The following is a 115343-nucleotide window of genomic DNA, read 5'->3' on the forward strand; positions in this document are numbered from 1 at the left end:
TCGTTCTACCGGCTGCTGGTGCGGGCCACCGACCCCGATCCGCACCGGCGGTTCGGCTCCGCGCAGGAGATGGCCGACCAGCTGACGGGCGTGCTGCGGGAGGTCGTGGCGCTGCAGACCGGGCGGCCCCGGCCCGCGATGTCCACCCTCTTCGGACCCGAACCGCGGGTGGTGGACACCCTGTTGTTCGCGGAGCAGGGCCAGGACCCGTCCGCGCTCGGGGCCCGCCGCGCCCGCCGGGGCAAGGCGGCCGCCGACCCGCCCCCGCCGCAGGGCGTGCTCCCGCTGCCGCTGCCCGCGATCGCCCCGCTGGACGCCCGCGCCACCGCCCTGGCCCTGCCCGTGCCGCTGGTGGACCCGGACGACGCCAACGCCGGTTTCCTGGCCGGGCTGTTGACCTCGGCCCCCACCGAGCTGCACGCGGCGCTGCGGGCGGCCCCGGCCGACTCGCTGGAGCTGCGGCTGCGCCGCATCCGCGCCCAGCTGGAGCTCGGCCACACGCGCGAGGCGGGAGTGGCGCTGGACGGCCTGGAGGCCGGCTATCCCGACGACTGGCGGATCGTCTGGTACCGGGGCCTGCACGCGCTGGCGACGGGGGACAACGAGACGGCGGCCCTGGCCTTCGACGCCGTCTACGACGCGTTCCCCGGCGAGCCCGCGCCGAAGCTGGCGCTCGGCGTGTGCGCCGAGGTGCTCGGCCAGTTGGACAACGCGGCGGAGTACTACCGGCTGGTGTGGACGACCGACCCGAACCATGTGAGCGCCGCCTTCGGGCTGGCCCGGGTCCTGCTGTACGCCGGGGACCGCGCGGGAGCGGTGGCCGCCCTCGAATCGGTGCCGGAGTCGTCCATCCACTACACGGCGGCCCGGGTCGCGGCCGTCCGGGCCCGGCTGCGGCAGCGCGCCGCGCACGAGCCGCTGCTGGGCGATCTGACGGCCTCGGCGCAACAGGTCGAGCGGCTGGGGCAGTTGGGCATCGACGCGGTGCGGTACGAGCGGCTGTGCACGGAAGTACTGGGCAGCGCCCTGGATTGGGTACTGTCCGGCAGCAACGGTGCGCCGCCGGGCGGCGCCCGGCCGTCGCTGCTCGGCAGCAGTCTGGACGAGCGGGGGCTGCGCTTCGGCTTGGAACGCTCGTACCGGGTACTCGCCAGGCTCGCACAGCGCGGCGAGGAAAGGATCGAACTGGTGGAGCGGGCCAACCGTTTCCGCCCCAGGACGTGGGTGTGATCGATGTCGCAGATGCCACGGCTGCCCCGGGTGGCAGCGTGCCCGACCTGTGAAGAGCCGCTGGAGTCGGGTGACAACTTCTGCGGCGTGTGCGGGGCCGACCTCGCGTCGGCCTCGCCGGCCCCGCCGGTCCCACCGGCCCCACCGGCCCCGCCCGTCCCGCCGGTCCCACCGGCCCCCGAGGTGGCCGTGGGTTATCCGGAGCCGCCGGTGAGCGGGACGGCGCGGGCCAGGCGGGAGGAGCCGGAGGACTACCCCCTCCCGGCCCCTGCCCAGGCCTCCCGGCCCGCCCCGCCGGGTCCCCCCGCTCCCCCCGCTCCGCCGGCCGGGGCCGTCTGGGACGCACCGCCCGCCCCCGCCACCCCACCGGCACCGGCCGCCCCGTACGCCGCCGCACCCGATGCGGGGGCCCCGGGGGCCGACCCGCGGGCCGCGGCCGAGCTGGGCGCCCCGGGCGCTCAGGCCACTGCGGGCACGTCGAGCAACCCGGGTGTCCCGAGCACTCTGGGCATTCCGGGTACTCCGGGTATTCCGACGGACAGTGATACGAACAGCGGCGGCGGGGCGTACCCCCGGCCGGCGGGCGGCGGCGGCCGCCGGTGCGCCGTGTGCCAGGAGGGCACCATCGACCACGACGGCTACTGCGACTCCTGCGGCCACGCCCAGCCCCGGGACCGCGACCACATGGAGCGGGAACTGGCGGGTGTCGCGGCGGCCAGCGACCGCGGCCTGCGCCACCACCGCAACGAGGACGCGTTCGCCGTGTCCGCCGCCGCGCTGCCCGACGGCTCACCGGCCGTCCTCGCCGTCGTCTGCGACGGCGTCTCCTCGGCGACCCGCCCCGACGACGCCTCCGCGGCCGCCGCCCACGCCGCCGGCCGGTCGCTGCTCGCCTCCCTCCCCCGCGGCACCCACCCCCAGCAGGCGATGAACGAGGCGATCGTCGCCGCCTCCGAGGCGGTCAACTCCCTGGCGGCGGAGACCGGCGGGGCCGGCCCGCACGACGACCCCCACCAGCGCCAGCAGAACGCGCCGGCCTGCACCATCGTCAGCGCGGTGGTCACCCCCGGCATCCTCACCGTCGGCTGGATCGGCGACAGCCGCGCCTACTGGGTGCCCGACGACCGCTCGGCCCCGCCCGCCCGGCTCACCGAGGACGACTCCTGGGCGGCCCAGATGGTGGCGGCAGGTCTGATGTCCGAGGCGGAGGCTTACGCGGACGAGCGGGCCCACGCCATCACCGGCTGGCTCGGCGCGGACGCCTATGAACTGGACCCGCACACCGCGTCCTTCAAGCCGGACCGGCCGGGCGTGGTGGTGGTGTGCACCGACGGGCTGTGGAACTACGCCGAATCGGCGCAGGAGATGGCGCGCGCGGTGCCGCCGGACGCCCGCACCCGGCCGATGCACAGCGCTCGCGCCCTGGTCGGTCACGCCCTGGAGGGCGGCGGCCACGACAACGTAACAGTGGCCGTGCTGCCGTTCCCCGCGGAGCCGGGCAGGGCAGGATCCGGCTGATCCTCCGGTGAGTGCCGGCGGAAGCGCCAAGGAGCGGATCTGATGGCCAACTTCGCCAAGTCCACGGTCCCCCGGTTCTCGGTCGAGGTCTCCCAGAACGAGTACCTCCCCGAGGGGGGTCGCGAGGTGAACGCGATCGTCACGGTCACCTCCACGGGCGGCGGCACCACCGGGGGCCTGCCCCTCCCCGCGGCCCCGGCACCCGCCCCGGCCCGGGACCGGACGGGCGGTCCGTCCCCCCGCGCGGCCGTGGTCATCATGGTCGACTGCTCCGGCTCCATGGACTGTCCGCCGACGAAGATCCGCCACGCGCGGAAGGCGACCGCCGCCGCGATCGACACGCTCCGCGACGGCGTCGCCTTCGCCGTGGTCGCCGGCACCCACCGGGCCGAGGAGGTCTTCCCGGGCGGGGGCGGGCTGGCCACGGCCGACCCGGCCACCCGGGCCCGGGCCAAGGAGGCGCTGCGGCGGCTGAGCGCCGGCGGCGGCACCGCGATCGGCACCTGGCTGCGCCTGGCCGACCGGCTGCTGGCGACGGCCGAGGCGCCGATCCGGCACGGCATCCTGCTCACCGACGGCCGCGACGAGCACGAGGAGCCGGCCGAACTGCGGGCCGCGCTGGACGCCTGCGCGGGCCGCTTCACCTGCGACGCGCGCGGGGTGGGCACCGACTGGGAGGTCAAGGAGGTCACCGGCATCGCCTCCGCGCTGCTCGGCACGGCCGACATCGTGGCCGACCCCTCCGATCTGGCCGCGCTGACCGCGGACTTCACCGGGATGCTGGAGGCCGTGATGGCCAAGGAGGTCGCGGACGTCGGCCTGCGGGTGTGGACGCCGGTGGGCGCCGAGGTGGTGTTCCTCAAGCAGGTGGCGCCCGCGGTGGAGGACCTGACCGGCCGGCGCGCCGAGGCCGGGGCGCGCGCGGGCGACTATCCGACGGGCTCGTGGGGCGACGAGTCCCGCGACTACCACCTGTGTGTGCGGGTGCCGGCGGCCGAGGTCGGGCAGGAGATGCTGGCCGCCCGCGTCTCCCTGGTCCTGCCGCGGCCCGCCGGCGGACTGCCGGCCACCCTCGCCCAGGGGCTGGTCCGGGCAGTGTGGACGGATGACGCCGCCGCCTCGACCGCGATGAATCCGCAGGTCGCGCACTACACGGGCCAGGCCGAACTGGCACAGGCCATCCAAGAAGGGATGGATGCCCGCAAAGCGGGTGATGTGGGAGGAGCCACGGCGCGGTTGGGACGTGCCGTCCAGCTGGCGAGCGCCTCGGGGAACGCGGACACGGCGAAACTGCTTGCGAAGGTGGTGGACGTCGTCGACGTGGCGACGGGTACTGTGCGACTGAAGGCGAAGGTCGCGGAGGCGGACGAGATGACTCTCGAGACGCGCTCCACCAAGACAGTTCGCGTCAAGAAGTAACAAGCAGTAACGCGACAAGCGCACAAAACGGCAGCACATGCCAAGAACGGCACAAGAGGGGGAACACCGACATGCCGACCTGCCCTAACGGCCACCAATCGGCGGCCGACGACTGGTGCGAGGTGTGTGGCCACCGGATGTCGGGGACGCCCGTGCCCTCGGGCGCCGTCCCCCCGCCTCCGCCGCCGATGCCCGGCCCGGGCGGGCCGGGCGGCCCTCCCGGATTCCCCGGCCCGCCCGGCGCCCCGGGGCCCCAAGGCGCGCCCGGGGGCTACGGCTACCCCGCGCCCGGCCCGCAGTCGCCGGACTCGACCTTCCAGGCGGAGCTGTGCCCCCAGTGCCGTACGCCCCGCGAGGCGCAGGCGCCCTTCTGCGAGGAGTGCCGCTACAACTTCCTGACCCAGTCGCCCACCTCGTACGCCCCGCCGCCCCCGCCCGGGCCCGGCGGCTTCCAGCCGCCGCAGCCCCAGCCGTACCCGCCCCAGGGGCCGTACGGAACCCCTGACTACGCCCCGCCCTCCCAACGGCCCCCGGGCCCGGCCTTCGGCGAGGACGACTGGGCGCAGCGGCCCCCGGGCCCGGCCCTCGCCGACGACGACTGGACGCTGCCGCCGCCGAACGCCGCCGGGGCCGGAGCGCCGCCGAACGCCCCCGCGCCCCCGTCGCCGTACGGAGCGCCGCAGCCGCCCGGCCAGCCCTTCCCGGGCGGTCCGGGCGCCCCGGCGCCCGGACCGCATCAGGGGCCTCCGCAGCATCAGGCACCGCCGCAGGGGCCGCCGCCCCAGGGACCCCCACAGGGGCCGCCGCATCAGGGGCCGCCCGCCCACTTCACCCAGGGCGGCGGTGCCCCGGGCGCCCCCGGCCCCGGCGGGCCCGGGAACTGGGTCGCGGTCATCGCCCCCGACCGTGAGTACTTCATGGCCATGATGAACCGCAGCGGCCCGGAGGCGGCCGGTCTGAACCTCCCGGCCTATTCCCCCGAGCAGCAGCTCCCGCTCACCGGGCAGCAGATCACCATCGGCCGCCGCCGCCACAGCACCGGCGAGTCGCCCGACATCGACCTGGCGCGCCCGCCGGAGGACCCGGGGGTCTCCCACCAGCACGCGGTCCTCGTCCAGCAGCCGGACGGTGGCTGGGCCGTCGTCGACCAGGACTCGACGAACGGCACCACCATCAACGGCGCCGAGGAGCCGATCCAGCCGTACGTCCCGGTCCCCCTCCAGGACGGCGACCGCGTCCACGTCGGCGCCTGGACGACGATCACCGTGCGCCGGGGATAGCGGCCGGGGCTCACGGCCGCGGGCAGCGGCCGGGAACGACAGCCGCGGAGCCGGTGGCGGGCGGCGGGCCGACTTAGGCCGATCGCCCGCCACCGGCCGCACCCCACCCCTGGGCCGGGCCATCGTGGAGCCCGGGCTCGGGCTCGGGCTCGAGTCAGAAAAGCCCCATCTCGGTGCGGGCGGCGGGTCCCAGCGGCCAGGCGTACGGGCCCTCCGGGTCGTCCAGCCACGCCCACTGCCGCCCCTCGCGCACCGTCACGCCGTAGCGCTCCCGCCCCGGCCGGTCCTCGTGCTCCCACAGCGCGAGGGCCTCCAGCGAGTCCATCCGGGCATTGACCACGTTGAGCAGGAAACGGAAGGAGTCGTCCAGCAGCGGCCGGCTCGGCAGGCCCTGGGTGCGGACCGGAGGCGGCGGCTCGCTGCCGCGCAGCGGGACGAAGTACGCGGGGGTGGCCAGGAAGCGCCCCTGCCCGTGCCGGGCGTCGGCGACCCGCAGCGCGACCAGCCCGGTGGCGAGCGGCGCGAGGATCAGCCCACCGGCCCGGCTCTGGGCCAGCCAGGCGGGCGGCAGCCAGGTCACGGCGCAGGTGGCGAGGATCCGGTCGAAGGGGGCGCGCGAGGGGCAGCCGAGCGCCCCGTCGCCGGTGACGACCGCCGGGTGGTATCCGGCGACGGCCAGGTGGTCGCGGGCGGCCTCGGTGATGTCCGGGTCGATGTCGACGGTGGTGACCAGGCCGTCGCCGAGCCGGTGGGCGAGCAGGGCCGCGTTGTAGCCGGTGCCCGTGCCGATCTCCAGCACCCGGTTCCCCTCCCGCACCTCCAGGCCCTCCAGCATCCGCGCCATCAGCGAGGGCTGGCTGCTGGAGGAGACGAGTTCGCCGTCGCGCACCCGCGTCGCCAGGGGCGCGTCCGCGTACACCCCGGCCAGCCAGCGCGCCCGCCGCGCCGGATCGGGGTCGTGACGCCCCAGCCGCTCGTAGGCCCCCGCCCCGCCCGGCGGTCCCGGCCCGCCCGCCTCGTAGTAGTGGGGGACGAACAGATGGCGCGGCACCTCCTCGAAGGCCGCCCGCCAAGCCGGGTCGGTCAGCCCGCCGTCCGCGACGATCTCCCGGACGAGGGCGGCCCTCAGCGTCGCGGCCGTCGCTGCGTACGGATCGGAGGTCCGGTCCGTGCCGTCCGCGCCGCGCCTGCCCGTGCGCGCGCTGCCCATGACTCCACTGTCCTGCGCCCGCGCCCCGACCGCGACCTACGCCCGGAGTCCTCCTCCGGCGCGGGGCGAGCGAGCGGCAGGGACTGAGGCGCCACGGAGGCGGGCCGGCATGAAACGCAGTCTGAGAGCATGGAGGGGTGACTGAGAATCCGCGCGGCACGCTTCAGGAGCAGACCTTCTACGAACAGGTCGGCGGCGAGGAGACCTTCCGGCGCCTGGTGCACCGCTTCTACCAGGGCGTGGCGGAGGACCCGCTGCTGCGGCCCATGTATCCCGAGGAGGACCTGGGCCCGGCCGAGGAGCGGCTGAGGCTCTTCCTCATGCAGTACTGGGGCGGCCCCCGCACCTACAGCGAGAACCGCGGCCACCCCAGGCTGCGCATGCGCCACGCGCCCTTCACCGTGAACCGCGCGGCCCACGACGCCTGGCTGCGCCATATGCGCGTGGCCGTGGACGAGCTGGAGCTGGCGCCGGAGCTCGAGCGGCAGCTGTGGGAGTACATGACCTACGCGGCCGCGTCCATGGTCAACACCGCCGGCTGAGACCGCGAGGTACGGGCCCCGGCCGGGGACGGCCGGGGCCCGTCGAGCCGGGGCCCGTGAAGCCGGGGCCCGTCAAGGGGGCGAGGCGCGGTCAGGCAGGCGTCACCGAGAGGCCGGAGAGGCCCGTCAGCCCCGTCTTGCGCACCGCTATCGAGCCGTACGGCGTGCGCAGCCGCAGCCAGCCGCCCGCGGCGAGCAGCGCGAGCTGCTCGGGTTCGGGGGCGAGTTCCGTCGAGCCGGGACCCGACGGGCCCGACGGGACGGCCGCCACGGCAGCCGCGACCGGCGTCGGGGTCCGCGTGGGGCGCAGGAAGCCCAGCGACTGCGCGGCGTGGACCGCGCGCAGGGGGAGGCCGGTCCCGCCGAGCGTCCGGGACCAGATCTCGCGGCCGATGCGATCCCGCTCGGCGCGGGTGCGCCGCTCTTCGGGCAGCGCCGCGTCCCGGGCGCGGAACTCGGCGACCGCGGCGGCGACCGCCGCGCGCACCTCGTCCACGCCCGGCAGGCCGGGCACCCGGCGCCAGCCGGCGCGCGGCGGCAGCAGTCCGGCCCACGGCGGGCCGGTGACCGGCTCGGGCACGGCGACGGCCGGGGCGGTGGCCGGTGCGCCGGCGGGGGCCGCCGGGACCGGGGCCGCCTCAGTGGCGCCGGCGCCGTCGGCCGCGCGCCGCGCCCCCGCGTCCAGCGCGTCCGCGAACTGCCCGGCCGAGACCGTCGTGTCCAGCACGGTGTCGGCCGCGAGCCGCGCCGTACGGATGGCGAGCACCTCGAAGGACGGCGGGCGGCCGAAGACGGCGAGCACTCCGCCGCCCGCCTGGATCCGCACCGCCGCGGCCCGGTCGTAGTGGATCAGCCTCGCCAGGAAGGCGGCGAGGTCCGCCGCCTCCCTGGGGTCGGCGAAGCGCAGCTCCTCCCCCTGCCCCGTCATACGGCCATGGCCCCCTCGGGCTGCTCGTCGCGTCCGGAGGGCTCGTTCTCCTGGTACTTCGCCAGGAAGCCCTCCTCCTCGGAGGTGAGGCGGCGCGGCCGGCCACGCTCCAGGTCGTAGGGGACGATCGTGGTGGAGGCCCGCGCGTACACGGCGTCCTCGTCCTTGACCTCGTAATCGAGCGTGACGTACGCCGCGCCGATCTTCGACACCCACAGCTCGATGGTCACCGGCGCGTGCCGGTGGACGAGCGGCCTGAGATAGCTGATCTCGTGCCGGGCCACCACCACGCCGCCGGTGAACGCGTCGCTGCCGCCCCCCGGCGCCAGCCGCCAGATGAAGTCCACGCGCGCCTCCTCCAGATAGCGGAGGTAGACCACGTTGTTGACGTGGCCGAACGCGTCCATGTCGGCCCAGCGCAGGGGGCAGGAGTAGATGTGGCGGGCCACGATCAGCCCCGGGTCAGCTTCTTGTACGTGGCGCGGTGCGGACGGGCCGCGTCCGGGCCGAGGCGCTCGACCTTGTTCTTCTCGTACGCCTCGAAGTTGCCCTCGAACCAGAACCACTTGGAGTCGCCCTCGTACGCGAGGATGTGCGTCGCGACGCGGTCGAGGAACCAGCGGTCGTGGGAGACGACCACGGCACAGCCGGGGAACTCCAGCAGCGCGTTCTCCAGGGAGGAGAGGGTCTCGACGTCGAGGTCGTTGGTCGGCTCGTCGAGGAGCAGCAGGTTGCCGCCCTGCTTGAGGGTGAGTGCGAGGTTGAGGCGGTTGCGCTCACCGCCGGAGAGCACCCCGGCCGGCTTCTGCTGGTCCGGGCCCTTGAAGCCGAACGCGGACACATAGGCGCGGGAGGGCATCTCGACCTGGCCGACGTTGATGTAGTCCAGCTCGTCCGAGACGACGGCCCACAGCGTCTTCTTGGGGTCGATGTTGGAGCGGGTCTGGTCGACGTAGGAGATCTTGACCGTCTCGCCGACCTTGATGTTGCCCGCGTCGGGGGTCTCCAGGCCCTGGATCATCTTGAACAGCGTGGTCTTGCCCGCGCCGTTGGGGCCGATGACGCCGACGATGCCGTTGCGCGGCAGGGTGAAGGAGAGGTCGTCGATGAGGACCTTCTCGCCGAACGCCTTGGAGAGGTTCTCCACCTCGACCACGACATTGCCCAGGCGCGGGCCCGGCGGGATCTGGATCTCCTCGAAGTCCAGCTTCCGGGTCTTCTCCGCCTCGGCGGCCATCTCCTCGTAACGGGCCAGTCGCGCCTTGGACTTGGCCTGGCGGCCCTTGGCGTTGGAGCGGACCCAGTCCAGCTCTTCCTTGAGCCGCTTGGCGCGCTTGGCGTCCTTCTGGCCCTCGACCTTCAGCCGGGTCTGCTTGGTCTCCAGGTAGGTGGAGTAGTTGCCCTGGTAGCCGATGGCGCGGCCGCGGTCGAGCTCGAGGATCCACTCGGCGACGTTGTCCAGGAAGTACCGGTCGTGGGTGATCGCGACGACGGTGCCGGCGTACTTGGCGAGGTGCTGCTCCAGCCACTGCACGGACTCGGCGTCCAGGTGGTTGGTGGGCTCGTCGAGCAGCAGCAGGTCGGGCGCCTCAAGCAGCAGCTTGCACAGGGCGACGCGGCGCTTCTCACCACCGGAGAGGGTGGTGACCGGCCAGTCGCCGGGCGGGCAGCCGAGGGCGTCCATCGCCTGCTCGAGCTGGGCGTCCAGGTCCCAGGCGTTGGCGTGGTCCAGCTCCTCCTGGAGCTTGCCCATCTCCTCGAGCAGCGCGTCGGAGTAGTCGGTCGCCATCTGCTCGGCGATCTCGTTGAAGCGGTCGAGCTTGCCCTTGATCTCCGCCACGCCGTCCTGGACGTTCTCCAGGACGGTCTTGGACTCGTCCAGTGGGGGCTCCTGGAGCAGGATGCCGACGCTGTATCCGGGAGAGAGGAAGGCGTCACCGTTGGACGGCTGCTCCAGGCCGGCCATGATCTTCAGCACCGTCGACTTACCGGCGCCGTTGGGACCCACGACACCGATCTTGGCGCCGGGCAGGAAGCTCAGCGTGACATCGTCGAGGATCACCTTGTCGCCGTGAGCCTTGCGCGTCTTGCGCATGGTGTAGATGTACTCAGCCAAGAGAAACCGTCCGGCAATCGTAGGTATCGAAATCCGGCCCTACCACGAAGGTCGCCGCGTGGGGTCGGTATGCGGCCGCGCCGCGTCATCGGATACACCCCATCTTGCCGTACGCCAAGCTCGCGACGGAAACTCGTTGCCCCTCGGCCCCGCCTCGGCCCGGGCCCGGCCCGATTCCCCCCGCTTTCCACCCCCGCGCTTCCCCGCCGTACGCGAATCTGTACGCGAATCCGCACGCGAAAGGGCCGGAGCCTCTTGGCGAGGCCCCGGCCCGTTCGGCGATTACATCCGGTCAGCGATCACTCACCGGTCGCGGTCGCCTTCTTCTTGCGGACGAGGAAGACCGCGCCGCCGCCGATCACCACGAGGGCCACGGCCACACCCGCGATGATCGGGGTGTTGCTGCTGCTGCCCGTCTCGGCCAGGTCGCCGCCGCTGGTGCTGTCGGCGCTGCCGCCGCCGGCCGAGGCCGGGCTCGGCTGGGAGGACGGGGTCTGGTCACCGCTGCCGCCGCCGGTGCTGGCGGTCTTGCAGTCAAGGACGCCGGAGAAGGTCTTCTCGAAGCCGTTCGGACCGGTGATCGTGAACTTGTAGGCCTGGTCCTCCTTCACCGGGGCGGTGATGGTCTCGGACTTGCCGGCCTCGACGGTGTGCTTCTCACCGAGGAGCTCGAAGCTGAACGCCTCGTCGCCCTTGTTCGTCGCCGTGATGTCCACGCCGCCCTTGGCGCAGTTCTTCTCGGCGGACAGGGCCGGGATCGGGCCCTTCTTCGCCCAGTCCGCGGTGGCGGTGGCGGAGACGGTGGACTCGCTGGAGCCGGCCAGGATCTGGGTCTGGCTCTTGGTGGCGCTGGCGAACGCGCGGCCGACCGGGACCTTGGTGGCGGCCTGGGCGGTCAGCGTGGCGCTGCCGTCGGCGGCGCCGGCCGGCACGTCGAAGTACAGCTCGCTGCCGTCGGTGGCGCTGGTGATCGTCTTGCCGTCCTTGTCGACGACCTTGACGCCGGAGGAGGCGGTGTCGCCCGGGGTGACCGTGACGCTGTCCGCGTTGGTGTGGACCTTGATCGGGCCCAGGCGCTCACCGGACTTGCCGGAGACCGCGGGCGGGTCCAGGCTGAGCGACGCCTTGGGCTCCTGGAGGCTCTGCGCGCTCTTCTCGAGGTAGTCGGCCAGCTTCTGGGCCGCGGGGTCGACCGCGTCGACGTCCGCGCCGTCCGAGAAGCGCCAGATGGCGACCTGGGTGCCGGCGGCCGCGGTCTTCTCCGTCAGGGGGCCGGAGTTGGCCTTGGCGGCCAGCGCGGACAGGTCGTTGACCTGCGGGTAGGAGTTCTGCAGGATCCAGTTGATCTTGCCGGCCTCGGCGTTGTGCGCCAGCGAGGTGGCGCTCCAGGGCTTCTCCTCGTACTTGGCCTTGCTCTGCGTCGGGTTGTGGAGGTCGATGCAGTACGTCTGGATCGTGCCGCCGTTGTCGACCGCCATCTCGAACAGGCCCGCGCCGACGCGCTGGTCCTTGCCCTTGTCGTGGATGACCGCCTTGTCGAAGGTCTTGAGACCGCTCAGCGTGGCGGTGGCGCCGCCCTGGCTCGGAGGGGCCTCGTCCGCGGCGGCGACGCCGGCCGTGGCTATCGCACCCGCGGCGACCAGGCCGGAGGCCAGGACAGCGGCTGCAAGGCGAGCGGAGCCCCGCCTCGTTACAGAAATCATGGTTTCCCCTTCGGGCGAGCGCCGATCTGTGGGTGCGCCTCGCCGGCGAACTCAAAACTCAGGAGCCCCCGTTGGCACCAGGGATCCTAAGGAGATCGCGCCTCGCGATCCCCAGGAATGCCACGGCCCAACCGATCCGAATCGAAATCGTTATCTCATCACACCGGGCCGCTGACCTGGCTTTATCGATAAATCTCCGGGGATCACGGGGAGGTTGCCCCGGTCGATGCATTTAAAAGAGGTTTAGCCCGCGAGACCCTGCGGAACGCGGAGGTGCCGCGCGCCAGATCGTGGCCGACCGCCACCGCGTCGATGTCCGCGGTGATCCACCGCCTGGCCCCGCCGGGGTCCTCCCGCCGCGGCTCTCCGGCCCCCTCCCCCGCGCCGGGCACCCGCCGCTCGCCCGCTCGCTCCGCCGGCCGCTCGCCGGGCCATCCGCCCTGCCCCTCGCTCGATCGCTCCCGCACCCGTAACGTCCCGTGCACGACGAGCGGTTCGCCGAGCGAGACCGACGCGGCCACATTGACCGCGAGGTGTCGCCAGGTCCAGACCGTGTAGAAGCTGGTGTACGCGTCCAGCCACGCCTCCCGCGCCCGGTCCCAGCGGCGCGCCGTCACCGCCAGCCGGAACCGGGCCACCGCCACCCCGGCCGCCGTCTCCCAGTAGTCCGGCCGTGTGGCGGCATTGCCCACCACCGTCACCCACGTCTCGTTCAACCGCGCCGCCTCCCCCGTCGCTTCACCGCGCTCCCGCGTCCTTCCGCCTTTATGCTGCACGCGTTCGCGGAAGCCCGCCGGGGCCTGTGGACTACTCCCCGGTTGTGGACAACCCGGTGCCCCGCCCGGGTGAGTAGCCGGGCGCTCCCCCCGCCGCGATGACGTACTGCTTCCGCACCTCCCGATAGCGCGCCAGCTCCGCCGCCACCGGCTCCAGCACCCGCGCCCGCCCGCACTCCGCGGCCGCCTCCCGAAGCCGCCGCTCCGCCGCCAGCCCGTACCGCCGCGCCGGCCCCCGGGCCGCGAGCCCGCACGCCCAGGCCAGCGCCGGCCCGCCCGCCCCGGCCACCGCGGCCGGCACCGCGGCCACCCACCAGGCCGGGCCGCCGAACACCCCCGCCACCACCGCCAGCAGGCACGCCACCCCCAGCAGCTGCACCCCCGCCAGCGCGGCCTGCGCCGCCGCCACCACCGACCACCACGCCGGCCGGGACAGCCGCCGGTCCGCCGACGCGGCCACCGCCTCGTCCACCGCGTCCGGCAGCCCCTTGCCGCCCCACGCCGCCGCCTCCCGGACGGCCTGCGCCCAGGGCGCGGGCAGCCCCTCCGTCGCCTCGTCCGCCAAGGCCCGCACCGCCTCCTCCACCGCGGGCCGGGCGGTGACCGCGGGCACCGCCGCCGCCTTCGCCCTCGCCCCCGGGATCTCCCGCCCGGCCCCGCCCCGTCCCCCCGCCCGGCCGCCGGCCGCGCCCCCGCTCCCCGCCGCCTCCACGTCCCGCTCCCAGGACCACACGGCCCCCGCCCGTCTCAGCTGCCTCAGCCGTCCCCACGGCGTCCCGCACGCCCACCGCGCGTCCCGCAGCCAGGCGCGCTCCGCCGCCTGCCCGGCCGCCACCGCGCCCGCCGCGTCCGCCAGCCGGTCCTCGAACTCCGCGCGGGCCCGCGCGGAGAAGCCGACCGGCGCCCCGTCCGCCACGTACTGCGGGCGCAGCCGCTCCATCACGCCGTCCACGTCCGCCGCCAGCCGCCGCTCCGCCGCCCCGCACTCGGCCGCGAGCCGACCCAGCGCCTCCCGCAGCTGGCCGACGCCCGAGCCGGTCAGCGCGGACAGCGCCAGGACGGTCGCCCCGGGCTCCCCGTGCTCGCCGAGCGCGAGCCCGTCCTCGTCCAGCAGCCGCCGCAGGTCGTCCAGCACCTGGTCGGCGGCCTCGCCCGGGAGCCGGTCCACCTGGTTGAGCACGACGAAGGTCACCTCGGCGTATCCGGCCAGCGGGCGCAGATAGCGCTCGTGCAGCACCGCGTCCGCGTACTTCTCCGGGTCCACCACCCACACCACCGCGTCGACCAGCCCCAGCAGCCGGTCCACCCGCTCGCGGTGGCCCGGGGCCGCCGAGTCGTGGTCGGGCAGGTCGAGCAGCACCAGCCCGCGCAGCGTCGGGTCGTACGGATAGGCGGGGCGGCGGCGGTCCCGGTGCGGGATGTCCAGCCGGTCGAGCAGGCCGTCGGCGTGGTCGGTCCACGCGCAGGCGAGCGGCGCGGCGGTCGTGGGGCGACGGATCCCGGCCTCGGACAGATACGCGCCGGCCAGGGCGTTGAAGAGCGTGGACTTGCCGCTTCCGGTGGCCCCGGCGAGGGCCACGACGGTGTGGCCGAGCGGGTGCCGCCCGCGCGCGACGGCCTCGTCGAGCACCCGCCCGGCCTCGCCGAGGGTGCGCCCGTCCAGCCGGGTGCGGGACAGCCCCACCAGCTCGCGCAGGGCGTCGAGGCGGGGGCGCAGCGTCCCGGTGACGAAGCCGCGCCCGCCGGGCTCGTACGGCTCGTACGCCTCGTAGACCGGCGCGCACGGCTCGCGCAGCGTCCCGCCGCCGTGGCCGTACGCCCCGCCGCCATGGCCGTACGCCCCGCCGCCGTGGCCACACGCTCCGCCGCCATGGCCCGTGCCGTACCCCTCGGCATACGCCCCGCCGCCGTGCCCCTGAGCGGGCCCGCCGTCGACCTCTTCCCCATAGGGGGGCTCCGGCCCCCGCTCCCCCGCCGGGGCGGCGGCCGCCGGTCCGGGGCGCCGGTGCCGTACCCGCCGCGCGATCAGGCCGTCGTCCCAGGTCTGCCGGGACGCCTGCCGGGGCGGCGCGTCGGCCGCGCCCGAGGGGGCGCCTTCCGGCCCGGACATCGCAGTGGCCGTCACCACCGTCACCTCTCCTTCTGCAGCACGGACAGCGCGGCGATCAGCCGGACCTGGTGGTCCGGGGTCACATCGAGGGCGTCCAGCGGGGCCAGCCGCCGGTCCCGCTCGGCCGCCAGCACCCGCCCGACGCAGTCGTCGAGCAGCCGCCGGCCCCGGTCGCGCAGGCGCAGCGCCCCCTGCGCGCCCAGCGTCTCGGCGAGCCGCTCGCCCGCCGTACGGGTGCGGCGCCCGCCGATGAGGGAGGCCACGAGCAGCGCGGCGGCCTCGTCGGGCGCGCAGCCGGAGCCGCCCTCGGCGGCCCGCTGGGCCACCTCCTCCTCGGCGAGCTCCTCGACACAGCGCCGCCAGCGCCGTACGGCCACGCCGATCCGCTCCCCGGCGCCGCGCGCGTCGCACGGCGCGAGCCCGGCGCGCGCGGCGGGGTCGCGCCGGCCCGCCTCCGCGATCCGCTCGTCGGCGGCGGCGGTGACGCTGCGCAGCAGGGTGGCGAGGGAGTCGGCGAGGGCGGTGAGGAGTTCCTCGGGTGTGCTGTCGTACGGCCGGCCGTGCCAGTGAGTGAGCGCGCCCCCCGCGAGTGCCGCCCCTGCGTCCAGTTCGCGCCGCACCCGCTCGGCCGCCTCCTGGTACGCGCCCTCGACATGCTGGACCAGCCGCACGGCCGCCGCGTGCTGGGCGGCCGCCGCCCCGGCCAGCGCGGGCATCCGGGCGCGGAGCGAGGCGATCACCCCGGCGGCGGTGCGCTCGGCGGCGGCGTGGCGGACGGCCGGGTCCTGGGCGTGCCGGGTGAGCCAGTCACGCAGGGCGGCGACGGCCGTGCCGGGCAGCAGCCCGCTGCCGCCGCCGGCGGACTCGGGAAGCTCGGGGATGGTGAAGCGGGGCACCTCGCCGAGACCGGCCGCCGTGAGCAGGGCCGCGTACTGGTGGGAGACCTCGGCGGCGACCTGGTGGGGCACCCGGTCGAGGACGGTGACGAGGGTGACGTCGTACTCCTTGGCGGTGCGCAACAGGTGCCAGGGCACGGCGTCGGCGTAGCGGGTGGCGGTGGTCACCAGCACCCAGATGTCGGCCGCGCAGATCAGCTCGGCGGCGAGGTCGCGATTGCGGGCGACGAGGGAGTCGATGTCGGGGGCGTCGAGGAGCGCGAGGCCGCGCGCGAGTCCCGGGTCGGTCTCGACGCGCAGCGCGCCCGCCGCCCCGCCCTCCTCGCCGGCCGCCCGCGCGCCCCTGTCCCCCTGCCCGTAGGCGGTCGTCCCGTACGCCGCCGGGTACGCCTCCTCCTCGTATCCGCCGTCGGTCCGCTCGCCCTGGGCGGGCACCCACACCCGGGTGAGCTGGGGCAGCACCCGCTGTCCGGCGAACCACTGGCGGTCGTCGGGGTGGCAGACGAGCACCGGGGTGCGGGTGGTCGGGCGCAGCACTCCGGCTTCGGTGACGCGGCGGCCGACCAGCGAATTGACGAGCGTGGATTTGCCGGCGCCGGTGGAGCCGCCGATGACGGCCAGCAAGGGGGCTTCGGGGGCGCGCAACCGGGGCACGAGGTAGTCGTCCAGTTGGGCGAGCAGCTCGGCGCGGCCGCGCCGGGCGCGGTCGGCGCCGGGGAGGGGGAGCGGAAACCGTGCGGCATCGACACGGGCGCGCAGTGCGGTCAGTGCGTCGAGCAGTCGGGGCCGTACGTCCAAGATCGCCACGGGTGAAGAATGCCCGCTTTTGATCTCTTTTTGAAGCGTATGCTCACTCCTGCGCGTCAAACAGACCCACCCGGATTACCCCAGATTGAGCAAGGGGCGGACGGGGCGACCGGGGCTCGGGCATAACGAGTAGACAACACCCGCTCTTTGGGGCGTGAAAAACGATGCGGGATTCGCACCTCCCTGCGATTATCTAACCGCTTCACCGAACCTCCACAACGTGCCACGGAGGTGAAGCAACCGGGGCGAGGCACCTGGAGCCCTATCCTTGTCCCCGGCAAGGTCACGGATCCGCCGCGCCCGGCCACCGGCACCACGGCCACGCACCGTCGGAACCGCGGGCACCCGGGGGCTCAGCAGTTGCGTGACCACCGTCCGGCCCCCGTAGCTCAGTGGATAGAGCAGGTGCCTTCTAAGCACTTGGCCGCAGGTTCGAGTCCTGCCGGGGGCGCCTCCCACCCCTCCCTCTACGCCCGTAGAGGGAGGGGTGTCGCATGGTCGGCCCCGCCGGCGAGCCCCCCGCGCGCCCGGCACCCGGTGGTCCGGACGGCCGAGTCCCGCGTGTGGGACCGGCGGAGCTTGCCTACCGTGACGGCATGACCACAAGGGGCAGCCGTGCCCGCGCGACTCCGCCGCTTGCGCGCGGCCGCCCGTGAGGCGGCCCCCGCGCTGCTGGGTTTCGCGGCGGTGCGGGTCATCGGGGTGGCGGTGCTCTTCTCCTGGGGTCACCGGAGCGGGCGACCGGCGGCGGAGAGAATGGCGACGCTGTGGGACGCCCAGCAGTACACCGAGGTCGCGGCGGCCGGATACGACCACGGCCTGCCGAGCCCGGGGGCCGGCGCGCACACCGGGGACGCCTACTCCAACCTGGCGTTCTTCCCGCTGTACCCGGCGCTGATCCGGCTGGTGCGCGCCGTGACGCCGCTGGGCTTCCCGAGCGCCGCGCTGCTCATCGCCTGGGTCGCCTCCCTGGCCGCCGCCTGGGGGATCTTCGCCGTCGCCGCCTGGTGTCACGGCCGGCGCACCGGAGTGCTGGCCGCGGTGGTGTGGGGCGCGCTGCCGCACGCCGTCGTCGAGAGCCTGGCCTATACGGAGGCGCTGTTCACCGCCCTGGCCGCCTGGTCGCTGTACGCGGTGCTGACCCGCCGCTGGATCTGGGCCGGCGCGCTGTGCTCGCTGGCGGGGCTGACCAGGCCCACCGCGGTGGCCCTGGTGGCCGCGGTCGTCGCGGCGGCCGTCGCGACGATCGTGCGAGGTCGGGCGCGGGGGCGGCGGGCGGCGCCGGGGCCGGCGGGGCTGGGGAGGGGCTCGGCGGAGGTGGGGTGGGGGCCGGCGGAGGCGTCGCGGCAGGCAGAGGCGCCGCGGTCGGCGGAGGGGTGGTGGGAGTCGGCCGAGGCGCCGCGGTCGGCGGAGGAGTGGTGGCGGCCGTGTCTGGGGGCGGCGATCGCCCCGCTGGGCTGGCTGGGCTTCATCGCGTGGGTGGGCGCCCGGGTGGATCGCTGGGACGGTTACTTCGCCGTCCAGAGGCTGTGGCACTCCCGGTTCGACGGGGGCGTCAGGACGGCCCGCGAGCTGTGGCACATCTGCCTCCACCCCGCCTCGGCGCCGCTCACCACGGTGGTCGTGGCGCTCGTCCTGTGCGGCGGCGCGTTCCTCTGCGCCCTGACGGTGGCCCACCGCCAGCCCCTGCCGCTGGTCGTCTACAGCCTGGGACTGCTGGTGATCGCCGTGGGCGACTCGGCGTTCTTCGCCGTCCGGGCCCGGTTCCTGCTGCCCGCCTTCCCCCTGCTGCTGCCGCTCGCGGCCGGCCTGGCCCGGGTCCGCTCCGGCGGCGTCCGGCTCACCCTGCTGAGCACGGCCGCCGCCCTGTCCGCGCTGTACGGCGTCTACCTGGTCTTCGTCGACATTCACGCGCCATAGGGGACCTGACCGGGGAAAATCCGGTCGGCGCTGTCGGCGCGGACGGCTAGGGTGAGGATGTCCGGGCGGCATGGCGGGTCCTGCCTCCGCTGCCCATGGACACGCAGCGTCGCGGGGTGCCCGGTGCGCAGGCAGCGGATACTTCTGGATCACATCCTCGCGGGTTCGAATCCCGCCGCCAGTCCCGGCTGGTGTGGCCGAGTGGGCGAAGGCAAAGTCACCGCGGCCGCCCTTGACCTCGGGCATCCCTGCTGCGGCCGGCGACGGCCGGCGGGGTCAGCCGGCCGCGCCGGAGGCCCCGCTCTCGTACGTCTCGATGGTCCGGACGAACATGGCGCGCTGCTCGGGGGTGAGCGGTTCGAAGGCCTTGCGCCAGGCGTTCGCGCCGTGGGCGAGCCAGCTCTCGATGGCGGAGCGGGTCTCCTCGTCCTCGGTGATGGCGACGATGGCGCGCCTGCGGTCGGCGGGGTCGGTGTGGCGCTCCAGGACGCCCTGCCGGCTGAGGTCGCTGACCATCAGGCTGACCGTGGTGGGGGCGACCTCCAGGCGGGCGGCCAGCTCGTTGACCGGCATCGGGCCGTCGAACAGCAGATAGGACAGCAGCGACAGATGCCGGGGGGCCAGCTGGAAGGAGCGCAGCCGCTCGGGGATCTTGGTGCGCTTGAGGCGGGCGGCGACGCGCGGCATCAGCAGGAGCATGGCCCGGATCGCCTCGTCCGAGGTCAGGCCCGGCTCCCGGCCGGACGCCGGCTCGCGCTCCGTTGACACCCCTGCCCCCTCACGGCCCCGCGCGTTCGTCTGTTCATCTCCGTGCTCGTCTTCGAGGCAAAGCTATCCCGGGGCGCGCCTGCGCTCGCGGCGGGGGCGTCAGGAGGGAGGGGGCGTGCCCAGGGCGGGCAGCAGGTGCCGCTCCTCGTACGCGAAGTGCTCCTCCAGGCCCGTGACCAGCCGGTCAAGCTCGGCGCGGAGCTTCTCCGCGTCGGCGGGGTCGCCGGGCAGCCCCTCGGCGGCCCCGCCCACCAGGGCCTCGAACTCCGCCAGGGCCCGTTCCACCACCGCGTGTTCCCGCCGCAGCCGGGTGACGGCGGGGACCAGGTGCGGGAACTGCTTCTCGAAGGCGGTGAAGGTGCCCTCCTCCTGGAGGTGATGGGCCCGCAGCGCGTAGCAGAAGGTCAGGCAGTGCCGCCGCATCCCGGCGGCGAGGTCGGCCTCCGGCTCCGGGGCGGGCTCCCCGGCGAGCACCCGGTCGATCGCGGCGCGGGCGCGGTGGAGCTCGGCGCGCAGGTCGCGGTGGTGGAGGATCAGCTGTTGGCCGATCATCCGATTGCGCTCCGGGTTGCCGGCGAGGTCGAGCAGGTGGAGGGCGACGACCGGTACCGGCCGCTCGGCCTGCTCGGCCTGCCCGGCGTGCGCGCGGAAGCCCGGGTCGCGCGAGCACCGCAGCTCCCAGCAGCGGTCGCGCTCCTCGCCCTCCAGCACCACCGCCCGCGCCGCGAACGGCTTGACGGCGCCCTCCTCGGTGCCGAGTTCGACGGTGAGATGCGGGTCGGCGAGGATGTCGTGGTACCAGTCCGGGGGCCGGGGGCGGCAGGCGGGGGAGCCGAAGACCAGATGGCGGTCCCCGTCGCGCAGATACCCGGCGGGGGTCGTGTGCGGCTTGCCCGTCCTGGCGTCGACCGTGGTCAGCAGGACCAGGGAGGCTCCTTCGAAGGTGCCGCCCACGTGTCCGTTGTTCGCCCGGAATTCCTCGATGACGCGCTGATCGAAGTCCATGAGATTCGTGGGTCCTTCCGATGACATGAATCAGCTCGACGCCCCGGGCGCTCCCCGGTTCATCGTCAGCACCGCCACCCCGTGCACCCGGTCGGCCGCCAGGTCGTCCAGCGCCGCGTCCGCCCGGTCGAACGGGTACGGCGTCACGCTGACCCGGAGCCGGTGGGCGGCCGCCGCGTTCAGGAACTCCCGCCCGTCCTCCCGGGTGTTCGCCGTGACGCTGCGCAGGGTGCGCTCGCGGAAGAGATGCCGCTCGTACCGCAGGGACGGGAGGTCGGAGAGGTAGATCCCGGCGACGCTCAGGGTGCCGCCGGCGTCCAGCGCCTCCAGGGCCACCGGCACCAGATCCCCCACCGGCGCGAAGAGGATCGCCGCGTCCAGCGGCTCCGGCGGCCGGTCGTACGCGTCGCCGGCGGACGCCGCGCCGAGCTCCAGCGCGAGCGCGCGCGCCGCCGCCGACCGGGTCAGCACATGGACCACCGCGCCGCGGCCGATCGCGACCTGGGTGGTGAGGTGCGCCGATCCGCCGAAGCCGTAGACGCCGAGCCGGCCGCCCGGCGGCAGCTCGGCGCGGCGCAGCGCGCGATAGCCGATGATCCCGGCGCACAGCAGGGGGGCGAGCTCCTCGTCGGTGTAGTCGGCGGGCAGCTCGTACGCGTAGGAGGCCGGGACCGTGGTGTACTCGGCGTAGCCGCCGTCCGCGTCCCAGCCGGTGTACGCGGAGGACGGGCACAGGTTCTCGCGGCCCCTGAGGCAGTAGCGGCACCGGCCGCAGGTCCGGCGCAGCCAGGGGATCCCCACCCTGGCCCCGGGCGGGAAGCCCTCGGCCGCCGGTCCCGCCGCGACCACCTCGCCGACCACCTCGTGGCCGGGCACGACGGGGCTCTTGCGGGGCGGCAGCTCGCCGTCGCGTACGTGGAGGTCGGTGCGGCACACCCCGCAGGCCCTGACCCGCACCAGCAGCTCGTCCGCCGCCGGCCGCGGAACCGGCAGCTCCACCTGCTCGAGCCGGCCCGGGCTCCGCACCACCCATGCCCGCATTTCGCCCGTAATGCCTTGATCATCCTGCGCCACCGGGGCAACGTACTGCGGCGGCGGCACGGGGACACGGAGGCGCGCGTGAGGGGCGCGTCAGCGGCCGGAGCGCCCTGGGCCGCCGCGCGGGCCGCCCCGTAACCTTGAGGCCCATGGGCAGCTCACGGTCTCCGCTGGCGGAGCAGGTCACCGGGCACGGCACCGGTGCCGGCGCGCGCCCGGGCCGCGGCGCCTGGCGCGGGCAGGGCCCGGTGGTCTGCGCGGTGGCGGTCGGCGGCGGAGCCGGGGCGGCCGCGCGGTACGGGGCGTCGCTGCTGTGGCCGACGCCGACGGGGGCGTTCCCCTGGACGACGTTCACGGTCAACGCGGTCGGCTGTGCGGTCATCGGCGTGTTCCTGGTGCTGATCACCGAGGTGTGGGCGGCCCACCGGCTGGTCCGGCCGTTCTTCGGCACGGGGGTACTGGGCGGGTTCACCACCTTCTCGACGTACGCCGTGGACGTCCAGCGGCTGCTCGACACGGACCACCCGGCCGCCGGACTGGCCTGTCTGGCGGCCACTCCGCTGGTGGCGCTGGCGGCGGTGTGGGCCGCGGTGGTGGCGACGCGGCGCGCCATCGGGGCGTTCGGGGCGCGCGAGACGGGCGGTGCCGCTGTCGGCGGGGCGACCGGCGCGGGCGGTGCCGGTCAGGCGACCGGCGCGGGCGGTGCCGGCGGCGGGGGCGCGCGATGAACGGCCTGCGGCTGACCGTCCTGGTCGGCGAGAGCGACACCTGGCACCACCGGCCGCTGTTCGCCGAGGTCGTGCACCGCGCCCATCGGGCGGGCCTGGCGGGGGCGAGCGTCTTTCGCGGGGTGGAGGGGTTCGGCGCTTCGTCGGTCGTCCACACCTCGCGGCTGCTGTCGCTGAGCGAGGACCTGCCCGTCGCGATCGTGATCGTGGACACGGAGGAGCGGGTCCGGGCCTTCCTGCCGGACCTGGAGGAGCTCCTCGGCGAGGAGGGCCTGGCCGTCCTCGACCCGGTCGAGGTGGTCCGACCCCCGGGCCCCGGTGGAAACGACCACGGTGGCGACGGTAGCGGGGAGGCCCGGTGAACTGGCTGCTGGTGGTGATCGGCGGCATGGTGGGCGCGCCGCTGCGCTATCTGACCGACCGCGCGGTGCAGTCCCGGCACGATTCGGTGTTCCCCTGGGGTACCTTCACCGTCAATGTCATCGGCTGTGCGGTGCTGGGCCTGCTGACCGGCGCCGCCACCGCCGGGGCCGCCTCCCCCGAGCTGCGGCTGCTGCTGGGCACGGGGCTGTGCGGGGCGTTGACGACGTACTCGACGTTCTCGTACGAGACGCTGCGGCTGGCCGAGGACGGCGCGCGGGGCTTCGCGGTGGCGAATGTGGTGGTGAGCGTGGCCACCGGGCTCGGCGCCGCCTTCGCCGGTGCGGCGCTGGCCCGGGCCCTGTGGGGCTGACCAGCGCGGCCCGTCATTCAGCCCGTCATTCGGGAGCGGCCGGCAGCAGCCTGGTGCCCGGGGTCAGTTCCTGGCCCACCCGCGGCGAGCGCAGGTGCTCCAGCAGCACCCGGCGCAGCTCCCGGGCCGCCCGCGGCGGCGCCACGTCCTTGCGGTGCGCGAGGGAAATGGTGCGCCGCATGTCGTGGCCCGCGAAGGGCGTGGCCCGCAGCCCGGACCTGGCGGCCACCATGCCGGGGATCACGGCGATCCCGAGCCCGGCCCGGACGAAGCCGAGCACCGCGTCCATCTCCCCGCCCTCGACGGAGAAGGCGGGCTCGAAGCCGGCCGCCCGGCAGGCCGAGGTGGTGAACTCCCGCAGGTCGTAGCCGCGCCGGAACATCACGAGCGGCTGGTCCCGCAGGTCCTCGACGCGGATGTGACGGCGCCGGACGGGCGGCGGGGAGGCCGGCGAGGAGGCCACGACCAGCTCCTCGCGCAGCAGCTCGGTGGTGGCCAGCGCGGGGGCCTGCCCGGCCAGCGGGGTGATGATCAGCGCGAGGTCCAGCTCCCCCGCGGCCAGGGTGCGCACCAGGTCCTGCGAGCCGCCCTCGTCCACGACCAGCTCGATGCCCGGGAACTCGTCGTGGAAGCGGCGCAGCACGTCCGGGACGAGGCTGGCGCACAGGCTCGGCGGGGCGCCGAGCCGGACCCGGCCGCGCCGCAGTTGGGCGACCTCCTGCACCTCGCGGCGGGCGGTCTCGGTGTCGGCGAGGATCTGCCGGGCCAGCGGAAGCAGGGCCTCCCCGGCGTCGGTGAGGGCGATGTTGCCGCGGGCGCGGTGGAACAGCTCGGCGCCCAGCTCCCGCTCCAGGGTGCGGATCTGCTGGGACAGCGACGGCTGGGCGACGTGCAGGATCTCCGCGGCCCGCGTGAAATGGCGGGTATCGGCCACGGTGGCGAAATAGCGCAGCTGCTGCAGTCTCACGCAGGCATGATAGGCATGCTCTATCGATTCCAGCCATACCATGTCTTGGACGAATCGCCAAGGGCTGCCTAGCGTCTTGTCCCATGGCACTGGCGACGCGGACGGACCCTGAGCGGCCCGCCCAGAAGGGGCCGCGACAGCGGCCGGAACCGCCGCGGAAGCCCGCGCGGAGGCCGTCACTGATCGGCTCCGTGTGGCGCTCGACCGTCGGCAAGAAAGCGGTGATGGCCGTCACCGGGCTGGTCATGCTGGCCTATCTGGCGGCCCATATGTTCGGCAACCTCAAGATCTTCTTCGGCCCCGGGGAGTTCAACCACTACGCGCACTGGCTGCGCGTCATCGGCGAGCCCGCGCTGCACTACGAGTGGTTCCTGTGGCTGGTCCGGGTGGCGCTGGTGGCCTCCGTGGTGCTGCACGGCGTGGCCGCGTACCAGCTCAGCCGCCGGGACCTGGCGGCGCGGCCGCGGAAGTACGCGCGCCGCAGGCAGGGCGCGAGCTACGCGACCCGGACCATGCGCTGGGGCGGTGTGATCCTCGGCCTGTTCGTCGTCTGGCACATCCTGGACCTGACCACGCTCACCGTGAACGAGCGCGCCGAGCCCGGCCACCCGTACCAGAACGTGGTCGCGACCTTCTCCACCTGGTACGGCAACACCATCTACATCGTGGCGATGCTGGCCCTCGGCGCGCACATCAGGCACGGCCTGTGGAGTGCCTGCCAGACCCTCGGCGCGGGCCGCCCGCACCGCGACCGGGCCCTCAAGATCGCCTCGACCGCCGTGGCGGTCGTCCTGGCCGGCGGGTTCATCTCCGTGCCCATCGGCGTCATGACCGGAGTAGTGAGCTGACATGAGCGCGTATACGGCGTACACCACCGGCGAGCCGATCACCGACACCAAGGCCCCGGACGGCCCGATCGAGGAGCGCTGGGACCGCCGCCGCTTCGAGGCCAAGCTGGTCAACCCCGCCAACCGCCGCAAGTACACGGTGATCGTGGTCGGCACGGGGCTCGCGGGCGGCGCGGCCGGGGCGACCCTCGCCGAGCAGGGCTACCGCGTGGTGCAGTTCTGCTACCAGGACTCGCCGCGGCGGGCCCACTCGATCGCGGCCCAGGGCGGCATCAACGCGGCCAAGAACTACCGCAACGACGGCGACTCCATCCGCCGGCTGTTCTACGACACCGTCAAGGGCGGCGACTTCCGCGCCCGCGAGTCCAATGTGCACCGCCTCGCCCAGGTCTCGGTGGAGATCATCGACCAGTGCGTGGCCCAGGGCGTGCCGTTCGCCCGCGAGTACGGCGGGCTGCTGGACACCCGCTCCTTCGGCGGCGTCCAGGTCTCCCGCACCTTCTACGCCCGCGGCCAGACCGGCCAGCAGCTGCTCCTCGGCGCGTACCAGGCGCTGTCGCGGCAGATCGCCGCGGGCCACGTCGAGATGCACCCCCGCACCGAGATGCTCGACCTGATCGTCATCGACGGACGGGCCCGCGGCATCGTGGCCCGCGACCTGATCACCGGCGAGATCTCGACGTACTTCGCGGACGCCGTCGTCCTGGCCTCCGGCGGCTACGGCAACGTCTTCTACCTGTCGACGAACGCCAAGAACAGCAACGCCACGGCCATCTGGCGGGCGCACCGGCGCGGCGCGTACTTCGCCAACCCCTGCTTCACCCAGATCCACCCCACCTGCATCCCGCGCTCGGGCGACCACCAGTCCAAGCTGACCCTGATGAGCGAGTCGCTGCGCAACGACGGCCGCATCTGGGTGCCCAAGGCCAAGGGCGACACCCGCCCGCCGGCCGAGATCCCCGAGGACGAGCGGGACTACTACCTGGAGCGGATCTACCCGTCGTTCGGCAATCTGGTGCCCCGCGACATCGCCTCCCGCGCCGCGAAGAACGTCTGCGACGAGGGGCGCGGGGTGGGCCCGGGCGGCCAGGGCGTCTACCTGGACTTCGCCGACGCGATCGCCCGGATGGGCCGCGAGGCGGTGGCGGAGAAGTACGGCAACCTCTTCGAGATGTACGAGCGGATCACCGCCGAGGACCCGTACCGGGTGCCGATGCGGATCTACCCGGCCATCCACTACACGATGGGCGGCCTGTGGGTCGACTACGACCTGCAGACCACCGTGCCCGGCCTGTTCGCGATCGGCGAGGCCAACTTCTCCGACCACGGCGCCAACCGGCTCGGCGCCTCCGCGCTGATGCAGGGCCTGGCCGACGGCTACTTCGTCCTCCCCGCCACCATCAACGACTACCTGGCCCGCCACCCGCACGGCGAGGTGGACCCCGGTCACCCGGCGGTCACCGAGGCGGTGGCGGAGGTGCAAGGCCGCCTGGCGCGGCTGCTGGCGGTGGACGGGGACCGCACCCCCGACTCCTTCCACCGCGAGCTCGGCGAACTGCTGTGGGACGAGTGCGGCATGGCCCGCACCGACACCGGGCTGCGCAAGGCGCTCGACCGCATCCCGGCGCTCCGCGAGGAGTTCTGGCGGCGGATCAAGGTGCCGGGCACCGGCGAGGAGCTCAACCAGTCGCTGGAGAAGGCCAACCGCGTCGTCGACTACCTGGAGCTGGCCGAGCTGATGTGCCTGGACGCGCTGCACCGCACCGAGTCCTGCGGCGGCCACTTCCGCGAGGAGAGCCAGACGCCCGACGGCGAGGCGGCCCGCGACGACGAGAACTTCTCGTACGTGGCGGCCTGGGAATACCGGGGGTCCGGGGGCCGGCCCCCGGGAGAGCACGGCCAGGGCACCGGCGGCGCGCCCGTCCTGCACCGCGAGGACCTGGCCTTCGAGTACGTCCACCCCACGCAGCGGAGTTACGCATGAGGCTCACCCTGCGGATCTGGCGCCAGCGCGGCCCCGAGGAGCCCGGCGCCATGACCGCGTACGAAATCGACGGCATCTCGCCCGAGATGTCCTTCCTGGAGATGCTGGACACGCTCAACGAGGAGCTGATCCTGCGCGGCGAGGAGCCCGTGGCCTTCGACCACGACTGCCGCGAGGGCATCTGCGGCGCGTGCGGCATGGTCATCAACGGCCAGGCGCACGGCCCCGAGCGGACCACCACCTGCCAGCTCCACATGCGCCACTTCTCCGACGGCGACACGATCGACGTCGAGCCGTGGCGCGCCGCCGCCTTCCCGGTGGTCAAGGACCTGGTCGTGGACCGCTCGGCCTTCGACCGGATCATCGGCTCGGGAGGCTTCATCTCCGCGCCGACCGGCAGCGCCCCCGACGCCCACGCCACCCCCGTGCCCAAGCCGGTCGCCGACACGGCCTTCGAGCACGCCGAGTGCATCGGCTGCGGGGCGTGCGTGGCGGCCTGCCCCAACGGCTCGGCGATGCTCTTCACCTCGGCCAAGGTCGTCCATCTGAACGTGCTGCCGCAGGGGCAGCCGGAGCGCGAGTCGCGGGTGCTGGACATGGTCGGGGCGATGGACGAGGAGGGCTTCGGCGGCTGCACCAACACGGGCGAGTGCGCGGTGGCCTGCCCCAAGGGGATCCCGCTGCAGAGCATCTCCATGATGAACCGGGAGTTCCTGCGGGCGAGCGTCAAGGGCGGCGGCAGGAACCGGGGCTGACCGTACGACGGTGTACGGGTCGGCGTACGAGGGTGTCGTACGCCGACCCGTAGGGCCGGCGGTGGCGGCCCTCCTCGGACCCCGTGCTCAGACCGCCGCCGTCACCGGCGTCTCCTGGCGCCGCTCCTCGCGGCGGCGCAGGACCGCCGCGAGACCGAGCGTGCCCAGCGCGACGGCCATCATCAGCGCGCTGGTCCACACCGGCGCGCGGAATCCGAGGCCGGCGTCGATGGTGAGCCCCCCGAACCAGGGGCCCGCCGTGTTGCCGACGTTGAACGCCGCCGTGAGGAACCCTCCCGCGAGGGTGGGGGCGCCACCGGCCAGGTAGAAGGTGCGCGAGGTCAGGGCGGGGGCGATACCGAACGCGAGCATGCCCTGGACGAAGACCAGCGCGAACACGGCCACCGCGCCCCCGGCCGACAGGGCCAGCACGGCCCAGCCGAGCGTCAGCGCGCTCATGCCGGCCAGCAGGACCGTATACGGCCGGGCGTCGGCGATCCGGCCGCCGACGGTGATGCCGACGAACGCGCCCAGGCCGAACAGCACCAGCATGGCGGGCACCCACCCGTCGCCGTAGCCGCTGACCTCGGTCAGCAGCGGCGCGAGATAGGTGAAGGTGCAGAAGGTCGCGCCCTGGACCAGGGCGTTCATGGCGTAGGCGGTCAGCAGCTGGGGGCCGACCAGCTCGCGCAGCTCGGCGCGCAGCCCGGTCGCGGGCGCGTCGGGGCGGCCGGCCGGGATCGAGGCCAGGACGGCGACGAGGCCCGCGACGGACAGCCCGGCCACCGCCCAGAACGCCGACCGCCAGCCCCACAGCTGCCCCAGCACCGCGCCGCCGGGCACACCCGCCACACAGGCCAGCGTGACCCCGCCCAACACCACCGACATGGCACGGGCCTTGGCCCCCGGCTCCACCATGCCGACCGCCGCGCCGGCGGCCACCGCCCAGAATCCGGCGTTGGCGAGCGCGCCGACGATCCGCGTGGCCAGCAGCACGCCGTAGTCGTCGGTGAGCGCGCCGACGACATGGGCGGCGGCGAACGCCACGAGGAACGCCACCAGCGCGGTCCGCCGTGGCCGGCGCAGCGTGAGGATGGCGAGCAGCGGCCCGCCGACGACCATGCCGATGGCGAAGGCCGAGGTCAGGAAGCCGGCCTGGGGGATGGAGACCCCCAGGTCGGCGGCGATGTCCGGCACCAGGCCGGACAGCATGAACTCCGAGGTGGCTTGGGCGAACACGGCCAGCCCGAGCATGTAGACGGCAAAGGGCATAGGGGTACTCCCCGCGTGAAGGTGAAGGTGACGTGACTGCGAACGGGCAGCGTTCGCCGACGGAGTGGCTCACCAGGAGGAGTGCGCCCGCGCGACAGCGCGCCTACGGAGAGCGCGCCGGCACGGAAGTGCGCCTACGGGAGAGTGCGCCGAAAGGAGATCGCGGGAACCATCGCGGGAACCAGGGGAATCAGGTGCCCTCGAAGGGGAGTCGACGCTCGACATCCGGTCGGAGTCGTCCGCTGCCCAGGAAACGGAGATCCGGCCACCGGTGTGCGTGGCTCAACGGCCTTGACGCCACCGGTACTCGCCGGTGGCTACGGTCTGTCGGACTCCGGGCTGCTCATGACCCCGCACCGTAGCATCTCCGGGCGAGCGTCTGCCACGGGCCCGGTCGGTGGGGCCGCCCCGGATTCCGGTGGGGCCGCCCCGGGGGGGGCGGCCCGGGGGGGCGGCCCGGGGGGGGCGGCCCGGGGGGGCGGCCCGGGGGGGGGCGGCCCCACCCGTCACCAGGCGAGGAACTCGTCGAGGATGCCCGGCGTCGCCGCGTGCGCGAAGGCCGCCGCCTCCCCCGCCGCCATGTCGGGGATGCGATAGCCGTCCTCCCCCGCCGCGACGGCCGCCGTCGCCGTGGTGACCCCGGCCCGCCGCGCCATCGGGGTGTCGGTGAACGTCCAGGCCAGCACCGCTGTGCGGGCGAGGGCGACGGTGTCGCGGCTGAAGGTGCCGGAGCGGATGAGCAGATGGCCGTCGGGTCCGTCCGGCAGCCCGTGGCCGAGCGCGCGATACGCGTCGCGCGCCAGGGCGTACGCGACGGGGGTCGCGAGGAGGAGGAAGCCCCCGGCGCAGTACAGCAGCACGGGCAGCGACAGCAGCGCCCCGAGGACGACGAGGGCGGCCGTCACCGGCGCCACGGCCCACGCCATGCCGCGCGCGAAACGGCGGCGGAGGGCGGCGCGCGGGTGGCGGACCAACTCGCGCCGGTCGAAGAGCGCTTCGCCGACGGGCGCCACGCCGGGCGGCGGGAGGGCGCCGGGTGGCGCGAGGACTCCGGTGAGCACCCGCAGCGCCTCCGCGCGCGGGGCGGGCGGGAGCACCGTGCTGCGCGCGCGGTTCTCCTCGCTGTCGCCGAGGCCGCCGGCCACGGCCCGTACGGTCGCCCCGCCGGCCGCGCGCAGCAGCATCGGCTCGCGCAGCACCGCGCCGCGCAGCCGGGCGCGCTCGATGGAGACCGAGCGGGTGGTGAGCAGCCCCCGCCGCACCCGCAGGGTGCCCGCGTCCGCCCACTCCAGGCGGTACCGCCACCAGTTCTCGGCGTACACGGCGAGCGCGCCGACGCTGCCCACGGCGGCCACGGCCAGCAGGGCCAGCGGGACCGTCAGCCACAGGGCGCTGTGGCCGAACTGCTCGAAGGCGCGGCGGACGACCCCGATGCGCCACGGCTGCACGCCCAGGTCGTCCAGGACCCGCCACACCGCCCCCACGGCCGCGAACACCCCTCCGAACACCCAGAACGTGAGCGGGGCGTAGCGCAGCCAGCGCGGGTCCCCGGTGGACAGGACCGGCTCGTCGGCGGCGTCGCCGCCACCCGCGCGGGCCAGCAGTTCGGCGCGCAGCCGCTCGGCGGCGGGGCGGGTGAGGGCTTCCAGGGTGAGCCCGTCGCGGCCGCCGGTGGCCCCGGTGGTGCCCGCGCGCAGCACGACCAGGCCGAAGAGCCGCTGCACGGGATGGGCGGTCAGATCGACGTTGCGCACCCGGTGCAGCGGTATCGCGCGCAGACGGCGGACGAACAGGCCACTGCGCAGTTCGAAGGAGTCGGCGGTGACCCGGTAGCGGGTGCGCGACCAGCCGATCAGCCCGGCGGCGGTGACGCAGGCGAAGGTGGCCGCGATGACGGCGAGGGTGATCCAGGCCCGGTCGCCCGGGTGGCCCCCGGTGGCCAGCGCGGTGAGCGCGAGCGAGGCGAGCGGGGCCGCCATCCAGCCGCAGTGGACCGCGACGGTGCGGGGGTCGAGCGCGCGCCAGGGGACGTCCGTCTCGTCGCGCGTCGCGTCGTCGGGGGCCGTGCCGCCCGGGGTCGTGCCGTGGGTGGTCACGCGGCATCACCGGGCACCAGTTGCGCCGCGTCGCCGATGCGCCGGGCCAGCTCACGCGCGTCGGCGTCGGAGAGCCCCGCGATGCGGACGTCGCCCGCCGTGGAGGCGGTGGTGACGGTGACGGTCGCCAGCCCGAAGACCTGCTGGAGGGGGCCGCGCACGGTGTCGACGGTCTGCACCCGCGACAGCGGGGCGATGCGCCGCCTGCGCCAGAACCAGCCGCTCGCCGCGTAGACCGCGCGCTCGCCCAGCTCCCAGGCGTGGGTGCGGTAGCGCCACCGGGGCATGGCCCAGACGTAGCCGAGCGCGGGGAGCACCAGGGTGACCAGCAGCAGCGGGCCGAGCCAGGGCAGCGCGCCGGGGAAGAAGAGGAGCGAGAGGACCAGCAGGGCGGCGGCGGTCAGCAGCATCGGCCCGCTCACCACGAGCAGCGCCTGCGTGGTCCACCAGCGGCGGGCGCGCGGATCGACCCCGTGGAGCGGATCCCTGAGACGGGGCCTGGGTGTGGGCATGGACATGGGAGATCCCCCGGGCTTTTTCAAGTCAGCTGTATTGGCACGCGCCCGCCACGGTATAGCAATACGATCGACTTGCGAAAGCGGGAAGGGAGGCCGGTGTGCCGAAGCGGGTGGACCACGAGGAACGGCGCAGACAGATCGCCAGGGCGCTGTGGCGGATCGCCGCCGAGCGCGGCCTGGACGGGGCGAGCCTGCGCGATGTGGCCACGGAGGCGGGGATCTCGCTGGGGCAGCTGCAGCACTACTTCACCAGCAAGGACGACATGATCGTCTTCGCCCTCCGGCATATCGCGCAGCTGGCCGAGGAACGCGTACGGACCCGCATCGAGGCGCTGCCCGGCGCCCCCACCCCGTGGGTCATCCTCCGCGAGACGCTGGCCGAGATGCTGCCCCTGGACGACGCGAGCCGCACCGGCCATCTGGTGCAGATCTCCTACTTCGTACGCGCCGTGCACGACGAACGGCTGCGCACCCACGCCAAGGAAGGCACCGCGGCCCTCCGCGGCTTCTTCGCCGACCAGGTGAAGGCGGCCATCGCCCGGGGCGAGGTGGCGGCGGACCGGGATCCCGTCGGCGAGGCGACGCTGCTGATCGCGCTCACCGAGGGGCTCTCCAGCGAGGTGCTGATGGAGACCCTCGCGCCCCAGGAGGCCATGGGCCTGATCGAGGCCCACCTGGCGCGCCTCTTCAGCGGCGGCCAGGGAATCCCCGGCGGCCCTGGCAGCCCCGGCAGTCCCGGCTGAGGCGGTGCGTCAGTCCTTCCCTGGATTACCCCCTGGCCTGCTCCCTGGCTTACCGGGCCGCCGGGCGAGAGCCTGGGTCAGGTCGTCCAGGGCCTCCACCAGCAGCTCGGCGCCGCGCACCGCCACCCCCGGCCGCTCCTCCTCCCGGTCCTGCCACCGCTCCAGGGCCTCGTGCACGGCGTCCCACTCGGCGGCCCGGCGCTCCCGCACGGCCGTGACCGCCTCCGGCAGCGACTGCCGCAGCGCCTCCGCGAACGCCTCGGCCTCCTTGGACGCGGGCGCGTCAGGGGCGGGCAGATGGGCCTCGACCAGCATCGTGACCCGCCCCATGGTGGACAGCGCCGTCTGCGCCGCCCGGGCGGCGCCCCGGGACAGGCCGCGGTGGCGCACCGGCTCCTTATGGGCCCGCGCCTCGCTCTGCTCCCAGGCCGCCCGCGCGGCCCGGGCGTCCAGCAGCGCCTCCCGCACCTGGCGGGGGCGGCGGTCGGCGGGGCGGGCGTGGACGTCGAAGACGGCGACGGCATAGCGGCCGTTCGCCCCCAGCCAGTCGGCCAGCCGGTCCCGCAGCAGCGGCGTCTCCCAGGCGGGGAAGACGACATAGGCGGCCATCGCCAGCGCCCCGCCGAGCAGGGTCAGCGCCACCCGCGCCGCCACCGTCTGCGACCAGCCCTCGCCCGCGATGCCCAGCAGGAAGACGACATACGCGGTCACGCACGCGGAGGCGACGATGAAGCCGGTGCGCATCAGCAGGTACAGCGACGCCGCGCAGACCACGGCCAGAGCCGCGCTCACATACGGGCCGGGGTGGGCCAGGGCCATCACTGCGCCACCGAGCACCACGCCCGCGAGCGTGCCGGTGAAGCGCGCCACGCCCCGCGAGAAGGTCTGGCCGAAGTCCGGCCGCAGCACCATCACCGAGGTGAGCGGCGCCCAGTAGCCGTGGCCCCACGGCAGGGCGGTCCCCAGCAGATAGCCGCAGGAGGCGACCACCGACACCCGCACCGCGTGCCGCAGCACGGGCGAGGACCACCGTGCCTCGCGCCGCAGGGCGCGCAGCGCCACCGGCACCATGCCGGGCACGGTGGGCCGGGGCAGATAGCGGCGGTCCTTGGCCCCCTCGGCCGTGACGGCCTCCACCGGCTCGTCCGAGGACTCCACCACATCGGCCACCAGCGCCATCAGCCGCAGCGCGGCGCGGCGGGCGGCTCCGCTGAGCATCGGCCCGGTCGGGGGCACCTCCAGGACCGCCATCGCGTCGGGCGGCAGCCGCACCGGCTTGCCCCAGCGGATCGCGTGGGCGACGGCGTCCAGCACGGTGGCCGTCGCCCCCAGCAGATCACGCGCCCGGTCGCGCTCGGGCCCGTCCGGCGCGGCGCCGACCACCGGGTCGGCGAGCGAGGCCAGCACCGGCCGGATCCGCTCGGCGAGCAGCCGGTAGCCACGCAGTTGGCGCGGCCGGCGCCGGGCCTGCCGAGGCGTCAGGGCGGCGGCGCTGCGGGCCTCCATCAGCGGCTGCGGGTCGAACGGCGCCACCGGGTCGTGGCGCAGCCGGCGCGCGTAGTCGGCCACCGCGGCGAGCGCGTCCGCGAGGGCGTCGCGCTGCACCCCCCACGGCCGGACCGGGAAGAGCACGATGAGCGCGGCCTGCACCACCCCGCCGAGCCCGATCAGGGCGGCGTGCTGCAGGGCGCCCAGCGCCGAGGTCGGCAGTGTGACGGTGACCAGCATCACCGCGACCATCTGGGTGGACACCAGCCCGGACACCGGGCCGACCGCCCAGGCCATCCCCGTCAGCAGCGTCCAGGCGGCGATCATGACGAGGAAGGTCGCGGTGTGGGCGGCGGCCAGATAGCCGAGGAACGTGGACACCGCCAGTCCGCCCGCGGCGGCCAGCGCCAGCGCGGGGCGCGGCCGCCAGCTGCGCTGGAAGGTCGCGATCCCCGACGAGAAGGCGCCGAACGCCGAGGAGACGGCCAGCGTCGGCGAGCCGAGCCACAGGGTCAGGCCGATGACCAGCGCGACCCCGCACGCGCCGCGCAGCGCGACGAGCGGTTCCAGCCTGGTGCGCTCGATCGCAAGCCCCGCGCGTGCGGTCGCCTTCAAGGCGTGTGACCAGCTCATACGCCGAGGTTACGGCCTTGATCCACGGAAACTGAACCGGCCGTTCCGCACTGGTTCGTCACATCCGCCGAGTCAGATCCGCCGAGTCAGATCCGCGGCATCGCCTCGTCGGTGTCGCGCCCGCGCGACATTCAGCCCGCCACGCCGCAGTCGACGTCCAGCAGCTTCATCGGCTTACTGGCGTCGAGGTCCACATAGGCGGTGAAGGACGCCGTGCTCGGCTCGCCGCCCCAGGTGGTGGTGATCGTCGCCCAGCCCACCCGCGCCGACTGGGCCGTGGTGACCTCCCCGACCTCGATGTCCAGCGGCTCGTTCTGCGCGCACAGCAGCACGTCGAAGCCGGGGTTCTCGGCGGCCTTCTCCTTGAGCTGCTTGGAGACCAGGTGCTTGCGCTCCCAGGCGGTCGGGCCGTGGTCGCCGTAGAAGCCCTCCAGGAAGTGGTGGATCTCCTCCGCGGTGTAGCGGCCGTTGGGGTCGGTCCGCTCGGCGGCGGACGCGGGCGAGCCGGCGGCGAGGACGAGCCCGAGGCCGAGCGCGGCCGCGCAGCCACCGGCGAGGGCCGCAGAGCGACGAAGAGAACGAAGCATGAGATTTCCCCCTGTGTGGTGCTTATCAGTCTGTGAGTGGTCTTGTGGCCATTGGTCGGCCGAACACCAAGAGAGACCCGCGCCCCGAGCGGATGGTTGCCCGGCCGCCGTGCAACAGGGCCGTAACAGCCCCGCCTTGGCGGCCCCCTCACCCTGAATACACACGAAGCCTCCCGCCGGATCCGTACCGGCGGGAGGCTTCACCCGAACGAATGAACGACCGATCGTTCAGAGATCGTTCAGCATCAGAAAGCGTCAGTGGTTCTTCGGGAACCCGAGGTTGATGCCGACCTCCTCCGAGGGCTCCGGCCAGCGGGTGGTGATGACCTTGCCGCGGGTGTAGAAGCGCACGCCGTCGTTGCCGTAGATGTGGTGGTCGCCGAACAGCGAGTCCTTCCAGCCGCCGAAGGAGTGGTAGCCGACGGGCACCGGGATCGGCACGTTGACGCCGACCATGCCCGCCTCCACCTCCAGCTGGAAGCGGCGCGCGGCGCCGCCGTCGCGGGTGAAGATGGCCGTGCCGTTGCCCCACCGCGAGCTGTTGATCAGCTCGATGGCCTCGTCGTAGGTCTCGGCGCGGACCACGCACAGCACCGGGCCGAAGATCTCGTCGCGGTAGGCGTCGGCGGTGGTGGGCACCTTGTCCAGCAGCGAGACGCCGATGAAGAAGCCGTTCTCGTGGCCCTCGACCGTGTAGCCCGTCCCGTCGACCACCACCTCGGCGCCCTGCGCGGCGGCGCCGTGCACATACGAGGCGACCTTGTCGCGGTGCTCCTTGGTGATGAGGGGGCCCATCTCGGAGGCCGGGTCGTCGCCGGGGCCGATGCGGAGCCTGGCGGCGCGCTCGGCGATCTTCTTCACCAGCTCGTCGCCCGTGTCGCCCACCGCGACCACGACGGACACGGCCATGCAGCGCTCGCCGGCCGAGCCGTAGGCCGCGTTGATGGCGTTGTCGGCGGCGAAGTCCAGGTCGGCGTCGGGCAGCACCAGCATGTGGTTCTTGGCGCCGCCGAGCGCCTGCACCCGCTTGCCGTGCTCGATGGCCCTGGACTGGATGTACCGGGCGATGGGCGTGGAGCCGACGAAGCTGACCGCGGCGACGTCGGGGTGCTCGAGGAGCCGGTCGACGGCCACCTTGTCGCCGTTGACGACGTTGAGCACGCCGTCCGGCAGGCCCGCCTCGGCGGCCAGTTCGGCCAGCCGCCAGGAGGCGGAGGGGTCCTTCTCGCTGGGCTTGAGCACGAAGGTGTTGCCGCAGGCGATGGCCACCGGGAACATCCACAGCGGCACCATGGCCGGGAAGTTGAACGGGGTGATGCCGGCCACCACGCCGAGCGGCTGGCGGATCGAGGCCACGTCCACGCCGCCGGAGACCTGCGTGGACAGCTCGCCCTTCAGCTTCTCCGCGATGCCGCACGCCAGCTCGACGATCTCCAGACCGCGGGCCACCTCGCCGAGGGCGTCGGAGTGCACCTTGCCGTGCTCGGCGGTGATCAGCCGGGCGATCTCGTCGCGGTGGGCGTCCAGCAGCTCGCGGTACTTGTAGAGGATCGCGGTCCGCTTCGCCAGCGATACGGTGCCCCAGGACGCGAACGCCTCCTTGGCGGCGGCGACCGCCGCGTCCACCTCCGCCACGGAGGCGAAGGCCACCTGGGTGTCCTGCGCGCCGGTCGCCGGGTTGTACACCGGGCCGAACTCGCCCGACGCGCCCTCGACGGGCTTGCCGCCGATCCAGTGGTTGAGGGTCTTCATGGCTGCGGGCCTTTCTCTTCGTTCACAGATCAGAGGTGGCGGCGGCGGGCGGCGGCCTGCCGGTCGTAGAGCTCGCGGGCCTTCACGGCTGCCGGACGGGTCGCGGCCTGGGCGACGGGCACATCCCACCACGCCTGCGCGGCGGGCGCGCCGGACACTGTGTCGGCTGTTTCGGTCTCCACATAGACACATGTGGGCCGCTCCGAGGCGCGCGCGGCGGCCAGCGCCGTCCGCAGTTCGGCCACGCTGCCGGCCCGGATCACCTCCATGCCCAGCGAGGCGGCGTTGGCGGCCAGGTCGACGGGGAGCGGGTCGCCGGTGTAGGTGCCGTCGGCGGCGCGGAAGCGGTAGGCGGTGCCGAAGCGCTCGCCGCCGGTCTCCTCCGACAGCCCTCCGATGGAGGCGTAGCCGTGGTTCTGGATCAGCACGATGTTGATGTTGACGCCTTCCTGGACCGCGGTGACGATCTCGGTGGGCATCATCAGGTACGTGCCGTCCCCGACCAGCGCCCACACCGGGCGGTCGGGGGCCGCGAGCCGGACGCCGATGGCGGCGGGGATCTCGTAGCCCATGCAGGAGTAGCCGTATTCGAGGTGGTACTGGCGCGGTGAGCGGGCGCGCCACAGCTTGTGCAGATCGCCGGGGAGCGAGCCGGCCGCGTTGATGACGACGTCCTCGTCGCCGACGACGGCGTCGAGGGCGCCCAGGACCTGGGTCTGGGAGGGCCGGGCGGATTCGTCCAGTACGGCGTACGCGGCGTCGACCCGCTCCTCCCAGCGGGCCTTCCCGGCGGTGTACTCGGCCTCGTACGCCTCCTCGACGCGGTGGCCGGCCAGCGCCTCGGTGAGCGCTTCGAGGCCGGCGCGGGCGTCGGCGACCAGGGTGGTCGCGGCGAGCTTGTGCGCGTCGAACGGGGCGATGTTGAGGTTGAGGAAGCGGACGTCGGGGTTCGGGAAGAGGGTCGCGGAGGCGGTGGTGAAGTCGCTGAAGCGGGTGCCCACGCCGATGACCAGGTCGGCGCCGCGGGCGAGGTCGTCCGCGACGGCGGTGCCGGTGTGCCCGATGCCGCCGATGTCGGCGGGGTGGTCGTGGCGCAGCGAGCCCTTGCCCGCCTGGGTGGAGGCGACGGGGATGCCGGTGGCGTCGGCGAGGGCGCGCAGGGCGTCCTCGGCCTCGCTGTGGTGGATGCCGCCGCCCGCGACGATCAGCGGCCGCCGGGCGGCGCGCACGGCCCGGGCGGCCGCGGCGAGCTCGGCCGGGTCGGGCGCCGGGCGGCGTACGTGCCAGACGCGGTCGGCGAAGAACTCCTCGGGCCAGTCGAACGCCTCGGCCTGCACGTCCTGCGGGAAGGCGAGGGTGACGGCGCCGGTGTCGGCCGGGTCGGTGAGCACCCGCATGGCCTGCAGCGCGGCCGGGATCAGGGATTCGGGGCGGACGATCCGGTCGAAGTAGCGGGAGACCGGCCGCAGACAGTCGTTGACCGACACATCGCCCGCGGAGGGGACCTCGAGCTGCTGCAGCACCGGGTCGGCGGGGCGGGTCGCGAAGATGTCGCCGGGCAGCAGCAGCACGGGCAGCCGGTTGACGGTGGCCAGGGCGGCGCCGGTGACCAGGTTGGTGGCCCCCGGGCCGATGGAGGTGGTGACGGCCTGGGCGGCGAGCCGGTTGGACTGGCGGGCGTAGCCGACGGCCGCGTGGACCATGGCCTGTTCGTTGCGGCCCTGGAGGTAGGGCATGGCGTCCCGGCCGGTCTCCAGGAGCGCCTGGCCGAGGCCCGCCACATTGCCGTGGCCGAAGATGCCCCAGCAGGCGGCGATGAGGCGCCGCCGCCTCCCGTCGCGCTCGGTGTACTGGTGGGCCAGGAACTCCACCAGGGCCTGGGCCGTGGTGAGCCTGCGGGTGGCTCCACTCATCGTGTGTCTCCCAAGGGGGCGTCGTAGAGGGGGAGGCGGGGGTCGACCGGCTGGTCCGGCCAAGTGGCGCGGATCCAGGCGTGGTCGGGGTGGTCGCAGATCAGCCAGTCGCGCTCCGCGCCGGGGCCCGCCATGACGTTGAGGTAGTACATGTCGTGGCCGGGGGCGGCGATGGAGGGGCCGTGCCAGCCGTCGGGGATCAGGACCAGGTCGCCGGAGCGCACCTCGGCGAGCACGTCCGTGCCGCGGCCGTGCCCCGAGGGGGAGACCCGCTGGTAGCCGAGGCCTTCCGTGCCGTGCGCCGCGGCGATCTCGAAGTAGTAGATCTCCTCCAGCTCGGACTCCTCGCCGGGGCGGCACTCGTCGTGCTTGTGCGGCGGGTAGGAGGACCAGTTGCCGCCGGGGGTGAGGACCTCGACGGCGATCAGCTTGTCGCACTCGAAGACGCCTGCGGCGGCGAAGTTGTTGACCTGGCGGGAACAGTTGCCGGTGCCGCGCAGCTCGACGGGGACGGCGGAGGCCGGCCCGTAGCGCGCGGGCAGCCGGCGCTCGCAGCGGGCGCCGGTGAGCGCGAACCGCCCGCCGGCCTCGCTCGCGATCCGGGCGTGCGCGTCGCGCGGCAGGTAGGCGAAGTCGCTGACCCCGCTGAAGACGCTCTCCCGGCCGTGCAGTTCGAAGGTCAGGCCCTCGGCCGCCACGGTGCAGCCGCCGCTCAGCGGCAGCACGATCCACTCGCTGTCGCCGGTGGACAGCTCGTGGGTACCGCCGGGCGGCAGGTCCAGGACGCGCAGGGAGGAGTAGCCCCACCCGGCCCGCGCGGGGTCGATGTGCACGGCGTACGGGCCGGCGGCCGCCTTGCCGGCCGGCAGATGGAAGCTGGTGGAAGGGTCGCTGGTCATGTCGTCAGTCTCCGCCTCTTTCCCCGGTCCTGGCGCCGTCTCTGTCCCCGGTCCCGGCGCCGTCACAGCAGGCCGACGGCGGTGTCGACGGCCTGCTCGACGCCGCCCTCCGCCGGGTAGAGCAGCGAGCGGCCGACCACCAGGCCCTGGACGGTGGGCAGCCGCAGCGCCTTGCGCCACTTCTCGTACGCGCCCTCCTGGTCCCGGGGCGTTCTGCCGACGTCCCCGCCCAGCAGGACGGCGGGCAGCGTGGAGGTCTCCATGACGGCGGCCATGTCGTCGGCGTCCTCGGTGACCGGCACCTTCAGCCAGGTGTACGCGGAGGTGCCGGCGAGGCCGGAGGCGATGGCGATGGACTTGGTGACGGCCTCGGCGCCCAGGTCGTTGCGGACCTTGCCGTCGATCCGCCGGGAGATGAAGGGCTCGACGAAGACGGGCAGCCGGCGCTCGGCCATCTCGTCGATGGCTCTGGCCGTGGCGGCGAGGGTGGTCAGCGAGCCCTCGTCGGAGTAGTCGATGCGCAGCAGCAGCTTGCCGGCGTCGAAGCCGAGCCGGGCTATGTCCTGGGGGCGGTGGCCGGTGAAGCGGTCGTCGAGTTCGAAGGAGGCCCCGGCCAGGCCGCCGCGGTTCATCGAGCCCATGACGACCTTGTTCTCGAGGGCGCCGAGCAGCAGCAGGTCCTCCAGGATGTCGGCGGTGGCGAGCACGCCGTCGACGCCGGGGCGGGACAGCGCCACGCACAGCCGCTCCAGCAGTTCGACCCGGTTGGCCATGGCCAGCTCGCGGCCTCCGACGGCGAGGGCGCCGCGCGCGGGGTGGTCGGCGGCAATGATCATCAGACGACCGCTGTCGCCGATGAGGGGGCGCCGGGCGCGGCGGGCGGCCGCCTCGGCGATCGCCTCCGGATGCCGGCTCCGCACCTTGACGAGGTCGGAGATGCTGATGCTCAAAGCGTGCTCCTCTTGTTTTCTGGGCTCGGTTCCCCGCGGCTGCCGCTGGGAGGTCCCCCGCCCGGGGCGGGCTGGTCGCCGCTGATCACCCGGCGAGCAGGGCCTCGACCTCGGCTTCGGTGGGCATCGCGGAGGAGCAGGCGAGGCGGGACGCGACGATGGCGCCCGCGGCGTTGGCGTAGCGCATGACGCGCTCCAGGTCCCAGCCGGACAGCAGGCCGTGGCACAGGGATCCCCCGAACGAGTCACCCGCGCCCAGGCCGTTGACGACCTCGACGGGCACCGGCTCCACCTCCGCCCTGGTGCCGTCGCGGTGGACGGCGAGTACGCCCTTGGGGCCCTGCTTGACGACGGCGAGCTCCACCCCCGCCTCCAGCAGGCTCTCGGCGCATGCCTCGGGCTCCCGCACCCCGGTGGCGATCTCGCACTCGTCGAGGTTGCCGACGGCCACGGTGGCGTGGCGGAGCGCCTGGGCGTAGTGGGCGCGCGCCTCGGCCGGGTCGGGCCAGAACATCGGCCGCCAGTCCAGGTCGAAGACGGTCGGCCCGGCCTTGGCGCGCGCCTCGAGCGCGGTCAGGGTGGCGGCGCGGCTGGGCTCCTCGCTCAGGCCGGTGCCGGTCATCCAGAAGACGCGGGCGGCGCGCACGGCGTCGAGGTCCAGTTCGCCGGGGTGGATCTCCAGGTCGGGGGCCTTGGGGCGGCGGTAGAAGTACAGCGGGAAGTCGTCGGGCGGGAAGATCTCGCAGAAGGTGACCGGTGTCGGGTAGGCCTCGACGGGGGTGACCCAGCGGTCGTCCACGCCGAACTCGCGCAGCGCCTGGTGGACGTACTCGCCGAACGGATCGGCTCCGGTGCGGCTGATGACCGCGGTGCGGCGGCCGAGCCGGGCGGCGGCCACCGCCACATTGGTCGCGGAGCCGCCGAGGAACTTGCCGAACGTCTCGACCTGCGGCAGCGGTACGCCGATCTGCAAGGGGTAGATGTCCACCCCGATCCGGCCCATCGTGATCAGGTCGTACCGCTCACTCATGCGCACCCCTTCAGGAAAGACACAGCTCAGGCCGGTGGCCCGGGAGTTGCCGGGCGGCTGTGGCCCTTCAGGTCTAGAGGTGTCCCCCACCCCCTGTCAAGAATTTGTCCTTACATTCGGACCTATCGGCGACACTTCGGCCGATGCCCGCCCCCGGCGCGCGGGCCGCCGGGGAGGGGTACGGGCCCGCGCCCCTCGCCTGGCATCCTGACCTTACGTCCGAATGTCCTGACGAAGTCTTGACGGACGGCCACCCGGGCCGTGAAGCTGCCCGGACAGCATGTCCCGGACACCACCGGGCCGGCACCCGCACCGCAGCCCTTCCCCGGTCCCCGACGGCCGGCGAGAGGAGAACCCCTTCATGACCGCCGCCTCCCCCGCACCCGCCCCAGGCCGCATCCGGGTCGGCTCGGCCCCCGACTCCTGGGGGGTGTGGTTCCCCGACGACCCGCAGCAGGTCCCGTGGCAGCGCTTCCTCGACGAGGTCGCCGAGGCGGGGTACGAGTGGATCGAGCTGGGCCCGTACGGCTATCTGCCGACCGACCCGGCGCGGCTCGCCGAGGAGGTCGGCCGGCGGAAGCTGAAGGTCTCGGCCGGCACGGTGTTCACCGCCCTGCACCGCGGCCCCGGCGTCTGGGACGCCACCTGGGAGCATGTCTCGCAGGTGGCGGCGCTCACCCAGGCCATGGGCGCCCGGCACCTGGTCGTCATCCCCTCCTTCTGGCGGGACGACAAGACCGCCGAGCTGATCGAGCCGCCGCGGCTGACCGCCGAGCAGTGGCGCGACCTGTCCACCGGCATGGAGCGGCTGGGCCGGGAGGTGCGCGAGCGCTTCGGGCTCGACATCGTGGTGCACCCGCACGCCGACACCCACATCGACGGCGAGGAGAACGTCGCCCGCTTCCTCGACGCCACCGACCCGGACCTGGTGGGCCTGTGCCTGGACACCGGCCACTACGCCTACTGCGGCGGCGACAGCGTCAAGCTCATCGAGACCTACGGCGAGCGCATCGGTTACCTCCACCTCAAGCAGGTGGATCCCGAGATCCTGGCCGACGTGGTGAAGAACGAGGTGCCCTTCGGCCCCGCCGTCCAGCGCGGCGTCATGTGCGAGCCGCCGCACGGGGTCCCCGCCCTCGAACCGGTGCTGGCCGCCGCCCGGAAGCTGGACGTGGACCTGTTCGCCATCGTCGAGCAGGACATGTACCCCTGCCCGCCCGACAAGCCGTTCCCGATCGCCCAGCGCACCCGCCGCTTCCTGCGCTCCTGCGGCGCCTGACCCGCCCCCGCCCCCACCGGACAGCCCGCCCCCACCGAACAGAGAGAGAAGAGACACCATGACGCAGCAGGGGACGCTCGGGGTCGCGGTCATCGGGACCGGCATGATGGGCGCCGACCACGTCCGCCGGATCGACGAGGTGATCAGCGGCGCCCGGGTGGCCGCCGTCGTCGACATCGACGAGGCGCGCGCCAAGCACATCGCCCACGGCGTGGAGGGCTGTCAGGCCTACACCGACCCGGCCGCCGCCATGGCCGCCCCGGACGTGGACGCGGTGCTGATCGCCTCGCCCGGCCCGGCCCACGAGGCGGCGCTGCTCGCCGCCTTCGAACGGGACCTCCCGGTGCTGTGCGAGAAGCCGCTCACCCCGGACCCGGCCTCCGCGCTGCGGGTGCTGGAGGCCGAGCAGCGGCTGGGTCACCGCCGGGTCCAGGTCGGCTTCATGCGCCGCTACGACAGCGAGTTCATGCGGCTCAAGTCGCTGCTCGCGAGCGGCGAACTCGGCCGTCCCCTGATGCTGCACTGCCGCCACCGCAACGCCTCGGTGCACTCCTACTTCACCACCGACATGCTCATCACCGACTCGGTGGTGCACGAGATGGACCAGTCCCGCTGGCTCCTGGAGCAGGAGATCACCGCGGTGACGGTGCTGCGCCCGACCCCCAACGCCAACGCGCCCGAGGGGCTCGGCGACCCCCAGCTGGTGATCCTGGAGACCGACGGCGGCGCGCTGGTCGATGTCGAGATCTTCGCGACCTGCGGCTTCGGCTACCAGGTGCAGGCGGAGGCGGTCTGCGAGCGCGGCACCGCGCGCGTCGGCGACGCCCACGGCATGCTGATCAACCGCACCGGCGGCTGGGGCGGCGAGATCGCCCCCGACTTCGTGGCCCGCTTCGAGGAGGCGTACGACCGCGAGGTGCAGGCCTGGGTGAACGCCACCCGGCGCGGCGAGGTGGAGGGCCCCAGCGCCTGGGACGGCTACGCCGCGGCCGCCGTCTCCGCGGCGGGCGTCCGGGCCCAGGCCGACGGCCGGCGCACGGTCGTGGAGATGATCGAGCGCCCCGCGTTCTACCGCTGAGCCACGCGTGCGGCGTTTGTCCGGCTGGGGCATGCGCGTTGGGTCACCCTGGCGTCACGGCCGTCACATCCCGGCGATCCTTCCGTCACAGCCCTTCAACAACGCCTTCCCTCACCTCACTCACCGTCGTTGACCGGGCACAGGCTGAGTGATCACAAGCGGTCGCGCCGCAGCTCCCCCGACGGCCCTCGCGGGCCGTGGCTGCGGCGCCTGCGGGAAAGGCGCGAGAGATGACCGACCGGAGGCTTTGGTCGTACAAGGAGATCGCCGCGCACATCGGTGTGCAGACGGACACCGTACGGTCCTACCGCAAGCACGGTCTGCTGCCGCCCCCCGATCTCGTGGAGGGCGGCAAGCCGTACTGGTACGCGGACACCATCCGGACCTGGGTGACCCTCAGACCCGGCAACCGCTCCAGGCGTGGGACCGAGGACCGTTAGCGGCCCGCGTTCACCTCGTCCCGTTCGTCCCGCGCCCCGCCCGGCCGCGCGGCGCGGGACCCACCCCCGGCGTCCCGGGTGTCCGGGCTGTCCCGGGTGTCCGGGCGGCTGTCCCGGGTGTCCGGGACGGTGCCGGGGGTGGCGGGGGTGGCGGGCTCGCCCTCACTGAGGCCGATACGGGCGTGCAGCCGGCGCAGCGGACCCGGGGCCCACCAGGTGGCCCGGCCGGTGAGCCGCATCACGGCGGGCACCAGCAGGCTGCGCACCACCATGGCGTCCATCAGCACGGCCAGGGCGATGCCCAGGCCGAGCATCTTGGTGTTGGTGACCCGCGAGGTGCCGATGGCCACCATGACGACCGCCAGGATGACCGCGGCGGCGGTGATCAGCCCGCCGGTGCGCCGCAGGCCGAACTCGACGGAGGCCCGGTGGTCCCCCGTGCGGTCGTACTCCTCCTTGATCCGGGAGAGCAGGAACACGCCGTAGTCCATGGACAGCCCGAACGCCACGCAGAACATCAGCACCGGCAGGGTGGTCTCGATGTCCCCGGTGCTGGTGAACGACAGCGGCCCGGAGAGGTGCCCCTCCTGGAAGACCCACACCACCGCACCGAACATGGCGGTGAGACTCAGCGCGTTGAGCACCACGGCCTGAAGGGGTATCAGGACGCTTCCGGTGAGCAGGAAGACCAGCAGCAGGGTCACCACGACGATGATGGCCAGCGCCCACGGCAGCCGCTCGGCTATGGAGTCCTTGCTGTCCACCACGACGGCGGCGATGCCGGTGACCGAGGTGGCGAACGGCGGGTCCTGGGCCCGGATGTCGCGCACCAGCCGCTGGCTCGGCTGGTCCACCACCTCTCCCTTGGCCAGCACGGTGACGTAGGCCGCCCCGCCGGCGACGCGCGCCGCCTCCGCCGGGCCGGGCTCCGCCACCCGCCGGCCTCCGGCGAACCGGCCGGCCGGGCTGTCCACGCGCTCCACTCCGGGCAGGGCCGAGATCCGGCCGCTGTAGTCGGCGAGGGCCGCCCGGCCGGGCGAGGATGCGACGAGGATGTCGATCGCCCCGCCGGGGCTGCCCGCGAAGTCGTCCCTGATGTGCTGCTGGACGACATGGGACTCGGCGCTCGCGGGCAGCTGGCGGTCGTCGGCGGTGCCGAACTCGACCCGCAGGAAGGGCAGTCCGAGGACCACCAGGCCGGCGGCGGTGGCCAGCGCGAACAGCGGGGCCCGCCGCATCACCAGCCGGGCGATCCGGCCCCAGCCGGCCCCTGGCTCGCCCGGCGCGGGACGGCCGCGGCGGATCAGCCGCGTGAGATCCAGGGCGTTCACCCGCTCGCCGAGCAGGGCGAGCGCGGCGGGCAGCACCACCAGCGCGGCCGCCGCGGCGATCAGCACCACGGCGATGCCCGCGTAGGCGAAGGAGCGCAGGAAGTACTGCGGGAAGACCAGCATGGCGGCGAGCGAGACGGCGACGGTCAGCGCGGAGAACAGCACCGTGCGCCCCGCGGTGCGCAGCGTGGCGGCGACGGCGGGCAGCGTCCCGGCGCCCCGGCCCAGCTCCTCGCGGAAGCGCCGCACGATGAACAGGGCGTAGTCGATGGCGAGGCCGAGGCCGAGCGCGGTGGTCAGGTTCAGCGCGAACACCGACACATCGGTGAACTCGGTGAGGCCGCGCAGCACGGCGTCGGTCCCCAGGATCGCGATGATGCCGACGCAGAGCGGGAGCAGGGCGGCGACCGCGCTGCCGAAGACCATCACGAGCAGCAGCAGGGTGATGGGCAGGGCGATCATCTCGGCCCGCAGCAGGTCCTCCTGGATGGTGGTCTGCAGCTCATGGCGCACCGCGACCGGGCCGCCGATCGAGACCTTCACCGGCCCGTGGTCGCCCCGGTAGGCGGGGGCGACGCGCTCCAGCACCTTCGCGGCGGCGGACTCGTCGCCCACGATCCGGGCGGCGATGAGCGCCTGATGCCCGCCCCGGTCCCGCAGCCCGGCGGCCCCGTCCCAGTAGGAGGTGACGCCGGTGACCGAGGGCTCGCCCGCGAGCTTCCTGGCGAGCGCGCGACCCTCGGCGGCGACCGCGGGGGTGTCGACCGTCGCCCCGCCGCTGTCGACGAGCAGCAGCAGATTGGGCTGGGAGGCGGGGAAGTGCTTCTCCAGCGCCTTGGTGGCGTACGCCGACTCGGCGGCCGGGGCCTGCCAGCCGCCGCTCCCCAACCGGTCGGCGACCCCCCGCCCGGCCACGACGGCTAGCGCCGTGAACAGCAGGGCGAGCAGCAGTGTGAGCCGCGGGCGGGCGGTCACCGCTCTGGTCCAGCCTCCCGCCCGGCCCTCCTGCGGCCGGTTGACAACGGTCATAGCGCGGTGTCCCCTTCACCTGTGGCCATGCGCCCGCGGCCGCGCCCGGTCGGCGTTTACGCAGGCAGCATGGGTCGCTGATTGCCCAAGGAGCGGCAAACACGAGCGACCGCTCGCGTTTCTCCAGAATGCGAGCGACTACTCGCGTTTGTCAATGGATCACCGAGAGCTGGGGATTGACGCGTGACCGAGACCAAGGCAGACCAGCCCGCCGGCGAGGCGAAGCCGCGCCGCAGGCAGGCGCGCGGGGAGCGCCGCATCCAGCAGCTGCTCGACGCGGCGGCCAGCGTGTTCTGCCGGACGGGCTACGCGGGGGCGAGCACCAACGCGATCGCCCGCGAGGCCGGGGTCTCCCCCGGGACGCTGTACCAGTTCTTCCCCAACAAGGAGGCCATCGCCGTCGAACTCGGCGAGCGGCTCACCCACCGGATGCGGGAGGCCCACGGCGTACTCTTCACCCCCGAGTACGCCTCGCTCCCCCTCGACCGGATGCTGGACGCGGTCGTCGACCCGATGGTCGAGTTCAACTGCCAGAACCCCGTCTTCCTCACCCTCATCCATTCGGGTGACGTCCCAGGCCTGATGACCGAGGACCACGCCGCGCTGCACGTGGCCCTGCAGGCCCGACTCGAGGAGCTGATCGGGTTCATCCAGCCCGCGCTGCCCCCCGAGCGCCGCACCCGCACCGCGACGATGGTGTTCTCCCTGTTCAAGGCGGGCCTCGAACTCGTACTCGCCCATGAGGGCGAGGAGCGGGCCGCGTACATCGAGGAGCTGAAGGCGTCCCTCCACGGCTATCTCGCCCCGATCATCGGCGCCGAGACCCCGCCCCGGACCCCGTAATACCCCCTAGGGGTATTATGCTTGTCATCATCAGGGGACACCGGGGAACCCGCGCCCCCTGGGCACCCAAGGACTCAGCCGTGTCCGCCCGCTCACCACAGGAGAAGCCATGAGCTCAGAGGCCACCACCGCGTCCGGCGTCACCACCGTCTACCAGGTCACCGGCATGACCTGCGGCCACTGCGAAGGCGCCGTCTCCCAGGAGATCTCCGCCCTCGACGGCGTCAGCTCCGTCCAGGCCGTCGCCGCCACCGGCCAGGTCACCGTCGTCTCGGCCGCCCCGCTGGACGACGAGGCCGTGCGCGCCGCCGTGGACGAGGCCGGTTACGAGCTGACCGGCCGGGCCTGACACCACCCCCGCCGGGCCGCGCGGCCCCGCCCACCCGGCCCGGCCCTCCTCCCAGGAGCCCCAGGAGCCCGAGATGACCAGCACGGCCCCACGCGCCGCGAAGGAGAAGACACCCACAGCGGAGCAGACCTCGCCGGCGGCCCCGGCCTCCCGGGTGGAGCTCACCATCGGCGGCATGACCTGCGCCTCCTGCGCGGCGCGCGTCGAGAAGAAGCTCAACCGCATGGACGGCGTCACCGCCACGGTCAACTACGCCACCGAAAAGGCGAAGGTGACCTACGAGGGCGGCGTCGAGATCGCCGACCTGATCGACACCGTCGTCAGGACCGGCTACACCGCCGAGCCGCCGCGGCCCCCGGCACCCGAGCCGGAGTCCGAGCCCGTGGCCCCGTCCCCGCCCACACCCATGGACGCCTCCACGGGCAGGCCCACGGGCGCGTCCACGGCCGCCGGCCGCGCCGGCGGGAAGCCCGCGGCGGGTGAGCCCGGTGACGCCCGTACGGACGCGCTGCGCCGCCGGCTCCTGATCTCACTGGCCCTGTCCGCGCCCGTGGTCCTGCTGGCGATGGTGCCGTCGCTGCAGTTCACGTACTGGCAGTGGCTGTCCCTCGCCCTCGCCGCGCCCGTCGTCGTCTGGGGCGGCCTGCCCTTCCACAAGGCCGCCTGGACGAACGCCCGGCACGGCGCGGCCACCATGGACACCCTGGTCTCCCTCGGCACCCTCGCCGCCTTCGGCTGGTCCCTGTGGGCCCTGTTCCTCGGCGACGCGGGCATGCCCGGCATGCGGCACGGCTTCGACCTCACCGTCGCCCGCGGCGGCGGCTCCTCCTCGATCTACCTGGAGGCCGCGGCCGGGGTGACCACCTTCATCCTCCTCGGCCGCTACCTGGAGGCCCGCTCCAAGCGCCGGGCCGGCGCGGCGCTGCGCGCGCTGATGGACCTGGGCGCCAAGGACGTGGCCGTGCTGCGCGAGGGCCGCGAGGTCCGGATCCCGGTCTCCCGGCTGGCCGTCGGCGACCGCTTCGTGGTGCGCCCCGGCGAGAAGATCGCCACCGACGGCACGGTCGTCGAGGGCGCCTCGGCCGTGGACGCCTCCATGCTGACCGGCGAGTCGGTGCCCGTGGACGTCGCCGTGGGCGACACCGTGGCGGGCGCGACCGTCAACGCGGCGGGCCGCCTGGTCGTCGAGGCCACCCGCGTGGGCGCCGACACCCAGCTGTCCCGCATGGCCGCCCTGGTCGAGGAGGCGCAGCACGGCAAGGCGGAGGTGCAGCGGCTCGCGGACCGGGTCTCCGGGGTCTTCGTGCCCGTCGTCGTCCTCATCGCCGTCGGCACCCTGCTGGGCTGGCTGCTGCTGACCGGCGACGCGACCGCCGCGTTCACCGCCGCCGTGGCCGTCCTCATCATCGCCTGCCCGTGCGCGCTGGGCCTGGCCACCCCGACCGCCCTCATGGTCGGCACCGGCCGCGGCGCCCAGCTCGGCATCCTCATCAAGGGCCCCGAGGTCCTGGAGAACACCCGTCGGGTGGACACCGTCGTCCTCGACAAGACCGGCACGGTGACGACGGGCCGGATGCGGCTGCACGGAGCCCACACCGCCCCCGGAGTCACCGAGGACCGGCTCCTGCGGCTGGCCGGCGCCCTCGAGCACGCCTCGGAGCACCCGGTGGCCCGCGCCGTGGCCGACGCGGCGGCCTCCCGGGCCGGCGCCCTCCCGGCGGTCCAGGGCTTCGAGTCCGTGCCCGGACTGGGCGTCCAGGGCGTCGTGGAGGGACACATGGTCCTCGTCGGCCGCGAGAAGCTGCTCGCGGCCCACGGGACCGGGCTGACCGAGGAGCTGGCGGCCGCGAAGGCGGCGGCCGAGGCGGAAGGGCGCACGGCGGTGGCCGTCGCCTGGGACGGGCGCGCCCGCGGCGTGCTCGTGGTCGCCGACGCGGTCAAGGACACCAGCGCCGAGGCCGTGGCCCGGCTGCGCGGGCTCGGTCTGACCCCGGTGCTGCTGACGGGTGACAACCGGCTGGTCGCCGAGTCGGTGGCCCGCCAGGTGGGCATCGACGAGGTCATCGCCGAAGTGCTGCCGCAGGACAAGGTGGACGTGGTGCGGCGGCTGCGGGCGGAGGGCCGTACGGTCGCGATGGTGGGCGACGGCGTCAACGACGCGGCCGCCCTGGCCACCGCCGACCTGGGCCTGGCGATGGGCACCGGGACGGACGCCGCCATCGAGGCGGGGGACCTGACGCTGGTGCGGGGCGATCTGCGGGTGGCCGCGGACGCGATCCGGCTGGCGCGCCGGACCCTGGCCGTCATCAAGGGCAATCTCTTCTGGGCCTTCGGCTACAACGTCGCCGCGCTGCCGCTCGCCGCGGCGGGGATGCTCAACCCGATGATCGCGGGCGCCGCGATGGCGTTCTCCTCGGTTTTCGTGGTCACCAACAGCCTGCGACTGCGGACCTTCACCGAATCTCCATAGATTCACCAAGTCCCCATAAGCCGCACAACACCCATACACGAGAGCCTCGATCTTCAAATCGAGGCTCTTGCCCTTTTACGCCCCCATATGGCAAGAGACGCAGATCACAGGCGACCGAACGTAACCATCACGGGGGGTGGGGAGTCTAATGGGGCGGTGAGGGTTCGTCTTGGGGGACGGATCCCGCTACGCGTGGCCGGGGCGACGTACTCGGGGAGCTTTGAGCGGCCCTCCCGTTGCGTACGCGTCCCGGCAGATCGCGTACAGGTGAGGGCTTCTGCGGCCAGCAGACCCCCGGCCGGATCCCGTGGGGGGAATCCGTAACCGGGAATGGAAGCGCCCCGCTCCGACCCGTGGGGGGATCGGCAGCGGGGCGCTTTCGCGTGCCTTTTAGGGCTCGGTTCTCCCCCAGCTACCGCTGGGAGGTACCCCCGCCGGGGCGCCTCAGCCCCTGTCGGGGGTCGACCGTGCTCGGCCCTTCGTCAGGGTCGCGCCCCTTTGGCTCAGTCACCGCGCCTGGCACCCAGTGTCAGCGCTGCTCCACCGGGACGAAGTCGCGCTCGACGATACCCGTGTAGATCTGGCGCGGACGGCCGATGCGGGAGCCCGGCTCCTTGATCATCTCGTGCCACTGGGCGATCCAGCCCGGCAGCCGGCCGAGGGCGAACAGCACCGTGAACATCTCGGTCGGGAAGCCCATCGCCCGGTAGATCAGACCCGTGTAGAAGTCCACGTTCGGGTAGAGCTTGCGCTCGACGAAGTAGTCGTCGGCGAGCGCGTGCTCCTCGAGCTTGAGGGCGATGTCGAGCAGCTCGTCGGACTTGCCGAGGGCCGAGAGGACATCGTGCGCCGCCGACTTGATGATCTTCGCCCGGGGGTCGAAGTTCTTGTAGACGCGGTGCCCGAAGCCCATGAGCTTCACGCCGTCTTCCTTGTTCTTCACCTTGCGGATGAAGGAGTCGACGTCCCCGCCGGAGGCCTGGATGCCCTCCAGCATCTCCAGCACCGACTGGTTGGCACCGCCGTGCAGGGGACCCCACAGCGCGTTGATGCCCGCCGAGATGGACGCGAACATGTTGGCCTGCGAGGAGCCGACCAGCCGCACCGTGGAGGTCGAACAGTTCTGCTCGTGGTCGGCGTGCAGGATCAGCAGCTTGTCCAGGGCGCTGACCACGATCGGGTCGAGCTGGTACTCCTGCGCCGGGACCGAGAAGGTCATCCGCAGGAAGTTCTCGACGTAGCCCAGGTCGTTACGCGGGTAGACGAACGGGTGGCCGACGGACTTCTTGTACGCGTACGCCGCGATCGTGGGGAGCTTGGCCAGCAGCCTGATCGTGGAGAGGTGCCGCTGCTTCTCGTCGAACGGGTTGTGGCTGTCCTGGTAGAACGTCGACAGCGCGCTGACCACGGAGGACAGCATCGCCATCGGGTGGGCGTCGCGCGGGAAGCCGTCGTAGAACCGCTTGACGTCCTCGTGCAGCAGCGTGTGCGTCGTGATCTGGTCGCGGAAGTCGGCCAGCTCGTCGACGGTGGGCAGCTCCCCGTTGATCAGCAGGAAGGCCGTCTCGAGGAACGAGGCGCGCTCGGCCAGCTGTTCGATGGGGTAGCCGCGGTAGCGCAGGATCCCCTGCTCACCGTCGAGATAGGTGATCGCGGATTTGTAGGCGGCGGTGTTGCCGTAACCGGAGTCCAGGGTCACCAGACCGGTCTGGGCGCGAAGCTTGCCGATATCAAAGCCCTTGTCGCCGACGGTGCTGTCGACCACCGGGTAGGTGTATTCGCCGTCCCCGTACCGCAGTACTACAGAGTTGTCACTCACGTCATCCCTCACCGACGTCTGCTTCTCTTCTTCGAGGTGCCCTGACTCCCCCCACCTTCCCCCATCCGGACGATGAACGTGCACTCGGGGTCGGCCGAAGGGCCATTTGGCGGCACTGAGTGCCGTATCCACGCCCATCCTGCCCCGTTCGTGACGGTCCGGAAACCCTCCCGACACGTTCACCTTTGAACGAGCCGATGGTCCAGCGCGGTGCAGCGCCGGCCCGCCGAGACCGTACGCACCGCTTGCCCGAGGGCCCGGCGCGAGCCGACGAGCACCACCAGGCGCTTGGCGCGGGTCACCGCCGTGTACAGCAGATTGCGCTGGAGCATCATCCAGGCGCCGGTGGTCACGGGGATGACCACGGCCGGGTACTCGCTGCCCTGGGAGCGGTGGATGGTCACCGCGTAGGCGTGGGCCAGCTCGTCCAGCTCGTCGAAGTCGTACGCCACCTCCTCGTCCTCGTCGGTCAGCACGGTCAGGCGCTGCTCGTCGTGGTCGAGGGAGGTGACAACGCCCACTGTGCCGTTGAAGACCCCGTTGGCCCCCTTCTCATAATTGTTGCGGATCTGGGTGACCTTGTCGCCGACGCGGAAGATCCGGCCACCGAAGCGCCGCTCGGGCAGATCCGGCCGGGCGGGGGTGATGGCCTGCTGAAGCAGGCCGTTGAGCGTCCCGGCGCCGGCCGGGCCGCGGTGCATGGGGGCCAGGACCTGCACGTCCCGGCGCGGGTCAAGGCCGAATTTGGCCGGGATCCGACGGGACGCCACGTCCACCGTGAGCTTTCCGGCGGCCTCGGTGTCCTCCTCCGCGAACAGGAAGAAGTCGGGCATTCCGTGGGTGATCGGCGGGACGCCGGAGTTGATGCGGTGGGCGTTGGTGACCACCCCGGACTGCTGGGCCTGCCGGAAGATCCGGGTCAGCCGCACCGCCGGGACCGGGCTGCCCTCGGACAGCAGATCGCGCAGCACCTCGCCGGCGCCGACGCTCGGCAGCTGGTCCACATCCCCGACGAAGAGCAGATGGGCGCCCGGCGGGACCGCCTTGACCAGCTTGTTGGCCAGCAGCAGATCGAGCATGGACGCCTCGTCCACCACCACCAGGTCGGCGTCCAGCGGCCGGTCCCGGTCGTAGGCCGCGTCCCCGCCGGGCTTGAGCTCCAGCAGCCGGTGGACCGTGGACGCCTCGGCGCCGGTCAGCTCGGCCAGCCGCTTGGCGGCCCGGCCCGTGGGGGCGGCCAGCACCACCTTGGCCTTCTTGGCGCGCGCCAGCTCCACCACGGACCGCACGGTGAAGGACTTGCCGCAGCCCGGGCCGCCGGTCAGCACCGCGACCTTCTCGGTCAGCGCGAGCCTGACGGCCTGGCTCTGCTCGGGGGCCAGATCGGCGCCGGTGCGCCGGGCGAGCCAGGCCAGCGCCTTGTCCCAGTCCACGTCCCGGAAGGCGGGCATCCGGTCCTCCCCGCCGCGCAGCAGCCGCAGCACCTGGCCGGCCAGGGAGATCTCGGCGCGGTGGAAGGGCACCAGATACACGGCGGTGACCGGCTCGCCGCCGTCCGGCCCGGGCACGGTCTCGCGCACCACGCCCTCCTCGTCCGCCAGCTCGGCGAGACACTCGATGACCAGGCCCGTGTCGACCTGGAGCAACTTCACCGAGTCCGCGATCAGTTGCTCCTCGGGGAGGAAGCAGTGGCCGCTGTCCGTCGACTGGGACAGCGCGTACTGCAGGCCGGCCTTCACCCGCTCGGGGCTGTCGTGCGGGATGCCGACGGACTGGGCGATCTTGTCGGCGGTCAGGAAGCCGATGCCCCACACATCGGCGGCCAGGCGGTACGGCTCGTTCTTCACGACGGAGATCGAGGCGTCCCCGTACTTCTTGTAGATCCGCACCGCGATCGAAGTGGAGACCCCGACGCCCTGGAGGAAGACCATGACCTCCTTGATGGCCTTCTGCTCCTCCCAGGCCGCCCCGATCATCTTGGTGCGCTTGGGGCCGAGGCCGGGGACCTCGATCAGCCGCTCGGGCCGGTGCTCGATGACCTCCAGGGTGTCCACGCCGAAGTGCTCGGTGATCCGGTCGGCGATCCGCGGGCCGATGCCCTTGATCAGGCCGGAGCCCAGATAGCGCCGGATGCCCTGGACGGTGGCGGGCAGCACGGTGGTGTAGTTCTCGACGGTGAACTGCTTGCCGTACTGCGGGTGGGAGCCCCAGCGGCCTTCCATACGCAGCGACTCGCCGGGCTGGGCGCCCAGCAGGGAGCCCACGACGGTGAGCAGATCGCCGGAGCCGCGGCCGGTGTCGACCCGGGCGACCGTGTAGCCGTTCTCCTCATTGGCGTAGGTGATCCGCTCCAGGACCCCTTCGACCACCGCGAGTTTGAGCATGACCCGACGGTACCGCCGGGCGCCGACACGCCCGGGGGGCCTGTGCACAAACCTCACGGCGACCGCGCGAACGCCCCCTGGGGGGCGGGGCGCACACCGGACGCGATCCGGACACGCCCGCCGGAGTATTACGATCCGGTTTCGGCCGCCCGGAGGCCCTTGCCCAGCTCCCGTGTAATCGATTCCAATCCTCCGTGTAATCGATTCCACGAGGAGGTGGAATGGCGAGCATCAAGGACGTGGCGCACCACGCCGGAGTGTCCGTGGCGACGGTCTCCCGCGTGCTCAACGACCATCCGTCCGTCCGCGCGGACACCCGCGACCGGGTGCTCTCCGCCGTCGCCGAGCTCGGCTACCGCCCCAACGCCGTGGCCCGCTCGCTGCGCACCGATCAGACCCGCACCCTCGGGCTGGTGATCAGCGACGTGCTCAACCCGTTCTTCACCGAGCTGGCCCGCTCGGTCGAGGACGAGGCCCGCGCCCTGGGCTACAGCGTGATCATCGGGAACGCCGACGAACGCCCCGACCTCCAGGACCACCATGTGCGCTCCCTGATGGACCGTCGCATCGACGGCCTGCTGGTCAGCCCCACCGATGGCGGCTCCCCGCTGATGCTGGACGCGGCCCGGTCCGGCACTCCCATGGTCTTCGTGGACCGCTGGATCGGCGGTGTGGACGTGCCCGTGGTGCGCACGGACGGCCGGGGCGCGGTGCGCGACCTGGTGGCGCATCTGCACGCGCTCGGTCACCGCCGGCTCGCCATCATCTCGGGCCCCGCCGCCACCACCACCGGACGCGAGCGCGTGCAGGCCTTCCGGTCCGCGCTGGCCGAGTTCGGCATGGCCCTGCCGGCCGACCACATGGGGCAGGGCGACTTCCAGGCGGACAGCGGACGGCGGGTGACCGCCCGCTTCCTCGACCTGCCCGAGCCCCCCGACGTCATCTTCGCCACGGACAACCTCATGGTGCTCGGCGCGATGGACGAGATCCGCGCGCGCGGCCTGCGGGTGCCCGACGACGTGGCGCTCGCCGCGTTCGACGACGTCCCCTGGTTCGTCCACACCGATCCCCCGATCACCGCCATCGCCCAGCCGACGGGCGAACTCGGCCGCGCCGCCGTGCGCGCGCTGATCGACCTCGTCGAGGGGCGGACCGCCGAGTCGGTGATCCTGTCCGCCCGCCTGGTCACCCGCCGCTCGTGCGGCGAGCCCGAAGGGAGCAAGCCATGAGCACGCAGAGCGCGACGAAGCCGCTGAGCGTGGAGAACGCGAGCGAACTGCTGCGCATGGAAGGGGTCCGCAAGACCTTCCCCGGAGTGGTCGCGCTCGACGGCGTCGACTTCGACCTGCGCCGCGGTGAGGTGCACGTCCTGCTGGGCGAGAACGGCGCGGGCAAGAGCACGCTGATCAAGATGCTCTCCGGCGCCCACCGCCCGGACGGCGGCCGGATCCTCGTCGACGGCTCCCCGGTGCGCATCCACGGCGCCCAGGACGCCGAGCGGCTCGGGATCGCCACCATCTACCAGGAGTTCAACCTGGTCCCCGACCTCAGCGTCGCCGAGAACATCTTCCTGGGCCGCCAGCCGCGCCGCCTGGGGCTGATCGACCGGAAGACGATGAACGCGCGCGCCGCCGAGCTGCTGGCCCGCGTCGGAGTGGACGTCTCCCCCACCGACCGGGTCCGCGAGCTGGGCATCGCCCGGCTCCAGATGGTGGAGATCGCCAAGGCGCTGTCCCTGGACGCCCGCGTGCTGATCATGGACGAGCCGACCGCGGTGCTCACCACCGAGGAGGTCGACAAGCTCTTCCGGATCGTGCGCGCCCTGCGCGCGGACGGCGTCGGCATCGTCTTCATCACCCACCACCTGGAGGAGATAGCCGCCCTGGGCGACCGCGTCACCGTCCTGCGCGACGGCCGCAGCGTCACCCAGGTCCCGGCCGCCACCGAGCAGGACGAGCTGGTCCGGCTGATGGTGGGCCGCTCCATCGAGCAGCAGTACCCGCGCGAGCGCACCGCCCCCGCGGCCGGCGCCGCGGCGGCGACGCCGCTGCTGAAGGTCGAGGGGCTCACCCGCCGCGGCAGCTTCCAGGACATCAGCTTCGAGGTGCGGGCCGGTGAGGTCGTGGGCCTGGCGGGGCTGGTCGGCGCCGGCCGCACCGAGGTGGTCCGCGCGATCTTCGGCGCCGACCCCTACGACTCCGGGACCGTACGGGTGCTCGGCAAGCGGCTGCCCGGCCGGGACGTCAACGCGGCGATGGACGCCGGAATCGGCCTCGTGCCGGAGGACCGCAAGGGCCAGGGGCTGGTGCTCGACGCGTCGGTGCACGAGAACCTGGGCCTCGTGACGCTGCGGCGCGCCACTCGCGCCGGGCTCGTGGACCGGTCCGGGCAGCGCCGCGCGGCGGCCCGGATCTCCGAGCAGCTCGCGGTCCGCATGGCCGGGCTCGACCAGCGCGTCCGCACCCTCTCGGGCGGCAACCAGCAGAAGGTCGTCATCGGCAAGTGGCTGCTCGCCGACAGCAAGGTGCTCATCCTCGACGAGCCCACCCGGGGCATCGACGTGGGCGCGAAGGTCGAGATCTACCAGCTCATCAACGAACTCACCGCCTCCGGACACGCGGTGCTGATGATCTCCAGCGACCTCCCCGAGGTGCTGGGCATGAGCGACCGGGTCCTGGTCATGGCCCAGGGACGGATCGCCGGCGAGCTCGGCGCACAGGAAGCGACCCAGGACGCCGTGATGGCCCTGGCCGTGAAGGACATCAAGGGCGTCACGGAAGACGTCAAGGAATTGGAGGGCTCCCGTGGCCACTGACACGCTCAAGACCAGTAACGCCCATCAGAGTCCCAAGGCCCCGGGCGGCTCCGCGGTGCTGCGTCGTGTGCTGCTCGACAACGGCGCGCTCAGTGCCCTGGTGGTCCTCGTCGGGGTCATGTCGCTGATGTCCGGCGACTTCCTCACCACCCAGAACCTGCTGAACGTCGGCGTCCAGGCGGCGGTCACCGCGATCCTCGCCTTCGGCGTCACCTTCGTGATCGTCTCCGCCGGGATCGACCTGTCGGTCGGTTCGGTGGCCGCACTGTCGGCCACCGTGCTGGCCTGGTCGGCGACCTCGCAGGGGCTGCCGGTATGGCTGGCCGTCATCCTCGCCGTCGGCACCGGCATCCTGTGCGGGCTGGTCAGCGGGGCGCTGATCTCCTTCGGCAAGCTGCCTCCGTTCATCGCCACCCTGGCGATGCTCTCGATCGGCCGCGGGCTGGCCCTCGTCATCTCCCAGGGCAGCCCCATCGAGATCCCCGAGTCGGTGGCCCGGCTCGGCGACACCCTCGGCGGCTGGCTGCCGGTCCCGGTGATCGTGATGATCGCCATGGGCCTGATCACCGGCGCCGTGCTGGCCCGTACGTACTCGGGCCGTGCCATGTACGCGATCGGCGGCAACGAGGAGGCCGCCCGGCTCTCCGGGATCCGCGTCAAGCGCCAGAAGCTCGTCATCTACGCGCTCTCCGGCGGCTTCGCCGCCATCGCGGGCATCGTGCTCGCCTCCCGCCTGGCCTCCGCCCAGCCCCAGGCCGCCGTCGGCTACGAGCTGGACGCCATCGCCGCGGTCGTCATCGGTGGCGCGAGCCTGTCCGGCGGCGTCGGCAAGGCCTCGGGCACGCTCATCGGCGCCCTGATCCTCGCCGTCCTGCGCAACGGCCTCAACCTGCTGTCGGTGTCCGCCTTCTGGCAGCAGGTCGTCATCGGCGTCGTCATCGCCCTGGCGGTCCTCGTGGACAGTCTCCGCCGCCGCGCGTGACCCGCTACTCCTCCTCATCCACCCGCACCCCGTCCCTCGGGCAAACCTGAAGGAAACCACCATGAACCCGAAGAAGATCGTCGCCGCCGCGGCCGTGGTCGCCTCCCTCGCCCTGACCACCACCGCCTGCAACAGCTCGTCCGGCTCCTCCGACATCAAGGTGGGCCTGTCCGTCTCCACCCTCAACAACCCCTTCTTCGTGCAGATGAAGGCGGGTGCCCAGGCCGAGGCCAAGGCCGCCGGTGTCGACCTGACCGTCACCGACGCCCAGAACGACGCCTCCCAGCAGGCCAACCAGATGCAGAACTTCCTCAGCCAGAACGTGAAGTCGATCATCATCAACCCGGTCGACTCGGACGCCGCGAGCCCGTCGGTCAAGAGCGCCAACAAGGCCGACGTCCCGGTCGTCGCCGCCGACCGCGGTGTCACCAGGGGCGACATAGCCACCACCGTGGCCTCGGACAACGTCGCGGGCGGCAAGCTCGCCGCCAAGACCCTGGCCCAGCAGCTCGGCGGCAAGGGCACCATCCTGGTGCTCCAGGGCACGGCGGGCACCTCCGCCTCGCGCGAGCGCGGCCAGGGCTTCGCCGAGGGCCTGAAGGCGTACCCGGACATCAAGGTCGTCGCCAAGCAGCCCGCGGACTTCGACCGCGCCAAGGGCCTGGACGTGACCACCAACCTGCTCCAGGCCCACCCCAAGATCACCGGGATCTTCGCCGAGAACGACGAGATGGCGCTCGGCGCGATCAAGGCCCTCGGCTCCAAGGCCGGCAAGTCGGTCAAGGTCGTCGGCTTCGACGGCACGCCGGACGGCCTCAAGGCGGTCGAGGCCGGCACCCTCGCCGCGACCGTCGCCCAGCAGCCGAAGGAGCTGGGCAAGCTGGCCGTCAAGAACGCGGTGGCCCTGGCCAAGGGCAAGAAGGTCGACCCGATGGTCAAGGTGCCGGTGAAGGTCGTCACCGGGAAGTGACCGCCGCGCGGGCGGGATCGTCACCCCCGCCCGCCCCTTCCCGCGACCGGGGCCTTGGGGCGGAGGCCCGGGCCGGGAAGGGGCGGGCGAGAAGGTCCCGCCGCGGGCGCGTCCGGTAACCCAGCCAGTCTGAAGGGACGTACACGCATGCACGACCACGACCTCCTGGTCGTAGGGTCGGCCAACGCCGATCTGGTGATCGGAGTCGAACGCCGCCCGGCCGCCGGGGAGACCGTCCTCGGCTCCGACCTCGCCGTCCACCCCGGCGGCAAGGGCGCCAACCAGGCCGTCGCCGCCGCCCGGCTGGGCGCCCGTACGGCCCTGCTGGCCCGCGTCGGCGACGACGCGCACGGCCGCCTGCTGCTGGAGTCGCAGCGGGCGGCGGGCGTGGACACCGCGGGCGTCCTGGTCGGCGGCGCGCCCACCGGCGTCGCGCTGATCACCGTCGACCCGTCCGGGGACAACAGCATCGTGGTGTCCCCCGGCGCCAACGCCCGGCTGAGCCCCGACGACGTACGGGCCGCCGCGGACCTGCTGGCCTCGGCCCGCGTGGTCTCGGTCCAGCTGGAGATCCCGCTGGAGACCGTCGCGGCGGTCGCCGAGGCGGTCCGCACGGCGGGCGGGGAGACGGGCCCGCGCCTGGTCCTCAACCCCTCGCCGCCCGCCGCCCTCCCCGCCGAGGTGCTGGCCGCCTGCGATCCGCTGGTGCTCAACGAGCACGAGGCGCGCTTCCTGCTGGGCGAGGACCCGGCGGGCCGGGAGGAGGCCCCCGAGGCCTGGGCGGCCGCCCTGCTGGCGCGCGGCCCGCGCTCGGTGGTGGTGACCCTGGGCGCCGGCGGCGCGCTCGTCGCCGACCGCGACCGTACGGTCCTGGTCCCCAGCCTCCCGGTCGAGGCCGTGGACACCACCGGCGCCGGGGACGCCTTCACCGGCGCGCTCGGCTGGCGCCTGGGCGTCGGCGACGACCTGGAGACGGCCGTGCGGTTCGCCGTACGGGTCGGCGCGGCGGCGGTCACCCGCGCCGGCGCGCAGGAGTCCTTCCCCACGGCCGAGGAGGTCGCGGCGCGATGAAGCGGTCAGGGATCTTCAACCGCCGGCTGAGCGGGGCCCTCGCCGAGCTGGGCCACACCGACACGGTGATGGTCTGCGACGCCGGGCTCCCCATCCCCGCCGGGCCCGCCGGGCCGCCGGTGGTCGATCTCGCCTTCGTGGCGGGGGTGCCGTCCTTCGAGCAGGTGCTCAGGGGGCTGCTCGACGAACTGGTGATCGAGGGCGCCACGGCGGCCCTCGAGGTGCGGGAGCACAACCCGTCGGCGACCGCGCTGCTCGACGGCCTCTTCCCCGGGTCGGCGCTGGAGCTGGTGCCGCACGAGGCGCTCAAGGCGCGGACGGCGGCGGCGCGGCTGGTGGTGCGCACCGGTGAGGTGCGGCCGTACGCGAACGTGCTGCTGCGCTGCGGCGTGCCGTTCTGAATCACTGATCAGGGCGACGTTCTCATCAGGGCGACGTTCTCATCAGGGCGACAGCGAGATATTTCGAGGGGCCCGGTCCATCGGCCGGGCCCCTCGCTTCCCCCTCCGCAAGGCTTCCTCTTCTCCCCCGGATTCCCTCGAAATCCCCCCGGATTTCTCCCCCGGAATCCTCCCCCAGGAAGCCTGGTGCCCGGTACGACCCACGGCGGGCCGGAAGGGTTGCACGCTTGTCGCGAGTTATCGATCCGTGATCCGACGGCGGTTCCACGCCATACCGCTTGATCGGCGCGCCGCGCCGCATAGGGTCGGGACAGTGGTGATCACCCCGAGAGGCGGGAGCGGCGGATGCGGGTGATGACGTGGAACGTGTGGTGGCGGTTCGGCCCGTGGGAGCGGCGCCGGGAGGCGATCCTCGCGGTCCTGCGCGCGGTGCGGCCCGATGTGGTCGGTCTGCAGGAGGTGTGGGCGGACGGTGAGGAGAACCTGGCGGGCTGGCTCGCGGAACGGCTCGACATGCACTGGACCTGGGCCGCCTCCGACTCCCCCCAGAAGTGGCAGCGCCGCATCGGGGACCCGACCATCGACTTCGGCAACGCGGTGCTCAGCCGCTGGCCCATCGCCGAGCGGTCCGTGGCCCGGCTGCCCGCCGGGGGCGGCGCGGACGACGGGCGGCTGGCGCTGTACGCCCTGGTGGACGCCCCCGGACACCGGGTGCCGTTCTTCACCACCCACCTCAACGCCGACCCTCACGAGTCGGCGGTGCGCTGCGCGCAGGTCGCCGCCCTGGCCCGCTTCATCGCGGACCACCGCGGCAGCACCCCCTTCCCTCCGGTGGCCACCGGCGACTACAACGCCTGGCCCGACTCCGACGAGATACGGCTGCTCGGCGGCTACCGCACGGCCCCCGCCGTCCCCGGGCAGGTCCTCTACGACGCCTGGGAGTACGCCGACCCGGCCGCGCCCTGGGCCACCTGGGACACCGCGAACCCGCACGTCGCCAAGACCTTCGAGCCGAGCACCCGCATCGACTACATCCACGTCGGCCCGCCCGGCCCCGACGGCCTCGGCCATGTCCGCTCCGTACGCCGCGCGGGCGACGGCCCCGTGGACGGCGTCTGGCCCTCCGACCACGCGGCGGTGGTCGCCGAGCTGGCGACGGGCACCTGGTAGACCGCCCCTCGCCGTCCGGGCCCGCGCGGCGGGTGTCCCCCGGCGTCCGGGTCCGCGTCCGCGTTCGCGCGGCGGGTGTCCCCCGGCGTCCGGGACACCCGCCGCGCACCCCTGTGACCAGGCCGGACAGCGCCGACCGGACCCGGACGGCGGCGGACTGTCCGGGACGCCGCGGATCCATTGTTACCCCCGGCCCGCCTTGGTAGGCATTTTGTTGTCGGCAATCGCCCGACATCACCGCCTGCCCTGCTCGGTCTCGACGAGCCGGAAAACGGGGAGAACAAAAATGTCGGCCACGAAAACAGCCATGAAAATCGAGTGGGCAGCGGAACCGCGTCTGCTCTTCAGGGTGCTCGGCCCCATGGAAGTCCTCGGCGGAACCGAACCGGCCTCGCCGCTGCGGCGAGCGATTCTCACCGCCCTCCTGCTCCGCGCCGGGCAGGCCATCACGGTCGCGGAATTCACCGAACTGCTGTGGGACGATCCGCCCGCCTCCGCCGCGGCGAACATCCGCAGCCACCTCACGGCGCTGCGGCGCGACCTCGACGGCATCGAGCCGGGCCTGAGCCGGCGGGTGCGGACTTACCGCGGAAGCCGGAGCGGCTACGCGCTGGAGGTCGCCCCCGAGGAGTTCGACGTGCCGATGTTCATGGTGTCCGCGCGGCACGGGCGGAGCCTGCTGCTGCGCGGTGACGCGGACCGGGCGGTCGCGGCACTGGAGAAGACGGTGGCGCTGTGGCGCGGCCCGTTCGGCCCGAGCCTGCCGCCCACCCGGTGGTTCGCCGCCCATGCCGCCGGCCTCAACAGCGCGCGCTTCGACGCGTATCAGGACCTGTTCACCGCCGCCGTCCTGGCCGACCGCACCGAGACGCTCGCCTACCGGATCGAGAGCGCCATCGCCGAGGCGCCCTACCGGCAGCGCTTCTGGGAGCTGCTGTCCGCGGTGCACTGCATCAACGGCGACGCGGCCGGCGCCCTGGACGTCATCGGGCGCTGCCGGCGGCTGTTCGCCGACGACCTGGGGCTCGACCTGCCGCCCAACGTCGCGGCGATGCGGGCCGCGGCGCTGAACTGGGACCGCCAGGAGGCCCGCCGCCTCGTCGCGGCGCAGGCGCCGGCGCCCGCGCCCGCGTCCACGTCCGCCGCCTGAGACCTGACGCCTGAGACCTCGCGCCTGAGACCTGACGCCTGAGACCTCGCGCCTGAGCCCTGGCGCCTGAGACCTCGCGCCTGAGACCTGACGCCTGAGCCCTGGCGCCGGCGGGCCGACGCCGGATGTGCGAGCCGTATGCACAGCCTGTGCGCGAACCCCGCTCTTCGCGGTGCGGCCGGCCAACAACGGCCTCCCAGAATGAATTCACGGGACGCCGGAACAACGGGGCTTTCGGCACCCGCATGCAACCGAACCAAGGAGAGAAGATGAACTCGGAATTCGAGGGAGACCTTTCCCTCGTGGAAGAGCTCGCGGAGCAGGACTTCCACGACGTCGCGCAGCACGGCGGCACGATCGACCTCGCTCACCGCATCAGCCAGTACTTCGGGGGTGGGGGGTACGGAATTTTCTGCACCCTCACCAAGGAATGCCAGCCGAATTGCAACTGATGTACTACCAGGGAAAGGGATAGTCATGCAGAAGGACACGGACATCCTCGGCGCGTGGGACGAGGCCGAGCTCGTCGAACTGAGCGAGGCGGACGTCCACGGCGGCACCGGACCCGTCTGCGCCGCGATCGGCCTCACCGCCGCCGTCACCAGCATCGCCGTCGGGGTCTCCGCGGCGGTCTGCCCGACCACCAAGTGCACCAGCAGGTGCTGAGCGCCGGGCGGCGGGTCCGGTGAGCGCGTAGCGCAGCGCGGTGGAACGGGGGCCCTCGTACGGGCCCCCGGTTCCGCCCCGCCCACCGGACCCCGCCGCGTCCCCATGGAGATGGAGTATCACGAGTCGTGAAAACCTCAGCCCCGTACTATCCGGAACTGAGCGCAGCTCAGATCACGGACCTCATCGCGCCGCTGGCGCGATTCGACGCCCAGACCCTTGGAGTCTTCCGAGGCCGGAAGGGCCCCCGGGCCGCCGTATCCGCCGACGCCGCCGGACCCACCGGCGCCACCGCCCACGCCACGGTGGCTCAGTGGTGCGCGGCCCCCGAGCACTATCCGTTCCAGAAGATCATCAGGAACGCCGCCGCGACGCTCGCCGACCCCGACCCGGTCGCGCCGTTCGCGCCGCTGTTCGCCGATCCCCAGGCCGCGCTGCGGCAATTACTGGCACGTGCCGAGGCCCGACTGCGCGAGGTGTACACCAGGCCGCTGGTCGCCGCCGTCAACCACGCCCGCCGCCAGGGCCGGCTCGTGGGCACGGACCCGGCCGAGCGGTACCGGTACTTCGTCGACCAGTCGTTCCGTCATTCCTTCGAGGCACTGAGCGGGCTGTCGTTCCCCGTGCTGCGGAGTGTCACGCGCGTCGTACTGGCCTACGAGGCGCACAACTTCCGGGAGCTGTGCCTGCGGCTCTCGGCCGACCGTGACGCGATCGCCGCCGCCTTCGGCATCGGCCCGGCGGACCCGGTCGTCTCCTGCGGATTCGGGGACGGCGACGCGCACCACCAGGGCCGCAGCGTGTCCGTCCTGGAGTTCGGGTCCGGCAGGAAGCTGGCCTACAAGCCGCGGGACGTGTCCTGCGAGGCCGCGTACGCCGTCATCGCCCGCGAGGCCAACGACTGGCTGGGCACCTCGCTGGTCGCCGCCGAGGTCCTGGAGCGGCCCGGCTACGGATATGTGGAGTACGTGGCGGCGGAGGACGTCGCCGACATCTCCGCGCGGTTCATGGCGGCCAGCGGCGAGCTCGCCGCCGTGCTGTACCTGCTCAACGCGCAGGACATGCACTTCGAGAACGTCGTGGCCACGCGCCGCGGCCCGGTGCCGATCGACCTGGAGACGATCCTCCAGCCCGCCCGGCTCCACCCCGGCGCCCCCGAGGAGACGCCGGACAACGCCCATCACAGGCTCACACAGTCGGTCTACGGCATCGGGATCCTGCCCCTCCTCATGGCCGGCCGGGACGAGGACTCCGGCTATGTGGACCTCGGCTTCCTCGGCGAGCAGGGCGGCGGCGAGTCACCGTTCACGTCCGTGCGGTTCGAGGCTCCGTTCACCGACGAGGTGCGTCTGACGCTGGGCCGGCAGGCGGCGGAGGAGCGGCGGACGGTCGTGGGGACGCTGAGCCAGGACGAGGTCCATGCGCTGGGCGAGCGGATGGCGTCCGGATTCGTCCGGGTGTGCCGCGCGGTGATGTCGGACAGGGAGCGCTGGACGGCGCTGGTGCGCGGGGCGGCGGCCGGCGCGCGCGTGCGCTACCTCCACAACCCGACGACGGTGTACGCGCAGACGCTGCGCACGGCCTCGAGCGCCCGGGCCATGAACGACCGCGCGTCCTACCTGGCGGCGCTGAAGCGGGTGGCCATGGCCAGCCGGCCCGCCGCGCGCGCGATCGTCCGTTCCGAGCTGCGGCAGCTCGCGGGGCGCGACGTCCCCTACTTCACCGTTGGCGCGTCGGACGTGGCCCTCATGGACGGCGAGGGGACCGAGGTCGGGGCCGTGCTGCCGGTCTCCCCGATCGCCGCGGCCGCGGCGAAGGTCGCCGCCCTGACCGAGTTCGAGGTGGGCGAGCAGCTCAGGCTCATCCACTCCGCCTTCTCCTGCCGCTTCCCCGACGACCACCTGGCCTCGGCGGACGGCATCGGCCTCCCGCTGTCCGGCGGCGCGGCGAGCGGACGGCGTACGAGCGGGCGGCGTACGGGGGCGGCGGGCGACACGCTCGCCGGGGTGGTGACCCGGCTGTGCGACACCATGGTCGCCTCGGCCCTGCCCGACCGGTACGCCCACCTCCCCCACACCTGGATCGGTCCGCTGGCCTCCGCACAGGCCAACCGGCCGTGGCCACCCGCGGTGCTCGGATACGACCTGTACACCGGGAGGGTCGGCCCGGCGCTGGCCCTGGCGGCGGCCGGCCGCGTCCTGGACCACCCCGCCTACCGTGACCTGGCCGGACAGATCTTCTCGGCCATCGCGGAGGGCCTGTCCGAGTCCCCGTCCGCGTCCGTGTCCGTGTCCCCGTCCGCGTCCCTGCCCGAGTTCCCGTCCGGCCCCCTGTCCGGGCCCTCGTCCGGGCCCCCTTCCAAAACCGCGGACACGCGGCGGGCGGCGCCCTTCTCGGCGTACTCCGGATCGGCCGGCACGCTGTTCGCGCTGGCGACGGCGGGCAGGCTGCTCGGACAGCCCGGTTGGGTCCGCGCCGCCCAGCAGGCGATACCCGACGTGCTCGACCCCGTGAACGGCCGACCGGCGGCCGACCTGCCCCTGGACGTCATCAGCGGGCTCGCGGGCGTCCTGTCCTGTGTGACGGCGATCGGCGGCCCGTACGCCGAGGAGTCGGCCGCCGCGCTGACGGACATGCTCACGGACGCCCTGCGGCCGGGCGCCCACCACCCCGTACTCGACCAGTCCGGCTTCGGACACGGGGTCAGCGGCGTCATCCACGCGCTGAGCCGGGCCCACCCGCGCCTGCCCGAGCGGCGGCGAGGGGCCGTCGAGGCCACGCTGTCCCGCCTGATCGGCCGGTTGCGGGACTTCTACGACCCCGCCGAGGGCGACTGGTACTCCAACGTGGCCACCCCCTGGTCCTTCCCCACCGGCTGGTGCCACGGCTCGGCCGGCATCGCCCTCGCCCTCACGGCGTACGGCGCGACGACGGGAGACGAGTCGGCGGAGCCCATGCGGAAGGTGGCCGTGGGCAACATGATCCGCCGTGGCTTCGGGCGGAACCTGACCTGGTGCCACGGCGACCTCGGCAACCACGACATCCTCTGCGCCGTCGCGAGCGCCGACCACTCGCTGCGCGCCGAGGTCGAGGAGGTCGAGCGGACGTGGCTGCACGCCGAGGTGTTCACCCGCAAGGCCGGTGACACCCGGAGCCGGTACGCGCACACCAACAGCCTCCTGGTCGGGACCGCCGGGATGGTGATCCACCTCGTCAACCGCCTGGATCCGTCCGCTCGGCTGTCCCCCGTCGCGCTGTCCCCCGTAGCTCCGTACCGACCCGGTCCGACAGCGGGGGGCCGATGACATGACGTGGAACATCATCAACCGTCGGTCCACCCAGCCCCGGCGGGTACCGACGATCACGCAGGTGGCCCAGACGGAATGCGGCCTGTGCTGCTGCGTCGCGGTCCTGCGCTACCACGGGCGCGCGGAGGAGATCTCCACCGCGCGGCAGGTCATGGAGGCCGGCCGGGACGGCCTCAGCGCCACCCAGCTCGCCCGCTTCCTGCGGGAGCGCGGCATGGAGGCGAAGCTCTTCCGCGTCAAGGACGTGGCGGCCCTCGCGAAGTTCACCTCACCGGTGATCCTCTACTGGGAGGACTACCACTTCGTGGTCCTCGAGCGGTTCGACGGCCACACCGCGGTCATCATGGACCCGGCGCTCGGGCGGCGGCGCCTCGGCAGGAAGGAGCTGGAGGCCTCCTTCAGCGGCATCGCGGTGTCCGCCGAGCCCGGCCCGGACTTCGAACGGACGCCCCGGAAGTTCATGGCGGACTGGCGCGGCATCCCGCTCTTCGCGAAGGGCTCGCGCAGGCGCATCGCGCTGGTCGGTCTTCTGTCGCTCGGCGGATACGCGGGAACCCTCGGCATACCGATGCTGACGGAATGGGCGGTCGACCGGTACGTCCGCTGGGGAGGCCTGGACGACCTGGCCACGGTCCTTTCCGTCATCGTCGCCGTGGCCATCGGCTACTTCGCGCTGTATCTGCTCAGAGTCGCCGTCCTCTCGTCCGTGGTGGCGATGATGGGCGAGCACCTGATGATCCAGACGTTCTCCAAGCTGCTCTCCCTCCCGTACAAGTTCTTCACGACGCGACAACCCGGCGAGCTTCTGTTCCGGCTCAACAGCGTCAACGTGATCAGGGATCTGCTGTCCTCGCGCGTGGCGCAGGGCGTGCTGGACGTCGGGACCCTGTTGTGCGTGAGCGGTTATCTGCTGATCGCCGAATGGCGCCTCGGCCTGATAGCGGCGGCCCTTTCCCTGGCCAACGCCCTGTATCTGGTGAAGACCCGCATCCGGGTGCTGGAGTCCGTGGACGCGGAGATGACCCACCTGAGCAAGAGCCAGTCGGCCCAGCTGGACGCGATCGTCTCGGTGCCCACCATCAAGATGGGCGGATATGCCGCCGAGTTCCTCGCGAGCTGGAGCAAGGTGTACGCCTCGTCGCTCCAGGCGATGAAGGACCGCATGCGACTGCAACAGGGCCGCATCACGGGCCTGACCGCCACCACCCAGATGTTCGGCCCGCTGATCCTGCTGTTGTCGAGCCTGTATCTCGTCGGCCACGGGCATATCTCCCTGGGCCAGGCCATGGCGGTGCAGACGGTGTCCGGCACCTATTTCGCGCTGTCGACCTCGGTGTTCCAGACCTGCACCGAGTTCGCGGAGGCGTCCCGCTACATGGCGCGCCTCAACGACATCGCCGAGACGCCCTCGGAGGACCGCGGCGGCGACCTCAAGCAGCTGCCCTCGACCTCCATCCGCCTGACCGACGTCGGCTTCCAGTACACCCGCCACAGCGAACCGGTCCTCAGCGACGTCTCGATCGACATTCCGGCCGGGGCCAAGGTCGCCCTCGTCGGCCCCTCGGGATCCGGCAAGTCCACCCTGGGGCGGATCATCTGCGGGCTGTACGAACCGACGCGGGGCACCATCGAGTTCGGCGGGCGGGACATGTGCGAATACGACAAGGACTCGCTGCGCCGCTCCATCGGATACATCCCCCAGGAAGTGCATCTGCACAACCGCACGATCCTCGAGAACCTGACGATGGGGCAGGACATCCCCGAGGAACAGGTGCGTGAATTCTGCGAGAGCGTGGGAATCCTCGACTTCCTCGAGGACCTTCCCATGGGGCTCAACACGCTGATCTCGGAAATGGGCGCGAACTTCTCCGGCGGTCAGCGGCAGCGGCTCGCCATCGTCCGGACCCTGCTCCAGCGGCCCTCGATCCTCGTCCTCGACGAGGCGACGGCCTCGCTGGACACCATCAACGAGCGGCGCGTCACGGACATCATCCAGGACATCGGGGCGACACAGATCATCATCGCCCACCGACTGGCGACCATCAAAGCGGCCGACCGCATTTACGTGCTCGACGGTGGACGCGTCGTCGAGCAGGGCAGTCACGAGGAATTGCTGAACGGAGGTTCGGTCTACATGAAGCTCTACGCGGACGGTGACCCCGATGCCCTGGTGGCGGGGCGGGAGAAGGCGGCCTGGGAGAACGCGATCGGCCCGGAGGGCCCGATCTGTGACCCGGACGTCGCCATCCCCGCCTTCCTCCCGTTCTACCAGCACCTCGTGCCCAGGAGTTCCGTGGTCTCGACGCTGCGGGAGGTGATGGCCCCGGCCACGCGCCCCGAACGCCACGAGGCGGTGGTGGACACCATCTGGGGGGAGCTGCTGACCGCCGTCGAGGGCCACTCCTTCCGGACGCTGATCGGCGAGTTCCACACCTTCCGCGAGGGCCTCGGGCTGCCCATGACGGCCGACGGCGACGAGGCGCTGCAGCGGTTCCGGAGGCATCTCGGCGCGCCCGGCACCTGCCGGCGCATCGCCGACGCCTACCCGGTGCTGCAGCAGCGGCTGTCCATCCTGCTGGACAACTCGCTCGACGCGTACACCGACATGTTCTGCGCGTACACGGCGGACCAGGAGGCGCTGCGCGCCGCCGGTCTGACGCCGCGCACGGCGGCGGCCGGGGAGCTCATCGAGGACGTCTTCCTCACCGGCTCCGACCCGCACAACGACAACCGCCAGGTGGTCGGGGTGCGGCTGACCAGCGGCACCAGACTGGTCTTCAAGCCGCGGGCCCTGGCGACGGACGGTTTCGTACGGGACCTGTACGCGGCCGCCGACCCGTACCTCAGCTTCTCGCTGCGCGAGTGCCTGCCCGTCTCGGTGACCTCCGGGTCCCACGGCTGGCAGCAGTTCGTCCCGTCGGAGCCGATGACCTCGCCCGACCAGCCGGCCCGGTACTTCTACCGGTTCGGCGCGCTGTGCGCGATCCTCTCCGCCATCGGGGCCTCCGACCTCCACGACGAGAACCTGCTGGCCCGCGGCGAGAATCCGTGCGTCATCGACACCGAGACCATCCTGCGGCCGGACGCGGGCGTGGAGAACGACACGCTTCCGCACCTGCTGATCAATCACACCAAGCTGTCGGTCGTCTCCACGATGCTCGTCCCCTCGATGAGCCCGGCCTCCCCCGTCGACTTCCTCATGGCGGGGGTGGGCGTGGCCGGCGACCAGCCCTCCAAGATGACCAAGACGGTGGTGCGCGACCCCGGCACCGACGGCATGTGCGTCGGGCGGGATCCCATCACCTACCGGCAGGACGCCAACCTGCCGCGTCTTGGGGAGGCGCCGCTGTCCGCGACCGACTACTTCTCGGATGTGCTGGCCGGCTACACCGACGCCCTCGAGTTCGTGCGCGGCGGCGCGATCCCGGCGCTGCTCGACACCCACCGGGACATGCCCGTCCGGTATGTGCTGCGGGCGACGCTGGTCTACAGCCGCTTCATGGACGCCTCGACGCACCCCTCCTACCTCGCCCGACCCGAGGAGGCCGAGCGGCTGTTCGGGCTGCTCGGGAACTCGGGCCAGTTCACCGCCGAGCTGGCCCAGCGGATCGCCGCCGAGGAGCGCGCCGGCATGAACACGGGGAACGTGCCCTATTTCAGCTCACGGGCGGACTCCACCGACCTGGCCACCTCACGGGCGCGCTTCCCCGAGGCGTTCACGACCTCGTCGCTGGACCACGCCCGGCGCGGCGTCGCCCTGAACGCCGCCCGGCCCGACCACTACCACCACTTCCTCCTCGAGGAGTGCTTCAGCGAGGTGTTCGGCGAGGACAGCCCCGCCGGCCTGTCCCGGCACAGCGTGTTCGCCGGGCCGCTGCGGCACGCCCGCGCGGGGGCCTGGTGGCCGGAGATCGCGCGGCGGATCGCCGACCTCGGCGTGACCCTCCACACCCCGGACGGTCCGCGGACCGGCTGGCTGGGCGGCATCGGCCCCGGGCGGGACGCGGCGACCATCACCCCGGGCAACTTCGTCTCGTTCCACGACATGGGCGGCATCACGGCCTTCCTCAACCGGGCCAACCGCCTCGACGACGGCTTCCGGACCGTCCACCACCGCGCCGACCGGGGGCTCGACGATCTGCTGGCGGAGTACGGCGAGGGCCTGCGGCAGACCCCGGAGTCCGTGTTCTCCGGCGCCGCCTCCCTGCTGCTCACCCGGCCGCAGGCGACGCCGACCGACTGGCTCGGGCCCGTCCTCGACGAGGTCGACGCGCGGGCCGCGGCGGGCGACCTGGAGACCGACCTGAGCAACGGCCCGGCCGGCCTGCTGATGGTCCTCCTGTCCCGCCTGGAGGCCGGGGACGACCCCGCCGCCCTGTGCGGCGAACCCCGGCTCGCCCGGCTGCGCGATCTGGCCCTGGCCCATCTCCAGGCCCCCAGGACCGCGCCGTGGTTCGACCTCGCCCACGGCGAACTCGGGCTCCAGTGGGCCCGCGCCCGCGTCGGCCGGGTCCTCGGTGACGAGGCGCCGGCCCGGGCGTCCGCGGACTGGCTGACCGTACGGGCCGGCTCCGGCACGGGAGGCTCGTTCGCCGGGTGGTGCAACGGCGCCGCCGGCCTGCTGCTGGCCTCCGCCGAGATCCTGTTCTCCGCCGGCCGCCCGGACGAGCTGTCCGGACGGCGGCTGACGACCCTCGTCGAGGCCGCGACCCGGCTGCGCCCCGGCCGCCCGGTGGACCTGTCGGTCTGCCACGGCAGCAGCGGCGTGGTCCAGTCGCTGATCGCCACGGCCCGCGTCCTCGGCGACGACTCGCTGCTCACCCGGGCCCACGAGTACCAGGAACTCGTCCTGACCAGGGCCCGCGAGAACGGCTTCTTCACGGGCTCCCCCGGCCGGACCTCCCTGCTGGGCTACATGCTCGGCTGGGCCGGCATCGGCGACACCGACGCCCTGCTGCACGCCACGGAGCAGAGCCACGACGACGGCTTCTTCCGCGTCCCGGTCGCGATGACCTCGGGCTTCGCCCGGCTGGCCCAGCCGGTGGGGTGACCCGGGCCCGGAGTGCGCGGTGAGTAGTGCACGGGGAGTATCGGACAGCGACACGCCGACGCCACGGCGTGTCGCTGTCCGGTACTCACCACAAAAGCCGCGCGGGGAGGTTCAGCCCTTCGCCGCCAGGCCACCCGAGGCCGTATCGATCACCTCGTCCAGGACCGCGCGCGAGCGCTGGAGGTCCTCGATCATGCGGTCGATGCGGTCCCGCTCCGCCGTGAGGTCCGTGACCAGGCGCTCGTCGGCGATCTCGGACGGGCCGCCGTCGGCGTCCCTCATGCACGGGAGCAACTGCCCGATCCGGGAGCTGGACAGCCCCGCGGCGTACAACTCCTGGATCCGCAGCACCCGGTCGACGGCGCCCTCCCCGTACTCCCGGTGGCCGCCGGGCGTCCGGCGCGCCACCAGCAGCCCCTGCTGCTCGTAGTAGCGCAGCGACCTCTCGCTCACGCCCGTACGCCGGGCCAACTCACCGATCCGCATGACGCACCTCACACCGGGCGGGCTTGAATCTGACATCAGTGGCAAGTTCTACGGTACCCGCATGACGAACACAGCCACCACATCCCGCCTCTTCACCCCCACCCGCCTCGGCCCCCTCGACCTCCCGAACCGCCTGGTCATGGCGCCGCTGACGCGCAACCGGGCCGCCGCCGACGGCAGCCCCACCCCGCTGATGGCCGAGTACTACGCCCAGCGCGCCTCCGCGGGGCTGATCATCGCCGAGGCGTCCACCCCCAACGCGGTCGGCCAGACCTACCCCAACATCACCGCCATCCACACCGACGCCCATGTGGCCGGCTGGCGGCAGGTCACCAAGGCGGTGGCCGCCGCGGGCGGCGGCCCGATGTTCCTCCAGATCCAGCACGGCGGCCGGGTCGGCCACCCCGACACCAGCGGACTGACCCCCGTCGCCCCGTCCCCGGTCCCGCTGCCGGAGACGATCCACACCCCGACCGGCCGCCGACCCTCGGTCACCCCCCGCGAGATGACGCCCGACGACATCCGGACCACCGTCGGCGACTTCGCCGACGCGGCCCGGCGCGCGCTCGACGCGGGGTTCGCCGGGGTCGAGGTGCACAGCGCCAACGGCCACCTCCTCCACCAGTTCCTCGCCCCCAACACCAACCGGCGCGGCGACGCGTACGGCGGGAGCGTGGAAAACCGGGTCCGGTTCGTGGTCGAGGTCGTCGAGGCCGTCGCCGAGGCGATCGGCCCCGAGCGGGTCGGCCTGCGCGTCTCTCCCGGCACCACCACCGTCAACGGCATCGCCGACACCGACGCCGACGTGCTCTACCCGGCGCTCCTCGCCCGCCTGGCGGACAAGGGCCTGGCCTACCTCCACATCGTCTTCGCCGACCCGGACCAGCCCCTCTTCCAGCGCCTCCGCGCGGACTGGCCCGGCACCCTGATCGGCAACCCCGTCCTGCCCAAGGAGCAGATCCCCGCCGACGGCGGGCGGCAGGCGGCGGAGCGGCTCCTGGCCTCCGGGGCCGACCTCATCGCCCTCGGCCGGCCCTTCCTCGCCAACCCCGACCTGGTCGAACGGCTGCGCACGGGCGCGCCCGTGAACCCGGTCCGGGACCGGTACATGATGTACGTGGGCGGCCCCACCGGCTACACCGACTACCCCACTCTCGACAAGGTCGTAGCCTGATGGGATGTCGGCCAGGTACGAAGGCAGGACCGGCGAGGACCCGGGGGCGGCCGCGGCCCGCCTCACCGGGCGCCGGGTGAGCGGTCAGCGCCCGCCCTCGGGCGGGCCCGCCCACGTCGTGCTCGACGGCGGGCAGGTGGTGATGGTCAAGCGCGGCTCCGACCCCGGCGCCACGCGCGCCGAGGCGGCGGGGCTGCTCTGGCTGGCCGAGGCCGACGCGGTCCGGGTCCCTGCCGTGCTCGGCCACGACGCGCACTGGCTGGTGACCGAACAGGTCCCCACCGGCGCCCCGAGCGCCCGCGCCGCGGCCCGCTTCGGCCGCGACCTGGCCACCCTCCACGCCGCCGGCGCCCCCGCCTTCGGCGCGCCCCCACCCGGCGGCCCCGAGGACGCGTACATCGGCCTCGCCCCCATGCGCAACACCCCCGGCCCCGACTGGCCCCACTGGTACGCCGAGCACCGCGTGCTCCCATATCTGCGCCGCGCGGTCGACGAGGGCACGCTGCGCCCCACCGAGGCCCCCCTCATCGAGCGCGTCTGCGAACTCCTCCCCGCCCTGTCCGGCCCCACCGAGCCGCCCGCCCGGCTCCACGGCGACCTGTGGAACGGCAATGTGCTGTGGGGCGCCGACGGCCAGGCCTGGCTCATCGACCCCGCCGCCCACGGCGGCCACCGCGAGACCGACCTGGCCATGCTCCACCTCTTCGGCTGCCCCCACCTCCACGACATCCTCGACGCCTACCACCGGACCACCCCCCTCGCCGACGGCTGGCCCGACCGCATCGCCCTCCACCAGCTCTTCCCCCTCCTGGTCCACGCGGTCCTCTTCGGCCGCCCCTACGCCGACCAGGCCCTGGCGGCGGCCCGGTCGGCCCTGGCGGCCTGATCCGCGCCTCGTCGATGGCCCCGTAGGTAGAGGGACAGCTTCTGTCAGGCTGCGGTGATCTGCTGGGCCAGCAGCAGTGCCAAAGGGCCTCCCTGAAGCAGGAAGCGCCCCTCGGTGGCCGCCCGGATCGCATCGGTCAAGGGCCACCACATGAGTTTGAAGTCCTCTTCGCTGGGTGTGAGTTGCTGCGGCCCCAGGGTGAGGCCTTCGGCCAGGAACAGGTGGATTCGGGCAGTGGAGTCGAGGGTGATGGCGTACGAGCCCAAGGAGAGCCAGGTCTCGGCGGTGACACCGGCTTCCTCACGCAACTCGCGCCGCGCGCACTCTTCCGGTGTCTCGCCGGGCTCCCTGCGCCCCCCTGGCAGGAACAGGTAATCGCCGCCATGCTGGGGGAATGCAGCGGTCAGGACGGCCACCATGCCGTCCGTGTCACGGGCCACGATGACGGAGGCGTCGCACCGCGCCCCCGGGTCGGATGCTGCGGTCATGGCCCCGGAGCGTATCCGCCTACGCTGACAGCCATGCCGCGAACGGGACGTTCAGGACCGTGGGGTGAGCGATGCCACGGCCGTGGTACCCGTCCTCGCCGAAGGCGTCGCCGTGATCGGCGCACATGATGATCAGCCATCTCTTGCCGCTGGTGAGCCCCTCGACCAGGCGACCGAGGTGTTCGTCCGCGTACGCGAGCGCGGCGGCCTGGGACAGCCATGAGTCGGAGCTGTCGCCGTTGTAGTGGCCGTGGGGGACATGGGTGGCGGAGACATTGACGAACAGCATCAGCGGCCGGTGAGCGTACTGCTCGGCGACGGCCAACGCGTGGTCAACCTGGTGGCGCGCGGAGTCCGGCTCCGGAGAGCAGAACTCCGGGCGCCAGTGGTCCTCGTGGAACATGTCGGGCAGCACCGACCCGAGCGGGGTCTCCCTCGAGAAGTAGGTCACCCCGCCGACGCACACGGTGCGATATCCGTGCGGCGCGAGCCCGGTGAGGAGGTTCGGCGCGTCGAAGACGAACGTGCCCGCATCGACGGTCTTGAACGCGGGCGGGCGACACTCCCACAGCCGGGGAGGCTGTACGGGCTGCGGCAGCTTGGGCAGGAAGCCGGAGAAGAACGCCATGTGGGCGGGCAGCGTGAAGGTGCCGGGGGTGCGGCGCTCCTCCCACACCCCGCCGGGGAGGATCTTCGCCAGGCGCGGTGTCCGACCTGCGTGCAGGGCCGCGCGAGCGACGTCGTAGCGCAGGGAGTCCAGGGTGACGAACAGGATGCTGGTCTCGCTTCGGATGATCTCAGCCGCGTCGATCACAGCGCCTCCAGCAGGTCTCGACGTTCGGTGATGTGGCCCTTGGCCTGGTCGTTCACCGGGATGGGAACCCGGTCGGAGGCGATCATCTCCCGCAGCCTGGCCAAGCCGGTGTCCTCGGTGACCGGCTGGCCGTCCGCGCCGTAGAGACGGATGGTGACGGTCTGCCGTCCGCCGTGGTCGGTCGTGGTCAGCAGGGCGCCGGGGACGTCCCCGAGTTCCTTTATGGCGTTCAGAAGGTGGCCTTCGTCGGCCATGCCGAGGCTGGAGATCTGGCAGCCGAAGTGCTCGGCGTTGATGGCGCCCCGGCAGAATCGCCGGTGGAACTCGACCGTGACGCAGTGGCCGTCGTGGGCCACGGCCATCTGCCGGGCCTTGCTCACCACGACGAAGCAGGCGGCGACCCACCAGGCCACGCCCTCGTGGATCTCGCCCGGGAACGCGCCGCTGATGCGGCCGTCACGGATGACGGTGTCGGTGTCGATCGGGTTAAGCACGCCTGCTCTCCAGGTGCTCGACGACGATGTCGGCCAAGTCCTCCGGGCTGCGGTCGTCGGTCCGGATCGTGACCGCGCTCGGATCGCTCTCGGCGACGGACAGGAAGTTCTCCCGGAGCCGTTCAAGACGGTCGGCGACGTCGAACAGGTCGAGGTCGTCCTGCTTCACGTCCTTCTTGTTGCCCATCCGCTCCTTCAACGCCCTGTCGGAGCCGATCAGGTAGGAGGTGGCGTCCGGGGCCACGAGGTAGGGCAGGAGCGGTGCCATCAGGCCGCGCACCTGGTCGAGGCCGACTCGGTTGACGGCGGCGTGGCAGGCCATGACCGAGGAGGCGTACCGGTCCGCAACCACCGGCCCCGTGCTGAGGGCTTGCCGTACGACGTCTGAGACGTGCAGGAGGCCGGAGAGATAGAAGGCAAACTGCGGCAGTGGCCGAAGCTCCCGGTTGACCGTGTCGGACCAGCCGGTGTGCGGATCGGTGAGTGTGTGGAGCGCGGTGGCGCCGAGCCTCTTGGCCAGCAGGCGGGCGAGCGTCGACTTCCCGACCCCTGAGACACCTTCCAGGACCACGAACGGGCCCCGGCGACCTTCATCTGCCCCGGGCGCGTACGGGGTGCGCAAGGCGCTCACAGGGTGCCCTCGGTGAAGGCGGAGACGTGCCGGGCGACGGCAGCGGGGATCGCCTCCGGATCGTCCAGCAGGGGCCGGATGTCCATCCGGAGGTCATCCCGCAGAAGGCAGGGCTGGATTCCGCCGGCGTGGTCGACGCGCAGGGACCAAAACCCTTCCACGCACTTGGGCTTGACCGGGCAGGTGCCGCACTGGCCGATGTGATGGCGCCCGAGTTCGCGGTGAATGACGTCGATGGCGATGCCGTCGATGCGGAAGATCCGTCGCCCCTGCCCAACCCCGGAGACTTCGACCTCCTCGTCGCTCGTCAGGGTGCGAAGGTGGTCGATGATGCCCTGGGCGCCGATCGCTGAGCCCTTCCGGCCAGCGTTGAAGTCGGTGTCCACCAGCTCGATGAACTGCACGGGCATGCGCCGGTCGAGAGCAAAGGCCAGAATGTCGTGCAGCTCATGTTCGTTCTCGCGCTGTACCAGCGTGTTCAGCTCCACCCGCTCGAACATTTCACGGGCCGCCTCGATGCCGTCGAGAATGGTCGCGATGCCGATGCGGGTGTTCGCGATGGCTTTCGGCGACGCGTCGGAGAAGTAGTGAAGGGAGACCTTCACCTTGTCCAGGGCGGTCGTGGAAAGCCACTCCTGGTGCGTTCGCACCAGGGTTCCATTCGTGATCAGTGTGTAGGTCGCGTCCGGACCGCGTGCGGGAAGCCGGGTCAGTACCTGCCGGGCCAGGGGCGACATGAGGGGCTCCCCACCGGTGAAGTACACCCGTTTTGCCTGACGGTGGGTGCCGCATCCACCGTGCGCTTATGAGCACCGCGCGTAACACAGCGTTAGAGGAGTGGATGGAGGCACACGGCCACAGCTCCAGCTCCTTTGCCCAGGCCGTGAGCAAGGCGAAGGAAGCACTCACCGGCAGTCCCGGCACGTACGACGGGCGCATCGTCCGGGACTGGAAAGCCGGCCGGGTCCGCTGGCCCAACGCCGTCACCCGCGCGGCCATCCAGCACCTCACCGGACTGGACCCTGTCCGCCTAGGGTTTGTGCCACGAGGCCGCAACGAAGCAGTCGAAGCGCCATCGCAGGAGGATCCCATGCGCCGCCGCACCTTCGTGACCGTCGTCCCGGCCGCGGCCCTCGCCGGGGCAGCACCGCCCGCCCGCGCCCGTTACACCGTCGGCACCGGCGATGTGCAACGCCTGCGCCAGGAACTCGCAGACCTGTCGAAGCTGGACGACCGGGAAGGCGGCGGCCCCGAGCTGGAGAAACGCGCGATAGCCCTTGCTGACGAAACCATCAACCTCCAGCGGAACGGCAGCGCCACGAGCCGCATCCGAAGCCGCCTGTACGCCCTCGGCGCCGCCTCCACCGCCATGGCCATGTGGGCCACGGTCGACTCCCGGCAACCCGTCCGCGCGCAACGCCACCTGGAGCGAGCGACCCACCTCGCCGGACTCTCCGGAGACGGGCAGGTACAGCACCAGATCTGGCAGTACGCCAGCATGCTCGCCAAACAACGCGAACACTGGCCGGACGCCGTAGCCGCGGCCGAGGCCGCCATGTCCGCTAGCGCGCACCGAACAGACCCCCTCTACGCCTCCCTCAGCCACGCGCGCCTCGCGGTCTCCCTCCCCGGGATCGGAGAACACACGCGCGCCCAGCGCGCGCTGGAACGGGCAGAGCAGGCATTCGAGCGAGCCGACCCCCGCGAATGGCGCCCCACCTCGATGGACTTCTATACCCGCAGCGAACTCGACGGCCTGACCGGCATCACCTACCTGTGGCTCAACCAGCCCGAACGGGCCGAGTACCACCTTCACCGCTGCGTCGCCGCCCTCCGCCCCGACCAGCACCGGAACCGCGCCTTCTACGCCGTCAATATCGCCTTCGCCCAACTCGGCCAGGGTGACCCCGAACAGGCATGCAACACCGCCGCCGCCGTCATCCCCCCGCCCGGATCCACCAGCGCGGGCCGCATCCCCCATCTGCTGGACACCTTTACTGCCAAGCTCAACGCGGCAGCTCCCGGCGCACGCATCACCCATGAGTGGAACGCCCGCACCGCCTGACCCGGAAGGACCCACCCTGTGACCACCTCACCGGCCACCGTGGAGCTACGCCGCTACGGACGCGCAGACCTCAACGCCATTCGGCAGCCCCTCACCGATGTATACGCCGAGGTCTACTCCGCCCGGCTCTCCGACCCCTTCTTCTCCATCGAGCGATTCGAGGAACGGCTGAAAGGTCATGTCTCCCGCGAACCCTGGGAAGTCGTCATCGGCTGGGACGGCGACGAGCCCGTCGGCTACGCCTATGGCTCACCCCTCCCGCCCCGCTCCCGCTGGTGGGCCGGAATGCTCGAACCCCTACCCGAGGAAATGACTCGCGAGGACGGCGCGCGGACCATGGCCCTGTGCGAGCTGATGGTGCGGCAGCCCTGGCGGAAGACCGGCATCGCTCACCGCATCCACGAAGAGCTTCTGTCCGGCCGCGCGGAGGAACGAGTGACGCTCCTGGTCGAGCCGACACACCCGAAGGTGAAAGCGCTCTACGAATCGTGGGGCTACGAGAACATCGGAGACCAGCAGCCTTTCCCCGACGCCCCCGTGTACGCGACCATGCTTCGCATCCTGCGGCCCGCGTAAGCATCCAGGCGCGGTGTCACCGGCTTTTTCCTCGCGCTGCTCCCAGTGCCGCCGCCTCTACCGTCTGCCCCAGGAGCACGGCGATGGTCACTGGCGCCCATGCAACTCGCTGTATCGGTGACTAAGGGGATGACCCAGTGCGACGCCGCAAACTCCTGACCGGTCTGACCGGGGCGACCTCCAGTGTGGTCTTCGGTCCCGGCCCGGCCGCCGCCCGGTCTCCGGTGGGGCCGGGCTTGTCGGGCCTGGAGGACCTGCTGCTGCACCGGCAGGACAGCCTGCCACTCGGCACGGATCCCACCCCGTCCACGGCCCTCGCGGCGGTGGACACCTCCCGCCGCGAGTTCGGCGCCTGCCGCTACGACGCCCTTGCCCGCGGCCTGCCGTCCCGGATCGCGCTCGCGCAGGCCCTCGGCGCCGAGGGGCATCCCCGGCAGTCGGCGGTCGCCGTCGCCGACCTCTACACCGTCGCAGCTCGGTTGTGTATCAAGCTCGGCGAGGACGGCCTCGCGGCGGTCACCGCCGACCGGGCCCTGACCGCGGCCCTGGGTGGCGCGGACGCGCTGACCGTCGCCGAGGCCCACCGTATGGTCTCCAGCGCCTTGCGCCGCCAGGGCCACTACGCCCGCGCCACCGACGTCGCCGTCACCGCGGCCCGGCAACTGGCCACCGACCGCACCGCCGAGATGTCCGAACGGCTGTCCGTCCAGGGCAACCTGTACGCCACCGCCGCCTACACCGCAGCGAAGCAAGGCGACCGTGACACGGCGCAGGCGCTCATCGCCGAGGCACAGGCGACCGCCGGACGGCTCGGCCACGACGAGCTGCTGCGCGGCACCGTCTTCGGTCCCGGCCAGGTGCTCCTTCACCAGATCTCGATCAGCTACCTGCTCGGCGACGCCGGACAAGCCATCGAGCACGCCCGCCGTGTCAACACCGCCGCCCTGCCCACGACGGAACGCCAGGCCCGCTACTGGATCGACGTCGCTCGCGCCTTCGACCAGTGGGGCAAGCCCGACCGCTGCTACCGCGCTCTGCTGGCCGCGGAGGACGCAGCACCGCAGGAAGTCCGCCGCGGATCCGTACGGACCATGGCCGCCGGGTTGATGCGGCACGACCGCTCCCTGCCCGGAGTACGCGCGTTCGCCCAGCGCGTCGGTGCTCTCGCTTGACGCTGCCAAGCGGTGCCGGGCCCGCGTCCTCAGCTCGAGTTGTGGTGAGTATCGGACGGCGACACGCCGTGATGTCGGCGTGTCGTTGTCCGATACTCACCACAAAGTCACTGGCATTGCCGCTACAGCACCAGCGTCCGGTAGCGGTCCGCCACCTCCGCCAGCACCTCCGCGCCGTCCCGGGCCCACAGGGCCGGGTTGAAGATCTCCACCTCGATCGGCCCGGTGAAGCCCGTCGCGTCGACCCGCTCGCGGAACCAGCGGAAGTCGACCGAGCCCTCGCCGAGTTGGCCGCGGCCGAGGAGGACGCCTTCGGGGAGGGGGGTGATCCAGTCGGCGAGTTGGAAGGAGGCGAGGCGGCCGCCGGCGCCGGCGCGGGTGATCTGGGTGGAGACGGTGTCGTCCCACCAGAGGTGGTAGGTGTCGACGACGACGCCCACCTGCTCGGCGGGGAAGCGCTCGGCCAGGTCGAGGGCCTGGGCGAGGGTGGAGACGACGCAGCGGTCGGAGGCGTACATGGGGTGCAGCGGCTCGATGGCCAGGCGGACGCCTCGGTCGGCGGCGTAGGGGGCGAGTTCGGCGAGGGCGTCGGCGATGCGCTCGCGGGCGGCGAAGAGATCGCGGCTGCCGGGTGGGAGGCCGCCGGAGACGAGGATGAGGGTGTCGGTGCCGAGGGTGGCGGCCTCGTCGATGGCGGCGCGGTTGTCGGCGAGGGCGGCGGCCCGTTCGGCCGGGTCGATGGCGGTGAAGAAGCCGCCCCGGCACAGGGAGGTGACCGTCAGGCCCGCGTGGCGGATCAGCCGGGCGGCCGCCTCCACGCCGTACTCCTGGACGGGGGCGCGCCACAGGCCCACGCCGGGGACGCCGGCCTTGACGCAGCCCTCGGCCAGCTCGGGCAGCGACCACTGCTTGATGGTTTCCTGGTTGAGGCTCAGGCGGGTGAGGTCTCCGTTCACACCGGTCATTGCGCCACTCCGTACACCGTCAGCAGGGTCTTCATCCTCGACTCGGCCAGCGCCGGGTCGGGGAAGAGGCCGAGCCCGTCGGCCAGTTCGTACGCCCGCGCCAGGTGCGGCAGGGAGCGGGCGGACTGGAGGCCACCGACCATCGTGAAGTGGGACTGGTGGCCGGCCAGCCAGGCCAGGAAGACGACGCCGGTCTTGTAGAAGCGGGTGGGGGCCTGGAAGAGGTGGCGGGACAGCTCGACGGTGGGGTCGAGCAGCGCGCGGAAGGCGGCCGTGTCGCCGGTGTCCAGCCTGCGCACCGCCTCGGCGGCCAGCGGGCCCAGGGGGTCGAAGATGCCGAGGAGGGCGTGGCTGAAGCCGCGGTCGTCGCCCGCGATCAGCTCGGGGTAGTTGAAGTCGTCGCCGGTGTAGCAGCGCACGCCGTCCGGGAGGAGGCGGCGCAGCTCGACCTCGCGCCGGGCGTCGAGGAGGGAGACCTTGATGCCGTCGACCTTGTCGGGGTGGGCGGCGATCACGTCGAGGAAGGTGCGGGTGGCGGCGTCCAGGTCGGTGGAGCCCCAGTAGCCCTCCAGGGCCGGGTCGAACATCGGCCCGAGCCAGTGCAGGATGACGGGCTCGGCCGCCTGGCGCAGCAGGTGGCCGTAGACCTCCAGGTAGTCCTCGGGGCCCTTGGCCACGGCGGTCAGGGCCCGGGAGGCCATGAGGACGGCCTGGGCGCCCGCCGTCTCGACGACCGCGAGCTGCTCCTCGTACGCGGCCCTGACCTGGTCGAGGCCGTACGGGTAGCCGATCTCGGTGGCGGCCAGCTGGTCGGTGCCCACGCCGCAGGCGATGCGGCCGCCGACCGCCTTGGCCTCGGCCGCCGAGCGGCGGATCAGCTCGGCGGCTCCGGCCCAGTCCAGGCCCATGCCGCGCTGGGCGGTGTCCATGGCCTCGGCGACGCCGAGGCCATGCGACCACAGGTGGCGGCGGAAGGCGAGGGTGGCGTCCCAGTCGACGGCGGCGGGGCTGTCGGGGGTGACGTCGGCGTACGGGTCGGCGACGACGTGGGCGGCGGAGAAGACCGTGCGGGAGGCGAGGGGCGCGCCGCCGGGGGCGAAGGCCGCGGGTTCGGTGCGGGGCTCGTACGGGCGGGTGGAGCCGTCGGCGGCGGGCAGGTGGAGGGTCACAGGCTCAGCTCCGGCACGTCCAGGCGGCGGCCCTCGGCCGACGACCTGAGGCCCAGCTCGGCGAGTTGCACCCCGCGCGCGCCGGCGAGCAGGTCCCAGTGCCAGGGCTCGTCGAGGACGACATGGCGCAGGAACAGCTCCCACTGCGCCTTGAAGCCGTTGTCGAACTCCTCGTTGTCCGGGACCTCCTGCCACTGGTCGCGGAAGGACTCGGTCAGCGGGAGGTCGGGGTTCCAGACGGGCTTGGGGGTGGCGGAGCGGTGCTGGGCGCGGCAGCGGCGCAGCCCCGCGACGGCCGAGCCCTCGGTGCCGTCGACCTGGAACTCGACCAGCTCGTCGCGGTTGACGCGGACCGCCCAGGAGGAGTTGATCTGGGCGACGGCGCCGCCTTCGAGCTGGAAGATGCCGTAGGCCGCGTCGTCGGCGGTGGCGTCGTACGGCTTGCCCTGCTCGTCCCAGCGGTGCGGGATGTGGGTGGCGGCGTGCGCCTGGACGGTCCGTACGGCGCCGAACAGCTCGTGCAGCACGTACTCCCAGTGGGGGAACATGTCGACGACGATGCCGCCGCCGTCCTCGGCGCGGTAGTTCCACGAGGGGCGCTGGGCGCTCTGCCAGTCGCCCTCGAAGACCCAGTAGCCGAACTCGCCGCGCACGGACAGGATCCGGCCGAAGAAGCCCCCGTCGATGAGCCGCTTCAGCTTGAGCAGGCCGGGGAGGAAGATCTTGTCCTGGACCACGCCGTGCTTGACGCCGGCCGCCTCGGCGAGCCGGGCCAGCTCCAGGGCGCCCGCAAGGCCGGTGGCGGTGGGCTTCTCGGTGTAGATGTGCTTGCCGGCCGCGACGGCCTTCTTGATGGCCTCCTCGCGGGCGGCGGTGACCTGGGCGTCGAAGTAGATGTCGATCGAGTCGTCGGCCAGGACGGCGTCCAGGTCGGTGGACCAGTGCTCCAGGCCGTGGCGCTCGGCCAGGGCCTTCAGGGCGTGCTCGCGGCGGCCGACCAGGACCGGCTCGGGCCACAGCACGCGGCCGTCGCCGAGGTCGAGGCCGCCTTGTTCGCGGATGGCGAGGAGGGAGCGGACGAGGTGCTGGCGGTAGCCCATGCGCCCCGTCACGCCGTTCATGGCGATCCGCACTGTCTTGCGTGTCACGGTTTTCTTCTCCTCACCGAGGTCCTCATCAGACGTCGCCAGAGTCATAGCAAGCGCTTTCTACACCACACGCTAGCCGCCCCGGCCCGCCCCTGTACAGAGTGAGGGGTCAGAGGAGTGAGAGGTCAGAGAGCGGACGCGGAGCGGTCGGCGCGTCAGCGCAGGGTGAGGCGGTAATGGAACGGCGCGCGCCCCGTGATCAGCACCCGGACGCCGGAGACCACGAGACTGCCGGCCATCCAGCTGTAGCGCTCCCCCGCGTCCACGGTCGCCGGCTGCCGCGGGCCGCTGCCGTTGCCCGGCCCGAACTTGATCACGTCATCGCCCACCGTGTACGTCCCGTACCCCTTGACCAGCTGGTACGTGTCGGCCTGGCCGGAGACCGGCTGAAGCCCGGCGCCGCCGAGCGTGCCGCCCGGGCGGAAGCACAGCTCCAGGGCGAGCGGGACCTCGGAGGGGCCCACCGAGAACTCCAGGTCCCAGCCGCCGCCCGTCTCCTTCAGCCGCACCTCCGTGCGCAGGGTGCGCCACTCCTTGGGCCGGTGCGGGAAGTCCATCGCGGACCAGAACCGTCCGTCGTCCGTCAGCGGGTACAGCCCGTCGGCGCGCCGGTGCCGGGGCGGCAGCGGCAGGTGGAACGCGGCCCGCACCTCCGCCGACAGCCGCCAGCCGTCGGCCGTGCGCACCAGGTCCTCGGCCCGGAAGTGACCGGTGGAGAAGAACTGCGGGGACAGCCGCAGCGAGTCCAGGATCGCCCCGCCCCTGCGCCACTTGAAGAACGTCGGGTTGGTGGAAAGACCGGAGGAGATGGCGTGGACGTCGGGGAAGTCGGTGCCGCCGAAGATCGTGGTGCGGGCGGTGCCGCGGCCGATCCGGACCAGCCCGTTGTCCTGGTCGTGGAAGGTGAACTTCCGCGGCGCCTCGGTGGGCTTCGGCAGCGGCGCGGCCAGCTCCGGGTGGTCCAGCACCTCGGCGAGGAAGTCCCCGAGCGGGGTCTCGTCGAAGGTCTGGTCGGCGCCGCGCCGCTGGATGGTCTCCGCGACGGCCGCGAAGCGCCCGTCCTCGTCCCGGAGCGCCAGGGCCCGGTACTGGAGCCAGTACTCGGACATGTGCTTGGTCGTCTTCTGATCCTGGCGCCGCGAGTGCACGGTCTCCACCTCGCCGTTGGGCTCGATCAGGTGGAGGGTCGCCTCCAGGTTGCGGCGGACGTGGTCGTACAGCTCCGGCCGGCCGGTCAGCCGCGCGAGCGTCAGCAGGGAGGGGTTGGTGACGATGGGCGCGTACGTGGCGCTGCGCTCGCTGTACTGGCCGGACGGGTACTGGTCGATGCCCTCGGCGAGCCAGGCGTCGATGCGGCGCGGGTAGCTCTCGTCCGGCCAGAAGGAGTTGACGCGGGCGAGGGCGGCGCAGATCTTCCAGCGGTGGTTGGGGGTGTGCACACCGCCCTCGGACAGGCCCTTGCCGGCCTTCAGCAGGATCTTTTTGAGCGTGGCCCGGATGCCGTTGGTGGCGGCGTGGTCGTCGTCGTCCAGCAGACCGTAGGTCAGGCCCAGGTCGACGATCGAGAAGGCGGTGTCCGGCGGGGAGTGCACCGCGCCCTGGTCGTAGAGGCCGTCGTCGAACTGCGCGGCGGCCAGCGCGTCGGCCAGCTCGGTCATGGGCCCGATCAGCGCGGCGTCGTGGTGGTGGGCGGCGTCGGACCAGACGTGCACCGAGGCCAGCAGGCGCAGGCTGCGGGCGGCCCAGCGGGCCTTGCCCTGGTCGGTGAGTTCGGCGATGGCGGCGGCGCGGCCGGCCAGGACCTCGGCCACCCGGCCGTCGGCCGCCTTGGTGAGGACGGCCAGGAAGTCCTTGTCCGGCTCCTTGGGCAGGCCGTGCCCGGGCCGGGTGGCGGAGGCCGGTGCCGCGACGGACTCGGGCGCGGCGGCGAGCAGTCCGCCGACGGCGGCGGTCCCGGCGAGGAAGTGGCGGCGGTGCAGGGGCATCAGGGGTGCTCCGTGGTGGTCCGGGAGTACGAAGAAGTGGCCGGGGCGGCGGGGGCGGCCGGGGCGGTGGCTGCGGTGGCGGGTACGGCCGGGGTGGCCGCGGGGGCGGGGGCGCCCGGGGCGATGGCCGGGGTGGCGGGGTCGGCCAGGACGGCCTGGGCGGCTGCGGTGGCGGGGGCGGTGGCCCCGGCGTGTTCCACGGCCCGCGCGGCCAGGGCCAGCGGGCCGGGGACGAGGAGGGCCAGCGGCGGGTAGGCCCAGGCGCAGACCGCGGCGGTGGCCACGGCCAGCAGCAGGACCGCGCTGCCGCGCGGCGCGCGCACCGTCTCGTACGCCGCCGCGCGCCCCGCCGCGCGCCAGCCGGTGGCCGACTCCGGGCGGGCGCAGGCGCGCAGCAGGACGACGGCCAGCAACGCGCCGGCGACCAGCAGGGCGGGGCGGAAGACCGCCGCGCCCGGCAGGCCGGCCCCGGCCACCAGCGCGTTGAACAGCAGCAGCGCGCCGCCCGCGACGACGGCGGCCCCGGCCGCCAGGTCGCCGGTGCGCAGCCGGGCGCGCAGGTCCCGGAAGTAGCCCCCGACGGTGATGGTCCGGTCGTGGCGGACCCGCCGGTCCAGCACGGCGCAGGCGGTGGACATCGCGGCGGGCGCGGTGAGCACCGGCAGGCAGGCGACGGTGGTGGCGAGGCCCAGCAGCAGCACGTCGGAGAAGAGGGCGAAGCGGGGGCCGACGAGTTCCCCCGGCTCCCGGGTGGTGGCCTGCGGCACGGCGGGTCAGCCCTTCAGTCCGGAGTTGGCCATGCCCTCCACCAGGAACCGCTGGAAGGCGAGGAAGAACAGCACGATCGGCAGCAGCGCGAAGACCGACATGGCGAACATCGGGCCGAAGGCCGACTGGCTGGAGGCGTCCACGAAGGACCGCAGGGCCAGGGTGAGGGTGAACTTCTCCGGCTCGAAGAGATAGATGAGCTGGGTGAAGAAGTCGTTCCAGGTCCAGATGAAGGTGAAGATCGCGGTGGTGATCAGGGCGGGCCTGGTCAGCGGCAGGATGACGCTGAAGAAGGAGCGGAAGGGGCCGCAGCCGTCGATCCGCGCCGCCTCCTCCAGCTCGCGCGGCAGCGAGCGCATGAACTGCACGATGAGGAAGACGAAGAAGGCGTCGGTGGCCAGGAACTTCGGCAGGATCATCGGCCAGTACGTGTTCACCATGCCGAGCTGGTTGAAGACGATGTACTGCGGGATCAGGACCGCGTGGTGCGGCAGCATGATCGTCGCGATCATGAAGGCGAACAGCGGGCCGCGCATCCGGAACCGCAGCCGCGCGAAGGCGTACGCGGCGAGTGAGCAGCTGATGACGTTGCCGAGCACCGCGCCGCCCGCGATGAGCAGCGAGTTCCACAGCAGCCGGCCGACGCTGACCTCGTTCACGCCGTCCAGCGCGGTGGAGTAGTTGCTCCACTCGAGGTGGCTGGGCAGCAGCTTGAGGCTGGCGATCACCTCGTCGGCCGGCTTGAAGGAGGTCGCGATCAGCCAGGCCAGCGGGTAGAGCATCACCAGCAGCACGGCGATCAGGACGGCGTGCAGGGCGATCCGGGCGGGGCGCGGGCGTCGGCCGCCCGCCGCGCGGCCGGTCGCCACCGCGTGGGTGGTGTCCACGGTGGTCATCGGGCCCCCTCGTTGTCGTCGTTGGCGTAGAAGACCCAGGAGCGGGAGGTGCGGAAGAGCACCGCGGTGACGATGCCGATGGCCACCAGCAGCACCCAGGCCATGGCCGAGGCGTAGCCCATGTGGGAGGCGGTGAAGCCGCGGTCGTAGAGGTAGAGGGTGTAGAAGAGGGTGGAGTCCGCGGGGCCGCCCTTGCCGCCGCTGACCGCGAAGGCCGGGGTGAAGACCTGGAACGCCTGGATGGTCTGGAGCACCAGGTTGAAGAAGAGCACCGGGGACAGCATCGGCAGGGTGATGGAGCGGAACTGCCGCCACCACCCGGCCCCGTCCATGGCGGCGGCCTCGTACAGCTCGCCGGGTATCTGCTGCAGCCCGGCCAGGAAGATCACCATGGGGGCGCCGAACTGCCACACCGTGAGCAGCGCGACCGCCACCAGCGCCCAGCCGGGCTTGTTGACCCAGCCGCCGATGTCCAGGCCGAACCAGGACAGCAGATTGTCCACGGTGCCGCCGTCGTTGAAGATCGCCCGCCAGACCAGGGCGATGCTCATGGACGCGCCGAGCAGCGAGGGGGCGTAGAACGCGGAGCGGTAGAAGCCCTTGCCGCGCTTGACGGACTTCAGCGCGATCGCGACCGCGAGGGCCAGCGCGAGCTGGAGCGGGACCGCGATCACGACGTAGGTGAGGGTCGAGGTGACCGACCGCCAGAAGCGGGGGTCCTCGGTGAACATCTGGACGTAGTTGCGGAAGCCGACCCAGCTGGGGTCGTTGAACATGTCGTAGTTGGTGAACGACAGGTACAGCGAGACGGCCATGGGCAACAGCGTCAGCACGCAGGCGCCGAGCACCCACGGGGACAGGAACACCCAGGCGGCGCCCTCGCGCTCGCGCTTCGGGGGGCGCTTGCCGGTCCGGCCGGCGCTCGCGGGGGCCGGCTGGGGGCGGGTCGCGGTCGCGGTCATTGCCTCAGCTCCGCCTTCGCCTCGGTGACGTAGTTCTCGGCCGCCTCACGCGGCGACATCCGCTCGAACGACACCTGGTCGTAGTCGCGGCTGAAGGTGGTCTGCAGCGACGCGTCGCCCTTCGGCGGCGCGGGCGGCGGGTCCTTGAGCTTGCCCTCGAACTGCTTCTGGTAGGTGGACACCACCACGTCGAACCCCTCCAGCTTGGGGGTGACGGCCTTGCGGATGGAGTCGTTGGCCGGGATGCCGCGGGTGTTGCCGAGGATGGCTCCCGCCTCCGGGTCGTTCAGCAGGAAGTCGACGAACCGGGCGGCCTCCTTGGGGTGGCCGGTCTTCGCGGACGCCCCGAAGAACATCGACGGCTTGTAGTACTGGCCGGGTGTGCCGTCCTCGCCGGCCGGCATCGGCGCGAGCTTGACGCCCTCCCCGACGATCGCCTGGAAGCCGCTGGCGGGGGCGTCCCAGTTGAAGTCGGAGACGGCCTTCAGCCGGCCGAGCGGGGTGTTCTCCACCGAGCCGTCCATCTGGGTGGTCTGCTCGGCGGAGCTGACCGCGCCCTCCTTGCGGAGCCGGGAGCACCACTCCCAGTAGCGCGCCAGGTCGTCCGCCGTGAATCCGAGCCGGTAGTCGTCGGTGTAGAGGGCCTTGCCCTGGCCGCGCAGCCAGATCTCAAAGACGTCCTCGCTCTGGCCCGGGTCGGTGCCGCCCACCCGCCCGGCGTCCTGGACGGCCTTGGACCGGGACAGCTTGCGCATGGCGTCCGCCCAGTCGTCCCAGGTCCAGCCGGGCTTCGGCTCGGGCACGCCCGCCTTGCGCCACAGGACGGAGTCGTACACCAGGGTCTCCGAGCCGCGCGCCACCGGGATCGCGTACTGCCTGTCGTTCACGACGCCGGTGGCCAGCAGCCCCTTGTCCATCTCGTCGGTGCGCAGCTCCTTGTGCCTGCCCAGGTCGAGCAGCACCCCGCCGTCCGCGTACTGGTTGATCATCCGGTAGTCGAGCTGCATCACATCGGGCGCGTCGCCGCCCGCCGCCTGGGTGGCGAGCTTCTGCTTGTACGCGTCGAAGCCGGCGAAGGAGGTGCTGATGCGGATGGCCGGGTTCTTCTTCTCGAAGAGCTTGATGGCCGCTTCCGTGCGGGCCGCCCGGTCCGGGTTGCCCCACCAGGTGAAGCGCAGGGTGACCTTGCCGCCCGAGCCGCCTCCTTCACCTCCGCCGCACCCGGTGAGGGCCGCGCAGAGGGTGAAGGTGAGGGCCAGGGCGCAGGACACCCTCGTCCTGTTTCGAAGCATGCTGGGGCCAGCCTCCCTTCTGGTCTTTCCGAAATGTGCTGGCCGGCGGTTCGGTCACGCGCCTGTTCGCCGTGGTGGGGATGTCGAGGGTGGTCGCGGTGGTGGCGTCGGTAGTGGTGGCGCCGGTAGTGAGGGCGTTGGTAGCGGGGGCGTTGGTAGCGGGGGCGTTGGTAGCGGGGGCGTTGGTAGTGGTGGCGTCGGTAGTGGGAGCGTCATTCGCCGTAGTAGGGCACGGTGACGCCGGGGAGTTCGTACTCCTCGCGGCGGCCGCACATGCCGAAGCCGCCGTGCCGGGTGGGCCCGGCGGCGCGGACGCGGGCCCGGGCCAGATGGGCCGGGTCGCCGGCCGCGAGGGCCGCCAGGTGCTCACCGGTGCGCTCGGCCGCGGCGAGCGCACCGGCCCGCCAGCGCGGCTCCCACGCGGCGACCTTGGGCCCGACCAGCCGCACCGCGGCCTCGTGGAAGGCGCGCAGCGGGCCGTCGTCACCCCGCTCCAGGGCCGCGCGTAGCTCCAGATAGCCGGTGACCGCCAGGTCCCGGCGGCGCCGCGCGGCGGCCTCGGCCTCGGGCCCCTCCCTGGCGGGCAGGGCGGCGGCCGCGGCGTACGCCTCGGGGTCGGCCAGCACCTGAGCGGGGAAGGTGAACACGGCGTCGCCCGCCTCGGGCAGCCCGCTGTTCTGCATCAGCACGGTCACCTTCAGCCCGCCGCCCTGCACCATGCGGTGCACCGTGCCGGGCGAGAACCACACCACCGCGCCCGGCTCCAGCGGCGTTTCGGCGTAGCCGTCCTCGACGGTCAGGGTCTGCACGGCGCCGCGCCCGCCCGTGACCACGTACGCCTCGGTGCAGGCCAGGTGGAGGTGGGGGCTGCCGCCGCACACGCCGTCGGCGGCCTCCCACTCGTACGCGCTGATGTGGGACAGCCCCACCCCGCCCGGCAGCGGGTCGGTGATGCCGGTCATCGCCCGCTCACCACCCGTGGGACTTGAGGTAGGTCTCGGCGCGGTCCCGGTCCCAGGCGCCGTCCGCGACCACCACGCGGTAGCGGTACGCGAAGCTCTCGCCCGGGGGCAGCGCGAACTCCTCGAAGAACGCCCAGGAGAACGCGACCGAGGGGATGGGCTCGGAGCGCACGAACCAGTGGGAGGCGTGCACCGCGTCGGTGTTCTCCGGGGCGTGGGCGAACAGCAGCGTGGAGTGGCCGTCCACGTCGTCGTGCTCGGCGGTGAAGGCGATCCAGGGCGCCTCGGCGGCCGGGGTGCCCATCAGGTCGGAGGCGCCCGCCTCGCCCCGGCCGCCGCGCCCGCCGGGGCCGAACACGTCGCCGCCGGTGAAGTCGCGGGGGCCGCGCCAGTTCAGCCCCGTGTAGCCGGCCATCTCGCGGCCCGCGGTGGTCGGGGAGCCGAAGCGCAGCTCCTCGCCGCGGATGTTGGTGAGGCGGATGGACCAGTCGAGGGCCCAGGTGCCCTCGGCGGGCTCCACGGAGTGCACCTCCACGGTGCGCAGCTCCCGCGCCCACTCCTGGCCACTGCTGTGTTGTTCGGAGGGATGGGGGACCCAGGTCAGCTTCTCGGTGAAGCGCAGCCGGTCGGCGGTGACCGTGAACTCCTCGAAGCCGTCGTGGCGCATCGAGCCGACCCGCTCCTCGACCCGCTGGTAGCCCTGCTCGGGGCCGAGGTAGCTGTTGCCGCCCCAGAAGTTCTGCCCGGACAGATGGCTCGCGGTCATCTGGAGGCCCTTGTGCCAGCGGTGGTCGTTGGGGCGGTAGCCGGAGACCTGGTTCCCGGCCAGGGTGCGCAGCGGGTGGGTGTAGGGCTTGAGCGACTCGAACGGGTCGGCGTCCGGCTTGTAGACGTAAGCCAGCAGCTCGACTCCGCCGGAGGCGACCGTGACGCGCTCGCCGTGGGTGTGGGTGACGGTGATCGGCTCGGTCATTCTCACTGCTCCTTGGCGGACGTGGCGGCGGTGGCGGACGTGGCGGCGGTGGCGGCGGCGGGCGCCCAGTCGGGGTGGCCGCCGTGCATGGCCTCGTAGTACGGGTCGCCGGGCGCTATCTCGCCCGCGTGGACGGGCCGCCCGGTGAAGGCCGACTTGTACAGCGCGGCGATGAACTCGAGGGTGCGGCGGGCGTCCGGCCCGCTGCCCGGGGGGCGTACGCCGTCCCGCATCGCGTCGAGGAGCACGCTCAGCTGGGCCGCGTGCGAGCTGGGCAGGTCGGCGGCGGGGGTGCGCCAGTGAGCGACGCGGTCGGCGGCCTCGCGGGTGTGCGGGGCGGGGGTGTAGACCCAGTCGTCATTGGTGTGCCCGTACAGATGGGTCAGTTCGACGGTGGCGTCGGCGCAGTCGACGCGGATCCGGCTGACCTCGTCCGGGGACAGCACGCTGTTGACGACGGTGGCCATGGCCCCGTTCGCGAAGCGGACGAGCGCGGTGGAGACGTCCTCGCTCTCCACGTCGTGGACCAGCCGCCCGGCCATGCCCCGGATCTCGGTCCAGTCGCCGAGGAGGTGGAGCAGCAGGTCCATCTGGTGGATGCCGTGGCCCATGGAGGGGCCGCCGCCCTCGCTGTCCCAGCGGCCGCGCCAGGGCACCGCGTAGTAGTCGGTGTCGCGGTACCAGGTGGTCTGGCAGTGGGCGACCAGGGGCGCGCCCAGCGCTCCGCCGGTCAGCAGGTCGCGGGCGTGGACGGCGCCCGAGCCGTAGCGGTGCTGGAAGACCACGGACGCGTACGGGCCGCCGTCGGGGTTCTCGGCCGCCGCGATCTCGTCGTACTCGGCGAGCGTGAGGCACAGCGGCTTCTCGCAGAGCACCCAGGCGCCGGCGCGCAGGGCCGCCACGGTCTGGTCCCGGTGGAGGGAGGGCGGGGTGCCGATGAGGACCAGGTCGGGGCGCTCGGCGTCGAGCATGGCCGCCAGGTCGGTGTAGCCGGTCACGGTGAATCCGGGGCCCGTCTCGTCCGGCTCGGCGGCCAGGGCGCGGAAGGCCGCCAGGCGCTCCTCGTCCACGTCGACCGCCGCGACCAGGTCCACGCGGTCGGCCAGCGCGCGCAGCGCGGGCAGATGGCTGCCGGAGACGATGGCACCGGTGCCGACGACTGCGGCACGGATACGGGTGGGGGCTGCGGCCATGGGCGGGGCTCCTCGCCGAACGGAAAGCGCTTGCTGACGAGGACCCTAGACATGGTCCTGATGACCGGACAAGACCTGGGAGAGCACAATCGCATCCGTCTCACGCACCGTCTCCGGCACCCTCCCTGACCGGTGAGAGCATGGGCGTGGACCGAACGGCGCACGCGGCGCAGCACCAGGTGACCATCCAACGGAGGAAACATGGCAGTGACCCTGGCCGATGTGGCGGCACGGGCACGGGTCTCGGCGGCCACGGTGTCGCGCGTCCTGAGCGGCAACTACCCGGTCGCCGAGTCGACCCGGGCCCGGGTGCTGCGCGCGGTGGACGAGCTGGAGTACGTGGTCAACGGCCCGGCGAGCGCGCTCGCCGCCGCCACCTCCGATCTGGTCGGCGTCCTCGTCAACGACATCGCCGACCCGTTCTTCGGGATCATCGCCGGCGCCGTGCAGTCCGAGATGGGGGCGCCGGCCGCCGGCGCCGAGCCCGGGCGGGGCGGCGAGAAGCTCGCCGTCATCTGCAACACCGGCGGCTCCCCGGAGCGCGAGCTCACCTACCTCACCCTGCTCCAGCGGCAGCGCGCCGCCGCGGTCGTGCTCACCGGCGGCGCGGTCGAACACCCCGACCACATGGCCGCCGTGGCCGCCAAGGCGTCCCGCCTGGCCGCGTCCGGCACCCGCGTCGTGCTGTGCGGCCGGCCCCCGATCGAGGACGCCGTCACCCTCACCTTCGACAACCGCGGCGGCGCCCGGCGGCTGACCGAGCACCTGCTGACCCTCGGCCACCGCCGGATCGGCTATGTGGCGGGCCCCGCGGAGCGCACCACGACCCGCGACCGGCTGGACGGCCATCGCGCGGCCCTGTCCGCGGCGGGCCTCGGGGAGGGGGCGGACCGGCTGACCGTCCACGGGCTGTACGACCGCTCCTCCGGCTACGACGCCACGCTGGAACTGCTGCGCCGCGACGACTCCCTGACGGCGGTCGTGGCCGCCAACGACACCATCGCGCTCGGCGTCTGCGCGGCGCTGCGCGACCAGGGGCTGCGGATCCCCGAGGACGTCTCGGTCGCGGGCTTCGACGACCTGCCCTTCAGCGCGGACGCGGTCCCGGCGCTCACCACGGTCCGGCTGCCCCTCCACGAGGCCGGCGCCCGCGCCGGGCGCCTGGCCCTCGGGCGCGAGCCGCAGCCGCCGGGCGGGGTGGCGATGGTGCGGTCCGAGCTGATGGCCCGGGCGTCCACCGCCCCGCCGCGCACCGGGGCCCCGGGGTAGGCGGCTTTCGCGCCGTCGGGCGACAGTGCCGGGGGCGGGGGTAGGGGCGCGGCGGGATCCGGACGTTCTCCGGGCCGGGGCGCCCCACCTCTTTCGCAATCGTTTGATCTGGAGCAAGTATTGGGTCAAGCGATCTCAGGGAGGCCCCCATGGCTGACGACCTCGACTCCACCGTGGACGAAGTGCGCGCCTTCAACCGGCTGTACACCCGCCTCATCGGCGTCCTGGACTACCCGGGCCAGCTGCGCACCCCGTACACGCTCAGCGAGGCCCGGATCCTGTACGAGCTCGCCCACCGCGAGCGCGCCCACGTGTCCGCGCTGCGCGAGGACCTGGGGCTGACCGCGGCCCATGTGAGCCGTACGCTCACCCGCTTCGAGGAGCAGGGGCTGATCACCCGGGAGCGCAACGCCCGGGACGCGCGGTACCAGCAGGTGTCGCTCACCGCCGAGGGCCGGACCGCGGCGGCCGAGCTGGACCGGAAGTCGCGGGAGTCGGTCGGGCGGCTGCTGGCCGGGCTGGGGCGGCCCGAGCTGCGGCGGCTGCGCGAGGCGCTGGCGACGGCCCGCGGCGTGTTCTCCGGGGAGCCGGACCGGGTGCGGGTGCGCGGCCCGGAGCCCGGCGACCTCGGCTGGATCGTGCAGCGGCACGGCGCCGTGTACGGCCGGGAGTACGGGTTCAACGCCGAGTTCGAGGCCCTGGTGGCGCGGATCGTCGGCGACTTCAGCCTGGACGACCCCGCCCACGAGCGGACGTGGATCGCGGAGCTGGGCGGCCGCCCGGTCGGTTCGGTGATGTGCGTACGGGACGAGGCGCCGGAGACGGCCCGGCTGCGGCTGCTGCTGGTCGAGCCGGAGGCCCGGGGGCTGAGGATCGGCGACCGGCTGGTGCGGGCGTGCGTGGACTTCGCCCGCGAGGCGGGCTACCGGGAGCTGGTGCTGTGGACCAACGACATCCTGGCCGCCGCCCGCCGGATCTACCAGCGGGCGGGGTTCGAGCTGGTCGCCGAGAAGCGCCACCACAGCTACGGGGTGGATCTGGTCGGCCAGGACTGGCGGCTCACCCTCCGGGAGACATGACGTCGCCGGGGTGGGGCGTCACCCGGCCGGAAACCGCTCGCGCCGAGGGGCCTTGAGAGGGTAGTGATCGACAGCCGGAACCGACACAGAGCACGAGGTACCCCTCCTGAGTACGCATCAGGTCATCGCGTGGACCGAAGCCGGGCGGGAGCACACGGCCCGCTGGCGCTCCGAGAGCGGGGCGCCCCCGCCCCGGCGGGTGGCCACCGCCGACGACCGCATGAGCGCCGACGCCGCCTACCGCCTCGCGTGCGAGGGCACCGCGCTGCTGTGGCGCGGCGACTACCAGGGCGCCCGTCAGCTGTTGGGCGCGATGGCCCGCCGCGCCGACCGGGGCCCGCGCCGGCCGCGCGGGCGGCGCCCGCCCGCCGCCTCCCCCGCCGAGGCCTTCCACCAGCACCGCCAGGCCCAGAACCGGCGCGCCCGGGTGCTGGGCATGCTGCTCGTCCCGCTGGACGCCGACTACCGCGTGCCGCTGCGCCGCGCGCCCGACGTACGGCAGGCCTGCGAGGAGGCGTACGGGCCGGCCGAAGGGCCCTCGGTGACCTCCCTGCGGGAGCTGCTCGGCCTGATCGGCGCGCACGAGTGGCGCAGGAAGGGCGTCGCGGTACCGGCCCTGGGCGGCGACCGGATCCATCCGCACTACGGCGTCTTCTCGCCGGTGCGCGGCGAGTACGTCGACCTGGTCGCCCGGGCTCCGCTGCCCGACGACCGGGGCACGGCGTACGACATCGGCACGGGGACCGGCGTGCTGGCGGCCGTGCTCGCCCGCCGGGGCGTGGGGCGCGTCGTGGCCACGGACCAGGACCCGCGCGCGCTGGCGTGCGCGCGTGAGAACGTGGCCCGTCTTGGCCTGGCCGGGCGGGTGGAGGTCGTCGAGGCGGACCTCTTCCCGCCGGGCCGCGCCCCGCTGGTGGTCTGCAACCCGCCCTGGGTGCCCGCCCGCCCCACCTCGCCGGTGGAGTACGCGGTGTACGACCCGGGCGGCCGGATGCTGCGCGGCTTCCTCGACGGCCTGGCCGGCCATCTCGCCCCGGGCGGCGAGGGCTGGCTGATCCTCTCCGACCTCGCCGAACACCTCGGGCTGCGGCCGCGCGAGGAGTTGCTCGGCGCGTTCGACGCGGCGGGGCTGCGGGTGGTGGACCGGCTGGACACCCGGCCCGTCCACCCGCGCGCCACCGATCCGGACGACCCGCTGCACACGGCCCGCGCGGCCGAGGTGACCTCGCTGTGGCGGCTGGCCGCCGGGTAACGTCCACGTGGCAAGGTGGAATGACTCGTCCCTGCCCCGACGGACTCACGGAGCACGCATGCAGCTCGCCTTCTCGACCCTCGGCGTTCCCGGCCTGCCGATCCCTGACGTGGTGCGGCTCACCGCCGAGACCGGCTACCACGGCGTCGAGCTGCGGGCGCACCAGGAGGAACCGGTGCACCCGGGGATCGGCGCCGAGGAACGGGCCCGTGTGGTGGCCGAGTTCAAGGCCGCCGGGGTGGAGGTGCTGACGGTCGCCGGGTACGTACGGTCCGCCGCCGCCGGGCCGGACGAGCCCGCGCTGCACGACCTGCGGGAACTGCTGCGGCTCGCCCATGACCTGGGGGCGGCCAACGTCCGGGTGTTCCCCGGCGGCGGGGACCTCGCCGCCGCCGAGGCCGACGCGATCGCCGCCCGCCGGCTGGGGGCCGCCGCGCCGTACGCCACCGACCTGGGCGTACGGCTGCTCCTGGAAACCCATGACTCGCACCGCACCGGGGCCGATGTGGCCCGGGTCGTCGGGCCGGTCGGCCACATCGGCGTGGGCGCCATCTGGGATGTGATGCACCCGTGGCTGGGCGGCGAGGACCCGTCCGCCACCTATGCCGCGCTCGCCCCGTACCTGGGCTATGTGCAGGTCAAGGACATCGCCTCGGCCGAGGACACCACCCCGCTGCCGCTGGGCGAGGGCGTGCTGCCGCTGGCCGAGTGCGTGGAGCTGCTCAGCCGCGAGGGCTGGGACGGCTGGCTGTGCTGGGAGTACGAGAAGCGGTGGTACCCGCAGGCGGCGGAACTCCCGGGGCTGCTCGCCCCGGGCCGGGACCATCTGCTGCGGCTGCTCTCCGAGGCCGCCTGACGGAGTAGGGCGGCCGGGCCACGCCGCCGGCCGGCGCGGCGGGCCGACGCGTCGCCCCGGCCGCGGGCGGACGGCCGACGGCGCACCCGCCACTCGGCGCAACCCCGGCGTGCCCGCCACCGCGCGCGCCGCCCCGGTGCCACGATGGCCGCATGCGTCCTGCCACTCACCGCTTCGGCACGGCCGCGCCCCTGGCGGAGCCTCCCCGGGGCGCGGGCCGTCCGAGCGGCGTGCTGCCGGTGGGCTTCCGCAGGGCGGTGTCGGCCTCGCTGCTGGCCGCGTCGCTGGTCACCCTCTCCGCTGCCTGCGGCCGGCAGCATCCCGCCGCCGGCGCGTCGCCCTCCCACCGCGCCGACGGCGGGGTCCCCAGCTCCCCGGCCGGTACCCCGTACCGTCAGGCCCGCGTGGACGACAGGCTCGTGTTCTTCACGAGCGGGACGGGCGCGGTCCGCCAGGTGCGGGCGGTGCTGCGCGGGCCGGACGAGCTGAGCGCCTTCGCCCGGCTGTTCCGGGGGCGGGCACCGGAGATCATGGCCAGGGCCGAGGACACCGACTTCACCCGGACCGCTCTGGTGGGCTGGTCCACGACCACCGGCTGCGCGAAGTGGCCGTCCGCGAGCCTCCACCGCACCGATGACACGCTGAGCCTGGTGGCGGGCCCGCATCCGAAGGCGCCGCCGGAGTGCTTCGCGCCCTTCCATGTGATCTCCGTCTTCGAGGTGCCCAAGGAGCGGCTGCCCGAGCGGCCGCGGTTCGCCGACTGACCGTCCCCCGTCATGACACGGCACCTGACGGACATCATCCGAGCGGACCCGTAAGCCGGTTGACCAATGCGGTCACCCTTGTTGCCCGCGCGACATACGAATTGACCTGGCATCGGTTTTTCCATACCTTCCGCATATTCCTTTCACACGGCAGCCACCCCCTCCCCGACCCCGACCGGAAGGAGCGCGGGTGCACGACCCTGCATTCCCTCAGACGGCCTCCCGCCGCGCCCTGCTGGCCGCCGCCCTGGCGGCCACGGCCACCGCCTGCACCTCGCAGCGGCCACCCGCCACCGCCGGGGAGGTCGCGCCGACCCGCCGCGCCGCCGCCCCGGCCCCCGCGCGCGGCGGCTCCGACCTGCGCGCCCGCGACCGGCGGCGGATCGAGGCGCTCCTGGGCGGGATGACGCTCGACGAGAAGATCGGGCAGCTCTTCGTGGCCCGTGTCTACGGCCATTCGGCCACCGCCCCCGACCCCGCGGACGCCGCGCGGAACCGCGAGGAGACCGGCGCCGCCACCGCCGCCGAGCTGATCGCGAAGTATCACGTGGGCGGCATCATGTACGCGGGGTGGGCGAACAACATCCGCGATCCGCACCAGGTCGCCGCGCTCTCCAACGGCATCCAGAAGGCCGCGCTCGCGGGCGACACCCCCGTCCCCGTGCTGCTGTCCACCGACCAGGAGCACGGCATCGTCGCGCGGATCGGCGCGCCCGCCACCCCGCTGCCGGGCGCGATGGCGCTCGGCGCCGGCGGCAGCGCGGCGGACGCCCGCGCCGCCGCCCGGATCGCCGGGGCCGAGCTGGCCGCGCTCGGCATCCGGCAGAACTACGCGCCCGTCGCGGACGTCAACGTCAACCCGGCCAACCCGGTCATCGGCGTACGCTCCTTCGGCGCCGACCCGGACGCCGTGGCCCATCTGGTCGCGGCGCAGATCGGGGGCTACCAGAGCGCCGGGGTCGCGGCCACCGTCAAGCACTTCCCCGGGCACGGCGACACGGACGTGGACAGCCATGTCGGCCTCCCCGTCATCACCCACTCCCGCGCGGAGTGGAAGCGGCTGGACGCGCCGCCGTTCCGGGCCGCCATCTCGGCCGGGGTCGACGCGATCATGACCGCGCATCTGCTGTTCCCCGCGCTCGACCCCGTCGACGACCCCGCCACGCTCTCCCGCGCCATCATCACCGGGGTGCTGCGCCATGAGCTCGGCTTCGAGGGTGTGGTGGTGACGGACTCGCTCGGCATGGCCGGGGTGCGGAAGAAGTACGGCGACGACCGGGTGCCCGTGCTGGCCCTCAAGGCGGGCGCGGACCAGCTGCTGAACCCGCCCGATCTGCCGGCCGCCCGGGACGGTGTCCGCAGAGCCGTACGGGACGGCGAGCTCACCGAGGCCCGCCTCGACCAGTCCGTCCGGCGTATCCTGGAACTCAAGGCCCGCCGGGGCCTGTTGGACGACCCGTACACGAGCGGCCGCGAGGTGAACCGCGCGGTCGGCTCGCGCGAGCATCGCGCCACCGCGGACCGGATCGCCGAGCGCACCACCACCCTGCTCGTCAACGACGGCCACCTGCTGCCGCTGTCCCCCCGCCGCCACCGCGAGCTGCTGGTCGTGGGCCCGGACCCGGCCGCCCCGTCCGGCACCGGCGGCCCGCCGACGGCCGTCCTCGCCCGCGCCCTGACCGCCCTCGGCTTCACCGCCGAGGCCCTGTCCACGGGCGCCGGCTTCGGCGCCGAAACCGCGCCCGACCCGACGCCGGAGCGGATCGCGGCGGCGGTGGCGGCGGCGCGGGGGCGGGACGCGGTGATCGTGGCGACGTACAACGTCGGCCGGGACTCCCGCCAGCGCACCCTGGTCTCCGCGCTCGCCGCCACGGGCGTGCCGCTGGTCCACGTGGCCATCCGCAACCCGTACGACATCGCGCGGCTGACCGGCCCCTCCGGCAAGGCCCCCGCGGCCTCGCTGGCCACCTACTCGTGGACCGACGTCGAGCTGCGGGCCGCCGCGCGGGTCATCGCGGGGCGGGCCAACCCGCGCGGCCGACTGCCCGTCCCGGTGCGCCGCGCGGACGCGCCGCGCCGGGTGCTGTACCCGATGGGCCACGGCCTGTCGTACTGAGCCCGGCCACCGGGGCCCGGTGCGGGTCAGGACAGCAGCAAGGGCATGTCCCAGCCGGACGGGGTGGCTCCCGTCGCGTAGGAGTCGAGGGCCAGGGCGACGCCCGCGGCACCGTCCAGGTAGCCCGAGACGTCGGAGCCGTAGGGCACCGCCGTCATGGTGAAGCGGTGGCCGAACGGCAGGTCCGGGTCGAAGGCACTGGTCAGCTCGGTGGCCAGCCGGTCCCGGAGCGCCTCGATCCGCGGGTCCCCGACGTGTTCGTTGAGGCGGCCGAGTTGGTGGAGGGCGCCTGCCCAGCCGTGGCACAGGGCGTGGTCGTTGATGCCCCAGTCGCGCAGGGGCAGGGTCAGCAGCCGCTCCACCGACGCCCGCGACAGGTCCGTCCAGTCCTGTCGTCCCAGTGCCAGTCCGGCCAGTTGGAGGGCGCGCGAGACGCCGGGTGCGCCGTAGCACCAGGACGGCCAGCCGGCGGGTTCGCCGTACTCCTCCGGGTCGGCCAGCCACTGGGCGAGGGTGAGATGAGGGGGCCAGAAGACGCCGTGCCCGTCCTTGACCGACCACCGGAGCAGGAGGTCCGCCATGGACTCGATGGCCTCCCGCTGGTCCGGGAGCCTGACGCCCTGCCGCCAGGCGAGCGACAGCAGCGCGAGGGGGCCCGCGACACCGTGGGAGATGCCGAGGTTGAGGTGGCCGTCGGGAAACGCGGCCTCCGAGCCGATGCGTGGCGCGTCCAGGGCCCACCACCGGGGCACGCGGTGCCCACGGTGCACGACGGTCCCGCGCGCCAGGCGTATCAAGTAGCCGAGGACGCTTTCGAGCGCCTCACCGCAGCTCTCGACGCGGGCGAGCAGGTAGCGGCCGACTCCGGTCAGACCGCGGACCACCTCGTAGTGGCCGATGGTGGCAAGGGGGGCGTCGTCCACGACCGGTGGCAGTACGGTGCGCACCAGATCACGCTGGTAGGCGTCGAGACGCTGGAGCGCGGTGAGGTAGCCGCCGGTGGCGCGGTGGGCGATCAGCACCGCGAAGGCCAGTGCTCCCGGCCCCTTGAAGATGCCGCTGGGCGCGATGGTCCCGGAGGCCACCGCCCGGGTCGCCACGCCGAGATAGGCGTGCGCGCGCGGCACCTGCTCGGCCGCCCGGTGGTTCACTCCGCTGAAGGCGATGGCCAGGCCGGGGCTTCCGCTGCCGAGGGTCAGTTCGGCCCAGACGCCCTCGGGGACACCGTCGGCGGCGGCCTCGGCGGGGATGCGGGTGGCGGCCATGGTGGCGGCGGGGTCGGCCAGCCGGTCGAGGATATGGGCGGAGACGGCCAGCGCACGTTCCCGGACGGCGCCACGTTCCGGCACGGCGCCACGCTTAGGCACGGCGCCACGCTTAGGCACGGCGCCACGCTCAGGCACCGCGCCATGCTCGGGCACGGCGTCACGCTCAGGCACGGCGTCATGCTCAGGCACCGCGCCATGCTCACGGGCGGTGGCCGGCGTGCCGGGGGCTGTGCCGCTCATCCTGCCCTCCCGGGGATGGGTTCAAAGGGGGCCGGGCGGGTCGCGTGCGCCCTCCGTCCGAGGTGGGCGCGGGCCACGCCGCGCAGTACGGCGTATCCGCGGGCCTCCGCCGCCCGGCCGATGCCGAAGAGGCGGTTGTGCCGCATGTGGAGCAGGGAGAGCACCGCCTCGTCGCGGTCCTCGGGCGGCGTGGCCAGGATCAGGCGCCCGTAGGCGCTCGGCTCCGGTGTCTCGGTCCACAGTCGCGCGAGCTCCGGGGACGACAGTTCCCGGGCGGCCAGGCGGGCGGTCTCGCCCCTCTCGCCGGGGCGGATCAGGCGGTGGGCCGGCGTCCGATGCCGTTGGTAGGCCTCGTGTTCCGGTCCTTTGGCGAACATCCGGTCCACCCAGGCGCACCAGTCCCAGTCCCCCAGGGAGTCCAGCAGGACGGCGTGTCCCAGGGCGGCCAGCACGTCGTCGGGCAGCGCTGACGCTCCCGCCCCGCGCACACGCAACTGGAGCAGCGCGGAGAGGCTGTCGGTCCGGAAGAAGCGCTCGGCCGCCTCCTGGAGCACGTCGCCGCCGTAGCGGTCGGTCTCGGGCCGGTACACGTCCAGGGCCATCGTGCGCAGCGCGCCGGAGGCGACCGCGTCGCGGATGTGGCGGCTGAGGGCGGGCAGGACACGGCCGTTCAACGCGTCCGGGTCTCCGTGGAAACGCACCCGCAGATGTGGCTCGGGATCTCGGTAGCGCAGGAAGAACCACCGGTCGACGTCCTTCTCGACGTCGGACAGCCAGCGCGGCAGGTGTTCGGCCAACAGGGCGTCGTGGGCGGCCGGTTCGGCGTAGAGCTTGACGAACAGCCATTCCTCGCCCGGGAGGTGGATCCGGGCCGGTGAGCGCCGGAGCGGCGCGGAGGTACGGGGGGCCTCGGAGGCGCGCACCAGGGGCACCACGATCTCCGTGCTGTGCCCCGCGTTCCAGCCCAGGTGGGCACCGTCGGCGGTGATGTCCTCGTACAGGACGAAGCGGGGCTGCGCCGCGCTCAGTTCGGAGCGCAGCAGGTCCTGGTCCCATGGGTCGCGCAGGTCGATCGGGTACATCTGATCGTTCCTGGCGATCTGCACACGGTCGGGTACGACGAGGCGCCGCCGCCACTCGCGCAGCCCCTCCTGCCACGCGGATCCGTCCCGCGCGCGGGCGGCGTCGCGAAGGCGGCGGCCCGGCAGCCAGCGGCGGGGGGCCAGCAGGACCCGGCCGTAGCGCACCCGGGGCAGGTAGGGAAGGACGTCCAGGCCGGCCCAGTCCCAGCCGGACCACACGCGGGGGCGGGCCGCGGCCAGGTCCGACAGGAAGCGGGCCACCGGGGGCGCCTGGGCGTCGAGCGCCAGCATGTGCGGGAACACCGGCACGACCTGGCGGCCGGTGGGTTCGTGCAGCAGTCTCAGTCCGTCCGCGCCGGCCGCCACCAGCAGCGTGCGCCAGTCCAGGCAGTGGGGGTCGCCGCGGTCGTCGGCGACCCCGATGGGGATGCGGTACGGCAGCAGGCGCGGCACCTGGACGATGTTGAGGGAGCGGGGGTCGCGGGGCGCGACGTCCACCTGCGCCAACAGGCTGTCCGGCCCGGCGGGGTGCGAGACGAGCCGGGCGAGTTCCCCGGTGAGGCCGGTGGTGGCGGCGAACCGGCCCGCGGTGGCGCCGGCCGTCCAGGAGCCGATGTGCGGGCTGCCGAGGAGCTGGAAGTCTCCCCGGTCCAGGGCGTCCAGGCTGTCCGCGAGGATCTGGAAGCACAGTTCGAGGGTGCGCGGCGGCCTGGCGTCGGGGTCGTGTCCCACGGTGGTGGCCAGCCGCTCCACGTCGTCGTCGGTCAGCTCGATGTCGGTTCCGGCGAGGACGGCCTGCTGGACGAGTTCCGCGACCACACCACGGCGCGGGCGGTCGGCGTCGTCGCCCGGTCCCGTGCGCGGATGGACGGGCGGCTCCGCGTACTCGGGCGGCAGCCCGAGACCGCGGTGCGGGTCGACGAGATCGCCGAGGGGCACGGCCGACGCGGTTCCGTACCGCTCGATGAAGCGGTCCCGGTAGTCCCGCATGTACTCGAGCGTCGTCCATTCGGGCGTCATCGCCCAGATCGCGGCGGCGTAGCGGCGTACTTCCTCACCGACGGTGTGCGGCACGACGAAGTCGGCGGGCATCCGCAGATCGACGTGGACCGGTGGCCGCTCGTGCCCCTCACCGCTCTCCCCGGGGGCGTCGAGCCGGCGGACCCGGTCGAGAAGCGTCTGCCAGGAGGCGAGTCCCTCGCCGGGAGGGTCCTGTTCATGGGCGGCGGCGGCCGAGCGGATCGAGCGCAGTCCCGCGGCCGCGTCGGGAAGGGTGTCCTGGAGGGCGGCCTCCATCCGGTCGAGGAACTCGTCGTCGATGCGGTGCGGGGTCAGTGAGGTGAGCAGGAGGCCGTGCTGGACGAGGCCGCCGAGCTGGGCGTCGAGGCGCTCCGTGGCGAGTGCGGGGAAGCGGCGGGACAGCTCGTCGATCAGGGCGGCGTAGGGGATCGGGGTGGCGGTGAGTTCGCGCACGGCGGCGACCAGCGCGTTGTCGCGGACGGAGGTCTGCCGCTCGCCGGTGCGCAGGGTCAGCCGGCCGTCCCGGAGGACACACAGGTCGTTGAGGACGACATCCACCCGGCGGCGCACCCGGGGGTCGGCCAGCCAGGCCGTCACGCGGCGGTGCAGCCAGGCACCGTCGAGACGGACCGACACCTCGCCAGGGCCCTCGATGCCCGCCTTGGCGGCGGTGCCGAAGCGGGCCCTGCCCACTCCGGCGAAGAGCCCGAAGGGGGTGGGGCGGCCACCGGACCGCCGCGCGTACCGGGTGAGGGTCCGGGCGGCGCTCAGGGTGCGCTTGCGGCCGAGAGCCGCCGCCCCCTCGTCGTCGCCCAGGCGCCGGAGGCTGAGGGCCAGACTGCCGCTGGCGACGTGGACGGCCTGCTGGAGCAGGGGGTCGGCGGCCAGGCCGCGGATGCCGGGCACCGGGTCATCGGCGTCGATCACGGCCTCGGCGCGGCCCCGGGGCCTGCTCGCGATCCGCACCAGCACCGGTTCACGTACCTCGAAGAGTTCGGACTCCGGTCGCACGTTCCTGTCTCCTCGCCTCGCCTGGATACGGAACAGCGGGGCAGGCACCGCCTGCCCCGCTCGATCGTCCGGCCCCTGCTAGCAGCAGATGGGACAGCGGGTACCGATCGCGTAGCTGCTCGGCGAGGTGTACGTGCCCTGCCCGAACTGCTCCGTCCCCTCCGCGAGGTCGGAGACGCGCAGGTCGAGGTCGAGGTCGAGGTCGTCGTCCTGAAGATCAATCTTCGTGTGCATGCTTCTCCCTGGTAAGTCAAAGTGCACGGACTGAAACTCGCCGAAGCGCTGGTTCTCCTCGGCAGCCCCTACTGTCACCCCCTCATCACCAGCCAGGGAGCCGAATTTCAGCCATGATCTGCGGTGGTTCAAGGTCGCAGGGCGGGCTCACGCTCGACGTCCCGCCGGTCCAGCCGCGCGTCGTACGGGGCGAGCGGCCGCGCCGCGGGCTCCACGCCCGCCCAGCGCTGCACCGCGGCCGTGGCCTTCGCCTTCTCATCCGCCGCAAGTTGGCCGATATTCGACCCGTGATTTCCGCCCGCGACGGTGTAGACGTAAGCATCCTGCGCGCCCTTGCCGAGCCGGAACCGCTCCGCGCCCCACGGGTCGTTCTGCCCGTACACGAACAGCATCCGCCGCGCGTCGTGCCGCACCCAGCTGTCGATGTCCCGCATCGCCGCCGGCCGGAACCGCATCGGGATGTCGCGGGGCACATAGCTGCGCGGGACGTACGTGCCCGGGTAGCGCAGCAGCCCGTCCAGGTGCGGAGTGTCGAAGGTGGGCGCGCCCAGCTCGGTGCCCGCCTGGTAGTAGTACGGCGTGTAGGGCTCGAGGCCCTGGTCGGTGTACGCGGAGAAGCCCGAGATGTCGTCGATGAAGGTGTACAGCTCGTCGGTGGAGGCGGTCGGCGCGGGCACGTCGGCGCACTCGCTCAACCCGTGGTACTGCCAGAACGCCCACACCAGGTCGTGGACGACGTTCTCGTACGCCTTGTCCGCGCTGCCGATGACCTCGAAGGTCTGGCCCTCCTCCTGCGCCCACTTCTGGTAGCGGGCCACGATCTCCGCGCGCCGCACCAGCGCCTCGCGCTGCACCGCGTTCAGCCGGGAGCGGCACTCGGGCGTGCCGACGGACGCGAAGAAGCGGTCGTACGCCGAGTCCTCCTTGTCCATCACGTCGTTGGGCGCCACGTACGCGACGGTGCCGTCCATGTCGTGCGGGTAGAAGCGGCGGTAGTAGGTGGCCGTCATGCCGCCCTTGCTGCCGCCGGTGGCCAGCCACCGCTTGCCGTAGATCCCCTTCAGCGCCCGGAAGAGGCGGTGCTGGTCGCTGGCCGCCTGCCAGATGTCCAGCTTGGACCAGTCGGCGGGGTTCGGCCGGGACGGGGTGAAGAAGCGGTACTCCAGCGAGACCTGGTTGCCGTCCACGATCTGGGTCGGCTCGCTGCGCCGCGGGCTGGTGTTGACGTCGTAGCCGGAGGTGAAGAACACCGTCGGCCGGTCGGTGGACCGGTGCAGCAGGGTGAACCGCTGCTCGAACGTCCCCTTGGACGGGTGCCGGTGGTCGATCGGCTGGGTGTAGGTCAGCACGAGGAAGCGGTAGCCCGCGTAGGGCTTCTCCTCCACGAACCTCATCCCGGGTATCGCGAGTATTCGGTCCTTGATGTCCGGCTCGGCGGTGGCCCGCTCCCCGGCGGCCCGCTCCCCGGCGGCCGGTGCCGCGGCCGCGCCGCCGGCGCCCGCGCCGACCGCCCCCACCAGCATCACGAGCGCCACCAGCCATCTGAGCGCCTTGCCCATGCGTCCTCCCCATGAGTTCCCACAGATCGCCGAGAACCTATCGGGGCACAGGTGAGGCCGCCAGACCCGCCAACTGGGGCCCAAATACGGAGAGTTATGGGCTCCGCCCTCTTTCGTAGCGGGCTGTGATGGCTCATGCTGCCTACATGGACCGAGACGAACGGCACGACCGGAGCGAACGGGCCGAGCGGCTGACGCAGTATCTGACCGAATTGCAGGAACGAATCGATCCGCGCTCGCTGGAGCTGCTGATGCGGCTGCTGCGCGAGCTGAGCACCTCACCGGCCGTCCGCGGGGGGACGTACGAACTCGGCATGGGGCCGGAGGAGAAGGAGCTGTTCACCCCCGCTCTGCAGGCGGAACTGCTGGTGCTGTTCGGCCTGCTCACCTCCCAGGACGAGCGGGTGGTCGTCGACCTCGGCGACAGCCCGCACGCCAAGGGCATGAAGGTCCTGGTCCCCCAGGACCGGGCGGACGACCCCGACTTCCTGCTCCGCCACAAGCAGCGGGTCGCGGCCGAGGCGGAGCAGCGGGAGCGGGACCGGCGCGAGGTGGAGGGGATAGCCAGGGCCAGCGGCATGGAACCATGACGTAACGGTGGGTAACACTGCCTGAATGCCCAGAGTCACCACGGGGGCCAGGCCGGCCATCGCCAGGCGACGACCGTCAGGCGACAGCCGTCGGGCAACGACCGTCGGGCGACAACCGGTCGGCCGACAGCCGTCACGCGACGACCGTCGGCGCCGTCTCCCCCGTGAAGGTGCGCCACAGCTCGGCGTACCGCCCCCCGCGGGCCACCAGTTCCTCGTGCGTACCGTCCTCGACGACCCGCCCGTGGTCCAGGACCACCACCCGGTCCGCACGGGCCGCGGTCGTCAGCCGGTGCGCGACGACCAGCGTGGTGCGCCTGCCGGCCAGGCGGTCCGTGGCCTGGTTGACCAGCGCCTCGGTGGCCAGGTCAAGCGCGGCCGTGGCCTCGTCGAGCAGCAGGATGTCCGGGTCGACCAGCTCCGCGCGCGCCAGCGCGATGAGCTGACGCTGCCCGGCGGACAGATTGCGCCCGCGCTCGGTCACCTCGTGCAGATAGCCGCCGTCGAGCGAGGCCACCATGGCGTGGGCGCCGACCGCGCGGGCCGCCGCCTCCACCTCCGCGTCGCTCGCGTCCGGGCGGCCGTACGCGATGGCGTCGCGCACCGTCCCCGGGAACAGGTACGGCTCCTGCGGGACGACCCCCAGGCGGTTGCGGTACGCGGTGAGGTCCAGCTCCCGCAGATCCGTGCCGTCCACCCGCACGGCCCCCGAAGTGGGGTCGTAGAACCGCGCCACCAGCTTGACGAGCGTGGACTTGCCCGCGCCCGTCTCGCCGACGAAGGCCACGGTCTGCCCGGCGGGGATCCTCAGGTCGATGCCCGCCAGCGCCTCCTCGCCCTCGTCCCCGTAGCCGAAGCGCACCCCGTCGAAGGAGATCTCGCCGCGCAGCTCCCGCACCTCGCGCGGCGCCTTGGCGAGCGGCGTCCTCGTCGGCTCGCGCAGCAGCTCCTGGATGCGGCGCAGCGAGACGGTGGCCTGCTGGTAGCCGTCGAAGACCTGCGAAAGCTGCTGCACGGGCGCGAAGAACAGGTCGATGTAGAGCAGATAGGCGACCAGCGCGCCCGCCGTCAGCGTGCCCTCGCCGACCCGCCCGGCGCCGACGATCAGCACCAGCGCGGCCGCGACGGACGACAGCAGCTGGACGAAGGGGAAGTACACCGAGATCAGCCACTGGCCGCGCACCCGCGCCTGCCGGTACGCGTCGCTGCGCCCCGCGAACCGCTCCCGGCCCGCCCGCTCGCGCCGGAACGCCTGCACGATGCGCAGCCCGGCCACGCTCTCCTGGAGGTCGGCGTTGACCACGCTGACCCGCTCCCGCGCCAGCTCGTACGCCTTGACGCTCTTGCGCCGGAAGAAGACCGTACCGACGACCAGCAGCGGCAGCGCCGCGAAGACCACCAGGGCCAGCTGGACGTCGATGACCAGCAGCGCGACCAGGATGCCGAAGAAGGTCAGCAGGCTGACGACGGCGGTGACCAGGCCCGTCTGGAGGAACGAGGACAGCGCGTCCACGTCGGTGGTCATCCGGGTCATGATCTTGCCGGTCAGCTCGCGCTCGTAGTAGTCGAGCCCCAGCCGCTGGAGCTGCGCGAAGATCTTCACGCGCAGCGCGTACAGGACGCGCTCGCCGGTCCGCCCGGTCATCCGCGTCTCGCCGATCTGCGCCGCCCACTGTGCGAGGACGACGACGAGCGCGAGCGCGGAGGCGGCCCACACCGCCCCGAGGGCCATCCGCTGCACGCCCTGGTCGATGCCGTGCCGGATGAGCACCGGCAGCAGCAGCCCGGCGAGCGCGTCGATCGCGACCAGCAGCAGGCTGACCGCGAGCGGCGCCCCGAACCCGCGCAGCAGCTGCCGCAGCCCGTACTCCCGCTCGGGCCGCGCGGCCCGCTCCTCGTCCACGTCGGGGGTGTCGGTCGCGGGCGGCAGCGCCGCGACCTTGGCCAGCAGCTCGGGCGTGGCGGGCATCCCGGCCAGCGCCCCGGCCATCCCGGGACCGGCCGCGACGGCCGGGGCGCCCGCGGCCCTGGCCCCCGCGTCGGCCCCTGATCCGGCGGCCTCGCGCCGCACCCACAGCTCTGGCGTCACGCCACCGGCGCCGCGCGGCGCGCCACGGCCGGTCCGGGACCGGTCGTCGGGGAGGGTCCGGGCCTCGAGCCGTGCCTGGTCCTCGGGGAGGGCCTGGTCGTCCGCGGCGGCGCGGCCGTCCCTCCGCGCGAGGCTGCTGCTGATGACCGCGCGGGCCACGGCACGGTCCGCCCGGGCGGCCCAGCTCTCGGCCGTGGCCGTCCGGTCGCCGTCCGGGCGCGTCGCGTCGGTGGCGCGGTCGGGGTGCGACGCGCCGGGCGTGTCGTCCAGTCCCGGCACGGTGAGCCCGGCGGCTGCCGCCTCCCCGCCGAAGGCGCCGGCGAACGCGTCCGCGCCGGGGCGCGCGTGCTCGTCCGGCGCGCCGTGCCCATCCGGCGCGTCCTGCCCATCCGGCGCGCCGTGCCCATCGGGGTGGGCGTGCCCCTCCGCGTCGGCGCCCCCGCGCGGGGCACCGTTCGCGCCCAAGCGGCCGTTGCCATCGGCGGGGATGCCGCCGCCCGGGTAGCCGTTCCCGTCCGCCGCCGGGGCGCCTGCCCCGGCCGGCGCGCCCTCGCCGAGCGACGGGACCCACGCGTGATCCGCGGCGCCCGCCGGGTCGCGGGTGATGCCGCTCAGTTCCTCGGGGTCGGTCAGCAGCCGGCGGTAGAGGGCGCTGCGCTCGCGCAGTTCCTCGTCCGTACCGACGTCGGCGAGGCGGCCCCGGTCGAGTACGGCGATGCGGTCGGCGAGGGCGAGGGTGGAGAGGCGGTGGGCGATGAGCAGGGTCGTGCGCCCGGCCATGACGCCCCGCAGGGCCTCGTGGATCTCGTGCTCGACGCGCGCGTCCACCGCCGACGTGGCGTCGTCGAGGACCAGCAGGCGCGGGTCGGTGAGGATGGCGCGGGCCAGGGCGACGCGCTGGCGCTGGCCGCCGGAGAGGGTCAGGCCCTGCTCGCCGACCTGGGTGTCGTAGCCGTCCGGCAGCGCGGAGATGAAGTCGTCGGCCTGGGCGGCGCGGGCGGCCGCTCGGATCTGCTCGTCGGTCGCGTCCGGCGCGCCGTACGCGATGTTGGCGCGCACCGTGTCGGAGAACAGGAAGCTGTCCTCGGGCACCAGCCCGATCGCGGCGCGCAGCGACTCGTACGTCAGCTCGCGCACGTCGTGGCCGCCGACCCGGACCGCCCCCGCCGACACGTCGTAGAAGCGCGGCAGGAGCAGCGAGAGGGTGGACTTGCCGCTGCCGGAGGCGCCGACGACCGCGACCGTCTCGCCCGGCTCGATCCGCAGGGACAGGTCGTCGAGGACGGGGCGCTCGGGGTCGTAGCCGAAGGTGACGTGGTCGAACTCGACCGTCGCGGGCGCGTCGGCGGGCAGCTCCCGCGCGTCGGGGCGCTCCTCGATGGCGGGCTCGGTGTCGATCAGCTCGAAGACCCGCTCGACGCCGGCCCGGGCCTGCTGCCCGACCGTGAGGACCATCGTGAGCATCCGGACCGGCCCGACGAGCTGTGCGAGGTAGGTGGAGAAGGCGACGAAGGTGCCGAGCGTGACCTGGCCGCGGGTGGCCATCCAGCCGCCGAGGGCCAGCATGGCGACCTGGCCGAGGGCGGGCACGGCCTGGAGCGCTGGGGTGTAGCGGGAGTTGAGCCGTACGGTCCGCAGCCGGGCGGCGAACAGCCGGCGGCCGACCTCGCGGAGCTTCCCGGTCTCCTGCTCCTCCTGCCCGAAGCCCTTGACGACGCGGACGCCGGTGACCGCCCCGTCCACGACCCCGGCGACGGCCGCCGCCTGCCCCTGGGCGTACCAGGTCGCGGGGAACAGCCGGGTGCGGCTGCGCGAGGCGAGGATCCACAGGGCGGGCGCGACGGCGAGCGCGACCACGGTGAGCAGCGGGGAGAGCACCGCCATCACGACCAGGGAGATCACGAAGAGCAGCACGTTGCCGATCATCATCGGCACCATGAACAGCAGGCCCTGGATGAGCTGGAGATCGCTGGTGGCCCGGCCGACGACCTGGCCGGTGTTCAGCTCGTCCTGCCGCCTGCCGTCGAAGCGGGAGATCGACGCGAACATCTCGGTGCGCAGGTCGTGCTGGACGTCCAGCGCGAGCCGGCCGCCGTAGTAGCGCCTGAGGAAGGTGAGCCCGTAGACGAGGACCGCGGCGACGATCAGCAGGGTGGCCCAGGGGGCGAGGGAGCGCTCGTGCCGGACGATCACATCGTCGATGATCAGCTTGGTGACGAGCGGCACCAGCGCCGTCACCGCCATCCCGCCGAGCGAGGCGCCGAGGGCCAGCAGCACATCGCGGCGGTACCGCCAGCAGTAGCGGATCAGCCGCCGTGCCCAGCCGTCCTGCCGGGCGTCTTCCTGCCCGGCCGGGGCGTCGTCCTGCCGCGTGCCGCCCTGCCGTGTGTCCGCGTCGTCCGCCCGCGCGTCCGCCACCCGTGACCTCCCGATCCGCCTGTGCTACCGGAAGGCACCAACGCACTGGAGTGCGGATTTCATCCTGCCGCAACAAAACCCGCGGGCAGACGGCCGGCGGGGAGACGGGGGCAGACAGCCGGGCGTGCGGACAGCCGGCGGACAGATGACCGGCGGGCGGACTGCTACGCGGCGACCTCGCCCTCCTCCGGTACGACCGCGACGGCCGCGCACCGCCGAGCCACCTCGTCGAGCGGGAGCCCGAGGGCCTCGGCCAGCGCGGCGACGGTGAAGAACGCGGGGGTCGGGGCCCGGCCGGTCTCGATCTTGCGGAGGGTCTCGGCGGAGATCCCGGCCGCGGCGGCGATCTCGGCCATGCTGCGTTCGCCGCGCGCCTGACGGAGGAGCAGGCCGAGGTGGCGGCCGCGTTCGCGTTCCAGGGGGGTGAGAGGGGTGCGCACCATGACCGTGATACTAATACCGGTATAAGAATTGGCTCAAGACGGGGTCGCCAGGAGGCTGCCATGGTGGAGATCAAGACCGACGCGTCACTGGACGCCATGCGCGAGGCGGGGCGCGTCGTCGCCGCCGCGCTCGCCGCCACGCAGGAGGCCGCCGCGGTCGGCGTGTCGCTGCGCGAGCTGGACGAGGTGGCGCGCGCGGTGCTCGCCGAGGCGGGGGCCACATCCCCCTTCCTCGGCTACCGGCCGCACTTCGCGCCCACCCCCTTCCCGGCCGTCATCTGCGCCTCCGTGAACGACGCGATCGTCCACGGCATCCCGGACGGCTACCGGCTGCGCGACGGCGACCTGGTCAGCATCGACTGCGGCGCGATCGTCGACGGCTGGGCCGGCGACGCCGCCGTCAGCTTCATCGTCGGCACCCCGCGCCCCGCCGACCAGCGCCTGGTCGAGGCCACCCGGCAGGCCCTGGCGGCGGGCATCGAGGCCGCCGTCGTGGGCGCCCGCATGGGGGACATCGCCCACGCCATCGGGTCCGTGGCCCGCGGCGCGGGCTACGGCATCATGGAGGACTACGGCGGCCACGGCATCGGCCGCAGCATGCACGAGGACCCGCCGGTGCCCAACGAGGGCCGCCCCGGCCGCGGCTACCGGCTCCGGCACGGGCTGGTGCTGGCCATCGAGCCGATGTTCACCGCGGGCGGCCGAGACGCCTACGTCACCGACCCCGACGGCTGGACGCTCCGCACGGTGGACGGCAGCCGCGCGGCGCACAGCGAGCACACGGTGGCCATCACGGAGGACGGCCCGCGCGTGCTGACGGCGCTGTGAGCCGTACGGCGGCGGGGCGGCGCCTGAGCCGTACGACCGGGGGCCGGGGCGTGAGCCCTACGGCGGCGGGGGCGGCGCCGTGACGCCCCCGCGCCCCAGCCCGCCCCAGCCCGTCCTAGCCCGTCCTAGCCCGCCGACGTCACGCTCAGCTCCGCCACACCCGCGCGCTTCTTCTCGTCCGCCGACCGCACGGTCACCCGCACATAGCGCGCGAGCCCCGGGTGCCCGGTGTGCCAGCGCCGCCCGTCCGGGGAGGTTTCCACCGCGTACCAGGCCGGGCGCGTCGCCGTCCACTCGGGCGTGACCTTCGCGATGCGTACGGCGTGTCCGAGGTCGATGGTGAGCGAGCCCGACACGCCGTCGGGCACCCAGGCGGTCGCCGCGCTGCCGTCCACCGCCGCCCCCGCGTACATGCCCGGCTCCTCCGAACTCGCGGTCGCCGGGCGGCAGCGGGCCAGGTTGGCGGTGGGCTCCAGGTCGGGGCGGCGGGTCTTGAGGACGGCAGGGGCGCCGGCGCTCACCAGCCGGTCCCCCTCCGGGGTCTCGACGGTGAAGGGCGCGCCGTGCGTCAGCCGCACCACCGTCTGGTGCGCGCCGATCGCCACGTCGTAGGTGCGCCCCTGCCAGCGCAGCCCGCGCAGCGTGACCCCGGCGGCGAGCTGGGGCGGCAGCATCGGGTCGAGCCGCACCCGGTCCTCGCGCGGCCGCAGGCCGGTCAGGCCGTGGGTGAAGACCTGGAGGAAGCCCCCCTTGCCGGTGAGGAAGTCCTGGGCCGGGGAGCCGGACAGCGGGTCCTGGGCGCCCGCCTTCTCCCCCCGCGCCTCGGAGAACAGCTCGAACGGGCCGCGCACGAACGGCTTGATGGCCCGCGTCAGATAGGTGTACGCCGAGCAGCCGGGGTCGCCGATGCCCGCCGCGTCGATGGCGTGCACCGAGTCGGTCATGGCCGGGCCGTCGGGGTCGGTGCGGGCGGCGTAGTAGTCCAGGGTGTTCGCGGCCGCCCGCGCGGACATCGGCCACTCCAGCGGATACATGAGCAGCACGGTGTCCGCCTGCTTGATCAGCGAGCCGTCGTAGCCCGCGTACTGCCGGAAGACCTGCTTCCGCGCGTCGTACGGGATCCGCAGCCGGTCCGCGATCCGGGTCCACCGGGCGGGCGCGGGCTCGCCGAGGAGGCGGGCGGCGCGGGTGGCGTGGCGCAGGGCGGTGGCGGCGCCGGCGTTGGTGAAGACGGCGTCGTCGACGCCGTTGCTGTACTCGTCGGGGCCCGCCACGTCCTTGACGGAGTAGCTGCCGTCGTCGTTGCGGGTGACGCGCCCGGCCCAGAACTCGGCGATCCCCTTGAGCAGCGGCCAGCCGCGCCCGCGCAGCCACTTCTCGTCGCCCGTCGCCTGGTAGTACTGCCAGACCGCGAGCGCGATGTCGCTCTGGAGGTGGTTCTGGGTGCGGCAGTGCGGCGGGTCCCAGCTGTGGCACTCGGTCCACAGATCGCCCTTGCTCGCGCTGGTCCAGCCGTAGAAGAGGCCCGGGTAGCCGAGCCTGCGCGCGTTCGCGCGGGCGCCGGCGCGGGTGCGGTAGCGGTATTCGACGACGGATTTCGCGAGCCGGGGGTGGGTGGCGAGCAGCCCCGGATACATCCAGGTCTCCGCGTCCCAGAAGATCAGCCCGGCGTAGTTGTCGCTGCTCAGGCCGGTCGGGGAGATGCTGTCGCGGGCGCCGGCGCGGGTCGAGGACAGCAGTCCGTACTGCGCGGAGCGCACCCACCGCCGCAGTGCCGCTTGCCGCTCCCCCGCCACCTCGATGTCCGAGCGCCACAGCCTGCCCCAGGCGGCGGCGTGGGCGGCGAACAGCGCGGGCCAGCCCCGCTCCGCCGCCCCGCTCGCGGCTGCGCGGGCGTCGGCGCGCGGGGCGCGGGAGGTGAGCGCGGTGTCCACGCCGACGTACTTGGCGAGTTCGTACGAACGGCCGCTGCGCACGGGGAAAGTGACGGACTGCCGGGCCGACAGGTCCCGGACCGGGCTCGCCGTGTGCGGCCGCTCGTCGCGCACGCCCGCGCCGGGGCGCAGCGTGGAGGCGACCGCGCCGTCGGTGCCCGTGCCGTCCGTGCGGAACGCCACGTCCATCGTGCGGTCGCGGTAGCTGTAGCCGCTGCCCCCGGTCTGGCTCATCCGGCGGGCGCCGCGCCCGTCGATCCGGTCGGTGACGGTCGCCTCGCCGCTCCAGTGCGGGGTCATGCGCAGCCGTACGGCTCCCACATGGGCGTTGACGCGGTCGGCGAGCACGTCGTAGACGAGGTCGGTGGCGCGGCCGTCGGAGGCGGTCCAGGTGAGGGAGGTGCGGACCAGGCCGCAGCGGAGGA

90 protein-coding genes, 1 tRNA gene and 3 pseudogenes (2 of these 94 running past the window's edge) are annotated in these 115343 nt (G+C 73.3%); 45 read left to right on the top strand and 49 right to left on the bottom strand.

The genetic code is table 11. The features are described 5' to 3' along the window. The 4 genes from ABFY07_RS11615 to ABFY07_RS11630 all read left to right on the top strand — a co-directional run. Positions 1-1230: the end of a serine/threonine-protein kinase gene (locus tag ABFY07_RS11615; RefSeq protein WP_346174404.1), read on the top strand. 1266 nt of this gene lie to the left of the window's left edge; the window shows 1230 of its 2496 coding nt (coding positions 1267-2496); the start codon falls outside the window, past its left edge; the stop codon is at positions 1228-1230. Between the two features lie 12 nt (positions 1231-1242). Further along, the gene (locus ABFY07_RS11620) at positions 1243-2748 is read left to right on the top strand and encodes a PP2C family protein-serine/threonine phosphatase (RefSeq protein WP_428836910.1); all 1506 of its coding nucleotides are present in this window, start codon (positions 1243-1245) and stop codon (positions 2746-2748) included. A 42-nt stretch (positions 2749-2790) separates the two neighbouring features. Next, a complete protein-coding gene (locus ABFY07_RS11625) occupies positions 2791-4167 on the top strand; it encodes a VWA domain-containing protein (protein ID WP_346174406.1) in 1377 nt (458 codons plus the stop codon). 71 nt (positions 4168-4238) lie between these two features. Beyond that, positions 4239-5447 carry an FHA domain-containing protein gene (locus tag ABFY07_RS11630; RefSeq protein ID WP_346174407.1) on the top strand — a complete coding sequence of 403 codons (1209 nt, stop codon included), beginning with the start codon at positions 4239-4241 and terminating at the stop codon, positions 5445-5447. A gap of 154 nt (positions 5448-5601) precedes the next feature. Here ABFY07_RS11630 and ABFY07_RS11635 read toward each other — a convergent pair whose 3' ends face one another. Next, on the bottom strand, positions 5602-6657 hold the full coding sequence (locus ABFY07_RS11635; RefSeq protein ID WP_346174408.1) for a methyltransferase domain-containing protein: 1056 nt from the start codon (positions 6655-6657) through the stop codon (positions 5602-5604). A gap of 137 nt (positions 6658-6794) precedes the next feature. Between ABFY07_RS11635 and ABFY07_RS11640 the strand changes: the two genes are divergently transcribed. Further along, on the top strand, positions 6795-7199 hold the full coding sequence (locus tag ABFY07_RS11640) for a globin (protein WP_346174409.1): 405 nt from the start codon (positions 6795-6797) through the stop codon (positions 7197-7199). A gap of 91 nt (positions 7200-7290) precedes the next feature. Here the strand turns inward: ABFY07_RS11640 and ABFY07_RS11645 are convergent, their stop codons facing one another. The 7 genes from ABFY07_RS11645 to ABFY07_RS11675 form a co-directional block, all read right to left on the bottom strand. Next, a complete protein-coding gene (locus tag ABFY07_RS11645; protein WP_346174410.1) occupies positions 7291-8127 on the bottom strand; it encodes a DUF8185 domain-containing protein in 837 nt (278 codons plus the stop codon). Next, entirely contained in the window at positions 8124-8576 is a 453-nt protein-coding gene (locus ABFY07_RS11650) for an acyl-CoA thioesterase (protein WP_346174411.1), read from the bottom strand. The genes ABFY07_RS11645 and ABFY07_RS11650 overlap by 4 nt, the downstream gene beginning before the upstream one ends. A gap of 2 nt (positions 8577-8578) precedes the next feature. Then, positions 8579-10243, bottom strand: coding sequence for an energy-dependent translational throttle protein EttA (gene ettA, locus ABFY07_RS11655; protein ID WP_065959439.1), 1665 nt, complete (start codon positions 10241-10243; stop codon positions 8579-8581). 299 nt (positions 10244-10542) lie between these two features. Beyond that, on the bottom strand, positions 10543-11946 hold the full coding sequence (locus ABFY07_RS11660) for a Cys-Gln thioester bond-forming surface protein (RefSeq protein ID WP_346174412.1): 1404 nt from the start codon (positions 11944-11946) through the stop codon (positions 10543-10545). A gap of 203 nt (positions 11947-12149) precedes the next feature. Then, positions 12150-12662, bottom strand: a complete 513-nt coding sequence (locus ABFY07_RS11665) for a single-stranded DNA-binding protein (protein ID WP_346174413.1) — start codon at positions 12660-12662, stop codon at positions 12150-12152. A 91-nt stretch (positions 12663-12753) separates the two neighbouring features. Then, positions 12754-14832 carry a GTPase gene (locus ABFY07_RS11670; RefSeq protein ID WP_428836911.1) on the bottom strand — a complete coding sequence of 693 codons (2079 nt, stop codon included), beginning with the start codon at positions 14830-14832 and terminating at the stop codon, positions 12754-12756. 20 nt (positions 14833-14852) lie between these two features. Continuing rightward, positions 14853-16526 (bottom strand): dynamin family protein, encoded by a 1674-nt coding sequence (locus ABFY07_RS11675; protein ID WP_346174535.1) that lies wholly within the window; start codon positions 16524-16526, stop codon positions 14853-14855. Positions 16527-16913: 387 nt separating this feature from the next. Here ABFY07_RS11675 and ABFY07_RS11680 point away from each other — a divergent pair. Continuing rightward, positions 16914-16986: transfer RNA gene (locus ABFY07_RS11680), tRNA-Arg, on the top strand. 164 nt (positions 16987-17150) lie between these two features. Continuing rightward, positions 17151-18455: a hypothetical protein gene (locus ABFY07_RS11685; protein ID WP_346174415.1), complete on the top strand. Its 1305-nt coding sequence runs from the start codon at positions 17151-17153 to the stop codon at positions 18453-18455. Between the two features lie 276 nt (positions 18456-18731). On the opposite strand, the gene ABFY07_RS11690 is transcribed toward ABFY07_RS11685, so the two are convergent. The 3 genes from ABFY07_RS11690 to ABFY07_RS11700 all read right to left on the bottom strand — a co-directional run bounded on the left by ABFY07_RS11690 (position 18732) and on the right by ABFY07_RS11700 (position 21269). Next, positions 18732-19223: a MarR family winged helix-turn-helix transcriptional regulator gene (locus ABFY07_RS11690; protein WP_346174416.1), complete on the bottom strand. Its 492-nt coding sequence runs from the start codon at positions 19221-19223 to the stop codon at positions 18732-18734. A 99-nt stretch (positions 19224-19322) separates the two neighbouring features. Continuing rightward, positions 19323-20228, bottom strand: coding sequence for a nitroreductase/quinone reductase family protein (locus ABFY07_RS11695; RefSeq protein ID WP_346174417.1), 906 nt, complete (start codon positions 20226-20228; stop codon positions 19323-19325). A gap of 30 nt (positions 20229-20258) precedes the next feature. Continuing rightward, positions 20259-21269, bottom strand: a complete 1011-nt coding sequence (locus ABFY07_RS11700; protein ID WP_346174418.1) for a zinc-binding alcohol dehydrogenase family protein — start codon at positions 21267-21269, stop codon at positions 20259-20261. A 146-nt stretch (positions 21270-21415) separates the two neighbouring features. On the opposite strand from ABFY07_RS11700, the gene ABFY07_RS11705 reads away from it, so the two are divergent. Genes ABFY07_RS11705 through crcB form a run of 3 tightly spaced genes read left to right on the top strand, consistent with a single transcriptional unit; the run spans position 21416 to position 22727 of the window. Next, positions 21416-21994 (top strand): fluoride efflux transporter FluC, encoded by a 579-nt coding sequence (locus ABFY07_RS11705; protein ID WP_346174419.1) that lies wholly within the window; start codon positions 21416-21418, stop codon positions 21992-21994. Then, the gene (locus tag ABFY07_RS11710) at positions 21991-22356 is read left to right on the top strand and encodes a DUF190 domain-containing protein (protein ID WP_346174420.1); all 366 of its coding nucleotides are present in this window, start codon (positions 21991-21993) and stop codon (positions 22354-22356) included. The genes ABFY07_RS11705 and ABFY07_RS11710 overlap by 4 nt, the downstream gene beginning before the upstream one ends. Continuing rightward, positions 22353-22727, top strand: a complete 375-nt coding sequence (crcB, locus tag ABFY07_RS11715) for a fluoride efflux transporter CrcB (RefSeq protein WP_065959455.1) — start codon at positions 22353-22355, stop codon at positions 22725-22727. The genes ABFY07_RS11710 and crcB overlap by 4 nt, the downstream gene beginning before the upstream one ends. A 25-nt stretch (positions 22728-22752) precedes the next feature. Here crcB and ABFY07_RS11720 read toward each other — a convergent pair whose 3' ends face one another. Next, positions 22753-23694, bottom strand: a complete 942-nt coding sequence (locus ABFY07_RS11720) for a LysR family transcriptional regulator (RefSeq protein WP_346174421.1) — start codon at positions 23692-23694, stop codon at positions 22753-22755. A gap of 83 nt (positions 23695-23777) precedes the next feature. On the opposite strand from ABFY07_RS11720, the gene ABFY07_RS11725 reads away from it, so the two are divergent. From ABFY07_RS11725 to ABFY07_RS11735, 3 genes are read left to right on the top strand one after another with little or no spacing between them, the layout of a single operon-like run. After that, positions 23778-24542, top strand: a complete 765-nt coding sequence (locus ABFY07_RS11725; RefSeq protein WP_346174422.1) for a succinate dehydrogenase — start codon at positions 23778-23780, stop codon at positions 24540-24542. A 1-nt stretch (position 24543) separates the two neighbouring features. Then, on the top strand, positions 24544-26526 hold the full coding sequence (locus ABFY07_RS11730) for a fumarate reductase/succinate dehydrogenase flavoprotein subunit (RefSeq protein ID WP_065959458.1): 1983 nt from the start codon (positions 24544-24546) through the stop codon (positions 26524-26526). Then, positions 26523-27281: a succinate dehydrogenase/fumarate reductase iron-sulfur subunit gene (locus tag ABFY07_RS11735; RefSeq protein ID WP_346174423.1), complete on the top strand. Its 759-nt coding sequence runs from the start codon at positions 26523-26525 to the stop codon at positions 27279-27281. Before ABFY07_RS11730 ends, ABFY07_RS11735 begins: the two co-directional genes overlap by 4 nt. Positions 27282-27368: 87 nt before the next feature. On the opposite strand, the gene ABFY07_RS11740 is transcribed toward ABFY07_RS11735, so the two are convergent. From ABFY07_RS11740 to ABFY07_RS11750, 3 genes are all read right to left on the bottom strand, one after another. Beyond that, positions 27369-28553, bottom strand: a complete 1185-nt coding sequence (locus ABFY07_RS11740) for a Cmx/CmrA family chloramphenicol efflux MFS transporter (protein ID WP_346174424.1) — start codon at positions 28551-28553, stop codon at positions 27369-27371. 506 nt (positions 28554-29059) lie between these two features. Then, a complete protein-coding gene (locus tag ABFY07_RS11745) occupies positions 29060-30649 on the bottom strand; it encodes a PH domain-containing protein (protein WP_346174425.1) in 1590 nt (529 codons plus the stop codon). Further along, positions 30646-31167, bottom strand: coding sequence for a PH domain-containing protein (locus ABFY07_RS11750; protein ID WP_346174426.1), 522 nt, complete (start codon positions 31165-31167; stop codon positions 30646-30648). Before ABFY07_RS11750 ends, ABFY07_RS11745 begins: the two co-directional genes overlap by 4 nt. A gap of 98 nt (positions 31168-31265) precedes the next feature. Here ABFY07_RS11750 and ABFY07_RS11755 point away from each other — a divergent pair, with 98 nt between their 5' ends. Then, positions 31266-31910 (top strand): TetR/AcrR family transcriptional regulator, encoded by a 645-nt coding sequence (locus ABFY07_RS11755; RefSeq protein WP_346174427.1) that lies wholly within the window; start codon positions 31266-31268, stop codon positions 31908-31910. Positions 31911-31919: 9 nt separating this feature from the next. Here the strand turns inward: ABFY07_RS11755 and ABFY07_RS11760 are convergent, their stop codons facing one another. From ABFY07_RS11760 to iolC, 7 genes are all read right to left on the bottom strand, one after another. Further along, positions 31920-34031, bottom strand: coding sequence for an FUSC family protein (locus ABFY07_RS11760; protein WP_346174428.1), 2112 nt, complete (start codon positions 34029-34031; stop codon positions 31920-31922). Positions 34032-34162: 131 nt separating this feature from the next. Then, a complete protein-coding gene (locus tag ABFY07_RS11765; RefSeq protein WP_346174429.1) occupies positions 34163-34618 on the bottom strand; it encodes a hypothetical protein in 456 nt (151 codons plus the stop codon). Between the two features lie 255 nt (positions 34619-34873). After that, complete coding sequence (locus ABFY07_RS11770) at positions 34874-36370, bottom strand: CoA-acylating methylmalonate-semialdehyde dehydrogenase (protein WP_065959473.1); 1497 nt, start codon at positions 36368-36370, stop codon at positions 34874-34876. Between the two features lie 29 nt (positions 36371-36399). Then, the gene (gene iolD / locus ABFY07_RS11775) at positions 36400-38283 is read right to left on the bottom strand and encodes a 3D-(3,5/4)-trihydroxycyclohexane-1,2-dione acylhydrolase (decyclizing) (protein ID WP_346174430.1); all 1884 of its coding nucleotides are present in this window, start codon (positions 38281-38283) and stop codon (positions 36400-36402) included. Then, a complete protein-coding gene (gene iolB, locus ABFY07_RS11780) occupies positions 38280-39182 on the bottom strand; it encodes a 5-deoxy-glucuronate isomerase (RefSeq protein ID WP_346174431.1) in 903 nt (300 codons plus the stop codon). Before iolB ends, iolD begins: the two co-directional genes overlap by 4 nt. A gap of 62 nt (positions 39183-39244) precedes the next feature. Continuing rightward, on the bottom strand, positions 39245-40132 hold the full coding sequence (locus ABFY07_RS11785) for a Cgl0159 family (beta/alpha)8-fold protein (RefSeq protein WP_346174432.1): 888 nt from the start codon (positions 40130-40132) through the stop codon (positions 39245-39247). 85 nt (positions 40133-40217) lie between these two features. Continuing rightward, positions 40218-41162, bottom strand: coding sequence for a 5-dehydro-2-deoxygluconokinase (gene iolC / locus ABFY07_RS11790; RefSeq protein ID WP_346174433.1), 945 nt, complete (start codon positions 41160-41162; stop codon positions 40218-40220). 361 nt (positions 41163-41523) lie between these two features. On the opposite strand from iolC, the gene ABFY07_RS11795 reads away from it, so the two are divergent. The 3 genes from ABFY07_RS11795 to ABFY07_RS11805 all read left to right on the top strand — a co-directional run bounded on the left by ABFY07_RS11795 (position 41524) and on the right by ABFY07_RS11805 (position 43959). Next, complete coding sequence (locus ABFY07_RS11795) at positions 41524-42441, top strand: sugar phosphate isomerase/epimerase family protein (RefSeq protein WP_346174434.1); 918 nt, start codon at positions 41524-41526, stop codon at positions 42439-42441. 58 nt (positions 42442-42499) lie between these two features. Continuing rightward, positions 42500-43519 carry a Gfo/Idh/MocA family protein gene (locus ABFY07_RS11800; RefSeq protein WP_065959482.1) on the top strand — a complete coding sequence of 340 codons (1020 nt, stop codon included), beginning with the start codon at positions 42500-42502 and terminating at the stop codon, positions 43517-43519. Positions 43520-43749: 230 nt separating this feature from the next. Continuing rightward, positions 43750-43959: a helix-turn-helix transcriptional regulator gene (locus tag ABFY07_RS11805; protein WP_346174435.1), complete on the top strand. Its 210-nt coding sequence runs from the start codon at positions 43750-43752 to the stop codon at positions 43957-43959. Here the strand turns inward: ABFY07_RS11805 and ABFY07_RS11810 are convergent. Then, a complete protein-coding gene (locus tag ABFY07_RS11810; RefSeq protein ID WP_346174436.1) occupies positions 43956-46319 on the bottom strand; it encodes an MMPL family transporter in 2364 nt (787 codons plus the stop codon). The genes ABFY07_RS11805 and ABFY07_RS11810 overlap by 4 nt on opposite strands. Positions 46320-46502: 183 nt before the next feature. Between ABFY07_RS11810 and ABFY07_RS11815 the strand changes: the two genes are divergently transcribed. From ABFY07_RS11815 to ABFY07_RS11825, 3 genes are all read left to right on the top strand, one after another. Beyond that, positions 46503-47162: a TetR/AcrR family transcriptional regulator gene (locus ABFY07_RS11815; protein ID WP_346174437.1), complete on the top strand. Its 660-nt coding sequence runs from the start codon at positions 46503-46505 to the stop codon at positions 47160-47162. Between the two features lie 109 nt (positions 47163-47271). After that, a complete protein-coding gene (locus ABFY07_RS11820) occupies positions 47272-47511 on the top strand; it encodes a heavy-metal-associated domain-containing protein (RefSeq protein WP_065959488.1) in 240 nt (79 codons plus the stop codon). Between the two features lie 73 nt (positions 47512-47584). Then, positions 47585-49981, top strand: coding sequence for a heavy metal translocating P-type ATPase (locus ABFY07_RS11825; RefSeq protein ID WP_346174438.1), 2397 nt, complete (start codon positions 47585-47587; stop codon positions 49979-49981). 529 nt (positions 49982-50510) lie between these two features. Here ABFY07_RS11825 and ABFY07_RS11830 read toward each other — a convergent pair. Together ABFY07_RS11830 and recD2 are read right to left on the bottom strand one after the other, a co-directional pair. Next, a complete protein-coding gene (locus ABFY07_RS11830) occupies positions 50511-51800 on the bottom strand; it encodes a citrate synthase (protein ID WP_065959490.1) in 1290 nt (429 codons plus the stop codon). Positions 51801-51979: 179 nt separating this feature from the next. Then, entirely contained in the window at positions 51980-54184 is a 2205-nt protein-coding gene (recD2, locus tag ABFY07_RS11835) for an SF1B family DNA helicase RecD2 (RefSeq protein ID WP_346174439.1), read from the bottom strand. Positions 54185-54405: 221 nt separating this feature from the next. Here recD2 and ABFY07_RS11840 point away from each other — a divergent pair, with 221 nt between their 5' ends. From ABFY07_RS11840 to lanM (ABFY07_RS11890), 12 genes and pseudogenes are all read left to right on the top strand, one after another. Continuing rightward, complete coding sequence (locus tag ABFY07_RS11840) at positions 54406-55413, top strand: LacI family DNA-binding transcriptional regulator (protein ID WP_346174440.1); 1008 nt, start codon at positions 54406-54408, stop codon at positions 55411-55413. Continuing rightward, positions 55410-56999, top strand: a complete 1590-nt coding sequence (locus ABFY07_RS11845; protein ID WP_346174441.1) for a sugar ABC transporter ATP-binding protein — start codon at positions 55410-55412, stop codon at positions 56997-56999. The genes ABFY07_RS11840 and ABFY07_RS11845 overlap by 4 nt, the downstream gene beginning before the upstream one ends. Further along, a pseudogene (locus ABFY07_RS43120) lies at positions 56989-57978 on the top strand (ABC transporter permease); the annotation flags it as partial. The gene ABFY07_RS11845 and the pseudogene ABFY07_RS43120, both read left to right, overlap by 11 nt. Positions 57979-58135: 157 nt before the next feature. Beyond that, positions 58136-58951, top strand: a pseudogene (locus tag ABFY07_RS43125) (substrate-binding domain-containing protein); the annotation flags it as partial. A gap of 147 nt (positions 58952-59098) precedes the next feature. After that, positions 59099-60022 (top strand): ribokinase, encoded by a 924-nt coding sequence (gene rbsK, locus ABFY07_RS11855; RefSeq protein WP_346174442.1) that lies wholly within the window; start codon positions 59099-59101, stop codon positions 60020-60022. Beyond that, positions 60019-60423, top strand: coding sequence for a D-ribose pyranase (gene rbsD, locus ABFY07_RS11860; RefSeq protein WP_346174443.1), 405 nt, complete (start codon positions 60019-60021; stop codon positions 60421-60423). The genes rbsK and rbsD overlap by 4 nt, the downstream gene beginning before the upstream one ends. Before the next feature lie 345 nt (positions 60424-60768). Further along, positions 60769-61593, top strand: coding sequence for an endonuclease/exonuclease/phosphatase family protein (locus tag ABFY07_RS11865; RefSeq protein WP_346174444.1), 825 nt, complete (start codon positions 60769-60771; stop codon positions 61591-61593). 307 nt (positions 61594-61900) lie between these two features. Next, positions 61901-62743: an AfsR/SARP family transcriptional regulator gene (locus ABFY07_RS11870; protein ID WP_346174445.1), complete on the top strand. Its 843-nt coding sequence runs from the start codon at positions 61901-61903 to the stop codon at positions 62741-62743. Between the two features lie 269 nt (positions 62744-63012). Next, on the top strand, positions 63013-63195 hold the full coding sequence (locus tag ABFY07_RS11875; protein ID WP_065959517.1) for a plantaricin C family lantibiotic: 183 nt from the start codon (positions 63013-63015) through the stop codon (positions 63193-63195). 25 nt (positions 63196-63220) lie between these two features. Beyond that, positions 63221-63409 (top strand): class II lanthipeptide, LchA2/BrtA2 family, encoded by a 189-nt coding sequence (locus tag ABFY07_RS11880; RefSeq protein ID WP_346174446.1) that lies wholly within the window; start codon positions 63221-63223, stop codon positions 63407-63409. A 128-nt stretch (positions 63410-63537) separates the two neighbouring features. Continuing rightward, the gene (lanM, locus tag ABFY07_RS11885; RefSeq protein ID WP_346174447.1) at positions 63538-66714 is read left to right on the top strand and encodes a type 2 lanthipeptide synthetase LanM; all 3177 of its coding nucleotides are present in this window, start codon (positions 63538-63540) and stop codon (positions 66712-66714) included. A 1-nt stretch (position 66715) separates the two neighbouring features. Then, on the top strand, positions 66716-71767 hold the full coding sequence (lanM, locus tag ABFY07_RS11890) for a type 2 lanthipeptide synthetase LanM (protein WP_346174448.1): 5052 nt from the start codon (positions 66716-66718) through the stop codon (positions 71765-71767). A gap of 111 nt (positions 71768-71878) precedes the next feature. Here the strand turns inward: lanM (ABFY07_RS11890) and ABFY07_RS11895 are convergent, their stop codons facing one another. Next, entirely contained in the window at positions 71879-72253 is a 375-nt protein-coding gene (locus ABFY07_RS11895) for a MerR family transcriptional regulator (RefSeq protein ID WP_065959521.1), read from the bottom strand. Positions 72254-72314: 61 nt separating this feature from the next. Between ABFY07_RS11895 and ABFY07_RS11900 the strand changes: the two genes are divergently transcribed. Beyond that, positions 72315-73427: an alkene reductase gene (locus tag ABFY07_RS11900; RefSeq protein WP_346174449.1), complete on the top strand. Its 1113-nt coding sequence runs from the start codon at positions 72315-72317 to the stop codon at positions 73425-73427. Positions 73428-73431: 4 nt separating this feature from the next. Then, on the top strand, positions 73432-74313 hold the full coding sequence (locus ABFY07_RS11905; protein ID WP_346174450.1) for a fructosamine kinase family protein: 882 nt from the start codon (positions 73432-73434) through the stop codon (positions 74311-74313). Positions 74314-74357: 44 nt separating this feature from the next. On the opposite strand, the gene ABFY07_RS11910 is transcribed toward ABFY07_RS11905, so the two are convergent. The 5 genes and pseudogenes from ABFY07_RS11910 to ABFY07_RS11930 form a co-directional block, all read right to left on the bottom strand. Further along, positions 74358-74801, bottom strand: a complete 444-nt coding sequence (locus tag ABFY07_RS11910; protein ID WP_346174451.1) for an NUDIX hydrolase — start codon at positions 74799-74801, stop codon at positions 74358-74360. A 19-nt stretch (positions 74802-74820) separates the two neighbouring features. Beyond that, positions 74821-75615 carry an STM4013/SEN3800 family hydrolase gene (locus tag ABFY07_RS11915; protein WP_346174452.1) on the bottom strand — a complete coding sequence of 265 codons (795 nt, stop codon included), beginning with the start codon at positions 75613-75615 and terminating at the stop codon, positions 74821-74823. Further along, a complete protein-coding gene (locus tag ABFY07_RS11920; RefSeq protein ID WP_346174453.1) occupies positions 75612-76109 on the bottom strand; it encodes a phosphohexomutase domain-containing protein in 498 nt (165 codons plus the stop codon). Before ABFY07_RS11920 ends, ABFY07_RS11915 begins: the two co-directional genes overlap by 4 nt. Continuing rightward, positions 76102-76680: a dTMP kinase gene (locus tag ABFY07_RS11925; protein WP_346174454.1), complete on the bottom strand. Its 579-nt coding sequence runs from the start codon at positions 76678-76680 to the stop codon at positions 76102-76104. The genes ABFY07_RS11920 and ABFY07_RS11925 overlap by 8 nt, the downstream gene beginning before the upstream one ends. A 56-nt stretch (positions 76681-76736) precedes the next feature. Further along, positions 76737-77507, bottom strand: a pseudogene (locus tag ABFY07_RS11930) (radical SAM protein); the annotation flags it as partial. Positions 77508-77830: 323 nt separating this feature from the next. Between ABFY07_RS11930 and ABFY07_RS11935 the strand changes: the two are divergent. The 3 genes from ABFY07_RS11935 (at position 77831) to ABFY07_RS11945 (ending at position 80553) form a co-directional block, all read left to right on the top strand. Continuing rightward, entirely contained in the window at positions 77831-78805 is a 975-nt protein-coding gene (locus ABFY07_RS11935) for an NsdA family TPR-like regulatory protein (RefSeq protein WP_346174456.1), read from the top strand. 18 nt (positions 78806-78823) lie between these two features. Then, positions 78824-79381: a GNAT family N-acetyltransferase gene (locus tag ABFY07_RS11940; protein ID WP_346174457.1), complete on the top strand. Its 558-nt coding sequence runs from the start codon at positions 78824-78826 to the stop codon at positions 79379-79381. A 137-nt stretch (positions 79382-79518) separates the two neighbouring features. Further along, the gene (locus ABFY07_RS11945; protein WP_346174458.1) at positions 79519-80553 is read left to right on the top strand and encodes a magnesium chelatase ATPase subunit I; all 1035 of its coding nucleotides are present in this window, start codon (positions 79519-79521) and stop codon (positions 80551-80553) included. 122 nt (positions 80554-80675) lie between these two features. Here the strand turns inward: ABFY07_RS11945 and ABFY07_RS11950 are convergent, their stop codons facing one another. The 11 genes from ABFY07_RS11950 to ABFY07_RS12000 all read right to left on the bottom strand — a co-directional run bounded on the left by ABFY07_RS11950 (position 80676) and on the right by ABFY07_RS12000 (position 92866). Beyond that, positions 80676-81518, bottom strand: coding sequence for a sugar phosphate isomerase/epimerase family protein (locus ABFY07_RS11950; RefSeq protein WP_346174459.1), 843 nt, complete (start codon positions 81516-81518; stop codon positions 80676-80678). Further along, entirely contained in the window at positions 81515-82687 is a 1173-nt protein-coding gene (locus ABFY07_RS11955; RefSeq protein ID WP_346174460.1) for a dihydrodipicolinate synthase family protein, read from the bottom strand. Before ABFY07_RS11955 ends, ABFY07_RS11950 begins: the two co-directional genes overlap by 4 nt. Then, positions 82684-83835 (bottom strand): Gfo/Idh/MocA family protein, encoded by a 1152-nt coding sequence (locus ABFY07_RS11960; RefSeq protein WP_346174461.1) that lies wholly within the window; start codon positions 83833-83835, stop codon positions 82684-82686. Before ABFY07_RS11960 ends, ABFY07_RS11955 begins: the two co-directional genes overlap by 4 nt. 155 nt (positions 83836-83990) lie before the next feature. Continuing rightward, positions 83991-85820, bottom strand: coding sequence for a hypothetical protein (locus ABFY07_RS11965; RefSeq protein WP_346174462.1), 1830 nt, complete (start codon positions 85818-85820; stop codon positions 83991-83993). Continuing rightward, on the bottom strand, positions 85820-86587 hold the full coding sequence (locus ABFY07_RS11970) for a hypothetical protein (protein WP_346174463.1): 768 nt from the start codon (positions 86585-86587) through the stop codon (positions 85820-85822). Before ABFY07_RS11970 ends, ABFY07_RS11965 begins: the two co-directional genes overlap by 1 nt. 6 nt (positions 86588-86593) lie before the next feature. Continuing rightward, positions 86594-87484 carry a carbohydrate ABC transporter permease gene (locus ABFY07_RS11975; protein ID WP_404777376.1) on the bottom strand — a complete coding sequence of 297 codons (891 nt, stop codon included), beginning with the start codon at positions 87482-87484 and terminating at the stop codon, positions 86594-86596. Next, on the bottom strand, positions 87481-88446 hold the full coding sequence (locus ABFY07_RS11980) for a carbohydrate ABC transporter permease (protein WP_346174464.1): 966 nt from the start codon (positions 88444-88446) through the stop codon (positions 87481-87483). Before ABFY07_RS11980 ends, ABFY07_RS11975 begins: the two co-directional genes overlap by 4 nt. Next, on the bottom strand, positions 88443-89738 hold the full coding sequence (locus ABFY07_RS11985; RefSeq protein WP_346174465.1) for an ABC transporter substrate-binding protein: 1296 nt from the start codon (positions 89736-89738) through the stop codon (positions 88443-88445). Before ABFY07_RS11985 ends, ABFY07_RS11980 begins: the two co-directional genes overlap by 4 nt. Positions 89739-89950: 212 nt before the next feature. After that, positions 89951-90700 (bottom strand): cupin, encoded by a 750-nt coding sequence (locus tag ABFY07_RS11990; protein ID WP_346174466.1) that lies wholly within the window; start codon positions 90698-90700, stop codon positions 89951-89953. A 7-nt stretch (positions 90701-90707) separates the two neighbouring features. Beyond that, positions 90708-91673: a DUF6807 domain-containing protein gene (locus ABFY07_RS11995; protein ID WP_346174467.1), complete on the bottom strand. Its 966-nt coding sequence runs from the start codon at positions 91671-91673 to the stop codon at positions 90708-90710. Positions 91674-91675: 2 nt separating this feature from the next. Then, entirely contained in the window at positions 91676-92866 is a 1191-nt protein-coding gene (locus tag ABFY07_RS12000) for a Gfo/Idh/MocA family protein (RefSeq protein WP_346174468.1), read from the bottom strand. A 201-nt stretch (positions 92867-93067) separates the two neighbouring features. Here ABFY07_RS12000 and ABFY07_RS12005 point away from each other — a divergent pair, with 201 nt between their 5' ends. The 6 genes from ABFY07_RS12005 (at position 93068) to ABFY07_RS12030 (ending at position 100202) form a co-directional block, all read left to right on the top strand. Continuing rightward, positions 93068-94135 (top strand): LacI family DNA-binding transcriptional regulator, encoded by a 1068-nt coding sequence (locus tag ABFY07_RS12005; protein WP_065959539.1) that lies wholly within the window; start codon positions 93068-93070, stop codon positions 94133-94135. 149 nt (positions 94136-94284) lie between these two features. Then, a complete protein-coding gene (locus ABFY07_RS12010; RefSeq protein WP_346174469.1) occupies positions 94285-95214 on the top strand; it encodes a bifunctional helix-turn-helix transcriptional regulator/GNAT family N-acetyltransferase in 930 nt (309 codons plus the stop codon). A gap of 106 nt (positions 95215-95320) precedes the next feature. Beyond that, positions 95321-96466, top strand: a complete 1146-nt coding sequence (locus tag ABFY07_RS12015) for a methyltransferase (RefSeq protein ID WP_346174536.1) — start codon at positions 95321-95323, stop codon at positions 96464-96466. A 58-nt stretch (positions 96467-96524) separates the two neighbouring features. Beyond that, positions 96525-97322, top strand: a complete 798-nt coding sequence (locus tag ABFY07_RS12020) for a sugar phosphate isomerase/epimerase family protein (RefSeq protein WP_346174470.1) — start codon at positions 96525-96527, stop codon at positions 97320-97322. Positions 97323-97474: 152 nt separating this feature from the next. Next, positions 97475-98086 (top strand): hypothetical protein, encoded by a 612-nt coding sequence (locus tag ABFY07_RS12025; protein WP_346174471.1) that lies wholly within the window; start codon positions 97475-97477, stop codon positions 98084-98086. 190 nt (positions 98087-98276) lie between these two features. After that, on the top strand, positions 98277-100202 hold the full coding sequence (locus ABFY07_RS12030) for a glycoside hydrolase family 3 protein (RefSeq protein ID WP_346174472.1): 1926 nt from the start codon (positions 98277-98279) through the stop codon (positions 100200-100202). A 26-nt stretch (positions 100203-100228) separates the two neighbouring features. Here the strand turns inward: ABFY07_RS12030 and ABFY07_RS12035 are convergent, their stop codons facing one another. The 4 genes from ABFY07_RS12035 to ABFY07_RS12050 all read right to left on the bottom strand — a co-directional run bounded on the left by ABFY07_RS12035 (position 100229) and on the right by ABFY07_RS12050 (position 106616). Beyond that, the gene (locus ABFY07_RS12035; protein ID WP_428836905.1) at positions 100229-101710 is read right to left on the bottom strand and encodes a lanthionine synthetase C family protein; all 1482 of its coding nucleotides are present in this window, start codon (positions 101708-101710) and stop codon (positions 100229-100231) included. Next, positions 101707-104823, bottom strand: a complete 3117-nt coding sequence (locus ABFY07_RS12040; protein WP_346174474.1) for a lantibiotic dehydratase — start codon at positions 104821-104823, stop codon at positions 101707-101709. Before ABFY07_RS12040 ends, ABFY07_RS12035 begins: the two co-directional genes overlap by 4 nt. Positions 104824-104901: 78 nt before the next feature. Beyond that, positions 104902-105057: an SCO0268 family class II lanthipeptide gene (gene lanA / locus ABFY07_RS12045; RefSeq protein ID WP_065959587.1), complete on the bottom strand. Its 156-nt coding sequence runs from the start codon at positions 105055-105057 to the stop codon at positions 104902-104904. 128 nt (positions 105058-105185) lie between these two features. Further along, the gene (locus tag ABFY07_RS12050) at positions 105186-106616 is read right to left on the bottom strand and encodes a S28 family serine protease (RefSeq protein WP_346174475.1); all 1431 of its coding nucleotides are present in this window, start codon (positions 106614-106616) and stop codon (positions 105186-105188) included. Positions 106617-106762: 146 nt separating this feature from the next. Here ABFY07_RS12050 and ABFY07_RS12055 point away from each other — a divergent pair, with 146 nt between their 5' ends. Then, positions 106763-107206 (top strand): hypothetical protein, encoded by a 444-nt coding sequence (locus tag ABFY07_RS12055; protein WP_065959555.1) that lies wholly within the window; start codon positions 106763-106765, stop codon positions 107204-107206. Between the two features lie 133 nt (positions 107207-107339). On the opposite strand, the gene ABFY07_RS12060 is transcribed toward ABFY07_RS12055, so the two are convergent. Then, positions 107340-111605, bottom strand: coding sequence for an ABC transporter ATP-binding protein (locus ABFY07_RS12060; protein WP_346174537.1), 4266 nt, complete (start codon positions 111603-111605; stop codon positions 107340-107342). 272 nt (positions 111606-111877) lie between these two features. Next, positions 111878-112156, bottom strand: coding sequence for a helix-turn-helix domain-containing protein (locus ABFY07_RS12065; protein ID WP_346174476.1), 279 nt, complete (start codon positions 112154-112156; stop codon positions 111878-111880). A 60-nt stretch (positions 112157-112216) separates the two neighbouring features. Here ABFY07_RS12065 and map point away from each other — a divergent pair, with 60 nt between their 5' ends. Then, on the top strand, positions 112217-112984 hold the full coding sequence (gene map / locus ABFY07_RS12070) for a type I methionyl aminopeptidase (protein ID WP_346174477.1): 768 nt from the start codon (positions 112217-112219) through the stop codon (positions 112982-112984). 125 nt (positions 112985-113109) lie between these two features. On the opposite strand, the gene ABFY07_RS12075 is transcribed toward map, so the two are convergent. Continuing rightward, positions 113110-115343, bottom strand: the 3' portion of a protein-coding gene (locus tag ABFY07_RS12075; protein ID WP_346174478.1) for a discoidin domain-containing protein. The gene runs 520 nt beyond the window's last position; the window shows 2234 of its 2754 coding nt (coding positions 521-2754); its start codon lies off the right edge, out of view; it ends in the stop codon at positions 113110-113112.

It is taken from the genome of Streptomyces sparsogenes subsp. cuspidosporus (assembly GCF_039532705.1).
GTDB classification, from domain to species: Bacteria; Actinomycetota; Actinomycetes; order Streptomycetales; family Streptomycetaceae; genus Streptomyces; species Streptomyces sparsogenes.

Coding starts and splice junctions, on each gene's coding strand:
- ABFY07_RS11620 (WP_428836910.1), top strand. CDS start 1,243: ATGCCACGGCTGCCCCGGGTGGCAGCGTGCCCGACCTGTGAAGAGCCG.
- ABFY07_RS11625 (WP_346174406.1), top strand. CDS start 2,791: ATGGCCAACTTCGCCAAGTCCACGGTCCCCCGGTTCTCGGTCGAGGTC.
- ABFY07_RS11630 (WP_346174407.1), top strand. CDS start 4,239: ATGCCGACCTGCCCTAACGGCCACCAATCGGCGGCCGACGACTGGTGC.
- ABFY07_RS11635 (WP_346174408.1), bottom strand. CDS start 6,657: ATGGGCAGCGCGCGCACGGGCAGGCGCGGCGCGGACGGCACGGACCGG.
- ABFY07_RS11645 (WP_346174410.1), bottom strand. CDS start 8,127: ATGACGGGGCAGGGGGAGGAGCTGCGCTTCGCCGACCCCAGGGAGGCG.
- ABFY07_RS11660 (WP_346174412.1), bottom strand. CDS start 11,946: ATGATTTCTGTAACGAGGCGGGGCTCCGCTCGCCTTGCAGCCGCTGTC.
- ABFY07_RS11670 (WP_428836911.1), bottom strand. CDS start 14,832: ATGTCCGGGCCGGAAGGCGCCCCCTCGGGCGCGGCCGACGCGCCGCCC.
- ABFY07_RS11695 (WP_346174417.1), bottom strand. CDS start 20,228: ATGGACTTCGATCAGCGCGTCATCGAGGAATTCCGGGCGAACAACGGA.
- ABFY07_RS11700 (WP_346174418.1), bottom strand. CDS start 21,269: ATGCGGGCATGGGTGGTGCGGAGCCCGGGCCGGCTCGAGCAGGTGGAG.
- ABFY07_RS11705 (WP_346174419.1), top strand. CDS start 21,416: ATGGGCAGCTCACGGTCTCCGCTGGCGGAGCAGGTCACCGGGCACGGC.
- ABFY07_RS11710 (WP_346174420.1), top strand. CDS start 21,991: ATGAACGGCCTGCGGCTGACCGTCCTGGTCGGCGAGAGCGACACCTGG.
- ABFY07_RS11725 (WP_346174422.1), top strand. CDS start 23,778: ATGGCACTGGCGACGCGGACGGACCCTGAGCGGCCCGCCCAGAAGGGG.
- ABFY07_RS11730 (WP_065959458.1), top strand. CDS start 24,544: ATGAGCGCGTATACGGCGTACACCACCGGCGAGCCGATCACCGACACC.
- ABFY07_RS11735 (WP_346174423.1), top strand. CDS start 26,523: ATGAGGCTCACCCTGCGGATCTGGCGCCAGCGCGGCCCCGAGGAGCCC.
- ABFY07_RS11740 (WP_346174424.1), bottom strand. CDS start 28,553: ATGCCCTTTGCCGTCTACATGCTCGGGCTGGCCGTGTTCGCCCAAGCC.
- ABFY07_RS11750 (WP_346174426.1), bottom strand. CDS start 31,167: ATGTCCATGCCCACACCCAGGCCCCGTCTCAGGGATCCGCTCCACGGG.
- ABFY07_RS11760 (WP_346174428.1), bottom strand. CDS start 34,031: ATGAGCTGGTCACACGCCTTGAAGGCGACCGCACGCGCGGGGCTTGCG.
- ABFY07_RS11765 (WP_346174429.1), bottom strand. CDS start 34,618: ATGCTTCGTTCTCTTCGTCGCTCTGCGGCCCTCGCCGGTGGCTGCGCG.
- ABFY07_RS11770 (WP_065959473.1), bottom strand. CDS start 36,370: ATGAAGACCCTCAACCACTGGATCGGCGGCAAGCCCGTCGAGGGCGCG.
- iolD (WP_346174430.1), bottom strand. CDS start 38,283: ATGAGTGGAGCCACCCGCAGGCTCACCACGGCCCAGGCCCTGGTGGAG.
- iolB (WP_346174431.1), bottom strand. CDS start 39,182: ATGACCAGCGACCCTTCCACCAGCTTCCATCTGCCGGCCGGCAAGGCG.
- iolC (WP_346174433.1), bottom strand. CDS start 41,162: ATGAGTGAGCGGTACGACCTGATCACGATGGGCCGGATCGGGGTGGAC.
- ABFY07_RS11795 (WP_346174434.1), top strand. CDS start 41,524: ATGACCGCCGCCTCCCCCGCACCCGCCCCAGGCCGCATCCGGGTCGGC.
- ABFY07_RS11800 (WP_065959482.1), top strand. CDS start 42,500: ATGACGCAGCAGGGGACGCTCGGGGTCGCGGTCATCGGGACCGGCATG.
- ABFY07_RS11805 (WP_346174435.1), top strand. CDS start 43,750: ATGACCGACCGGAGGCTTTGGTCGTACAAGGAGATCGCCGCGCACATC.
- ABFY07_RS11810 (WP_346174436.1), bottom strand. CDS start 46,319: ATGACCGTTGTCAACCGGCCGCAGGAGGGCCGGGCGGGAGGCTGGACC.
- ABFY07_RS11820 (WP_065959488.1), top strand. CDS start 47,272: ATGAGCTCAGAGGCCACCACCGCGTCCGGCGTCACCACCGTCTACCAG.
- ABFY07_RS11825 (WP_346174438.1), top strand. CDS start 47,585: ATGACCAGCACGGCCCCACGCGCCGCGAAGGAGAAGACACCCACAGCG.
- recD2 (WP_346174439.1), bottom strand. CDS start 54,184: ATGCTCAAACTCGCGGTGGTCGAAGGGGTCCTGGAGCGGATCACCTAC.
- ABFY07_RS11840 (WP_346174440.1), top strand. CDS start 54,406: ATGGCGAGCATCAAGGACGTGGCGCACCACGCCGGAGTGTCCGTGGCG.
- ABFY07_RS11845 (WP_346174441.1), top strand. CDS start 55,410: ATGAGCACGCAGAGCGCGACGAAGCCGCTGAGCGTGGAGAACGCGAGC.
- rbsK (WP_346174442.1), top strand. CDS start 59,099: ATGCACGACCACGACCTCCTGGTCGTAGGGTCGGCCAACGCCGATCTG.
- rbsD (WP_346174443.1), top strand. CDS start 60,019: ATGAAGCGGTCAGGGATCTTCAACCGCCGGCTGAGCGGGGCCCTCGCC.
- ABFY07_RS11865 (WP_346174444.1), top strand. CDS start 60,769: ATGCGGGTGATGACGTGGAACGTGTGGTGGCGGTTCGGCCCGTGGGAG.
- ABFY07_RS11870 (WP_346174445.1), top strand. CDS start 61,901: ATGAAAATCGAGTGGGCAGCGGAACCGCGTCTGCTCTTCAGGGTGCTC.
- ABFY07_RS11875 (WP_065959517.1), top strand. CDS start 63,013: ATGAACTCGGAATTCGAGGGAGACCTTTCCCTCGTGGAAGAGCTCGCG.
- ABFY07_RS11880 (WP_346174446.1), top strand. CDS start 63,221: ATGCAGAAGGACACGGACATCCTCGGCGCGTGGGACGAGGCCGAGCTC.
- lanM (WP_346174448.1), top strand. CDS start 66,716: ATGACGTGGAACATCATCAACCGTCGGTCCACCCAGCCCCGGCGGGTA.
- ABFY07_RS11895 (WP_065959521.1), bottom strand. CDS start 72,253: ATGCGGATCGGTGAGTTGGCCCGGCGTACGGGCGTGAGCGAGAGGTCG.
- ABFY07_RS11900 (WP_346174449.1), top strand. CDS start 72,315: ATGACGAACACAGCCACCACATCCCGCCTCTTCACCCCCACCCGCCTC.
- ABFY07_RS11905 (WP_346174450.1), top strand. CDS start 73,432: ATGTCGGCCAGGTACGAAGGCAGGACCGGCGAGGACCCGGGGGCGGCC.
- ABFY07_RS11910 (WP_346174451.1), bottom strand. CDS start 74,801: ATGACCGCAGCATCCGACCCGGGGGCGCGGTGCGACGCCTCCGTCATC.
- ABFY07_RS11935 (WP_346174456.1), top strand. CDS start 77,831: ATGCGCCGCCGCACCTTCGTGACCGTCGTCCCGGCCGCGGCCCTCGCC.
- ABFY07_RS11950 (WP_346174459.1), bottom strand. CDS start 81,518: ATGACCGGTGTGAACGGAGACCTCACCCGCCTGAGCCTCAACCAGGAA.
- ABFY07_RS11965 (WP_346174462.1), bottom strand. CDS start 85,820: ATGCCCCTGCACCGCCGCCACTTCCTCGCCGGGACCGCCGCCGTCGGC.
- ABFY07_RS11975 (WP_404777376.1), bottom strand. CDS start 87,484: ATGACCACCGTGGACACCACCCACGCGGTGGCGACCGGCCGCGCGGCG.
- ABFY07_RS11980 (WP_346174464.1), bottom strand. CDS start 88,446: ATGACCGCGACCGCGACCCGCCCCCAGCCGGCCCCCGCGAGCGCCGGC.
- ABFY07_RS11985 (WP_346174465.1), bottom strand. CDS start 89,738: ATGCTTCGAAACAGGACGAGGGTGTCCTGCGCCCTGGCCCTCACCTTC.
- ABFY07_RS11990 (WP_346174466.1), bottom strand. CDS start 90,700: ATGACCGGCATCACCGACCCGCTGCCGGGCGGGGTGGGGCTGTCCCAC.
- ABFY07_RS11995 (WP_346174467.1), bottom strand. CDS start 91,673: ATGACCGAGCCGATCACCGTCACCCACACCCACGGCGAGCGCGTCACG.
- ABFY07_RS12000 (WP_346174468.1), bottom strand. CDS start 92,866: ATGGCCGCAGCCCCCACCCGTATCCGTGCCGCAGTCGTCGGCACCGGT.
- ABFY07_RS12005 (WP_065959539.1), top strand. CDS start 93,068: ATGGCAGTGACCCTGGCCGATGTGGCGGCACGGGCACGGGTCTCGGCG.
- ABFY07_RS12010 (WP_346174469.1), top strand. CDS start 94,285: ATGGCTGACGACCTCGACTCCACCGTGGACGAAGTGCGCGCCTTCAAC.
- ABFY07_RS12020 (WP_346174470.1), top strand. CDS start 96,525: ATGCAGCTCGCCTTCTCGACCCTCGGCGTTCCCGGCCTGCCGATCCCT.
- ABFY07_RS12025 (WP_346174471.1), top strand. CDS start 97,475: ATGCGTCCTGCCACTCACCGCTTCGGCACGGCCGCGCCCCTGGCGGAG.
- ABFY07_RS12035 (WP_428836905.1), bottom strand. CDS start 101,710: ATGAGCGGCACAGCCCCCGGCACGCCGGCCACCGCCCGTGAGCATGGC.
- lanA (WP_065959587.1), bottom strand. CDS start 105,057: ATGCACACGAAGATTGATCTTCAGGACGACGACCTCGACCTCGACCTC.
- ABFY07_RS12050 (WP_346174475.1), bottom strand. CDS start 106,616: ATGGGCAAGGCGCTCAGATGGCTGGTGGCGCTCGTGATGCTGGTGGGG.
- ABFY07_RS12055 (WP_065959555.1), top strand. CDS start 106,763: ATGGACCGAGACGAACGGCACGACCGGAGCGAACGGGCCGAGCGGCTG.
- ABFY07_RS12065 (WP_346174476.1), bottom strand. CDS start 112,156: ATGGTGCGCACCCCTCTCACCCCCCTGGAACGCGAACGCGGCCGCCAC.
- map (WP_346174477.1), top strand. CDS start 112,217: ATGGTGGAGATCAAGACCGACGCGTCACTGGACGCCATGCGCGAGGCG.